At 71.3% G+C, this 114115-nt stretch carries 103 protein-coding genes and 4 tRNA genes (1 of these 107 cut by a window edge); 57 read left to right on the top strand and 50 right to left on the bottom strand.

Annotation, left to right across the window (positions count from 1 at the left end):
- Positions 1 to 54 precede the first annotated feature (54 nt).
- From recF to E0F75_RS08965, 8 genes are all read left to right on the top strand, one after another.
- The gene (recF, locus tag E0F75_RS09000; protein ID WP_187621956.1) at positions 55 to 1176 is read left to right on the top strand and encodes a DNA replication/repair protein RecF; all 1122 of its coding nucleotides are present in this window, start codon (positions 55 to 57) and stop codon (positions 1174 to 1176) included.
- Positions 1173 to 1736, top strand: coding sequence for a DUF721 domain-containing protein (locus tag E0F75_RS08995; RefSeq protein WP_187621955.1), 564 nt, complete (start codon positions 1173 to 1175; stop codon positions 1734 to 1736). The genes recF and E0F75_RS08995 overlap by 4 nt, the downstream gene beginning before the upstream one ends.
- Before the next feature lie 335 nt (positions 1737 to 2071).
- On the top strand, positions 2072 to 4102 hold the full coding sequence (gene gyrB / locus E0F75_RS08990; RefSeq protein WP_187621954.1) for a DNA topoisomerase (ATP-hydrolyzing) subunit B: 2031 nt from the start codon (positions 2072 to 2074) through the stop codon (positions 4100 to 4102).
- A gap of 41 nt (positions 4103 to 4143) precedes the next feature.
- Entirely contained in the window at positions 4144 to 6765 is a 2622-nt protein-coding gene (gene gyrA / locus E0F75_RS08985; RefSeq protein ID WP_187621953.1) for a DNA gyrase subunit A, read from the top strand.
- A gap of 106 nt (positions 6766 to 6871) precedes the next feature.
- Entirely contained in the window at positions 6872 to 7438 is a 567-nt protein-coding gene (locus tag E0F75_RS08980; RefSeq protein ID WP_187621952.1) for a DUF3566 domain-containing protein, read from the top strand.
- Between the two features lie 109 nt (positions 7439 to 7547).
- Positions 7548 to 7621 (top strand) — tRNA-Ile (locus tag E0F75_RS08975).
- Between the two features lie 158 nt (positions 7622 to 7779).
- A complete protein-coding gene (locus tag E0F75_RS08970) occupies positions 7780 to 7914 on the top strand; it encodes a DLW-39 family protein (RefSeq protein WP_003958712.1) in 135 nt (44 codons plus the stop codon).
- Positions 7915 to 8018: 104 nt separating this feature from the next.
- On the top strand, positions 8019 to 9323 hold the full coding sequence (locus E0F75_RS08965) for a hypothetical protein (protein ID WP_187621951.1): 1305 nt from the start codon (positions 8019 to 8021) through the stop codon (positions 9321 to 9323).
- Positions 9324 to 9358: 35 nt separating this feature from the next.
- On the opposite strand, the gene E0F75_RS08960 is transcribed toward E0F75_RS08965, so the two are convergent.
- Positions 9359 to 10765: a serine/threonine-protein kinase gene (locus tag E0F75_RS08960; RefSeq protein ID WP_187621950.1), complete on the bottom strand. Its 1407-nt coding sequence runs from the start codon at positions 10763 to 10765 to the stop codon at positions 9359 to 9361.
- Between the two features lie 61 nt (positions 10766 to 10826).
- A complete protein-coding gene (locus tag E0F75_RS08955; protein ID WP_055601717.1) occupies positions 10827 to 11375 on the bottom strand; it encodes a DNA-binding protein in 549 nt (182 codons plus the stop codon).
- A 128-nt stretch (positions 11376 to 11503) separates the two neighbouring features.
- Between E0F75_RS08955 and E0F75_RS08950 the strand changes: the two genes are divergently transcribed.
- From E0F75_RS08950 to E0F75_RS08940, 3 genes are all read left to right on the top strand, one after another.
- Positions 11504 to 11576 (top strand) — tRNA-Ala (locus tag E0F75_RS08950).
- A 374-nt stretch (positions 11577 to 11950) separates the two neighbouring features.
- The gene (locus tag E0F75_RS08945; protein ID WP_187621949.1) at positions 11951 to 13048 is read left to right on the top strand and encodes an acyltransferase; all 1098 of its coding nucleotides are present in this window, start codon (positions 11951 to 11953) and stop codon (positions 13046 to 13048) included.
- Between the two features lie 176 nt (positions 13049 to 13224).
- The gene (locus E0F75_RS08940; RefSeq protein ID WP_187621948.1) at positions 13225 to 13611 is read left to right on the top strand and encodes a DUF6344 domain-containing protein; all 387 of its coding nucleotides are present in this window, start codon (positions 13225 to 13227) and stop codon (positions 13609 to 13611) included.
- A gap of 340 nt (positions 13612 to 13951) precedes the next feature.
- Here E0F75_RS08940 and E0F75_RS08935 read toward each other — a convergent pair whose 3' ends face one another.
- Positions 13952 to 14662, bottom strand: a complete 711-nt coding sequence (locus E0F75_RS08935) for a DUF5324 family protein (RefSeq protein ID WP_187621947.1) — start codon at positions 14660 to 14662, stop codon at positions 13952 to 13954.
- Positions 14663 to 14837: 175 nt separating this feature from the next.
- Here E0F75_RS08935 and E0F75_RS08930 point away from each other — a divergent pair, with 175 nt between their 5' ends.
- Together E0F75_RS08930 and E0F75_RS08925 are read left to right on the top strand one after the other, a co-directional pair.
- Positions 14838 to 15365: a peptidylprolyl isomerase gene (locus E0F75_RS08930; RefSeq protein WP_187621946.1), complete on the top strand. Its 528-nt coding sequence runs from the start codon at positions 14838 to 14840 to the stop codon at positions 15363 to 15365.
- Positions 15366 to 15387: 22 nt separating this feature from the next.
- Positions 15388 to 16272, top strand: a complete 885-nt coding sequence (locus E0F75_RS08925; protein WP_187621945.1) for a rhomboid family intramembrane serine protease — start codon at positions 15388 to 15390, stop codon at positions 16270 to 16272.
- Positions 16273 to 16587: 315 nt separating this feature from the next.
- Here E0F75_RS08925 and crgA read toward each other — a convergent pair whose 3' ends face one another.
- Positions 16588 to 16842 carry a cell division protein CrgA gene (gene crgA / locus E0F75_RS08920; protein WP_030321260.1) on the bottom strand — a complete coding sequence of 85 codons (255 nt, stop codon included), beginning with the start codon at positions 16840 to 16842 and terminating at the stop codon, positions 16588 to 16590.
- A 140-nt stretch (positions 16843 to 16982) separates the two neighbouring features.
- Between crgA and E0F75_RS08915 the strand changes: the two genes are divergently transcribed.
- The 6 genes from E0F75_RS08915 (at position 16983) to E0F75_RS08890 (ending at position 21340) form a co-directional block, all read left to right on the top strand.
- Positions 16983 to 17750: a DUF881 domain-containing protein gene (locus E0F75_RS08915; protein ID WP_187621944.1), complete on the top strand. Its 768-nt coding sequence runs from the start codon at positions 16983 to 16985 to the stop codon at positions 17748 to 17750.
- Positions 17751 to 17803: 53 nt separating this feature from the next.
- Positions 17804 to 18472, top strand: coding sequence for a class E sortase (locus tag E0F75_RS08910; RefSeq protein ID WP_187621943.1), 669 nt, complete (start codon positions 17804 to 17806; stop codon positions 18470 to 18472).
- 64 nt (positions 18473 to 18536) lie between these two features.
- Positions 18537 to 18698, top strand: coding sequence for a DUF4175 domain-containing protein (locus E0F75_RS08905; protein WP_143204864.1), 162 nt, complete (start codon positions 18537 to 18539; stop codon positions 18696 to 18698).
- Positions 18695 to 19333 (top strand): aminodeoxychorismate/anthranilate synthase component II, encoded by a 639-nt coding sequence (locus E0F75_RS08900; RefSeq protein WP_017240376.1) that lies wholly within the window; start codon positions 18695 to 18697, stop codon positions 19331 to 19333. The genes E0F75_RS08905 and E0F75_RS08900 overlap by 4 nt, the downstream gene beginning before the upstream one ends.
- The gene (locus E0F75_RS08895) at positions 19330 to 20628 is read left to right on the top strand and encodes a class E sortase (protein ID WP_187621942.1); all 1299 of its coding nucleotides are present in this window, start codon (positions 19330 to 19332) and stop codon (positions 20626 to 20628) included. Before E0F75_RS08900 ends, E0F75_RS08895 begins: the two co-directional genes overlap by 4 nt.
- 37 nt (positions 20629 to 20665) lie before the next feature.
- Positions 20666 to 21340 (top strand): class E sortase, encoded by a 675-nt coding sequence (locus E0F75_RS08890; RefSeq protein ID WP_187621941.1) that lies wholly within the window; start codon positions 20666 to 20668, stop codon positions 21338 to 21340.
- 120 nt (positions 21341 to 21460) lie between these two features.
- Here E0F75_RS08890 and pknB read toward each other — a convergent pair whose 3' ends face one another.
- The 6 genes from pknB to E0F75_RS08860 form a co-directional block, all read right to left on the bottom strand.
- A complete protein-coding gene (pknB, locus tag E0F75_RS08885) occupies positions 21461 to 23488 on the bottom strand; it encodes a Stk1 family PASTA domain-containing Ser/Thr kinase (protein WP_187621940.1) in 2028 nt (675 codons plus the stop codon).
- A gap of 155 nt (positions 23489 to 23643) precedes the next feature.
- Positions 23644 to 25110, bottom strand: a complete 1467-nt coding sequence (locus tag E0F75_RS08880) for a penicillin-binding protein 2 (protein WP_187621939.1) — start codon at positions 25108 to 25110, stop codon at positions 23644 to 23646.
- Complete coding sequence (locus E0F75_RS08875) at positions 25107 to 26528, bottom strand: FtsW/RodA/SpoVE family cell cycle protein (protein WP_187621938.1); 1422 nt, start codon at positions 26526 to 26528, stop codon at positions 25107 to 25109. The genes E0F75_RS08880 and E0F75_RS08875 overlap by 4 nt, the downstream gene beginning before the upstream one ends.
- Before the next feature lie 26 nt (positions 26529 to 26554).
- Positions 26555 to 28048, bottom strand: a complete 1494-nt coding sequence (locus E0F75_RS08870) for a Stp1/IreP family PP2C-type Ser/Thr phosphatase (protein ID WP_187621937.1) — start codon at positions 28046 to 28048, stop codon at positions 26555 to 26557.
- Positions 28049 to 28227: 179 nt separating this feature from the next.
- On the bottom strand, positions 28228 to 28752 hold the full coding sequence (locus E0F75_RS08865; RefSeq protein WP_030549817.1) for an FHA domain-containing protein: 525 nt from the start codon (positions 28750 to 28752) through the stop codon (positions 28228 to 28230).
- 10 nt (positions 28753 to 28762) lie between these two features.
- Positions 28763 to 29632, bottom strand: coding sequence for a DUF3662 and FHA domain-containing protein (locus E0F75_RS08860; RefSeq protein ID WP_187621936.1), 870 nt, complete (start codon positions 29630 to 29632; stop codon positions 28763 to 28765).
- A gap of 542 nt (positions 29633 to 30174) precedes the next feature.
- Between E0F75_RS08860 and E0F75_RS08855 the strand changes: the two genes are divergently transcribed.
- Positions 30175 to 30261, top strand: a tRNA-Leu gene (locus E0F75_RS08855).
- Positions 30262 to 30443: 182 nt separating this feature from the next.
- Here E0F75_RS08855 and E0F75_RS08850 read toward each other — a convergent pair.
- From E0F75_RS08850 to E0F75_RS08840, 3 genes are all read right to left on the bottom strand, one after another.
- Positions 30444 to 30517: transfer RNA gene (locus E0F75_RS08850), tRNA-Met, on the bottom strand.
- Between the two features lie 88 nt (positions 30518 to 30605).
- Positions 30606 to 31253, bottom strand: a complete 648-nt coding sequence (locus E0F75_RS08845; protein WP_187621935.1) for an MBL fold metallo-hydrolase — start codon at positions 31251 to 31253, stop codon at positions 30606 to 30608.
- A 20-nt stretch (positions 31254 to 31273) separates the two neighbouring features.
- Positions 31274 to 32230: an aldo/keto reductase gene (locus E0F75_RS08840; protein ID WP_187621934.1), complete on the bottom strand. Its 957-nt coding sequence runs from the start codon at positions 32228 to 32230 to the stop codon at positions 31274 to 31276.
- 242 nt (positions 32231 to 32472) lie between these two features.
- Here E0F75_RS08840 and E0F75_RS08835 point away from each other — a divergent pair, with 242 nt between their 5' ends.
- From E0F75_RS08835 to E0F75_RS08810, 6 genes are all read left to right on the top strand, one after another.
- Positions 32473 to 32922 (top strand): MarR family winged helix-turn-helix transcriptional regulator, encoded by a 450-nt coding sequence (locus E0F75_RS08835; protein WP_187621933.1) that lies wholly within the window; start codon positions 32473 to 32475, stop codon positions 32920 to 32922.
- A 213-nt stretch (positions 32923 to 33135) separates the two neighbouring features.
- Complete coding sequence (locus E0F75_RS08830; RefSeq protein WP_187622169.1) at positions 33136 to 34914, top strand: sensor histidine kinase; 1779 nt, start codon at positions 33136 to 33138, stop codon at positions 34912 to 34914.
- A 37-nt stretch (positions 34915 to 34951) separates the two neighbouring features.
- A complete protein-coding gene (locus tag E0F75_RS08825; RefSeq protein WP_187621932.1) occupies positions 34952 to 35611 on the top strand; it encodes a response regulator transcription factor in 660 nt (219 codons plus the stop codon).
- 230 nt (positions 35612 to 35841) lie between these two features.
- Complete coding sequence (locus E0F75_RS08820) at positions 35842 to 37341, top strand: DUF2252 domain-containing protein (RefSeq protein ID WP_187621931.1); 1500 nt, start codon at positions 35842 to 35844, stop codon at positions 37339 to 37341.
- 361 nt (positions 37342 to 37702) lie between these two features.
- Entirely contained in the window at positions 37703 to 38446 is a 744-nt protein-coding gene (locus E0F75_RS08815) for a hypothetical protein (protein WP_106975874.1), read from the top strand.
- A 57-nt stretch (positions 38447 to 38503) separates the two neighbouring features.
- Complete coding sequence (locus tag E0F75_RS08810) at positions 38504 to 38848, top strand: rhodanese-like domain-containing protein (protein WP_187621929.1); 345 nt, start codon at positions 38504 to 38506, stop codon at positions 38846 to 38848.
- 35 nt (positions 38849 to 38883) lie between these two features.
- On the opposite strand, the gene E0F75_RS08805 is transcribed toward E0F75_RS08810, so the two are convergent.
- The 6 genes from E0F75_RS08805 to paaA all read right to left on the bottom strand — a co-directional run bounded on the left by E0F75_RS08805 (position 38884) and on the right by paaA (position 43808).
- The gene (locus E0F75_RS08805; RefSeq protein WP_187621928.1) at positions 38884 to 40017 is read right to left on the bottom strand and encodes an acyl-CoA dehydrogenase family protein; all 1134 of its coding nucleotides are present in this window, start codon (positions 40015 to 40017) and stop codon (positions 38884 to 38886) included.
- 122 nt (positions 40018 to 40139) lie between these two features.
- Positions 40140 to 41243, bottom strand: a complete 1104-nt coding sequence (locus tag E0F75_RS08800) for a 2Fe-2S iron-sulfur cluster-binding protein (protein WP_187621927.1) — start codon at positions 41241 to 41243, stop codon at positions 40140 to 40142.
- A complete protein-coding gene (gene paaD / locus E0F75_RS08795; protein ID WP_187621926.1) occupies positions 41244 to 41741 on the bottom strand; it encodes a 1,2-phenylacetyl-CoA epoxidase subunit PaaD in 498 nt (165 codons plus the stop codon).
- Entirely contained in the window at positions 41735 to 42475 is a 741-nt protein-coding gene (gene paaC, locus E0F75_RS08790; RefSeq protein ID WP_229312596.1) for a 1,2-phenylacetyl-CoA epoxidase subunit PaaC, read from the bottom strand. The genes paaD and paaC overlap by 7 nt, the downstream gene beginning before the upstream one ends.
- Positions 42472 to 42759 (bottom strand): 1,2-phenylacetyl-CoA epoxidase subunit PaaB, encoded by a 288-nt coding sequence (gene paaB / locus E0F75_RS08785; RefSeq protein ID WP_015034815.1) that lies wholly within the window; start codon positions 42757 to 42759, stop codon positions 42472 to 42474. Before paaB ends, paaC begins: the two co-directional genes overlap by 4 nt.
- Positions 42756 to 43808, bottom strand: a complete 1053-nt coding sequence (gene paaA / locus E0F75_RS08780; RefSeq protein WP_229312595.1) for a 1,2-phenylacetyl-CoA epoxidase subunit PaaA — start codon at positions 43806 to 43808, stop codon at positions 42756 to 42758. The genes paaB and paaA overlap by 4 nt, the downstream gene beginning before the upstream one ends.
- Positions 43809 to 43920: 112 nt before the next feature.
- Between paaA and E0F75_RS08775 the strand changes: the two genes are divergently transcribed.
- From E0F75_RS08775 to E0F75_RS08765, 3 genes are read left to right on the top strand one after another with little or no spacing between them, the layout of a single operon-like run.
- Entirely contained in the window at positions 43921 to 44736 is an 816-nt protein-coding gene (locus E0F75_RS08775) for a DUF5819 family protein (protein WP_187621925.1), read from the top strand.
- Entirely contained in the window at positions 44733 to 45980 is a 1248-nt protein-coding gene (locus E0F75_RS08770) for an HTTM domain-containing protein (protein ID WP_187621924.1), read from the top strand. The genes E0F75_RS08775 and E0F75_RS08770 overlap by 4 nt, the downstream gene beginning before the upstream one ends.
- Positions 45977 to 46654 (top strand): TrmH family RNA methyltransferase, encoded by a 678-nt coding sequence (locus E0F75_RS08765; RefSeq protein WP_187621923.1) that lies wholly within the window; start codon positions 45977 to 45979, stop codon positions 46652 to 46654. Before E0F75_RS08770 ends, E0F75_RS08765 begins: the two co-directional genes overlap by 4 nt.
- Before the next feature lie 45 nt (positions 46655 to 46699).
- On the opposite strand, the gene paaN is transcribed toward E0F75_RS08765, so the two are convergent.
- Entirely contained in the window at positions 46700 to 48397 is a 1698-nt protein-coding gene (paaN, locus tag E0F75_RS08760) for a phenylacetic acid degradation protein PaaN (RefSeq protein WP_187621922.1), read from the bottom strand.
- A 124-nt stretch (positions 48398 to 48521) separates the two neighbouring features.
- Here paaN and E0F75_RS08755 point away from each other — a divergent pair, with 124 nt between their 5' ends.
- Together E0F75_RS08755 and E0F75_RS08750 are read left to right on the top strand one after the other, a co-directional pair.
- Positions 48522 to 50129 (top strand): 3-hydroxyacyl-CoA dehydrogenase, encoded by a 1608-nt coding sequence (locus tag E0F75_RS08755; protein ID WP_187621921.1) that lies wholly within the window; start codon positions 48522 to 48524, stop codon positions 50127 to 50129.
- The gene (locus E0F75_RS08750; RefSeq protein ID WP_187621920.1) at positions 50126 to 50719 is read left to right on the top strand and encodes a TetR/AcrR family transcriptional regulator; all 594 of its coding nucleotides are present in this window, start codon (positions 50126 to 50128) and stop codon (positions 50717 to 50719) included. Before E0F75_RS08755 ends, E0F75_RS08750 begins: the two co-directional genes overlap by 4 nt.
- Positions 50720 to 50867: 148 nt before the next feature.
- Here the strand turns inward: E0F75_RS08750 and E0F75_RS08745 are convergent, their stop codons facing one another.
- Positions 50868 to 51470: an Lrp/AsnC family transcriptional regulator gene (locus E0F75_RS08745; RefSeq protein ID WP_107097497.1), complete on the bottom strand. Its 603-nt coding sequence runs from the start codon at positions 51468 to 51470 to the stop codon at positions 50868 to 50870.
- A 177-nt stretch (positions 51471 to 51647) separates the two neighbouring features.
- Here E0F75_RS08745 and pdhA (E0F75_RS08740) point away from each other — a divergent pair, with 177 nt between their 5' ends.
- The 7 genes from pdhA (E0F75_RS08740) to E0F75_RS08710 all read left to right on the top strand — a co-directional run bounded on the left by pdhA (E0F75_RS08740) (position 51648) and on the right by E0F75_RS08710 (position 60057).
- Positions 51648 to 52808 (top strand): pyruvate dehydrogenase (acetyl-transferring) E1 component subunit alpha, encoded by a 1161-nt coding sequence (gene pdhA / locus E0F75_RS08740; protein WP_187622167.1) that lies wholly within the window; start codon positions 51648 to 51650, stop codon positions 52806 to 52808.
- On the top strand, positions 52808 to 53872 hold the full coding sequence (locus tag E0F75_RS08735; RefSeq protein ID WP_374115384.1) for an alpha-ketoacid dehydrogenase subunit beta: 1065 nt from the start codon (positions 52808 to 52810) through the stop codon (positions 53870 to 53872). Before pdhA (E0F75_RS08740) ends, E0F75_RS08735 begins: the two co-directional genes overlap by 1 nt.
- Positions 53872 to 55296: a dihydrolipoamide acetyltransferase family protein gene (locus E0F75_RS08730; protein WP_187621919.1), complete on the top strand. Its 1425-nt coding sequence runs from the start codon at positions 53872 to 53874 to the stop codon at positions 55294 to 55296. Before E0F75_RS08735 ends, E0F75_RS08730 begins: the two co-directional genes overlap by 1 nt.
- Before the next feature lie 380 nt (positions 55297 to 55676).
- Positions 55677 to 56558, top strand: coding sequence for an NTP transferase domain-containing protein (locus tag E0F75_RS08725; RefSeq protein ID WP_187621918.1), 882 nt, complete (start codon positions 55677 to 55679; stop codon positions 56556 to 56558).
- On the top strand, positions 56555 to 57940 hold the full coding sequence (locus E0F75_RS08720; protein WP_187621917.1) for a molybdopterin molybdotransferase MoeA: 1386 nt from the start codon (positions 56555 to 56557) through the stop codon (positions 57938 to 57940). Before E0F75_RS08725 ends, E0F75_RS08720 begins: the two co-directional genes overlap by 4 nt.
- Positions 57937 to 59022, top strand: a complete 1086-nt coding sequence (locus tag E0F75_RS08715; protein ID WP_187621916.1) for a TrkA family potassium uptake protein — start codon at positions 57937 to 57939, stop codon at positions 59020 to 59022. The genes E0F75_RS08720 and E0F75_RS08715 overlap by 4 nt, the downstream gene beginning before the upstream one ends.
- Before the next feature lie 48 nt (positions 59023 to 59070).
- Entirely contained in the window at positions 59071 to 60057 is a 987-nt protein-coding gene (locus E0F75_RS08710) for an NAD(P)H-quinone oxidoreductase (protein WP_187621915.1), read from the top strand.
- Between the two features lie 332 nt (positions 60058 to 60389).
- On the opposite strand, the gene E0F75_RS08705 is transcribed toward E0F75_RS08710, so the two are convergent.
- The 7 genes from E0F75_RS08705 to E0F75_RS08675 all read right to left on the bottom strand — a co-directional run bounded on the left by E0F75_RS08705 (position 60390) and on the right by E0F75_RS08675 (position 68235).
- A complete protein-coding gene (locus E0F75_RS08705; protein WP_187621914.1) occupies positions 60390 to 60935 on the bottom strand; it encodes a bacterial proteasome activator family protein in 546 nt (181 codons plus the stop codon).
- Between the two features lie 97 nt (positions 60936 to 61032).
- The gene (locus E0F75_RS08700) at positions 61033 to 63897 is read right to left on the bottom strand and encodes an FtsX-like permease family protein (RefSeq protein WP_187621913.1); all 2865 of its coding nucleotides are present in this window, start codon (positions 63895 to 63897) and stop codon (positions 61033 to 61035) included.
- On the bottom strand, positions 63894 to 64628 hold the full coding sequence (locus tag E0F75_RS08695; RefSeq protein ID WP_187621912.1) for an ABC transporter ATP-binding protein: 735 nt from the start codon (positions 64626 to 64628) through the stop codon (positions 63894 to 63896). Before E0F75_RS08695 ends, E0F75_RS08700 begins: the two co-directional genes overlap by 4 nt.
- A gap of 146 nt (positions 64629 to 64774) precedes the next feature.
- A complete protein-coding gene (locus tag E0F75_RS08690; RefSeq protein ID WP_187621911.1) occupies positions 64775 to 65503 on the bottom strand; it encodes a PadR family transcriptional regulator in 729 nt (242 codons plus the stop codon).
- Positions 65504 to 65598: 95 nt separating this feature from the next.
- Complete coding sequence (locus E0F75_RS08685) at positions 65599 to 65907, bottom strand: hypothetical protein (RefSeq protein ID WP_187622190.1); 309 nt, start codon at positions 65905 to 65907, stop codon at positions 65599 to 65601.
- A 25-nt stretch (positions 65908 to 65932) separates the two neighbouring features.
- The gene (locus tag E0F75_RS08680) at positions 65933 to 66289 is read right to left on the bottom strand and encodes a hypothetical protein (RefSeq protein ID WP_187621910.1); all 357 of its coding nucleotides are present in this window, start codon (positions 66287 to 66289) and stop codon (positions 65933 to 65935) included.
- 242 nt (positions 66290 to 66531) lie between these two features.
- Positions 66532 to 68235, bottom strand: coding sequence for a protein kinase (locus E0F75_RS08675; RefSeq protein WP_187621909.1), 1704 nt, complete (start codon positions 68233 to 68235; stop codon positions 66532 to 66534).
- Positions 68236 to 68510: 275 nt separating this feature from the next.
- On the opposite strand from E0F75_RS08675, the gene E0F75_RS08670 reads away from it, so the two are divergent.
- Positions 68511 to 70130 carry a protein kinase gene (locus E0F75_RS08670; protein WP_187621908.1) on the top strand — a complete coding sequence of 540 codons (1620 nt, stop codon included), beginning with the start codon at positions 68511 to 68513 and terminating at the stop codon, positions 70128 to 70130.
- A gap of 34 nt (positions 70131 to 70164) precedes the next feature.
- On the opposite strand, the gene E0F75_RS08665 is transcribed toward E0F75_RS08670, so the two are convergent.
- The 3 genes from E0F75_RS08665 to E0F75_RS08655 form a co-directional block, all read right to left on the bottom strand.
- A complete protein-coding gene (locus E0F75_RS08665; protein WP_187622166.1) occupies positions 70165 to 71163 on the bottom strand; it encodes a phosphotransferase in 999 nt (332 codons plus the stop codon).
- A 195-nt stretch (positions 71164 to 71358) separates the two neighbouring features.
- Complete coding sequence (locus E0F75_RS08660) at positions 71359 to 71811, bottom strand: pyridoxamine 5'-phosphate oxidase family protein (RefSeq protein WP_187621907.1); 453 nt, start codon at positions 71809 to 71811, stop codon at positions 71359 to 71361.
- A gap of 178 nt (positions 71812 to 71989) precedes the next feature.
- On the bottom strand, positions 71990 to 72649 hold the full coding sequence (locus E0F75_RS08655; RefSeq protein ID WP_187621906.1) for a response regulator transcription factor: 660 nt from the start codon (positions 72647 to 72649) through the stop codon (positions 71990 to 71992).
- A 337-nt stretch (positions 72650 to 72986) separates the two neighbouring features.
- Here E0F75_RS08655 and pdhA (E0F75_RS08650) point away from each other — a divergent pair, with 337 nt between their 5' ends.
- From pdhA (E0F75_RS08650) to E0F75_RS08630, 5 genes are all read left to right on the top strand, one after another.
- Complete coding sequence (gene pdhA / locus E0F75_RS08650) at positions 72987 to 74165, top strand: pyruvate dehydrogenase (acetyl-transferring) E1 component subunit alpha (protein WP_187621905.1); 1179 nt, start codon at positions 72987 to 72989, stop codon at positions 74163 to 74165.
- Between the two features lie 2 nt (positions 74166 to 74167).
- Positions 74168 to 75148 carry an alpha-ketoacid dehydrogenase subunit beta gene (locus tag E0F75_RS08645; protein WP_187621904.1) on the top strand — a complete coding sequence of 327 codons (981 nt, stop codon included), beginning with the start codon at positions 74168 to 74170 and terminating at the stop codon, positions 75146 to 75148.
- Between the two features lie 31 nt (positions 75149 to 75179).
- Entirely contained in the window at positions 75180 to 76628 is a 1449-nt protein-coding gene (locus E0F75_RS08640; RefSeq protein WP_187622165.1) for a dihydrolipoamide acetyltransferase family protein, read from the top strand.
- Between the two features lie 95 nt (positions 76629 to 76723).
- Complete coding sequence (locus tag E0F75_RS08635; protein ID WP_187621903.1) at positions 76724 to 77398, top strand: GntR family transcriptional regulator; 675 nt, start codon at positions 76724 to 76726, stop codon at positions 77396 to 77398.
- Positions 77395 to 78711: a nitrate/nitrite transporter gene (locus E0F75_RS08630; RefSeq protein ID WP_187621902.1), complete on the top strand. Its 1317-nt coding sequence runs from the start codon at positions 77395 to 77397 to the stop codon at positions 78709 to 78711. The genes E0F75_RS08635 and E0F75_RS08630 overlap by 4 nt, the downstream gene beginning before the upstream one ends.
- Before the next feature lie 139 nt (positions 78712 to 78850).
- Here E0F75_RS08630 and E0F75_RS08625 read toward each other — a convergent pair whose 3' ends face one another.
- Positions 78851 to 79678: a maleylpyruvate isomerase family mycothiol-dependent enzyme gene (locus tag E0F75_RS08625; protein ID WP_187621901.1), complete on the bottom strand. Its 828-nt coding sequence runs from the start codon at positions 79676 to 79678 to the stop codon at positions 78851 to 78853.
- A 155-nt stretch (positions 79679 to 79833) separates the two neighbouring features.
- Here E0F75_RS08625 and E0F75_RS08620 point away from each other — a divergent pair, with 155 nt between their 5' ends.
- Positions 79834 to 80631, top strand: coding sequence for a carbon-nitrogen family hydrolase (locus E0F75_RS08620; RefSeq protein WP_187621900.1), 798 nt, complete (start codon positions 79834 to 79836; stop codon positions 80629 to 80631).
- A 276-nt stretch (positions 80632 to 80907) separates the two neighbouring features.
- On the opposite strand, the gene E0F75_RS08615 is transcribed toward E0F75_RS08620, so the two are convergent.
- The 5 genes from E0F75_RS08615 to E0F75_RS08595 all read right to left on the bottom strand — a co-directional run bounded on the left by E0F75_RS08615 (position 80908) and on the right by E0F75_RS08595 (position 86159).
- A complete protein-coding gene (locus tag E0F75_RS08615) occupies positions 80908 to 81759 on the bottom strand; it encodes a histidine kinase (protein WP_187621899.1) in 852 nt (283 codons plus the stop codon).
- A gap of 120 nt (positions 81760 to 81879) precedes the next feature.
- Positions 81880 to 82488, bottom strand: coding sequence for a hypothetical protein (locus tag E0F75_RS08610; RefSeq protein WP_187621898.1), 609 nt, complete (start codon positions 82486 to 82488; stop codon positions 81880 to 81882).
- A 49-nt stretch (positions 82489 to 82537) separates the two neighbouring features.
- Complete coding sequence (locus E0F75_RS08605; protein ID WP_187621897.1) at positions 82538 to 83995, bottom strand: hypothetical protein; 1458 nt, start codon at positions 83993 to 83995, stop codon at positions 82538 to 82540.
- A gap of 14 nt (positions 83996 to 84009) precedes the next feature.
- Complete coding sequence (locus tag E0F75_RS08600; RefSeq protein ID WP_187621896.1) at positions 84010 to 84453, bottom strand: hypothetical protein; 444 nt, start codon at positions 84451 to 84453, stop codon at positions 84010 to 84012.
- Between the two features lie 101 nt (positions 84454 to 84554).
- Positions 84555 to 86159, bottom strand: a complete 1605-nt coding sequence (locus tag E0F75_RS08595) for a PLP-dependent aminotransferase family protein (protein ID WP_267499377.1) — start codon at positions 86157 to 86159, stop codon at positions 84555 to 84557.
- A gap of 63 nt (positions 86160 to 86222) precedes the next feature.
- On the opposite strand from E0F75_RS08595, the gene E0F75_RS08590 reads away from it, so the two are divergent.
- A complete protein-coding gene (locus E0F75_RS08590) occupies positions 86223 to 87578 on the top strand; it encodes a PLP-dependent aspartate aminotransferase family protein (RefSeq protein WP_187621895.1) in 1356 nt (451 codons plus the stop codon).
- A gap of 12 nt (positions 87579 to 87590) precedes the next feature.
- Here E0F75_RS08590 and E0F75_RS08585 read toward each other — a convergent pair whose 3' ends face one another.
- From E0F75_RS08585 to E0F75_RS08575, 3 genes are read right to left on the bottom strand one after another with little or no spacing between them, the layout of a single operon-like run.
- Positions 87591 to 88082, bottom strand: a complete 492-nt coding sequence (locus E0F75_RS08585; RefSeq protein WP_187621894.1) for an LURP-one-related/scramblase family protein — start codon at positions 88080 to 88082, stop codon at positions 87591 to 87593.
- A 44-nt stretch (positions 88083 to 88126) separates the two neighbouring features.
- Positions 88127 to 88876, bottom strand: coding sequence for a DUF4239 domain-containing protein (locus E0F75_RS08580; RefSeq protein WP_187621893.1), 750 nt, complete (start codon positions 88874 to 88876; stop codon positions 88127 to 88129).
- A 2-nt stretch (positions 88877 to 88878) separates the two neighbouring features.
- Entirely contained in the window at positions 88879 to 90441 is a 1563-nt protein-coding gene (locus E0F75_RS08575) for a hypothetical protein (RefSeq protein WP_187621892.1), read from the bottom strand.
- A gap of 180 nt (positions 90442 to 90621) precedes the next feature.
- Between E0F75_RS08575 and E0F75_RS08570 the strand changes: the two genes are divergently transcribed.
- Together E0F75_RS08570 and E0F75_RS08565 are read left to right on the top strand one after the other, a co-directional pair.
- On the top strand, positions 90622 to 92166 hold the full coding sequence (locus tag E0F75_RS08570) for a recombinase family protein (protein WP_187621891.1): 1545 nt from the start codon (positions 90622 to 90624) through the stop codon (positions 92164 to 92166).
- Between the two features lie 107 nt (positions 92167 to 92273).
- Positions 92274 to 94082, top strand: a complete 1809-nt coding sequence (locus E0F75_RS08565) for an NHL domain-containing thioredoxin family protein (protein ID WP_187621890.1) — start codon at positions 92274 to 92276, stop codon at positions 94080 to 94082.
- Here E0F75_RS08565 and E0F75_RS08560 read toward each other — a convergent pair whose 3' ends face one another.
- Complete coding sequence (locus E0F75_RS08560; protein WP_187621889.1) at positions 94083 to 94427, bottom strand: hypothetical protein; 345 nt, start codon at positions 94425 to 94427, stop codon at positions 94083 to 94085. It abuts the gene before it with no gap.
- Positions 94428 to 94486: 59 nt separating this feature from the next.
- Positions 94487 to 95794, bottom strand: a complete 1308-nt coding sequence (locus E0F75_RS08555) for a M18 family aminopeptidase (protein ID WP_187621888.1) — start codon at positions 95792 to 95794, stop codon at positions 94487 to 94489.
- An 89-nt stretch (positions 95795 to 95883) separates the two neighbouring features.
- Here E0F75_RS08555 and E0F75_RS08550 point away from each other — a divergent pair, with 89 nt between their 5' ends.
- Positions 95884 to 96459 carry a YciI family protein gene (locus E0F75_RS08550; RefSeq protein WP_187621887.1) on the top strand — a complete coding sequence of 192 codons (576 nt, stop codon included), beginning with the start codon at positions 95884 to 95886 and terminating at the stop codon, positions 96457 to 96459.
- 76 nt (positions 96460 to 96535) lie between these two features.
- On the opposite strand, the gene E0F75_RS08545 is transcribed toward E0F75_RS08550, so the two are convergent.
- The 4 genes from E0F75_RS08545 to E0F75_RS08530 all read right to left on the bottom strand — a co-directional run bounded on the left by E0F75_RS08545 (position 96536) and on the right by E0F75_RS08530 (position 101354).
- Positions 96536 to 98374 (bottom strand): acyl-CoA dehydrogenase, encoded by a 1839-nt coding sequence (locus tag E0F75_RS08545; RefSeq protein ID WP_187621886.1) that lies wholly within the window; start codon positions 98372 to 98374, stop codon positions 96536 to 96538.
- A 240-nt stretch (positions 98375 to 98614) separates the two neighbouring features.
- On the bottom strand, positions 98615 to 99184 hold the full coding sequence (locus E0F75_RS08540) for a hypothetical protein (RefSeq protein ID WP_187621885.1): 570 nt from the start codon (positions 99182 to 99184) through the stop codon (positions 98615 to 98617).
- Positions 99184 to 100965, bottom strand: coding sequence for an alpha/beta hydrolase (locus E0F75_RS40390; protein ID WP_187621884.1), 1782 nt, complete (start codon positions 100963 to 100965; stop codon positions 99184 to 99186). The genes E0F75_RS08540 and E0F75_RS40390 overlap by 1 nt, the downstream gene beginning before the upstream one ends.
- Before the next feature lie 5 nt (positions 100966 to 100970).
- On the bottom strand, positions 100971 to 101354 hold the full coding sequence (locus E0F75_RS08530) for a hypothetical protein (RefSeq protein WP_187621883.1): 384 nt from the start codon (positions 101352 to 101354) through the stop codon (positions 100971 to 100973).
- Between the two features lie 235 nt (positions 101355 to 101589).
- Between E0F75_RS08530 and E0F75_RS08525 the strand changes: the two genes are divergently transcribed.
- The 3 genes from E0F75_RS08525 (at position 101590) to E0F75_RS08515 (ending at position 104465) form a co-directional block, all read left to right on the top strand.
- On the top strand, positions 101590 to 102081 hold the full coding sequence (locus tag E0F75_RS08525) for an SseB family protein (RefSeq protein WP_187621882.1): 492 nt from the start codon (positions 101590 to 101592) through the stop codon (positions 102079 to 102081).
- Positions 102082 to 102219: 138 nt separating this feature from the next.
- A complete protein-coding gene (locus E0F75_RS08520) occupies positions 102220 to 103182 on the top strand; it encodes a pirin family protein (RefSeq protein ID WP_187621881.1) in 963 nt (320 codons plus the stop codon).
- A 197-nt stretch (positions 103183 to 103379) separates the two neighbouring features.
- The gene (locus E0F75_RS08515) at positions 103380 to 104465 is read left to right on the top strand and encodes an AI-2E family transporter (protein WP_187621880.1); all 1086 of its coding nucleotides are present in this window, start codon (positions 103380 to 103382) and stop codon (positions 104463 to 104465) included.
- 86 nt (positions 104466 to 104551) lie between these two features.
- Here the strand turns inward: E0F75_RS08515 and E0F75_RS08510 are convergent, their stop codons facing one another.
- Positions 104552 to 105367, bottom strand: a complete 816-nt coding sequence (locus E0F75_RS08510) for an MBL fold metallo-hydrolase (protein ID WP_187621879.1) — start codon at positions 105365 to 105367, stop codon at positions 104552 to 104554.
- 113 nt (positions 105368 to 105480) lie between these two features.
- A complete protein-coding gene (locus E0F75_RS08505; RefSeq protein WP_187621878.1) occupies positions 105481 to 107601 on the bottom strand; it encodes a SpoIIE family protein phosphatase in 2121 nt (706 codons plus the stop codon).
- A 170-nt stretch (positions 107602 to 107771) separates the two neighbouring features.
- On the opposite strand from E0F75_RS08505, the gene aspS reads away from it, so the two are divergent.
- Entirely contained in the window at positions 107772 to 109598 is a 1827-nt protein-coding gene (gene aspS / locus E0F75_RS08500) for an aspartate--tRNA ligase (RefSeq protein WP_187621877.1), read from the top strand.
- 688 nt (positions 109599 to 110286) lie between these two features.
- Here aspS and E0F75_RS08490 read toward each other — a convergent pair.
- Positions 110287 to 110718 carry an ATP-binding protein gene (locus E0F75_RS08490; RefSeq protein WP_187621876.1) on the bottom strand — a complete coding sequence of 144 codons (432 nt, stop codon included), beginning with the start codon at positions 110716 to 110718 and terminating at the stop codon, positions 110287 to 110289.
- A gap of 152 nt (positions 110719 to 110870) precedes the next feature.
- Between E0F75_RS08490 and E0F75_RS08485 the strand changes: the two genes are divergently transcribed.
- From E0F75_RS08485 to E0F75_RS08470, 4 genes are all read left to right on the top strand, one after another.
- Complete coding sequence (locus tag E0F75_RS08485) at positions 110871 to 111746, top strand: helix-turn-helix transcriptional regulator (protein ID WP_187621875.1); 876 nt, start codon at positions 110871 to 110873, stop codon at positions 111744 to 111746.
- A complete protein-coding gene (locus E0F75_RS08480; protein WP_187621874.1) occupies positions 111743 to 111949 on the top strand; it encodes a DUF397 domain-containing protein in 207 nt (68 codons plus the stop codon). Before E0F75_RS08485 ends, E0F75_RS08480 begins: the two co-directional genes overlap by 4 nt.
- Positions 111950 to 112126: 177 nt before the next feature.
- Positions 112127 to 112597, top strand: coding sequence for an RICIN domain-containing protein (locus E0F75_RS08475; RefSeq protein WP_187621873.1), 471 nt, complete (start codon positions 112127 to 112129; stop codon positions 112595 to 112597).
- Positions 112598 to 112727: 130 nt separating this feature from the next.
- Entirely contained in the window at positions 112728 to 113663 is a 936-nt protein-coding gene (locus tag E0F75_RS08470; protein ID WP_187621872.1) for an intradiol ring-cleavage dioxygenase, read from the top strand.
- On the opposite strand, the gene E0F75_RS08465 is transcribed toward E0F75_RS08470, so the two are convergent.
- Positions 113660 to 114115, bottom strand: the 3' portion of a protein-coding gene (locus E0F75_RS08465) for a triphosphoribosyl-dephospho-CoA synthase (protein ID WP_187621871.1). 321 nt of this gene lie beyond the right edge of the window; the window shows 456 of its 777 coding nt (coding positions 322–777); the start codon falls outside the window, past its right edge — the gene reads right to left on this strand; it ends in the stop codon at positions 113660 to 113662. The two genes, E0F75_RS08470 and E0F75_RS08465, sit on opposite strands and share 4 nt — an antisense overlap.

Here is a 114115-nt window from a genome sequence, read left to right as displayed (position 1 = left end):
GGCTGTGCACCCCGCGGTGCACAGCCGCCGGGGGAAGAAGGTCGGCGCCCAACCATGCACGTCACGCATCTCTCGCTGGCCGACTTCCGCTCCTACGCCCGGGTCGAGGTCCCGCTCGACCCGGGCGTCACCGCTTTCGTGGGCGCGAACGGCCAGGGCAAGACCAATCTGGTCGAGGCCGTCGGCTATCTCGCGACCCTCTCCAGCCACCGCGTCGCCTCCGACGCCCCGCTCGTCCGGATGGGAGCGGAACGCGCGGTCGTCCGCGCCGCCGTCACCCAGGGCGAGCGCTCCCAGCTGATCGAGCTCGAGCTCAACCCTGGCCGGGCCAACCGTGCCCGTATCAACAGGTCCTCGCAGGTCAGACCGCGTGATGTGCTCGGAATCGTACGGACCGTGCTGTTCGCGCCCGAGGACCTCGCCCTGGTGAAGGGCGACCCCGGCGAGCGCCGGCGCTTCCTCGACGAGCTGATCACGGCGCGCACGCCGCGCATGGCGGGCGTGCGCTCCGACTACGAGCGCGTGCTCAAGCAGCGCAACACGCTCCTGAAGTCCGCGGCGATGGCCCGCCGGCACGGCGGTCGCGGCATGGACCTGTCCACCCTCGACGTCTGGGACCAGCATCTGGCGCGGACCGGGGCCGAGCTGCTCGCCCAGCGGCTCGACCTGATCGCCGTACTGCAGCCGCTCGCGGACAAGGCGTACGAGCAGCTCGCGCCCGGCGGCGGACCGATTCTGCTGGAGTACCGGCCCTCCGCGCCGGGCACCGGGCACACCCGCGAGGAGCTGTACGAACAGCTGATCGCCGCGCTGGCCGAGGTGCGCAAGCAGGAGGTCGAGCGGGGCGTCACCCTGGTCGGACCCCACCGTGACGAGCTGCTCCTCAAGCTCGGCGAGCTGCCCGCGAAGGGGTACGCCAGCCACGGCGAGTCCTGGTCGTACGCGCTGGCGCTGCGGCTCGCCTCGTACGACCTGCTGCGGTCCGAGGGCAACGAGCCCGTCCTCGTCCTCGACGACGTCTTCGCCGAGCTGGACGCGCGACGGCGCGAGCGGCTCGCGGAGCTGGTGGCGGGCGGCGAGCAGGTCCTGGTGACGGCCGCTGTGGACGACGACGTACCGGGGGTCCTCGCGGGGGCGCGGTACCAGGTGGCCGGAGGGACGGTGGAGCGCGTATGAGCGAGGAAAACCTTCCCCAGCCTGTGGATACGCCTCCGGGGCCGTCCGTTCCCGAACCCTCGGGTGTGGATCTCGCGCGGGTCGCGCTGCGCGCCGCCAAGGAACAGGCGAAGGCCAAGGGCGCCGCCGCCCAGCAGAAGAAGCAGGCCCGGCGCGGGGGCGGCCTGCGCTCCGGCGCGCGCGCCGACGGGCGCGACCCGATGGCGCTCGGCGCCGCGATCAACCGGCTGATCACCGAGCGGGGCTGGGAGACACCGGCGGCGGTCGGCGGGGTCATGGGCCGCTGGCCTCAGATCGTCGGCGAGGACCTGGCCAAGCACTGCGTACCCGTGAAGTTCGACGACGAGCCGGACGCGCGGGTGCTGACCGTGCAGTGCGACTCGACGGCGTGGGCCACGCAGCTGCGGCTGCTCGCGCCGACGCTGGTGGCGCGGCTCAACGAGGACCTCGGGCACGGGACCGTGCGGATGATCAAGGTGCTGGGGCCGGGTGGGCCTCGGCGGGGGTACGGGCCGCTGCGGGCGCCGGGGTCGGTGGGGCCCGGCGACACGTACGGCTAGAGCGCCGGGCGGCCTGGCCGCCAGGAGCGGTCTCGGAGTGCGGGTTCGGACAGGGGGCGCCGTGCGGTTGCGCGTTGAGCCCACCCGCTCCGCCCTGCGGAACGCATGCCCACAACGCGCTACGGGTCGAAGCGCTGGGTGGCCGTCAGGGGGCTCTGAAGCCCCTGTCCGGATATGGGGAGTCGTTTGGCTCCCGCTCAGGGCGGCACATGCGGACTCAGGCACCGGCAAACCCCCATGACTGTCGGCGCTACCGGTAGACTGGGAGACAATCCCGCCACCCTGCGGAACAAGTCGAACGACGCAGCCGCTCCCGTATGCCCGGAGAACGGCCTGTGCTGTGCCAGAAAGGGCGCTTCGTGGCCGATTCCGGCGACCCCAACGAGAACAACCAGTACACCGCCAGCAACATCCAGGTCCTCGAAGGCCTGGATGCCGTGCGCAAGCGCCCTGGTATGTACATCGGCTCGACCGGCGAGCGCGGTCTGCACCACATGGTGCAGGAGGTCGTCGACAACTCGGTCGACGAAGCCCTGGCCGGCCACGCCGACACCATCGACGTGACGATCCTGGCCGACGGCGCCGTGCGCGTCGTCGACAACGGCCGTGGCATCCCCGTGGGCATCGTGGCCTCCGAGGGCAAGCCGGCCGTCGAGGTCGTGCTGACCGTGCTCCACGCGGGCGGAAAGTTCGGCGGCGGCGGGTACGCCGTCTCCGGCGGTCTGCACGGTGTCGGTGTGTCGGTCGTGAACGCCCTGTCCACCAAGATCTCCGTCGAGATCAAGACGGACGGCCACCGCTGGACGCAGGACTACAAGATGGGCGCCCCGACCGCGCCCCTCGCGCAGCACGAGAAGACCGACGAGACCGGCACCTCGGTCACGTTCTGGGCCGACCCGGACATCTTCGAGACCACCGAGTACTCCTTCGAGACGCTCTCGCGCCGCTTCCAGGAGATGGCCTTCCTCAACAAGGGCCTGACGATCACGCTCACCGACGAGCGCGAGTCCGCCAAGGCCACGGTCGGCGCCGACGACCCGGACGCCGAGGCGGCCGCCGAGCCGGCCGCGCGCACGGTGAAGTACCACTACGAGGGCGGCATCGTCGACTTCGTGAAGTACCTCAACTCGCGCAAGGGCGAGCTGGTCCACCCCACCGTCATCGACCTCGAGGCGGAGGACAAGGACAAGGCCCTGTCCCTCGAGGTCGCGATGCAGTGGAACAGCGGCTACAGCGAGGGCGTGTACTCCTTCGCCAACATCATCCACACCCACGAGGGCGGCACGCACGAGGAGGGCTTCCGCGCTGCGCTGACCTCGCTGATCAACAAGTACGCGCGCGACAAGAAGCTGCTCCGCGAGAAGGACGACAACCTCACGGGCGACGACATCCGCGAGGGTCTGACCGCGATCATCTCGGTCAAGCTGAGCGAGCCGCAGTTCGAGGGCCAGACCAAGACCAAGCTGGGCAACACGGAGGTCAAGACCTTCGTCCAGAAGGCGGTCTACGAGCACCTCAACGACTGGCTCGACCGCAACCCGATCGAGGCCGCGGACATCATCCGCAAGTCGATCCAGGCCGCCACCGCGCGCGTGGCCGCGCGCAAGGCGCGCGACCTGACCCGTCGTAAAGGTCTGCTGGAGTCGGCGTCGCTGCCGGGCAAGCTGTCCGACTGCCAGTCGAACGACCCGGCCAAGTGCGAGATCTTCATCGTCGAGGGTGACTCCGCCGGCGGCTCGGCCAAGTCCGGCCGCAACCCGATGTACCAGGCCATCCTGCCGATCCGCGGCAAGATCCTGAACGTCGAGAAGGCCCGGATCGACAAGATCCTGCAGAACACCGAGGTCCAGGCGCTGATCTCGGCCTTCGGCACCGGTGTGCACGAGGACTTCGACATCGAGAAGCTCCGCTATCACAAGATCATCCTGATGGCGGACGCCGACGTCGACGGTCAGCACATCAACACCCTGCTGCTGACCTTCCTCTTCCGCTTCATGCGGCCGCTGGTCGAGGCCGGTCACGTCTACCTCTCCCGCCCGCCGCTCTACAAGATCAAGTGGGGCCGGGACGACTTCGAGTACGCGTACTCGGACCGGGAGCGGGATGCGCTCGTCGAGCTGGGCAAGCAGAGCGGCAAGCGGATCAGGGAAGACTCGATCCAGCGCTTCAAGGGTCTCGGCGAGATGAACGCCGAGGAGCTGCGCGTCACCACCATGGACGTCGAGCACCGCGTACTCGGCCAGGTCACCCTGGACGACGCCGCGCAGGCCGACGACCTGTTCTCGGTGCTGATGGGCGAGGACGTCGAGGCACGCCGCTCGTTCATCCAGCGCAACGCCAAGGACGTTCGCTTCCTCGACATCTGAGTCGGTCTCAGCTGACCGTACGAAAGGACTGACGACCAGCAATGGCCGACGAAACCACCCCGACCGGGACCACCGAAGAAGAGCCCGTGCTGCGGATCGAGCCCGTCGGGCTCGAGACCGAGATGCAGCGCTCGTACCTCGACTACGCGATGTCCGTCATCGTGTCCCGCGCCCTGCCCGACGTACGGGACGGCCTCAAGCCCGTCCACCGGCGCGTGCTGTACGCGATGTACGACGGCGGCTACCGGCCCGAGAAGGGCTTCTACAAGTGCGCCCGCGTCGTCGGTGACGTCATGGGTACGTACCACCCGCACGGCGACTCCTCGATCTACGACGCGCTCGTCCGCCTCGCCCAGCCCTGGTCGATGCGCATGCCGCTCGTCGACTCCAACGGCAACTTCGGCTCCCCCGGCAACGACCCGGCCGCCGCCATGCGTTACACCGAGTGCAAGCTCATGACGCTGTCGATGGAGATGCTCCGGGACATCGACGAGGAGACCGTCGACTTCCAGGACAACTACGACGGCCGCAACCAGGAGCCGACGGTCCTGCCGGCCCGCTTCCCGAACCTGCTGATCAACGGCAGCGCCGGCATCGCCGTCGGTATGGCCACCAACATCCCGCCGCACAACCTCCGCGAGGTCGCGGCCGGTGCGCAGTGGGCGCTGGAGCACCCCGACGCCAGCCACGAGGAACTCCTCGACGCCCTGATCGAGCGGATCAAGGGCCCGGACTTCCCCACCGGCGCGCTCGTCGTCGGCCGCAAGGGCATCGAGGAGGCGTACCGCACCGGCCGTGGCTCGATCACGATGCGCGCGGTCGTCGAGGTCGAGGAGATCCAGAACCGCCAGTGCCTGGTGGTCACGGAACTGCCGTACCAGACCAACCCGGACAACCTCGCGCAGAAGATCGCCGACCTCGTGAAGGACGGCAAGGTCGGCGGCATCGCCGACGTCCGCGACGAGACCTCGTCCCGGACCGGCCAGCGCCTCGTCATCGTGCTCAAGCGCGACGCCGTCGCCAAGGTCGTCCTCAACAACCTGTACAAGCACACCGACCTGCAGACGAACTTCGGCGCGAACATGCTGGCGCTCGTCGACGGCGTGCCGCGCACCCTCTCGCTGGACGCGTTCATCCGCCACTGGGTGACGCACCAGATCGAGGTCATCGTCCGCCGGACGAAGTTCCGGCTGCGCAAGGCCGAGGAGCGCGCCCACATCCTGCGCGGTCTGCTCAAGGCGCTCGACGCGATCGACGAGGTCATCGCGCTCATCCGGCGCAGCGACACGGTCGAGATCGCCCGCGGCGGCCTGATGGACCTGCTCCAGATCGACGAGATCCAGGCCAACGCGATCCTGGAGATGCAGCTCCGCCGGCTCGCCGCCCTGGAGCGCCAGAAGATCGTCGCCGAGCACGACGAACTCCAGGCCAAGATCAACGAGTACAACGCGATCCTGGCCTCGCCCGAGCGCCAGCGCGCGATCGTCAGCGAGGAGCTGGCCGCGCTCGTCGAGAAGTTCGGCGACGACCGCCGGTCCAAGCTCGTGCCCTTCGACGGTGACATGTCCATCGAGGACCTGATCGCCGAGGAGGACATCGTCGTCACCATCTCGCGCGGTGGCTACGTGAAGCGGACGAAGACCGAGGACTACCGCTCGCAGAAGCGCGGCGGCAAGGGCGTGCGGGGCACGAAGCTGAAGCAGGACGACATCGTCGACCACTTCTTCGTCTCCACCACCCACCACTGGCTGCTCTTCTTCACCAACAAGGGCCGGGTCTACCGCGTCAAGGCGTACGAGCTGCCCGACGCCGGCCGGGACGCGCGCGGCCAGCACGTGGCCAACCTGCTGGCCTTCCAGCCGGACGAGCAGATCGCCCAGATCCTGGCGATCCGCGACTACGAGGCCGCGCCGTACCTGGTGCTCGCCACCAAGGCCGGCCTGGTCAAGAAGACCGTGCTGAAGGACTACGACTCGCCGCGTTCGGGCGGTGTCATCGCGATCAACCTCCGTGAGGCGGCGGACGGTAGCGACGACGAGCTGATCGGGGCGGAGCTGGTCTCGTCCGAGGACGATCTGCTCCTCGTCAGCAAGAAGGCGCAGTCGATCCGCTTCACGGCCACGGACGACGCGCTGCGCCCGATGGGACGCGCCACTTCGGGCGTCAAGGGGATGAGTTTCCGCGAGGACGACGAGCTGCTCTCGATGAATGTCGTCCGGCCGGGTACGTTCGTCTTCACCGCGACCGACGGCGGGTACGCGAAGCGCACCCCCGTCGACGAGTACCGCGTCCAGGGCCGTGGCGGCCTCGGTATCAAGGCCGCCAAGATCGTGGAGGACCGAGGCTCGCTCGTGGGCGCGCTGGTGGTCGAGGAGACGGATGAGATCCTCGCCATCACGCTGTCCGGCGGTGTGATTCGTACGCGAGTCAACGAAGTCAGGGAGACCGGCCGTGACACCATGGGCGTCCAGCTGATCAACCTGGGCAAGCGCGATGCCGTCGTCGGCATCGCACGGAACGCCGAGGCCGGTGGCGAGGACGAGGACATCGACGACGCCGAGGGCGCCGTGGAGGCGTCCGAGGCGGCGGTGGTCGAGACCGTCGTGGTCGAGACCGAGGCAGTCGAGGGCACGGAGCCCTCGGCCGGGGAGCACGAGGAGTAAGAGCGTGAGTGGAGCCACGGGCGCCGGATCGGCGGCTGCCGGAGCTTCTGCTGGTGCTGGAGCGAACGGCGCCCGTGGCTCCGCCACGGACTCCCAGGGGGTTGCGGTGACGGACACTCGGGGGCAGCAGCCCTCGTACGAGAGCTACAACGGGCCGCTGCCCGGCGAGCGCACGGGTGCGCAGCAGCCGGGGGCGCCCTACCACCCGCCGCAGGCGTACGGCGCTCCGGCGTCGGGCGGTACGGCGGGCGGTCAGACCGGTGCCGTGCGCCGGCCGCGTACGGGGGCCCGCACGACGCCCCGTACGCGCAAGGCGCGGCTGCGGGTGGCGAAGGCCGACCCGTGGTCGGTGATGAAGGTGAGCTTCCTGCTCTCCATCGCACTGGGCATCTGCACGATCGTCGCGGCGGCTGTGCTGTGGATGGTCATGGACGCCATGGGCGTCTTCTCGACGGTCGGCGGCACGATCAGCGAGGCCACGGGCTCGAACGAGTCCAACGGCTTCGATCTGCAGTCGTTCCTGTCGCTGCCGCGGGTGCTGATGTTCACCTCGGTGATCGCCGTGATCGACGTGGTCCTGATGACCGCGCTGGCGACGCTGGGCGCGTTCATCTACAACCTGTCGGCCGGCTTCGTGGGCGGCGTGGAGCTCACGCTCGCCGAGGACGAGTGACGGGCGAGTGACCTGCGAGGGGGCCGGTCGGTTACCGATTTTGGGACTGGCCCCCCTGTGCGCTAATGTTCAGGAGTCAGCGCGCGGGACATACACCGCAGAGCGCGGCGGGGCTATAGCTCAGTTGGTTAGAGCGCATCCCTGATAAGGATGAGGCCACAGGTTCAAATCCTGTTAGCCCCACAGTGTCGATCGACCCGGACGGTTCCTCCGTCCGGGTCGATCTGTTTGTCCGGGGGCCTTGGAAGGTTTGAACCTCGCACAGGTCACCGATCGGTATCGGTCGATGTGTAGAGTGGGCGTCAGAAGTCTCCTACGTCAACGAAAGACGAGGTCGCGCGGTGAAGAAGCTTCTCCTGGTCGCACTGGCCGCCATCGGCGGGCTCCTCGTGTACCGCCAGATCCAGGCGGATCGCGCCGAGCAGGATCTGTGGACGGAGGCGACCGACTCCGTGCCCGCAGGTTCCGGTGTCTGAGACGAAAACCGTCTGTGGGTGAAGCCCCGGCCGCGCGAGAGCGGGCCGGGGCTTCGCTTTGCCTGAGCAAATTGTCGACTTGCTTAAGTGAAGAGGAGCAGCGCGTGAAGACGCAGGCCGGCATCGGCCGCAGGGCGGGGGCCCTGATCACGGCGGCCGCGGCGGTGGGAGCGGTCGTGGCGCTTCCCGGGCAGACGGCGGCCGCGGCCGCCGGGAGTGCGGTCGCCGGGGGTGCGGTCCCGCCGTACACCTTCGACAGCTCGGCCCAGCGCATCCAGGGCGCCGCCTCGAGCTCGGACGCCGTGGAGCTGAAGACCAGGCAGACCTACCGCGACACGCTCAAGAGGAACGGCAAGGTCTACTACCGGGTCAACCTCGATCAGCAGAACGCGTACGTCTCCGTCGTCGCGGTGCCCAAGGCCGGCGGCAAGGTCGAGTACGGCGACGGCTTCAAGGTGAGCATGCAGGACGGCTCCGGCACCGAATGCGGGTACCAGCAGGCGAACTTCTCCTCCAGCGAGTACACCCGGCCGCTCGCCGCCTACGCCCGCCGCATCGTCGACGCCGACAGCTCCACCTGCCAGCGCGCCGGCGCCTACTACGTCCTCGTCGAGCGCGAGTCGAAGGCGAGCACGGACGACTGGGAGCTGGAGATCCGCTACGCGTCCGAGCCCGTGCTCAAGAAGGCCGGCCCGACCGCGCTCCCCGAGGTCTGGGCCTCCGGCACGCCCGGGCCGCCCGCGGGGGGCCCGCGGGCGCGTCAGGGCGGCTCCGGCGTCCACGACGCCACCTCGCTGACACAGGGCGAGTGGCGGTCCGACATCCGGCCCGGCCAGACGCTCTTCTACCGGGTGCCGGTCGACTGGGGGCAGCAGCTCTTCGCCACCGCCGAACTCGGCAGCAGCGCCACCGGCGACGAGTACATCGGCCACGCGCTGGTGCTCTCCCTGGAGAACCCCGCGCTCGGCCACGTCGACGAGAACACCGTCAGCTACAGCGGCAAGCCCGCGACGCTCGCGCTCGACGCGCTGCGACCGGTGGCCCACGAGAACCGCAGCTCGTACGACGAGGCCACCAACGGGATGCGCTTCGCGGGCTGGTACTACCTGTCGGCCACGCTCAACCCGGCGATGGCGAAGGAGTACGGGGACAAGACGGTGCCGCTGACCCTGCGGGTCTCGCTGCGGGGCAACGCGAAGCCGGGGCCCGGGTACGACGGTGATCCGGGGCGGTTCAGCGTGTCCGCCGACGACAAGGAGACGGCGGAGAAGGGCGCCTCGGAGGCGCAGGCGGCATCGGGGAGCGACTCCATGCGGGTCGTCGCCGCGGCCGGGATCGGCAGCGGGACGATCCTGCTGCTCGGACTCGGCGGATGGACGCTGGTGGCGCGGAGGCGGGCGGCGGCATAGGGCGGGGTGGGCCCGTTCGCCCGCCTCGGCGCGGCTCAGGTCTGGGCGAGGGCCCAGAAGCCGACCGCGAAGCAGACCAGCGCGAGCAGCAGGACCGGGATCGTCACCTTCGGGGGCGGTCCCGGTCTGCGTACCGGGGCAGGGGCCGAGGGCGCCGCCGGAGCCCCCACGGGGGCGGTGTGCTGCGCGGGAACCTGAACGGGTCGAGCGGTGTATGGATGAGTAGGGGCTTGTTCGTACGGCACCGCCGAGGTCGGTGCCCGGTCGAAGGAGGGGGTCGGGTGGCCGACCGGCGGGGGCAGGTGGAAGCTGCCCGTCTCGGAGGGCCCGGGCATCGGTGCGGGAGCCGCGGCCGGGGCGGCGAGCGGAGCCGTGGCCGGGGTGACCGGGTGCTGGGGCTGGTAGTGCGGCTGTGGGGGCTGCTGCTGGGGCGGTACGGGCGTGGTGGCGGGCGTCGGTACGGCGCCGGGTGTCACGCCGGGTGCGGCGCTGGTGGAGGCGCTCTGGGCGGCCGTGGCCGGCTCGCCGACCGGGCCGGTGGGTGCGGCGGTGCCGGCGGGGCCCGTCGGGCCCTGGGGGCCGAAGCCGGGTGGCAGGGGGCCGAGTTGGTCGAAGATCTCGACCGGCTCCTCGTCGGGGCGCGGCTCGGGAAACATGTCGACGGCGGCGGTCAGGGCCTTGCGCGCCCCCGTGGCCGTCCGGAAGCGGGCCTGCGGATCGGGCTGCAGCAGACCGGCGAGCACCTGCCACAAGGGCTCCGGGACGCCCTCGGGAGCGCCGGGAGTGCCGTGCGTGAGGAAATGCTCGACCAGGGCCTGCGAGTCCGGCTTGCGGCCCTGGAGCAGATAGAGGGCGACCAGACCGACGGCGAACAGGTCGGCGGTGAAGTCGGGTTCGGCGCCCAGAAGCTGCTCGGGCGCGAAGTACCCGGGCGTGCCCACCACGTAGTTGGTCTCGGTGAGGCGGGGCTCGCCCTTGCGCATGGAGATGCCGAAGTCGGACAGCCGCAGATGCGGCCGCCCGGTCCCGGTGACGTCCATCAGGATGTTCGCGGGCTTGATGTCGCGGTGCACGACCCCCTCGGCGTGCACCGTGGCCAGGCCCGAGAGCAGCTGGTCGAGCAGGATGCAGACGAACCGGGGCGGCAGCGGGCCGTAGTCGCCGATGACGTGCGCCAGAGAACCGCCGGCGACCAGGTCCATGGTGAACAGGACCTTGTCGTCGTCGGCGGCCCAGCTGGCCGGGGCGAGGACGTGCGGATGGTCGATCCGCAGCGCCTGCTCGCGGACGAAGCGGAGCAGTGTGTGCGCGTCGCTCTGCAGGAGCACCTTGGCCGCCACATAGCGGCGGCGCCGGTGGTCCCAGGCGCGCCACACGGCGCCCGCCCCGCCTCGTCCGATCGGGTCGACCAGCTCGTACCGACCAGCGAATACCTCACCCATCGTGCTGTGTCCGCTCCCCGTTGCCTCGTCTGTGGGCGATGCCGGCCGGCGGCCGGCCGCCTCAGTTCTGGTGCGACTCGTAGTGCGCGACCGCGTCCGCGGTGCGCCCCGCGCCGTACACCCGGAGGAACTCTGCCAGTTCCGGGTGGGCCGGGGCGAGGGAGTCGGCGGCGTCGATGATGTCGCCCGCCGCGGCTACGGAGCGCAGCAGCGACTGGATCTCGCGGACCACGCGGCGGACGGTCGGAGCTCCCGAGCCGGTGGCAGGCTGACCGGTGCTGGTGAGGACGGAGCCGCCCTGCGACTTCTTGACCTCGTCCATCCGGTCGGTGGCCTCGGCGGCGCTGACGGTGCCGTCGGCGACCTGTACGGCGAGCTCCTGGAGCGCCTGGACACGCTGGACGACGGCCGGGTTGCCGATCTTGGCGCGCTGGCCGCTCATCAGCTGGGACAGCATGGGCGCGGACAATCCGAGCACGGCCGCGAGCCTGGCCTGATTGAGTCCGAGATCGTCGATCAGCCGACGGAAGAGCGCCCCCAGCGGCTCTCCGTACCAACTGCGCTGAAGCTCTCTGGCTCGCGCCGTGGCTTCCTGCTGCGCTGCGTCCATTTCTTCTCCCCATCCCTAGGTTCGCCACTGCGAACCTCGCTCAGCATCTTACGGAGAGTGGTCGCCGACCGGGAGTCCCAATCCTTTTGCCGGGCATGGGGGGTGACCCGGTACGCTGTTCTCGTTCCGGGGCCTTAGCTCAGTTGGTAGAGCGCTGTCTTTGCATGGCAGATGTCAGGGGTTCGACTCCCCTAGGCTCCACGGCAAACACCCTCTTGACCTGCGAAAACGCGGTCAGGGGGGTGTTTTTTCGCCCGGTTTCGGTGTGCTGCCGCGGTCCCAGGGCACCCGCTTGTGCAGGGCTTGGCGTGGGATGCGTTCCCCTGTCGGACCCTGTGGTCGGTGACCGTCCTCGGATCGTCCTCGGACCGGCCTCGACCCTGCGAGCGAGCATCGTCCACCACGTCGTCGACCGGGCTCTCGTGTGGCGCGTTCCGTACTTGATGAGTGGCACATCACGCAAATCGAAAGTTGTACGGAATCTGTGAGCAACCTATGCTCACTGCGCCGAGCTGACACCCCATGCGCCTCCCGGGTGCTCTCCGGCCGCAGACCTAGGTGGGGATCTCCGAGTGTTGAACCAGCTGCAAACCGCGCTGCCCGCGAACCGAATACGGCCCGAGACCGTTGTCGCGCCGAACCTCGGGGTCAGGCGCCCCGGGCGTCTCTACGCGCTCGACGGGCTTCGCCTCGCAGCCGCGCTCATGGTGGTCGTGTACCACTTCACGGCCCGTGGCGGCGGCTGGCCGACTCCGGTCAGGGAGATATTCCCCGAGACGTTCCGCATATCGGCGTACGGCTATCTCGGCGTCCAGCTGTTCTTCGTGATCAGCGGTTTCGTCATCTGCATGAGCGCCTGGGGCCGACCGGTGAAGGCCTTCGTCGTCTCCCGTGTCGTGCGGCTGTATCCGGCGTACTGGTTCGCGGTGATCGCGACCTCGGTCACCGTCATGGTGATCCCCGGCGGGCGTCGCCACCTCCCGTGGAACGACATCCTCACCAACCTGACGATGCTCCAGCAGCCGCTCAGGGTCGACCACGTCGACCCCGTCTACTGGACGCTCTTCACGGAGCTCCGCTTCTATCTCCTCTTCGCGGCGATGGCCTGGTTCGGCCTCACCTACCAGCGCGTGATCGCGTTCTGCTGCGTCTGGGGCGCGGCGACGCTCCTCGTCGCGAAGGCTCCTCCGGGACCGCTGCGGCTGCTGCTGATCCCCGAGTACAGCTGGTTCTTCATCGCCGGCATGGCGTTCTACCTGATGTACCGCTTCCGCCCGAACCTGCTGCTCTTCGGCATCGTCGGCGTCTCCTTCTGCGCTTCCCTCGCCCCCACCATCGAGGAGTTCGAGCGCCTCACCTTCCTCGGCGAGCGGGCCGCCTGGCCCGTGATCGTGCTGCTGGGCGGATTCTTCGGGATCATGGCGCTGATCGCGACCGGGAAGCTCTCGTGGATCCAGTGGCGGTGGCTGCCGATCGCGGGCGCGCTGACGTACCCGCTGTACCTGCTGCACCAGGTCATCGGCTGGGAGTTCATCGGTTACTTCGCACGGCGGGGCGTCGACCCGTGGGTGCTCCTCGGCTCGGTGATCGCCGGAATGCTGGTGCTCTCCTACCTGGTGCACAAGGTGGTCGAGAAGCCGCTCAGCCGGTACCTCAAGCGGCGCCTCTCCTAGTCCCTCGCGGGAGCCGTCCGGGCCGCACTGGTCCGGACGGGTGGTGTTCATCGGAAGAACTGCGCGCCGACGGCGGTGGTCCGTGGAAATCGGGCGCGCATCCACATCATGAGGAAAGTGCGTAAAGCGCGCAATCCGAAATGAACCATCCGAGAACGTCACGAAAGTGAGGGGCCATGGCCACCGCCAAGGTCAAGCAGTTCTGGACCGCCTTCATCTCCGTCCTCTTCGCCCTGCTCGCCTCCGTCGGCCTGGCGGGCACCGCCGCCGCGACCCAGCAGCCCGCCGTCCAGCAGCCCGAGGAGCCGGCCGGTCCCGCCGCCGCCACGACCCCCGTCGCCGGGGAGCGGGCCGCGCTCGCCTCCGTACCGGCACAGAGGGCGCACCGGTGGCCGCTCGTCGGGGACCGTTCCCTGCCGCCCACCATCAAGCAGCGCATCGCCGCCGAGGCCCACGGTTCCTCGCCCGCCACCCGGCACCGCTCCTCTGCCGGCGCGACCGTCGTGGCCGAGAGCGACGAGCCGGCCGCGCTGACGGAGCTGGCGCTCGCCGCGTCGGCGTAGGGCGCGGGGAGCCGACGATGCGTACTCCCCACACCCGTATCCGCACCTCTTCGTACGACTCCACTTCGTACGACCCGGCAGGACCCGGCAGCACCTCCGCGGAGCCGAACCGGACCCCGGTAGAACTCAGCAGGACTCCCGCGACAGCAGGACCCGGCAGGACTCCCGCGACAGCAGGACCCAGCAGGCCCCTGTGGACAGAACTCGCAGAACTCGCAGAACCCGCAGAACTCGACAGAACCCCGCGGGACCCCGCGGGAACCAGGACCCCGGCAGACTTCGGCAGGGCCCTGGTGGAACCCGGTAGGACCTCGGCAGCACCCAGCGGTACCCCGGTCGGTCAGCGGCGCTCGTCGCGTTCGGCGGCCTCCTTGGCTGCGGCAGCGGCTTCGGCCTCGGTCTCCTTGGCCTCCACCTCCGGGTCGAGGGGATCCTCACCCTCGTCGTAGGACGTCAGTACGGAACCCTCCTCCACCTCGGTGGCAGCGGGCGGCTCGACCAGCCAGTCGGGATTGGCCTGCTTGTCCCACCACTTCCAGGCGGCGAACGCGCCGCCGACGAGAACGCCCAGGACCAAGAGGCCCTTGGCGAGGCGTCCGGCCCGTGCCTGACGCTCGTGCTTCTTCACGATCTTCTGGATTTCCTTCGGTGTCACCTGACCGCGCAGCGCGGCCCAGGCGGCAGTCGAACGCGACCCGGCCTCCTCAAGGACGGGACCGGTCGCGGCGACCGCCTGCTCGACACGTGGAACGGTGTAATCGGCCGCCTGACGGCAGGCCCAGCGGGTCTTGACCGCCGCACGCTGTGCGGCCGCGTCGACCCGCGGCGGTACGTGCGGTGCGACATACGAGTCGTACTGCACACGAGCCTGCGCCCGTGCCTGTTGAGCGGCCTTCGAGACTTTCGGCGCGATCAGCACACGCGCCTCGTTGGCGTAGTGCGCGGCCTGGTCCTTGGCCGTGCCGGCGTACGGCGCCACCACTTCCGCGGCGTGCAGGACGCTCTCCTTCGCCGAATCTGACGCGGCGCGCACGCTCTCCATGCGGGTCACGGGATTCCTCCTCCTCGGTGGCGACGATGTCGGTTTTTCACCTTTCCATCCTTTTCGGAATCATGCCCCCCGAAGCCAGGTCCGGCATGTGGGGTGGGCATCCGGGGCATGCGAGGATCGGACACGCCAGAGACAGACGTGGCATGACCTGACATGACGTGGACGGAAGGCGACCGTGGCCGAGCAGCTGTACGCGATCCTCAAGACCAGCCTGGGTGACATCGAGGTGCGGCTGATGCCGTTCCACGCCCCGAAGACGGTCAGGAACTTCGTCGAGCTCGCCGGTGGTGAGCGCGAGTGGACGCACCCCGCGACCGGCACGGTCTCCTCGGACCCGCTCTACGACGGCACGGTCTTCCACCGGGTCATCAAGGGCTTCATGATCCAGGCCGGTGACCCGCTGGGGAACGGCACGGGCGGTCCCGGCTACGAGTTCGCCGACGAGTTCCACCCGGAGCTCTTCTTCGACCGTCCCTACCTGCTGGCCATGGCCAACGCGGGACCGGGCACCAACGGCTCGCAGTTCTTCGTCACCGTCGCTCCCGCGACCTGGCTGAACCGCAAGCACACCATCTTCGGCGAGGTCGCCGACAAGGAGAGCCGGAAGGTCGTGGACGCGATCGCGGCCACCGCGACCGACCCGCACACCGAGCGACCGCTGCAGGACGTGGTCATCGAGTCCGTGGTGATCGAGAAGCGCTGAGGCGGAAGGGACGGCACCTCTCATGGAACCGAGACCCTCCGAGAACGCGCACGCCGGTCCGCCGCGCTGCTACCGCCACCCCGAGGTGGAGACCGGCATCCGCTGCACGCGCTGCGAGAAGCCGATCTGCCCGGCGTGCATGGTCTCCGCATCCGTCGGCTTCCAGTGCCCCGACTGCGTACGCAACGGTTCGGGGACCGGCCACGCCGCCGACGCCAACCAGCCGCGGACGCTCGCCGGCGGCCGGGTCGCGGCGGACGACCGCCTCGTCACCAAGATCCTCATCGGGATCAACCTCGCGGTCTACATCGCCGTCCTGGCGTTCGGCGACCGGCTCGTCGACGAGCTCGTGCTCATCGGCTACGCCTACAGCCCGGCGCTCGGCGAGCTCGTCGGGGTCGCCGACGGCGAGTGGTACCGGCTGCTGACCTCGACCGTCCTCCACCAGGAGGTCTGGCACATCCTCTTCAACGTGCTGGGCCTGTGGGTGATCGGCGGGATCGTCGAGCCCGAGCTGGGACGGATCCGGTACGCGGCCCTGTGCCTGCTCTCCGGTCTCTCCGGCTCCGTGCTGGCCTATCTCGTCGCCGCGCAGAACCAGCCCTCGCTCGGCGCCTCCGGCGTGGTCTACGGCCTCATCGGCGCCTGGGTGGTGCTCGCCCGCCGGCGCCGTCACGACATGCGGCCGGTGATCCTCTTCGTGGCCCTGTCACTGCTCATGACGTTCACCCGACCGGGGATCTCCTGGGAGGCCCACGTCGGTGGTCTGGTCGCGGGCGTCGTGGTGACGTACGCGCTCGTGCACGCGCCGAGGGCCCGCCGGGACCTGGTGCAGTACGGGGCGCTGGCCCTGGTGCTGCTGCTCGACGTGGGGATCGTGCTGGCCCGCACGGCGGCGCTCACCTGAGCGCACAGGGCTGTGGACGAGCTTCTCTGTGAGCTTTCCCCAGAGTTATCCACAGTGCGTGGCGATCTCTCCCCACTCCATGGGGAAAGATCACGCCCCTCGCCTCTGACCTGGCATTTCTCCAGGGAGGCGAGGGGCGTTGTGGTTCCCGGAGAGGGTGATTCCGGTCATACCGGCGTCAACCTCGTGCGAGTTATCCACAGATCTTCGTAAGTTATCCAGTGCTGTGCACAACGCTGTGGATAAGTTCAGGGGAGAGCTTGACGAGCAGCCGGTACGAGCGCTAGACGGCCGCCGTACTCCTGCTGTTCGCCGCTACTTCCACTGCGTGGAGACACCGAAGCCGGCCGCGATGAAGCCGAAGCCCACCACGATGTTCCAGTTCCGGATCGACTCGATCGGCATCGAACCGTCTGTGACGTAGAAGACCACGATCCACACCAGACCGATGGCGAACAGCGCGAGCATCACAGGCGCCACCCAGCTGCGGTTGGTCAGCTTGATCGAGGTGGCCTGCTTCGCGGGCGGGGGCGTGAAGTCGGCCTTCTTGCGGATCCGTGACTTCGGCACGAGGGACTCTCCTGTCGATGCGCTGCGTGACCGCGCAGGGAACTGTGGCTGGCGCCGGGATGTGACGAAGGAGGACGACTGCGTCCCCCAGGCGTCCGTTAGCGTAGTGGTTCCGCGGCACCGAAGGGGATCAGGGTACGTTGAGCAATTCCGCCGGCACTCCCGAAGGACCTGGCCGCACCGCGAGGTGGCGCCCCGTCCAGGTGCTCACCCTTGCCGTTTTCGCCCTCGCCGGACTGATCTTCGTCACGAGCTTCAACACCGCCAAGGGCACCAACATCCGCACCGACGCCTCACTCCTGCGGCTCTCCGACCTGATCGAGGAGCGCAGCCACAAGAACGCGGGCCTCGACGAGTCCACCTCCGCCCTCCGCACCCAGGTCGACTCCCTCGCCGCCCGCGACGACGGCTCCACCCGTGCGGAGGACGCGAGACTCGACGCGCTCGAGGCGGCGGCGGGCACCACGGAGGTCTCCGGCTCCGGTCTCACCGTCACCCTCAACGACGCCCCGCCGAACGCCCAGGCCGCCCCCGGCTACCCCGAGCCGCAGGCCAACGACCTGGTCATCCACCAGCAGGACCTCCAGGCCGTCGTCAACGCCCTGTGGCAGGGCGGCGCCGAGGGCATCCGGGTCATGGACCAGCGGCTGATCTCCACCAGCGCCGTGCGCTGCGTCGGCAACACCCTGATCCTCCAGGGCCGCGTCTACTCGCCCCCGTACAAGATCACCGCCGTGGGTGACCGGGGGAAGCTGAACAAGGCGCTCGCGGGCTCCCCGGCGATCCAGAACTACCAGCTGTACGTGAAGGCGTACGGGCTCGGCTGGAAAGTCGACGAGCACAGGGCGGTGACTCTTCCCGGGTACTCGGGCACAGTGGACCTCCACCAAGCGAAGCCGGTGAGCTGACACCACGCGCGCGCGGGGCCGGCGCCGCCGGGAGCCGACTGCGGGAGGGGCGCTTGCGTCTCGTCGTGAGGACCTTCAGCGAGCTGTGCATCACCGTCGGCGCCCTGATCGTCCTGTTCGTCGTGTACGTCCTGTACTGGACCGGGGTCCAGGCCGCGAGCGCGAGCGCCGGGCAGATCGACACCCTCCAGCGCGAGTGGACCGGCACCCCGGTCCGGAGCGCCGCTCCCGCCGCCGGAGCCGTGCCGTACGCCCCCGGCAAGGGCATCGCCGTCATGTACGTCCCCCGGCTCGGCAGGGACTGGAAGTGGCCCGTCCTCCAGGGCACCGGGGTCGGCACCCTGAAGAAGGGGCTCGGCCACTACGCCGGCACCGCCCGCCTCGGCGCGACCGGCAACTTCGCCGTCGCCGGCCACCGCCGCACCCACGGAGACCCCTTCAAGGACTTCCCCCGGCTGCGCAAGGGCGACGCGATCGTCCTCACCGACGGGACGACCTGGTTCACGTACCGCGTCGACCGCGCCCCCCACCGGACCGTGCCCACCGATGTCGGCGTCATCGACCCCGTACCCGCGAAGTCCGGATTCGACGGGCCCGGCCGCTATCTCACCCTCACCACCTGCGAACCCGAGTGGGGCAGCAGCCACCGGCTCGTCGTCTGGGCACACCTCGACGCCACCCGCCCGGTCGCCGACGGCCGTCCACAGGCTTTGGACAGCTGACCCCCCACGGCCCCCTCGCCCCGTACTCTGGTCCCCGTAACGAACGGAAGGGGCGGTCGACGTCATGTACGGCTGGATCTGGCGGCATCTGCCGGGCAACGCGTGGGTGCGGGCGCTGCTCTCGATCGTGCTGGTCCTCGCGGTCGTGTACGCCCTCTTCCAGTACGTGTTCCCCTGGGCGGAGCCGCTGCTTCCGTTCAACGATGTGACGGTGGACGGCCAGTGAGCGCGCGAATTCTCGTCGTCGACAACTACGACAGCTTCGTCTTCAACCTCGTTCAGTACCTCTACCAGCTCGGCGCGGAGTGCGAAGTCCTCCGCAACGACGAGGTCGAGCTGAGCCACGCCCAGGACGGCTTCGACGGCGTCCTGCTCTCGCCCGGCCCCGGCGCGCCCGAACAGGCCGGAGTCTGCATCGACATGGTCCGGCACTGCGCGGCCACCGGCGTGCCCGTCTTCGGCGTCTGCCTCGGCATGCAGTCGATGGCCGTGGCGTACGGCGGCGTCGTCGACCGGGCGCCCGAGCTGCTGCACGGCAAGACCTCCCTCGTCACCCACGAGGGGCAGGGCGTCTTCGCCGGGCTGCCCTCGCCGTTCACCGCGACCCGCTACCACTCGCTCGCCGCCGAGCCCGCCGCCCTGCCGGCCGAGCTCGAGGTCACCGCGCGGACCGAGGACGGCATCATCATGGGCCTGCGCCACCGCGAACTGCCCGTCGAGGGCGTCCAGTTCCACCCCGAATCGGTCCTCACCGAGCACGGACACCTGATGCTCGCCAACTGGCTGGAGCAGTGCGGCGACAAGGGGGCGGTCGGACGGTCGGCGGGGCTCGCGCCGGTGGTGGGCAAGGCCGTCGCGTGACGACGGGCTCTCCGTGGTTCCGGGCGACGAACGAGCCGGAGCCCGAGCCGATACCCGCGGACCCCTACGGGGCCCCCTCGCCGTACCAGGAACCGGCTCCGGCCCCGTACCCGTACACCGAGCAGGCGGCCTACCAGGAGCCCCGACAGCCCTACCAGGACCCCGCGCAGGCGTACCGGCAGGAACCGCCGCAGGCGTACCAGGAGGAACCGCCGCAGGCCTACGGACAGCCCGCACCGACGTACCGGGAGCCCGAGCAGACGTACCGGGAGACCGAGCAGACGTACCGGGAGCCCGAGCCCGTCTACGAGGCCCCCCGCGAGACCACCTACGACGCTCCCCGCGAGGACGCCTACACGCCCCCGTACGAGCCGTACGAGGCGCCTGAGCCCCCTCAGGCCTCCCCGGGCGACACGACCGTCCTGGAGGCCGTGGAGCCCCTTCCCGGGCCCGGCCGGGCGGAGCGCCGCCGCGCGGCCAAGGGCGGCGGCCGGGGCAAGAGCCGCCGAGGCGGCCCGCCCACCACCACGGCCGGCGCCCCGACCGGCGAACCGCCCGCGGCGCCGCTCTCCCGCGTCGAGGCCCGGCGCGCCGCCCGCGCCGCCAAGGACAGCGTCGGCGTCATCGCCAGCCGCGCCGTCGGGGAACTCTTCATCACCTTCGGCGTCGTCATGCTGCTCTTCGTCACCTACCAGCTGTGGTGGACGAACATCCTCGCCGGCCAGGAGACCGACCGGGCCAAGGAACAGATCGAGGACACCTGGGCCAAGGGCGACGCCGACAAGGACGACAGCAAGCCGGGGGCGTTCGAGCCCGGCGAGGGCTTCGCCATCATGTACATCCCCAAACTGGACGTCGTCGTCCCCGTCGCCGAGGGCATCAACAAGGCGAAGGTCCTCGACAAGGGCATGGTCGGCCACTACGCCGAGGGCAAGCTCAAGACGGCCATGCCCTCCGACAAGCAGGGCAACTTCGCGGTCGCCGGCCACCGCAACACCCACGGCGAACCGTTCCGCTACATCAACCGGCTGCAGCCCGGCGACCCCATCGTCGTCGAGACCCGGAACGCGTACTACACCTACGAGATGGCGAGCATCCTGCCGCAGACCGCGCCCTCGAACGTCTCCGTGATCGACCCGGTGCCGAAGGGCTCCGGCTTCACCAAGCCCGGCCGGTTCATCACGCTGACCACCTGCACGCCCGAGTTCACCAGCACGTACCGCATGATCGTGTGGGGCAAGCTGGTCGAGGAACGCCCGCGCAGTGAGGGAAAGCCGAAAGCGCTCGTAGGCTGAGACCCCACACCTCCGGACGGGACGACGGGACGACCTAGTGGCACGCGTGCGCAATCGGATCGCCGGAGTCATCAGCTTCTTCGGCGAACTCCTCATCACGGCGGGCCTGGTGCTCGGCCTCTTCGTCGTCTACTCCCTGTGGTGGACCAACGTCCTCGCCGACCGCGCCGCCGACCAGGACGGCGCCCAGGTCCGCGACCGCTGGGCCGACGGACCCGGAGCGCTCGACACCAAGGACGGCATCGGCTTCCTCCACGTGCCGGCGATGAACAACGGCGAGGTCCTGGTCAAGCAGGGCACCAAGAGCGCCATCCTCAACAACGGCGTCGCCGGCTACTACACCGACCCGATCAAGTCCGCGCTCCCGCAGGACAAGCAGGGCAACTTCACGCTCGCCGCGCACCGGGACGGACACGGCGCCAAGTTCCACAACATCCACAAGTTGAAGAACGGCGACCCGATCGTCTTCGAGTCCAAGGACACCTGGTACGTCTACAAGGTCTACAAGACCCTGCCGGAGACCACGAAGTACAACGTGGACGTCCTCCAGCCCGTCCCCAAGGAGTCGGGGAAGACGAAGCCCGGCCGGTTCATCACCCTGACCACCTGCACCCCCATGTACACCTCCGACTACCGGTACATCGTCTGGGGCGAGCTGGTGCGCACCGAGAAGGTCGACCGCGACCGGACGCCTCCGGCGGAGCTCGGCTGAGGCGCTCAGCGGAGTTCCGCTGAGGCGACCCGCGCGGCAAAAGGGGAGAGCCCCGGCATCCACTGGATGCCGGGGCTCTCCCCTTCGAACGGTCCGACCGCCTGAGCGGTCGTGAGGGCCTCAGTCGAAGAAGCCGCCGCCACCGCCGTTGTTGTCTCCGCCACCGGGATTGCCGCCCTGGTTGCCACCGCCGCCCACCGTGATCACGTTGATCGGCTGCGTGGTGGGGACCATCGAACCCTCCGGGGGGTTCGTGCTGAGGACCAGGGCGTCCTCCTTGTCGGAGCCCTGCTGCACGACGGTCAGGCCCAAGCCCTGAAGCACGTCCCTGACCTCCTTGAACTGCTTGCCGGCCAGGCCGGCGGGGATCTGGACCTGGGTCTGCTGCGGGCCCTTGGAGACCTTCAGCGTGATCTGGATCTCCTTGGACTGGTCCGAGGGACCCTGCGGAGTCTGGTCGACGACGATGCCCGCGGGCTGGTCGGAGTCGACCTCCTCCTTGGTGATGTTGGTGAAGCCGACCCCGTTCAGCTGCTGAACGGCCTGGTCGTAGCTCCGGGTCTTCACATCGGGAAGCTGCAGCAGCTTCTGCTTCGCGACGGTGATCGTCACCACGGAATTCGTCTCCGCCTTGGTGCCGCCGTCAGGATTCTGCTGCAGGACCGTGCCGGGGTCCTCGTCGGACTCCTGCTGCTCGACCTTCACCTTGAAGCCCTTGGCCTTCAGGGACTGCTCGGCGCGCTCCTGGGACTGCTCCTGGACGTCCGGAACCTCCACGAGCGGCGCGCCCTCGGAGACGTACACCTGGATCGTGGAACCGGTGTCCATCTTCGCGGTGCCGTCCGCGGCGGGATCCTGGCGGCAGATGGTGCCCTTGGGCTGGTCGCAGCGCTCGGCGCCGGCCTCCTGCACCTTCACTTCCGCGTTGGTCGCCCGCTCCGTCGCCACCGCGACCGTCTGGCCGACCAGCTGCGGCACGGCGACCTGCCGGACGCCGTCCTTCTTGTCGAACAGCGACACGCCGATGAAGATCGCGCCGACGAGCACCAGGATGCCCGCGAGGGCCAGCAGGATCGTCGAGGTGTTCGACTTCTTCTGGCCGCCGCGACGGCGGTCCGGGCGGTCGTCGTAGCCGTAGCCACCGTCGTCCGAGTTGATCGGGGGGAGCATCGAGGTCTGGCCCGCCGGGTCCGTCTGGCGCAGCGCCGTCGTCGGCTGGTCCTCCGGGTAGCCGCCGTAGCCCCCGCCGTACGCGGGCGCGCCCGCCATGCCCATCCCCATGCCCATCGCGGCGGCGGCCGCGACCGGCTGACCGTCGAGGCATGCCTCGATGTCCGCGCGCATCTCGTCGGCGGACTGGTACCGGTAGTCGGGGTCCTTGACCAGCGCCTTGAGGACGATGGCGTCCATCTCGGGCGTGATCTCGTGGTCGAAGTTGCTCGGCGGCTGCGGCTCCTCGCGCACGTGCTGGTACGCGACCGCGACCGGGGAGTCACCGAGGAACGGGGGACGCACGGTGAGGAGCTCGTACAGCAGGCAGCCCGTGGAGTACAGGTCGGAGCGGGCGTCGACCTGCTCGCCCTTGGCCTGCTCGGGGGAGAGGTACTGGGCCGTGCCGATCACCGCGGCGGTCTGCGTCATGGTCATGCCGGAGTCGCCCATGGCGCGCGCGATGCCGAAGTCCATGACCTTGACCTGGCCGGTGCGCGTCAGCATGACGTTCGCCGGCTTGATGTCACGGTGCACGATGCCGGCGCGGTGCGAGTACTCCAGCGCCTGGAGGATGCCGACCGTCATCTCGAGGGTGCGCTCGGGCAGCAGCTTGCGCCCGGAGTGCAGTAGCTCACGCAGGGTCGACCCGTCGACGTACTCCATCACGATGTACGGGATGGAGACGTTGTCGACGTAGTCCTCGCCGGTGTCGTAGACCGCGACGATCGCCGGATGGTTCAGCGAGGCGGCGGACTGTGCCTCACGGCGGAACCGGGCCTGGAAGGACGGATCGCGGGCCAGGTCGGCCCGCAGCGTCTTCACGGCGACGGTGCGGCCGAGCCGGGTGTCCTGGGCGAGGTACACCTCGGCCATGCCACCACGGCCGAGCACCGAGCCCAGCTCGTACCGGCCGCCGAGGCGACGCGGCTCTTCCATAGCTAATCCAGCCCTCTCCGTCTGTCCCGACCGCACCCATGGGTGGTCCGGCGGTGTGTGCTGTTCGCGGATACGGTACCGGCCCCGGGAAGACGATCCGCCCGGGGCCGGTAGCTGATACCTGACCGGTACCTGGCACGAACGGGGCCGAGACGTCAGCCCCGGGTCTTCAGGACCGCCTTCATCACGGCCTTCGCGATCGGGGCGGCGAGACCGCCACCGCTGATGTCCTCACGCGAGGTGCCCTCCGAGTCCTCGACGATCACGGCGACCGCGACCGGGGAGCCCTCGGCGGTCTTCGCGTACGAGATGAACCAGGCGTAGGGGCGCTTCGCGTTCTTGTCGCCGTGCTGGGCCGTACCCGTCTTGCCGCCGACCTTGACGCCGTCCATCTTCACGTCGGCGTTGCCGCCGGTGCCGTTGGTGACGACGCTCTCCATCATCTGCTGGAGCAGCTGCGCGTTCTCCTGCGAGACCGGGCGGCTCATCTCCTCCGGCTCGGTCTTCTTGAGCAGGTCGACGTTGGGGGCGCGCAGCTCATCGATCATGTACGGCTTCATCAGCTTGCCGTCGTTGGCGATCGCCGCCGTGACCATCGCCATCTGGAGCGGGGTGGTCGCGGTGTTGAACTGGCCGATGGAGGAGAGCGCGTTGCCACCGCGGTCGGCCGCCTTGTCGTAGACCGAGGCGGAGGACCGGACCGGGGTGAACTGCTCGGCGTTGAAACCGAACTTCTCGGCCATCTCCACCATCTTGTCGCGGCCGACGTCGTCGCCGAGCTTCGCGAACACCGAGTTGCAGGAGATGTCGAGGGCATGCTTCAGGCTGGCGTTGGCGCAGCCCTTGGCGTGGTTGATCATCTCCCGGTTGGAGAGGGGGATCTTCCAGCCCTCGGGGGTGTCGGTCTTCGCGTTGATGTCCGTGACCTTGCCGTTCTCCAGAGCGGCGGCGGCGGTCACGACCTTGAAGACGGATCCGGGCGGGTAGATCTCACGGATCGCGCGGTTCTGCTTCGGCTTGTTCTTGTCCTTCTCCAGGGCCACCCAGGCCTTCTCGTCCTTGGCGGAGTAGCCGGCGAAGGAAGAGGGGTCGTACGAGGGGGTGGACGCGAGCGCCAGGATCTTGCCGGTCGACGGCTCGATGGCCACGACGGCACCGGTCTTCTTGCCGAGACCCTCGAAGGCGGCCTTCTGCGCGGCGCCGTTGAGGGTGGTGACGACGTCGCCGCCCTTCTTCTTCTCGCCGGTGAACATGGCGAGCGTGCGGTCGAAGAAGAGCCGGTCGTCGTTGCCGGTGAGGATGCCGTCCTCGATCTTCTCGATCTGGTTGGCGTCGTAGGCCTGCGAGGCGTAACCGGTGACCGGGGCCCACATGGGGCCGTCGAGGTAGGTGCGCTTGAACTTGTAGAACGGGTCCTTGGAGTCGACGGAGCCGGTGATCGGCTTGCCGTCCACGATGATGTTGCCCCGGACGTTGGCGTACCGCTCGATCTGGACACGCTTGTTCGACGCGTGGGTGTTCAGCTCGTCGGCGCGGACGAACTGGATCCAGTTGTCCCGCAGGAGCAGAGCGAGGATGAGCAGGCCGCAGAAGATCGCGACCCGACGCAGCGGCTTGTTCACGGACGGACCACCTGGGTCATCTCGGCGTCGGGTGACGGGGCGGGAGCGGGCGCGGGACGGCGCGCGGTGTCGCTGATCCGGATCAGGATGCCGATCAGAGCCCAGTTGGCGATCACGGAGGATCCGCCGTACGCGAGGAACGGCATCGTCATACCGGTGAGCGGGATGAGACCCATCACACCGCCGGCGACGACGAAGATCTGGAGCGCGAAGGCGCCGGAGAGACCCATCGCGAGCAGCTTGCCGAAGGGGTCGCGGGCGGCGAGGGACGTGCGGACACCGCGCTCGATGATCAGCCCGTAGAGGAGCAGGAAGACCATCACACCGGCGAGACCGAGCTCCTCGCCGACGGTGGCGAAGATGAAGTCGGAGTTCGCGGCGAAGCCGATGAGGTCCGAGTTGCCCTGACCGAGGCCGGTGCCGAGGATGCCGCCGGAGCCGAACGACATCAGCACCTGGGTCATCTGGTCGCAGGCCGGGACCGTCTTGGCGCAGGCGAAGGGGTCGGCCCAGGCGTCCACACGTGCCTGGACGTGGCTTGCGAAGGAGGCCACGCCGACCGCGCCGGCGACCGACATGCCCAGGCCCATGACGATCCAGCTGGTCCGCTCCGTCGCCACGTACAGCATGATCACGAACATGCCGAAGAACAGCAGCGAGGTACCGAGGTCGTTCTCGAAGATCAGGATGAGGAGGCTGATCGCCCAGATGGTGAGGATGGGACCCAGGTCGCGTCCGCGCGGCAGGTAGAGACCCATGAAGCGGCGGCTGGCCAGCGCGAGGGCGTCCCGCTTCACCATGAGGTATCCGGAGAAGAAGACCGCGAGCACGATCTTCGCGAACTCACCGGGCTGGATGGAGAATCCGGCGATGTTGATCCAGATCTTGGCACCGTAGACCGGAGTGCCGAGGCCGGGAACGAGCGGCAGCAGGAGCAGGACGAGGGCCGCCGCCATGGAGATGTACGTGTAGCGCTGGAGGACGCGGTGGTCCTTGAGCAGCAGCAACACGCCCACGAACATGGCGATGCCGATCGCCGAGTACAACATCTGCTTCGGTGCGTCGGGGCTGAAGCTCCCGAAGTCCCGAATGGACTTCGCGATCAGCCGCGGCGACTGGTCCAGCCGCCAGATCAGCACCAGGCCCATGCCGTTGAGCAGGGTCGCCAGGGGCAGCAGCAGCGGGTCCGAGTACGGGGCCCACTTCCGCACCACGAGGTGGGCGACGCCCGCGAGCAGCGCGAGGCCGAGCCCGTACCCGAGCATGCCGGCCGGGACCTTGCCGTCGATGGCCAGGCCCACGTTGAGGTAGGCGAACACCGGGATGATGACGGCGAACGCCAGCAGCGCCAGCTCGGTGTTGCGGCGGCTCGGCGCCTCGATCGCGCCGATGGTGGTCGTGTTGGTGACAACGCTCATGGTGGTGAAAGGCCCCCTACGGGTGCTTACTGCTTGCCGCAGTTCGAGGCCAGCTTCTGCTCCTCCGCGGTGAGGGTGGGACCCGGGGTCGGAGCGGCTGTGGTGGGCTTGGAGTCAGGGGTGGCGGTGCCGTCCGGCGTCTCGGCCGGCGGCTTGCTCGCCTGGTCGGCCGCCTTCTCGGCGGCCGCGCGGCGCTCCGCGGTCTTCTTGCAGGCCGAGGCCTGCACGGCCAGCTCGGAGATCTTCGTCTCGGCCTTGGCGAGGCTGCCGCCCGTGATCGTGTCCTCGACCTGCTTCTGCTGGTACGCGGGGAGGTACTTGAGTTCGATCTCGGGGTGGTCCTTCTCGACCTTCGACAGCGAGACCCAGGCGAGGTCCTGGCTGATGCCCTGGTACAGCGCCACGTGCTGGTCCTTGGACCCGACGAAGTACTGGGTCTGCGTCCAGCGCCAGCCGCCGTACAGCCCGCCGCCGATGACCGCGAGGACGAGGATCAGGAAGAAGGAGCGCTTCAGCCACTTGCGGCCCTTGCGCGGCTTCACGAAGTCGTCGTCGGTGTACGACTCGAAGGAGCCCTGCGGGGGCATTCCGCCGTAGCCGTGGCCGTCGCCGCTTCCGGGCGGGCCGAACCCGCCGGCGGGCGGCTGCTGGTGCGGGGCCGGGCGACCGAGTCCGGAGGCGCGGCCCGCCGGGGTCTGCATCGCCCCGCCGTCGTTCAGCTGGGCGGCCTGGTTCTCGGCGACCGCGCCCACGATGACCGGGGTGTCGCTGAGGTGACCGGCGAGGGTGTCGCCGCCGTCGACGTCCAGGACGTCGGCGACGATCACCGTGATGTTGTCGGGGCCGCCGCCGCGCAGGGCGAGCTGGATCAGCTCCTGCACGGTCTCCTGCGGGCCCTGGTAGCTGGCGAGGGTGTCCTCGAGCGTCTGGTGCGAGACCACGCCGGACAGGCCGTCGGAGCAGATCAGGTAGCGGTCGCCGGCCCGGACCTCACGGATGGAGAGGTCGGGTTCGACGTGGTCGCCACTGCCGAGCGCGCGCATGAGGAGCGAGCGCTGCGGGTGGGTGGTGGCCTCTTCCTCGGTGATCCGGCCCTCGTCGACGAGCCGCTGGACCCAGGTGTGGTCCTGGGTGATCTGGGTCAGCACACCGTCGCGGAGTAGATAGGCGCGCGAGTCGCCGACGTGCACCAGACCGAGCCGCTGGCCGGTCCACAGCAGGGCGGTGAGCGTGGTGCCCATGCCCTCGAGCTGCGGGTCCTCCTCGACCATCATCCGGAGCTGGTCGTTGGCGCGCTGCACCGCCGTACCGAGCGAGGTGAGGATGTCGGAGCCGGGGACGTCGTCGTCGAGCGTGACGAGGGTGGAGATCACCTCGGAGGAGGCGACCTCACCGGCGGCCTGGCCGCCCATGCCGTCGGCGATGGCGAGCAGCCGGGGGCCGGCGTAGCCGGAGTCCTCGTTGCCCTCGCGGATCATGCCCTTGTGCGAGCCCGCGGCGAATCGCAGGGACAGAGTCATGCGCACCTGCCCTGTCGACGCTGCATCGGGGTACAGCCGGTCTCGACCCACACTGCCCACCCTCCGGTCGCTCCGGTCACGCCGGTCGCTCCAGTCGCTCCGGTCGGGAGCCCGGCACGGCCTGTGGCGGGGACCGTCCCGACTCGCTCGCTCCGCTCGCGCCTATTCATGATGTAGCACTACTTCCGCAGCTCGATGACGGTCTTGCCGATGCGGATCGGCGCGCCCAGCGGAATGGGTGTGGCGGTGGTGAGGCGGGTCCGGTCGAGATACGTGCCGTTCGTGGACCCGAGATCCTCGACGATCCACTGGCCGTCCCGGTCCGGGTAGATCCTGGCGTGCCTGCTGGACGCGTAGTCGTCGTCCAGCACGATCGTCGAATCATGGGCCCGGCCCAGCGTGATCGTCTGCCCCTGGAGGGCGACGGTCGTGCCGGTGAGGGTGCCCTCGGACACGACCAGCTTGGTGGGGGCGCCGCGGCGCTGCCGCCCACCGCCCGCGCTCTGCTGGCCGCGCTGCTGCGGAGGCGCGGCGGCCTGCCGCGCCTGCTGCTGCTGAGGTCGCGCCTCTTGGCGCCGTGACCCGCGCTGGGTGACCCGCGTACCGAAGAGGTCGCTGCGGATGACCTGGACGGCCACGATGACGAACAGCCACAGAACGGCCAGGAAACCCAACCGCATGACCGTCAGGGTCAGCTCTGACATTGCCCCCGCTTCACCCTTCGGCTTGCCGGTAAACGATGGTGGTGCTGCCCACGACGATCCGCGAGCCGTCGCGGAGCGTAGCGCGGGTGGTGTGCTGCCCGTCCACCACGATGCCGTTGGTGGAACCCAGATCCTGGATCGTCGAGGGCGTTCCGGTCCGGATCTCGCAGTGCCGGCGGGAGACGCCGGGATCGTCGATCCTCACGTCCGCGTCGGTGCTGCGGCCGAGGACCAGGGTCGGGCGGGAGATCTGATGGCGGGTGCCGTTGATCTCGATCCAGCGGCGCACCTGGGCGCCCGCTCCCCCGTGCGTACCGGGCCCGGGGGCCGCGGGACGGCCCGCGGCGGCGGCCGCCGGCCGGTGGCCGGGAGCGCCGGGAGGCGGGGAGGCGGGCATGGGCGGGGCGCCGGCCGGGGGGTACCCGTATCCGCCGCGGCCCTGTCCCTGGCCCTGCTGCTGGTGAGGCTGCTGCTGGCCGCCCGCGGGCGGCTGCGACTGTGACGTACTCGACGCCAGGGTGCGGCTGCGGACGCGGTACAGACCGGTGTCGAGGTCCTCGGCCTTCTCCAGGTTGACCTTGATCGGTCCCATGAAGGTGTACCGCTGCTGCTTCGCGTAGTCCCTGACCAGGCCGGCGAGCTCGTCGCCGAGCTGACCCGAGTAGGGGCTGAGGCGCTCGTAGTCCGGCGCGCTCAGCTCCACGATGAAGTCGTTGGGGACGACGGTCCGCTCGCGGTTCCAGATCTGCGCGTTGTTGTCGCACTCGCGCTGGAGTGCGCCCGCGATCTCGACCGGCTGGACCTCGGACTTGAAGACCTTGGCGAAGGTGCCGTTGACCAGACCTTCGAGACGCTGCTCGAAACGCTTCATGACTCCCATGGGGCACCTCCTCCGTCGTTGTCGTCCTGGTACTGCTTACTGATCGTATCCACGCGTCGGGAAATCGGCTGGTTCCCCTTCTCTGCCCTGTGGACGAGTGTCACCTCTCACAGGCTTTCCCCAAGGATCGTAGAGGCGGCCTGTGGACAGTGTCCCGCACCCGGCTGTGGGAGCGGGGGCTCGGTCGAGGTCTGGAGGCGGTTCGGGGGTGGTTCGGGGCGATCCGGGGCCGGTTCGAGGGCGATCCGGTGCCGGATCGGGGCGGTCCCGGATGGTCCAGGGTGATGCATCCCTCTTCTTGCCCCTCCTCCCTCTTCTCCCCTTTCCTCCTCTTCATCCCTCTGCCTCCCTCCCGACTCTCCTTCTCCTGAGGTCCCTCCTCCACCCTCCTTCCCTCCTCCACGCATCTGTCCCTCCCTCACCTTGGTCTGCATGAGCGGAGGCCAAACAACGGATGTGAATCCACGGTCTGCGACGTGCTAATCTTCTGATGTCGCCAGGCGCTCGCACCGCAAAGTGAGAGAGTCCGGAGCACACCCAATGCGCGGGTGGCGGAATAGGCAGACGCGCTGGATTCAGGTTCCAGTGCCCGAAAGGGCGTGGGGGTTCAACTCCCCCCTCGCGCACCAGTATGAAACGGTCGGCATCGTGATCACGATGCCGACCGTTTTGTTTATCCCCTGATGTGACGAGGCGGTGTGGCCTCGGGCGGGGTGAGCGGTGGAGAGGCCGGGGTCAGAGCCCGGGGTCAGAGCCCGGGGTCGGAGGAACGCGAAAAGGGCCCGGCTGATGCCGGGCCCTTTTCTTCTCGTAGCGGGGACAGGATTTGAACCTGCGACCTCTGGGTTATGAGCCCAGCGAGCTACCGAGCTGCTCCACCCCGCGTCGGTAGTGCCACTCTACACAAGTCCGCGCCCGCTCCTTCCCGCACGCCATGACCAACGTCACACCGGGCGCCCGGGGGTGGTGTGTGTCATCGGATTCCCGCCCGTCCGAGCAAGGACGTGGGGCCGTGCCCGGTGAGCAGCCGGGTGTCCTCCGGGCAGAGGCCGGTGACCAGGCGGAGGGAGTCCTCCATGCTCGTCGGGCTCGCGGTCGGCGCGTCCGCGCGTCCCCGGCCGCTCGCGAGCAGGGTGTCGCCGGTGGCGAGCAGGGGCTCGTCGCCGCCGTCGAAGCGGAACATCACCGAGCCGCTGGTGTGGCCGGGCGTGTGCAGCACGGTGACGGGGCCGGCGGCGAAGGCCAGTTCGCCGCCCCGCTCGGGGAGTTCGCGCACCTCGTCGGGCTCCCGGTCCGGATGCCCGACGAGCAGGTCGCGGGGGAACGAGTCGGGCAGCCCCTTGGCGGGAGCGCCGAGTTGGTAGCGGTCGGCCGGGTGGATCCAGGCCGGGACGCCGTAGTGCCGGGCGAGCGGAACGGCGTCCCAGGTGTGGTCCATGTGGCCGTGGGTGATGAGGATGGCCTCGGGTTCGAGGCGGTGGGCGCGGACGGCCCGCAGGACCGCCTCCTGGGAGTCGTGCCCGGGATCGACGACGAGACAGGGATTTCCCGGTCCTGCGGCGACGATGTGGACGTTCGTTCCGAACATGCCGGTGGCGGCGGACAGGACGAGCATGCGCATGGCTGGGGACCTCCGTACGTTCAGCGCGCGCCGACCGGTTCCGGCAGGGCGGCGAGTTCGGCCAGGGCCTCCGGCGGGAGGGTCAGGGAGCCGGCCTCCACGTTGTCCTCCAGGTAGCGACGGGTCTTGGTGCCCGGGATGACGCCCACGTGCTCGCCCTGGGCCAGCACCCATGCGATCGCGACCTGGGCGACGGTCGCGCCGAGGCCGTCGGCCAGGGCCCGCACCCGGTCGACGATCGCCTGGTTGGCGGTGATGGCCTCGGGCTGGAACCGCGGGATCCGGTGCCGTGCGTCCGCCGTCGGCAGGTCCTCCGGGCTGCCGATCAGGCCGGACAGGAACCCCCGGCCGAGCGGGGCGAACGCGATGAACGCGATGCCCTCGTGCCCGCAGTACTCCACCACGCCGTCCTTCAGGGCGTCCCGGCTCCCCAGCGAGAGCTCGCTCTGCACGGACGCCACCGGGTGGATAGCGTGGGCCCGGCCGATCTCCGCGACCGAGGCCTCGGAGAGCCCGAGCGCGCCGAGCTTGCCCTCCTTCACCAGCTCCGCGAGCGTGCCCCAGCTCTCCTCGACCGGCACCTCGGGGTCGATGCGGTGCAGCTGGTAGAGGTCGATGTGGTCCACGTCGAGCCGCCGCAGGCTCGCGTCGACGGCGGCGCGCAGATGCGCGGGCCGGCCGTCACGGTGGCTCTTGTAGGTGGCCGGGTCGTCGACGACGAGCCCACCCTTGGTGGCGAGCAGGGCCTTCTCGCGATGGCCCTTGAGCGCCCTGCCGACCAGCAGTTCATTGGTGAACGGGCCGTACTGGTCCGCTGTGTCGATCAGATCGACGCCGAGGTCGATGGCATGCCGTACGACCCCGATGGACTCGCTCTCGTCCCGGCCCAGCTCGTCGTACCCCCACGACATGCCCATACAGCCGATGCCGACGGACGCGAAGGTCCGCTGCGAGCCGCCCAGTTGGATTCTGCGCATGGTCGTGCGCACCGCCTCTCCCGTTGTGCCCCCGTGGAGCCCTGTCCGCTCGTTTCGCGTGGCAGACGCCCCGTCATGTGAAGGCAGAACTCTGCCATACGGCATGGATATCCACTAGAGGCAGATATCTTGCCTATGGCAGAGCTCTGACATGTTTGAGCTGCTGGTGGAGAGGTGGGCGAGGGGCCGACGGCGGTGACGCTCCCCCTGGTTCGTCCTCTGTCTTATGGGAGACTATTGACATGGCGAAGACGACGACGGAGACGGTCGCCGCAGGTCGGCTCGGGCACACGATCAAGAGGGCCGAGCAGGCTCTGATCGGGCGCAAGACGGAGGCGCTGCGGGAGTTCGGTCTGACGGTGCCGCAGTACGCGGTCCTGATGCTGTTGTCGGTCTCGGACGGCATGTCCGCGGCGCAGCTGGCACGCGAGTGCATGGTCACGCCGCAGACGATGGCCACGGTTCTGACCAACCTGGAGAAGGCCGACCTGGTGGTACGGGAACCCTCGGAGCTGCACCAGAAGGTCGTGGTGAACCGGGCGACCCGGGCCGGCCGGGCCGTCGTGAAGAAGGCCGACAAGGCGGCGCTTCGCGTCGAGGGGGCGCTGGGCGCCGAGTTCACGCCCGAGGAGAGGGCGCGGTTCGAGGAGTACCTGGAGCGGGCGGTCGCCGTCCTGGGCTCGCTCGAATAGATAGGTCCGCGGCGGGTGGCGGGTGGCGGGTGCCGGATGGCGGCGGGCGCCGGGCGCCGGGGCGCCGGGCCACGGCCGGGCGCTGCGGGCTGCGGTCCGTGGGCCATGGGCCGTGGGTGGGCTTCCGGGGGCGCGACTTTTGTCGACGGGGGGTGCGACGAAAGAGGGACGACCCGGGACCGGGCTGCCGCCTACGGTGCGAGCGTGGACGTTATGCCGAAGTCGGGGACCCGGAGTTCGTACGGGATCGGGGCCGCGCTCGCCGCGGGGTGGGCGTGGTTCGCGGTGCCGGGGCAGTGGTCGGGGCGCAGGACCACCGGTGAGGTGGCACTCGCCGCGGTCGTCGCGCTGCTCGGCGCCGGGACCGAGGACCTCCTGGGTGGCGACGGCTGGGTGCTGGGCGCCGTCGCCGCCGGGTCCGCCCTGCTGTCCCTCGTGCGGCGCAGACTTCCCGCGAGCGTGCTCGTCCTCACCGCGGGACTCGCGCCCTTCGTGCCCGGCTTCGGGCCCCTGCTGCTGGTCGTCGGCTGGTCCTCCGGCCGGTACATCGCGGGGGCGGGCCGCGCGCTCGCCGCGTTCATCGCCGCCTTCGTCCTGAACGTCGGGGGGAGTCTCGTGGGGCCCTGGGAGGGGGGCCGGCTGCTCACCATCGCCCTCACGGCGACCCTTTACTACCTCGGCACCACCCTGGCCCCCGGACTCGCCCACCGCTACTGGACCCAGCGGCGGACCCTGCTGCACGCGCTCCAGGAGCGCAACGCCCAGCTGCTGCGGGAGCGGACCATGGTGGTCGGGCAGGCGCGGCTGCGGGAGCGGCAGCGGATCGCCCAGGACATGCACGACAGCCTCGGCCACCAACTGGCCCTGATCGCCGTCCACACCGGAGCCCTGGAGGTGGACCGGGAGCTGAGCGAGCGCCAGCGCGAGGTCGTCGGAGTCCTGCGGAACGCGTCGGTGACCGCGATGCACGAGCTGCGGGAGGTCGTCGGCATCCTGCGCGACGGGATCGAGGCCGCCGACGGTTCGACGGCGATGCCAGGACGGTCCGGGGACGAGACGGGCCGCGCGGCGCGGGGGATCGCGGGCATCGAGGGGCTCGTGGAGGCGGCGCGCACGGCCGGCACCTCGGTCGGCCTGAGACGGTCGGGGGAGGAGCGGTCACTGGCTCCGGCCGCCGACCACGCCGCGTACCGGATCGTGCAGGAGGCCCTCACCAACGCCTACAAGTACGCGCCGGGGGCGGCGATCGGCGTCGACCTGCGGTACGAACCGGACACCTTCGTCGTCGAGGTCCTCAACGAGAAGCCCACGGACGAGCCCGCGAAGGACGTGGTGAGCGGCGGGCAGGGGCTGACCGGTCTCGCCGAGCGGGCCCGGCTGGTGGGCGGCATGTGTCATGCGGGTCCGGCCGACGGCGGCGGGTTCCGGGTGGCCGGGATGCTGCCCTACGGGGCGGCGCCCCTCGCGGAAGCAGCGCCTTTGGTCGATGCGGCCGACGACTTCCGGCAGCAGACCACGAAACCGCTGGTGGGTGATGGTCGTCCGGTCGTGGTCGGACCGGCCGACTGGACATTCACGGAGCGGGAGCTGGCCATGGCGGTGCGTGGGGGCAGGAGCAGAAGCACGGGCGGTTCGATCGCGCTGGGCTGCGGGATCGCGTTCGCGGCGTTCGTCCTGCTGGTGGTGGCGGCGGGCTTCGGTCTCTACTTCCTCATGGGATCGGTGAAGGAAGGGATGATCGAGCCCGCGCAGTACGACGCGGTGAAGGTCGGGGCGCTGGAGAAGGAGGTGCGCGGCCAACTCCCGTCAGGCGACACGATCGCCACCGCCGGCCTCAGCGGCAAGGGACCGGCTCAGCCGGAGGGCGCCGAGTGTCTGGTGCTGATGTCCTCGGAGTTCAGCGACACCTTCGACAAGGAGCCTGTTTTCCGGTTCTGCTTCAAGGACGGCAAGCTGATCGAGAAGAAGTCGTACGAGGTCGAGGCGCGTTAGCGCCGACCCGCCCGTACCGGAGCCGTGGGGAGTAGCTGTGGCAGGGCAGCCCATCAGGGTCGTGATCGCCGACGACGAGCCGTTGATCAGGGCCGGGATCCGGATGATCCTCACCTCCGACCCGGAGATCGAGGTCGTCGCCGAGGCCGCCAACGGCCGGGAGGCGGTCGAGGTGACCCGGGCGCACGCCGCCGACGTGGTGCTGCTCGACATCCAGATGCCGGTGCTCGACGGCCTCTCCGCGCTGCCCGAGCTGCGCCGGGCGGCGCCGGCGGCCCGGGTGATCGTCCTGACGACCTTCGGGGAGCGGGACAACGTCCTGCGGACCCTGGAGCACGGGGGCGCCGGGTTCCTGCTGAAGGACACGGCGCCCGCGGAGCTGATCCGGGCGGTACGGGCTGCCGCGGCGGGCGACGCGTATCTGTCACCGGCGGCGACCCGGCATGTCGTGGAGCGGCTCGCCACGGGCCGGGAGGCGGCCCGCGCCGAGGAGGCGCGGGGGCGGGTCGCGGGCCTGAGCGAGAAGGAGCGCGATGTGCTGGCGCTGCTCGGCGAAGGGCTCTCCAACGCGGACGCGGGGAAGCGGCTGCACATGAGCGAGGCCACGGTGAAGACGTATGTGAGCCGGATCCTCGCCAAGCTGGACTGCGAGAACCGGGTCCAGGCGGCACTGCTCGCACGGGACGCGGGGTTGTAGCGGGGCCGTAGCGGGGCTGTGGGAGCGGGCCGCGGCGCGCTGCTCACGGCGGGCAGGGGGCGAGGGGGAAGAGGAGACGGACGAGGGGGCCGGAGGAGGGGACGGAGGAGGCCGTCGCCGTCCGAAGAGTTATCCACAGGCCCTTGTCCACAGGGGGAGACGACCGCTCGGGTACGGCGGTACCGTCAGGCCGGATGATGTTGGACTTTCGCATCGGGGGAGGGCAGGCCATGGACGACAACCAGGTCGTCATGCCGGGACAGCGCGGCACGGACGGAGCACCGGACGGAGGGTCGGACAGCGGCTCGGACGGCGTGCGCGTGCCGCACGTGCCGGGCTTCGCCCGCCGCGCCGCCGTCGGCGGCGCCACCGCCGGAGCCGCGGCCTCCCCCAAGGAGCACGGCAAGGCACTGCGCGAGCGCGTCCCGCGCTCCGACCACCGGCAGCCCGCCCTCGCCGCCGACCGGCCCGACGCCGTCCGCGCCGTCGAGGAGTCGAACCGGGACCGCGTCCCCGAACTCGCACCGATACGGGTCGGCAGGATGGCGGCCAGCCCCTTCACCTTCCTGCGCGGAGCCGCCGGGCTCATGGCCCAGGACCTCGCCGGCACCCCCGTCACCGGGATCGCCGCCCAGCTGTGCGGCGACGCCCACGCGGCCAACTTCGGGCTCTACGGAGACGCGCGCGGCCGGCTCGTCATGGACCTCAACGACTTCGACGAGACCGTCGTCGGCCCCTGGGAATGGGACCTCAAGCGGCTGGCCACCTCCCTTGTCCTCGTCGGCCGGGAAGTGGGAGCGAGCGAGGACGTGTGTCGGGCCGCCGCCTTCGACACCGTCGGCGCCTACCGGCGCACCATGCGGCTGCTCGCCCGCCTCCCCACCCTCGACGCGTGGAACGCCATCGCCGACGAGGAGCTCGTCTCCCACACCGACGCCCGTGACCTCCTCGGCACCCTGGAACGGGTCTCCGCCAAGGCCCGCAACAACACCAGCGCCCGGTTCGCCGCTCGCTCCACCGAGGCCGTCACCGACGCCGAGGGCGGCGGCCGCCGCTTCGTGGACGCTTCCCCGGTCCTGCGCAGGGTCCCGGACGCCGAGGCGGCCGCCGTCGCCGCCTCCCTCGGCCCCTACCTGGAGACCGTGTCCGAGGACCGGCTGCCGCTCCTCGCGCGGTACGCCGTCCACGACGTCGCCTTCCGGGTCGTGGGAACCGGCAGCGTCGGCACCCGCTCGTATGTCGTGCTCCTCCTCGACCACCGGGGCGAGGCACTCGTCCTCCAGGTGAAGGAGGCCCGTCCGTCCGCTCTGCTGCCCCATCTGCCGACCGCCGGATTCACCGTGCCGGACCCCGGCCACGAAGGGCGGCGCGTGGTGCTCGGGCAGAAGCGCATACAGGTCGTGAGCGACATCCTGCTCGGATGGACCACGGTGGAGGGGCGCCCCTTCCAGGTGCGCCAGTTCCGCAACCGCAAGGGCAGCGTCGATCCCGCCGCACTCACCGTGGACCAGGTCGACGACTACGGCCGGATGACCGGGGCCCTGCTGGCCCGCGCCCACGCCCACAGTGCCGACCCGCGCCTGATAGCCGGGTACTGCGGGAAGAACGAGGAGTTCGACGAGGCCGTCGCCGCGTTCGCCGTCTCCTACGCGGACCGCACCACCGCCGACCACGCCGACCTGCTCACCGCTGTCCGAGCGGGCCGCATAGCGGCAGAACTGGGCGTCTGACCGACGCCCCGACAAGGCCGGAGGCCGCGCCGACGCGACGCCGCGGCCCGGGGAGGACACGCGCGGCGGCTTGGCGTCCCTGTCCGGGGCGCGAGGGGGAGGGTGGGGAGGGGGAGGGGAGGGGGGAGGCCCCCTCGGAAGGACCGTAGGCTGGGTGGGACGAGCCGGAACGAGGACGTGGGCGGGCGTAGACGTGAGCGAGCACCAGGGTGCGAACGAGGGCCCCGAGAGCGAGCGGCCTCAGGACGAGCCGTCCCGGAGCGAGTCGCCGGAGCAGGAGCCGGGCCGGGACGAGCCGCTTGCGAGCGGGGCGCCGCAGGCTGAGCAGGACGAGCGGCCCGAGGCGCGGCTTGAGCGCGCTGTGCGGGTGGCCGAGCAGGCGTTGATCGAGTTCGAGATCGCTGTCGAGACCTTCCGTGTCGAGGTGGACAACTTCTCGCGGCTGCACCACCAGAAGCTCGGCCCGATGTACGCGCGGCTCGACGAGCTCGATGCCCGGATCGCCGAGGCGCGGGCGGCGCGGACCGGTGACCCCGAGGATCTGCGGCGTGCGCAGGAGGCGCGGGCCGCGGTCATGCCGATGCCCGGGGTGGACGAGCTGTTCCACGACTGGATCGACTCCGACGGCTTCTCCCCCGAGGCCGAGGCCATGCTCACCGACCGTCCGGTGCGGCCGCCGAAGCGCGTCCGTCCCAACGAGGAGGTCCGCAGGCTCTACCGGGAGCTGGCCCGCAAGGCCCACCCCGACCTGGCCCGCGAGGAGGACGAGCGGAAGCGCCGCGAGGAGTTCATCACGCGGGTGAACGCCGCCTACGCCCGCGGTGACGAGGCCGTCCTTCGCGAGCTGTCCGCCGAGTGGGAGGCCGGTCCCGTGCCGGCCGAGGAGCGGCTCAGCGAGAGCGAGGAGCTGTACGCGCGCCTCGAGTGGCTGGCGCAGCGCAAGGACATGCTGTCGACGCTGGCGCGCGAGCTGGAGGAGAGCGCGATCGGCGCGATGCTGCGGATGGCACCGGAGGACCCGGACCGTCTCCTGGAGGAGATCGCGGAGCAGCTGCTCGCGCAGGTCTCCGAGCGGGAGAGCGAGCTGGCCGGGCTGGTGCAGTAGGTTTTTCCGTGCGCTCGAGACCCTTCGAGCGGTACTGATCGAGAGAAGGCCGGCCCCATGAATTTCTCCCCTCTGCCCTCGGTGGACGCGGCTTCCGTGCCGGCCGATGCCCTGGTGCTGGACGTCAGGGAGGACGACGAGTGGGCGGCCGGGCATGTCGACGGTGCGCTGCACGTGCCGATGAGCGACTTCGTGGCCCGCTTCGGTGAGGTGACCGAGGCGGTGGCCGAGCGCGGTCGCGCGTATGTGATGTGCCGGGTGGGTGGCCGGTCGGCGCAGGTCACGCAGTATCTGGTGCAGCAGGGCTTCGACGCGGTGAACGTCGAGGGCGGCATGCTCGCCTGGGACGGTGCCGGGCGCCCGATGGTGGCGGGTACCGGAAGCCCGGCTTTCGTTCTCTGACGTTCTCCGGGCTGTCCCGAGCGGTTCCGGCGGGCTCAGTCGAGGGGGTGGGCGGCCAGGAGGTCGCCCAGGGCGTCCTCGTGGGCCGCGGCGGGGCCGAGCGACAGCTCCAGGTGTTTGGCCCAGGCGTGGAAGCGGTGCAGCGGGTAGTCGGTGTCGGCGCCGAAGCCGCCGTGCAGGTGCTGAGCGGTCTGCACCACCCGTCGTACGCCTTCGGAGGCCCAGATCTTCGCGACGGCGATGTCCCCCTCGGCGGGGAGTGCCGCTTCGGCTCCGCTGGACAGGCGCCACGCGGCCTGCCAGAGGGTGACCTCCATGGCGCGCAGGTCGATGTAGCGGTCGGCGGTCTGGACGGCGACGGCCTGGAAGGTGGCGACGGGGTGGCCGAACTGTTCGCGTTTTCCGGTGTATTGGCTCGTCATGGTGAGGACGGCCTCGCCGAGGCCGAGGGCGAGCGCGCAGGTGCCGGTGGTGAGGAGTCCGCGCAGCCGGTCCCAGGCGCCTTCGGTGTCGATGACGTCGGTGCTGTCGAGGCGGACGGCGTCGAGCCGTAGTTCCGCGAGGAGTTCGCCGCTGGTGGAGTACTGCGCGGTGAGGGCCAGTCCGTCGTGTGTGCGGGGCAGCAGGGCGAGGACGGTGGCGCCGTCGGGGGTGTGTGCCGGTACGGCGATGAGGTCGGCGCCGTGGGCCCAGGGGACGGCGGTCTGCAGGCCGTCGAGGATCCAGTCGGTGCCGTCGCGGCGGGCGGTGACGGCGCGTTCGGCGGGGTCGTGGCCGGTGCGTCCCTGGGAGGCGGCGGTGAGGACGAGTTCGCCGCGGCTCACGCGGGGGAGTAGTTCGGCGGCCGTCTTCGGGGGTGCGTACCGCTCGACGGTCATGGCGACGGCGCTGGTCTCCAGGAGGGGGACGCGGGCCAGGACGCGGGCCGATTCGCGCAGGACGAGGCAGAGGGCGACGGGGTCGAGCCCGCCGCCGCCGTGCTCCGGGGACACCACGAGGCCGAGGAGGTCGGCGGCGGCGAGGCGGGACCAGAGCGGTCGGTCGAGGTCCTCGGAGACGGCGCCCGGGGTGAGGGCGGGGCTCGGTACCGCGTCGGGCGTGACGCCCGAGAAGACCGCCTTGGCGGCCTCTACGGCCGCCTGCTGCTCTTCGGTGAAGGTGAAGTCCACTGCCCTGCCCTCCCGTTGTGCCCCTGCTGGTCCTGACGGTTCGTCAAGATAGAACAGGTTCTAGTGGAAGGGAATGGCGGCGCCACAGTCGGGTCTTGGCCGTGGCGCCGGCTCCTCTTGCGTCAGCGGTCGAAGTCCAGCTCCACGTCCGGGGTGACCGGGTGGGACTGGCAGGCCAGGACGTATCCGGCTTCGGTCTCGTCCGGTTCCAGCGCGAAGTTGCGGTCCATCCGGACCTCTCCGCCGACGAGGAAGGCACGGCAGGTGCCGCACACTCCGCCCTTGCAGGCGTACGGGGCGTCCGCGCGGGAGCGGAGCACCGTGTCGAGGAGGGTCTCGCCGCGGTCCACAGGCCAGGTGCCGGACCGGCCGTGCAGGGTCGCGGTCAGCGTGGCGTGCGCGGGGGTGTCGGCGGTGGGGACCGGGGCGGGCGCGGAGCCGTCGTCGACGTGGAAGATCTCCTGGTGGATCCGGCCGCGGTCGACCCCGAGGCCGCGCAGGGCCTGCTCGGCGCCCTGGACGAGCCCGAAGGGGCCGCAGAGGAACCAGCCGTCGATGGCCTCGACGGGCAGCAGCGAGGGCAGGAGCGCGGCGAGCCGCTCACGGTCGAGCCGGCCGGACGGCAGACCCGCCTGCTGCTCCTCCCGGGAGAGGACGGTGACCAGCTGGAAGCGGTCGGGGTAGCGGTCCTTCAGGTCGGCGACCTCGTCGAGGAACATCGTGGACGCGGCGGTGCGGTCGCTGCGGATCAGGCAGAACCGGGCCTCGGGCTCGCGGGCGAGCAGGGTGGCAGCGATCGACAGGACCGGGGTGATGCCGCTGCCGCCGACGACGGCCGCGAAGTGGCCGGGGCGCGGGGCGAGGGTGAAGCGGCCCATCGGTTCCATGACCTCGACGAGGTCGCCGGCGGCAAGCTCCTTGAGGGCGTACGTCGAGAAGGCGCCGCCGTCGACGAGCCGGATGCCGACGCGCAGGACGGGGGCTTCGCCGGCCGGGGTGGCGGGGGCGCAGATCGAGTACGTGCGCCGGATCTCCTCCCCGTGCTCGCCGGTGCGGCGCAGGGCGAGGTGCTGGCCGGGGAGGTGCCGGTACGTGTCGTGGAGCTCGGGCGGGACGGCGAAGGTGACCGCCACGGAGTCGTCCGTGAGCTGCTCGACCTCGCTCACCCTGAGGGGGTGGAACCCGGCCCGTCCGCCGGTCCGGGCGCCCACGCCTGAGGACTCCATCTACAGCTCCTTGAAGTGGTCGAACGGTTCGCGGCAGGCGGTGCAGCGGCGCAGGGCCTTGCACGCGGTGGAGGAGAAGCGGCTGAGGAGTTCGGTGTCGGTGGAGCCGCAGTTCGGGCAGCGGATCGCCAGGGTCAGCGGTATCGGGCCGCCGGCCGGGCCCTGGGGGCGCGGTGGTGCGACGCCGAACTCGGCGAGCTTGCGCCGTCCTTCCTCGCTGATGTCGTCGGTGGACCAGGCGGGGGCGAGGACCGTGACGACGGAGACCTCCGGCACTCCGTGCTCGTGGAGTGCGCGCTCGATGTCCGAGGACATGGTCTCGACGGCGGGGCAGCCGGTGTACGTCGGGGTGAGGGCGACTTCGACCCGGCCGGGTCCCGTGACGTGGACGCCGCGCAGGACGCCGAGCTCCGCCAGGGTGAGCACGGGCAGTTCGGGGTCGAGGACGGCGCCGGCGATCCGGCTCAGCTCCTCCTCCAGGGCCGTCATGGTCACCATGTCGCCCCCGGGTGGCTGCGGTGCAGGTGCTGCATCTCGGCGATCATCCGTCCGAACGACTCGGTGTGGAGTCCCTGTCGGCCGGCTCCCGCGGCCCAGGCGCCGGTGCGCGGCCCCTCGGGCAGGGTGAGTGTGGCCCTGCCGAGGACGTCGGTGACCGAGGCCAGCCAGGTGCTCTCCATGGCCGCGTGGTCCACGTCGACTCCCTCGACGGGCTGGAACAGTTCGCCCGTGTACCGCCAGAGGGTGTCGCAGGCCCGCTGCATGCGGCGGTGGCTCTCTTCGGTGCCGTCGCCGAGGCGCAGTGTCCAGTGCTCTGCGTGGTCCTGGTGGTAGGCGACCTCCTTGACGGCCTTGGCCGCGAGGCCGGCGAAGGGTCCGTCGCCGGAGGCCAGCTGTCCGTAGAGAAGCCGCTGGTAGGTGGAGAAGTAGAGCTGCCGGGCGATGGTGTGGGCGAAGTCGCCGTTCGGCTGCTCGACCAGCTGGGCGTTCCGGAAGGAGCGCTCCTCGCGGAGGTATGCCAGCTCGTCCTCGTCGCTGACGAGGGAGAGCAGGACGCGGGCCTGGCCGAGGAGGTCGAGCGCGATGTTGGCCAGGGCGACGTCCTCCTCCAGGACGGGGGCGGAGCCCGCCCACTCTCCCAGGCGGTGGGAGAGGATGAGGGCGTCGTCGCCGAGGGCGAGGGCGGCGCCGGTGATCACGGCGGCCCCGCTCGTGGCCGGGGTGGTGCTCACAGGTGCTTCACCCCCTCCGGGATCTCGTAGAACGTCGGGTGGCGGTAGGGCTTGTCCGCGGCCGGCTCGAAGAACGGGTCCTTCTCGTCGGGCGAGGAGGCGGTGATCTCCGTGGAGGGCACGACCCAGATCGACACGCCCTCGCTCCTGCGGGTGTACAGGTCACGGGCGTTGCGCAGGGCCATCTCCGCGTCGGGTGCGTGGAGACTGCCCGCGTGGGTGTGGGACAGTCCGCGGCGGGAGCGCACGAACACCTCCCACAGCGGCCAACCGTCGCTCGTCATGCCTGTGCCTCCCCGTGCTTGCCGGTGTGCTGGTGCTGCTCGGCGTGGTGCTTGTCCACGCGGTGCTTCTCCGCGTGGGCCGCCGCGGCCTCTCTGACCCAGGCGCCGTCCTCGTGGGCCTGGCGCCGGCGGCTCAGCCGCTGTTCGTTGCACGGGCCGTTGCCCTTGAGGACGTCCCAGAACTCGGCCCAGTCGATGGCGCCGAAGTCGTGGTGCCCGCGCTCCTCGTTCCACCGGAGGTCGGGGTCGGGGAGGGTGAGTCCGAGGGCCTCGGCCTGGGGCACGGCGATGTCGACGAAGCGCTGCCGCAGCTCGTCGTTGGAGTGCCGCTTGATCTTCCAGGCCATGGCCTGGGCGGTGTGGGTGGACTCGTCGTCCGGCGGGCCGAACATCATCAGTGAGGGCCACCACCAGCGGTTCACGGCGTCCTGCGCCATGGCGTGCTGGGCCTCGGTGCCATGGGAGAGGGCGAGCAGTGCCTCGTACCCCTGGCGCTGGTGGAAGGACTCCTCCTTGCAGACCCTGACCATCGCGCGGGCGTAAGGCCCGTAGGAGCAGCGGCACAGCGGGACCTGGTTGGTGATCGCGGCGCCGTCCACGAGCCAGCCGATCGCGCCGACGTCGGCCCAGGTGAGCGTGGGGTAGTTGAAGATCGAGGAGTATTTCTGGCGGCCCGAGTGGAGCTTGTCGAGCAGCTCGTCGCGGCTGGTGCCGAGGGTCTCCGCCGCGCTGTACAGGTACAGGCCGTGGCCGGCCTCGTCCTGGACCTTGGCCATGAGGATCGCCTTGCGCCGCAGCGAGGGCGCGCGGGTGATCCAGTTCGCCTCCGGCTGCATGCCGATGATCTCGGAGTGGGCGTGCTGCGCGATCTGCCGGACGAGCGAGGCGCGATAGGCCTCGGGCATCCAGTCGCGCGGCTCGATCCGCTCGTCGGCGGCCACTGCGGCGTCGAACACGGCCTCGTAGGCGGCCTGCTCCGCCGCCACGGCCACGTCCGACGCGCCGGGCGCGCCCGTGGTCTCTGCCGTCCCTGCCGTCACTGCGGTCATCGGACTCCCTACCGACCGATCGTTCGGTTGAATAGCTTCAATGGTGAGTCGGCGGCCCGTATGGTGTCAACCCTGTGGATAACCGAGGTGGGCCGATCGAGATCGGGGCGGGATGGACGCGTACGTCGAAAAAGGCGCCGCTGACGCGGACGACGGCCGTCCGACGCCCCCGGCGGACACCGGGAACGAGGCCCCGTCGGGCCCCGTGGCAGAGCCCGTCCCGGGCTCTGCGGCCGATGGCCCGGACGCGTCGCCCGCGGCGGAACCCGCGGGCGTCGGGATCATGGCCCTGTCGATGCCCTACCAGGTCGTCCTCGCCGTGGCGCTCGCCGTCGCCGGGGTCTTCGCGTGCGTCCATCTGGCGATGGTGTTCCTGCACGTCGCGCCGTCCAACACGCTGACCAAGCGGCACGGCCAGGCGGTCGACGACTGGGTCTATCCCGAGTTCGAACAGAACTGGAAGCTCTTCGCGCCCAACCCGCTCCAGCAGAACGTCTCCGTCGAGGTCCGGGCCGAACTCGTCGCCGCCGACGGCAGCCGCCGCACCACCGGCTGGATCGACCTCACCGCCCAGGACGCCGAGGCGATCCGGCACAACCCGATGCCCAGCCACGCCCAGCAGAACGAGCTCCGGCGGGCCGTGGACTTCTATCTCAACTCGCACTCCGAGGACCACACCCCCAACGGGATGCGCGGCCGCCTCTCGGAGGAGTACATGCGCCGGATCGCGATGCTCCGTCTCGCGGACCGGTCCGGTGACGTGGAGCGCGTCCAGCTGCGTACCGTCACCCGGGCGGTCCCCGCCCCCACGTGGAGCTCCGAGAAGAACGACACCGCTCCCTCCTACCGCGACTTCCCGTGGTGGCCGGTCACCGACGCCGACCGGCCCGCCGGGGCCGGCAGAAGCCGCACGGAGGCGGGCCGATGAGCACTCCCACCCCCACGCCCGCGCGTGGCCGGGCCCGCGAGCCCTTCGACCGTCGGCTCGCCCGCGCCGTCCAGAACGTCACGGGCCGCTCCCTCGGCCCGTACCAGACCGCGATCGTGCGGATCGGCTTCTCGCTGACCTGGCTGGTCTTCCTGCTGCGCGAGCTGCCGTTCCGGCACGAGCTGTACGGCCCCGGGGGCCCCTGGTCCTGGGAGATGGCCCGCCGGCTGGTCGCCGACAACCGGTCCTTCACCGTGCTCATGTGGTCGGACGGCCGGCTCTGGTTCGAGCTCGTCTACGGGCTCGCCGTGCTCTCGGCCGTACTGCTCCTGCTCGGCTGGCGCACCCGCGCCGTGTCGGTGGTCTTCATGGCAGGCGTGCTCTCGCTGCAGAACCGGTCTGTTTTCGTCGGCGACGGCGGCGACAACGTCCTCCACCTCGCCGCGATCTACCTCGTGCTGACCCGCTGTTCCCAGGTGTGGTCCCTCGACGCCCGGCGGGCCGCCCGCGAGGCCCGCGCCGCCGAGGCCGGTGAACTCCCGCGCCACGATCGCGTCGGCCCCCTCCTGTGGACGGTGCTCGGCGGCTTCCTCCTCGCCACCACCTGGTTCAGCGAGGTCACCGGCGAGTGGTGGCTGCCGGTGCTGCTGTGGGTCCTGTGGCTGGGGAACGGCCTGTGGTGGCTGGTGTGCCGGTTTGCGCCCGGGGAGCCGCGCACCCTGCTCGACGCCCTCGCGAACCTCGCGCACAACGCGGCCCTCTTCGTGATCATGGCGGAGGTCTGTCTGATCTACGCCACGGCAGGCTGGTACAAGATCCAGGGCTCGCGGTGGCAGGACGGCACCGCGCTGTTCTACCCGCTCAACCTCGACTACTTCACGCCCTGGCCCGCCCTCTCCGAGCTGCTCGGGACCAGCGGGGTCATGGTGATGCTGCTGACCTACGGCACGGTGATCGTGCAGGTCGCCTTCCCGTTCACGCTCTTCCACCGCAAGGTCAAGAACGTGCTGCTCGTCGCGATGATGCTGGAGCACGCCGGGATCGCGGTGCTCCTCGGGCTGCCGGTCTTCTCGCTCGCGATGATCTCCGCCGACGCCGTGTTCCTGCCGACGCCGTTCCTGGTGGCGCTCGGCGCCCGGGTCGTACGGGGCAGGGACCGGCTGTGGCGGCGGACACCCGCCGGGACGGTGCCGGAGCAGCGCCGTACGGGTGAGGAGCACGGTCCCCGTACCCTCGTCGGGTGAGCACCACCGAAGAGACGGCAGCGCCCGAGGCGTCGGAGCCGGTCCAGTACGACGAGGGTTTCGGCCCCGAGATCGGCGTCGGGCCGCACCCCGAGCCATGGCCCGAGGACGAGCGGTACGACCCCGAGCTGCTCGCCGACGGCGACCGGCGCAATGTCGTGGACCGCTACCGGTACTGGACGCGGGAGGCGGTCGTCGCCGACCTGGACACCCGGCGGCACGACTTCCACGTGGCCGTGGAGAACTGGGGCCACGACTTCAACATCGGCTCGGTGGTACGGACGGCCAACGCGTTCCTCGCGAAGGAGGTCCACATCGTGGGCCGGCGGCGCTGGAACCGGCGCGGCGCCATGGTCACCGACCGCTACCAGCACGTCCGGCACCACCCGGACACCGAGTCGCTGACCTCGTGGGCGGCGGCCGAGGGCATCCCGGTCATCGGCATCGACAACCTGCCGGGCGCCGTACCCCTTGAGCGGACCGTGCTGCCCCGCCGTTGTGTGCTGCTCTTCGGCCAGGAGGGTCCGGGGCTCACCGAGGAGGCCCGCGCCCATGTGCAGACGGTCTGCTCGATCGCCCAGTTCGGCTCGACCCGCTCGATCAACGCGGGAGCGGCCGCCGCCATCGCCATGCACGCGTGGGTCCAGCGCTACGCGGAGATCGAGGCCCCCTAGGGGGTGCCGCGTGGAGGCCCCTGGGAGCCTCCACGCGGGTGTTCCTCAGGCCTGGCGGCGGACCTCCACCACCCGGAAGCGGTTGGAGACGAAGGCGCCGTCGCACAGGGCCGCGTTCGCCGCCGGGTTGCCGCCGGAGCCGTGGAAGTCGGAGAACGCGGCGGTCTGGTTCACATAGACCCCGCCCGTGAGGTTCAGCGACAGCTGCGCCGACTCCTCCAGGCAGACCTCCTCCACCGCGCGCTCGACGTCCGCCGAGGTCGTGTATGCCCCGACCGTCATCGCGCCCTTCTCGCGGACCGTGCGCCGCAGCAGCTCCAGGGCGTCGGCGGTGGAGTCCACCGAGACGGCGAAGGAGACCGGGCCGAAGCACTCCGAGAAGTACGCGGCCTGGGCGTCCGGCTTGGAGCCGTCCAGCTTCACGACGACCGGCGTACGGACCACCGCGTCCGGGTACTCCGGGTTGACGACCTCGCGGGAGGCGAGCGCCACCTCGCCGAGACCGGCGGCGGCCTCGAGCCGCGCCTTCACGTCCGGGTTGACCAGGGCGCCCAGCAGACCGTTCGCCCGGGCGTCGTCGCCGAGCAGACCGCCGACCGACGCGGCGAGGTCGGCGACGACCTCGTCGTACGACTTGGGGCCCTGGTCGGTGGTGATGCCGTCGCGGGGGATCAGCAGGTTCTGCGGGGTGGTGCACATCTGGCCGCTGTACAGGGACAGCGAGAAGGCCAGGTTGGCGAGCATCCCCTTGTAGTTGTCGGTGGAGTCGACCACCACCGTGTTGACGCCGGCCTTCTCGGTGTAGACCTGCGCCTGGCGGGCGTTGGCCTCCAGCCAGTCGCCGAAGGCGGTCGAGCCGGTGTAGTCGATGATCCGGACCTCGGGGCGCACGGCCAGGGTCTTGGCGATGCCCTCGCCCGGCCGCTCGACGGCGAGCGCGACCAGGTTCGGGTCGAAGCCGGACTCGGCGAGCACCTCACGGGCGACCCGCACGGTCAGCGCGAGCGGGAGCACCGCGCGCGGGTGCGGCTTGACCAGGACCGGGTTGCCCGTGGCGAGGGAGGCGAACAGGCCCGGGTAGCCGTTCCACGTGGGGAAGGTGTTGCAGCCGATCACCAGGGCGACGCCGCGGCCGACCGGGGTGAACTCCTTGCTCAGCTCCAGGGGGTCGCGCTTGCCCTGCGGCTTGGACCAGTCGGCCCGGCCGGCGGGGGTGCGGGTCTGCTCCGCGTACGCGTACGCCACGGCCTCGAGGCCGCGGTCCTGGGCGTGCGGGCCGCCGGCCTGGAACGCCATCATGAACGCCTGGCCGCTGGTGTGCATGACGGCGTGGGCGAACTCGTGGGTGCGGGCGGAGATCCGGGCGAGGATCTCCAGGCAGACCAGGGCGCGCGTCTCGGCCCCGGCGTCGCGCCAGGCACCCATGCCCGCGCGCATCGCGGGGAGCAGGACGTCGATGTCGGCGTGCGGGTACTCGATGCCGAGCTCGGGGCCGTACGGCGAGGTCTCGCCGCCGGTCCAGCCGTCCGTGCCGGGCTGGTCGAGCTCGAAGCGGGTGTTCAGCAGGGCCTGGTGGGCGGCGAGACCGGCCGCCGCGTCGAGAGAGCCGTCCTCCCCGTACGCCTTCGGGTGCTCGGGATACGGCGACCAGTAGGCACGGGTCCGGATGGTGTCGAGCGCCTGGTCGAGCGTGGACCGGTGCTTCTCGGCCAGACGGTCGGTGGTCGGCAGAGCGGTGGCCATGGGTGGACCAACTCCTCGTCGAGCTGGGCAGGGAGACACGTACGGAGTTAGAGTAACCGAACGATCGGTCGGGACAAGGGGGCCTGTCGATCCTGTGGAAAACCCATCGGGGAGGATCACTCCTATGAGCGCCAACGTGACCGTCAGGGGGAGCGACGACGTGACCGCCAGTGAGCCTGCCGCCGCCGTGGAAGCATCCGAAGCCGCAGCCGGAGGGGCCCTGGGCTCCGTCGGGCGGGACCGGGCCGTCGCCGTCGTCGGCACCGGCACCATGGGCCAGGGCATCGCCCAGGTCGCGCTGGTCGCCGGCCACCCCGTGCGGCTCTACGACAGCGCCCCCGGCCGCGCCGAGGAGGCCGTGGCCGCCCTCACCGCACGCCTCGACCGCCTCGTCGAGAAGGGGCGTCTCGACGCCACCGCGCGCGAGGCGGCCGTCGGACGCCTGTACGCCGCCCAGGACCTCGCGGAGCTCGCGGACGCGGCGCTCGTCGTCGAGGCGATCGTCGAGCTGCTGCCCGTCAAGCAGCAGCTCTTCGCCGACCTGGAGAAGGTAGTCGGCGACGACACCGTCCTCGCCACGAACACCTCCTCGCTCTCCGTCACCGCCATCGCGGGAGGCCTGCGGCTGCCCGGCCGGTTCGTCGGTCTGCACTTCTTCAACCCGGCGCCGCTGCTCCCCCTCGTCGAGGTCGTCAGCGGCTTCGCCACCGAGCCGGACGTCGCCACGCGCGCGTACGAGACGGTGAAGGGCTGGGGCAAGACCCCGGTGCGCTGCGCGGACACCCCCGGTTTCATCGTGAACCGGGTGGCCCGCCCCTTCTACGCGGAGGCGCTGCGGGTCTTCGAGGAGGGCGCGGCCGACCCGGCCACCATCGACGCGGCCCTGCGCGAGTGCGGCGGCTTCAAGATGGGCCCGTTCGAGCTGACCGACCTCATCGGCCAGGACGTGAACGAGGCCGTCACCCGGTCCGTCTGGGAGTCCTTCTATCAGGACCCCAAGTTCACGCCCTCGCTCGCGCAGCGGCGGCTCGTGGAGTCGGGGCGCCTCGGTCGCAAGACGGGCCAGGGCTGGTTCTCGTACGCGGAGGGCGCCGAGCGGCCCGAGCCGCACACGGCGGCGCCGGCGGAGGCACCGAAGCGGATCGTCGTCCAGGGCGATCTGGGCCCCGCCGAGCCGCTCCTCGACCTCTTCGAGCAGGCCGGGATCACGGTCCGGCGCAAGCGGGGGGACGGGCACATCGTGCTGCCGGGCGGCGGCATGCTGATGCTCGCCGACGGTGACAGCTCCTTCGAGTTCTTCCCCGAGGAGATCGTCTACTTCGACCTCGCCCTCGACTACGCGCGCGCGAGCCGGATGGTGCTCTCCACCGGACGGCGGACCGCGCCCGAGACCCTCGACGAGGCCGTGGGGCTCTTCCAGGCGCTCGGCAAGCAGGTCTCCGTGATCGGGGACGTGCCCGGCATGATCGTGGCCCGTACGGTCGCCATGCTGGCCGACCTCGCGGCCGACGCGGTCGACCGGGGCGTCGCGACGGCCGAGGACGTGGACACGGCGATGCGGCTCGGGGTCAACTACCCCGCCGGACCGCTGGAGTGGGCGGAGAAGCTGGGGCCCCGGCGCGTCTGCGACCTGCTCAGGGGGCTGCACGAGCGCTACCCGACGGGCAGGTACGGGCCCAGCCAGGCCGTCGCACGCCGGTGCGCCGACGCCGATGCGGAGGACTCACGATGACCACCGCCAAGCGCGACACGTACACCCCCGAGACGCTGCTCTCGGTCGCCGTGCGGGTCTTCAACGAGCGCGGCTACGACGGCACGTCCATGGAGCACCTCTCCAAGGCGGCCGGGATCTCCAAGTCGTCGATCTACCACCATGTGTCCGGCAAGGAGGAGCTGCTGCGGCGGGCGGTCAGCCGGGCGCTCGACGGGCTCTTCGCGATCCTCGACGAGCCGGACGCCGGACGCGGCCGGGCCGTCGAGCGGGTCGAGTACGTCACGCGCCGCACCGTCGAGGTGCTGATCGCGGAGCTGCCGTACGTGACGCTGCTGCTGCGGGTGCGCGGCAACACCGGCACCGAGCGGTGGGCCATGGAGCGGCGGCGCGAGTTCGACCACAGGGTGGCCGATCTGCTCAAGGCGGCCGCCGAGGAGGGCGATCTGCGGGCCGATGTGGACATCCGGCTCGCGACCCGGCTGCTCTTCGGAATGATCAACTCGCTGGTGGAGTGGTACCGGCCGCATCCGGACGCGACGGTGGAGCGCGAGCAGCTCGCCGAGACCGTCGCGCACCTGGCGTTCGACGGGCTCAGGACGGCCCGCTGAAGGACTGAGAAGGCCCGCTGAGGGCCTCTCTCAGGCCCCAGCGGGCCTGGGAGAGGCCCCAACCGGGTTCGGAGAGGCCCCCACGGGTTCGCAGAAGGAGGACGGCCCCCTGCGGGGGGGCCGTCCTCCTTCTGCGTCGGGGGTGTCGTCAGGCGTGCGGGTCCGTGTTGAGGTCCGTCTCCTCGAAGACCAGCAGCGTGCGCGTGGACAGCACCTCGGGGATCGCCTGGATCCGGGTGAGCACCAGCTCGCGCAGCGTCCGGTTGTCCGGCGTGTGCACCAGCAGCAGGACGTCGAAATCGCCGCTGACCAGCGCGATGTGCGTGGCCCCCGGCAGCGCGCCGAGCTGCTCGCGGACCGTGCGCCAGGAGTTCTGGACGATCTTGAGCGTGATGTAGGCGGACGCGCCGTGGCCCGCCCGCTCGTGGTTGACCCGGGCGCTGAAGCCGCGGATCACCCCGTCGTCGATGAGCCGGTTGATGCGCGCGTAGGCGTTGGCCCGGGAGACGTGCACCCGCTCGGCGACGGAGCGCACCGAGGCGCGACCGTCCGTTTGCAGCAGTCGCAGGATGTCCCGGTCGATCGCGTCCAGCGGGCGTGCCGGAAGGGCGCCCGTCGGCGTGCCGATCGGGGCGCTCAGGGCCTCGCCGGGCACCTCGCTCCCGGTCCCGCGGAGCGCGCCGCCCGGGTCGCCGCCCGTGTCGTCGTCCGGAGCCCCGCTCCGGTCGACGGCCATTTGTTCATCCGCCATGTCCCCCCGCCTCTCTCCGGTGGACGACCTGTACTCATCCCAGGCTGTGGAGAACCGTTTGTCCACAGGCTGCAGGTGCCTGTAGCCAAAATGCCTCCACGACCGAACAATCGGTAGGTGAGGCGCGCCACACTCGCGCCACCCGCCTTCGGGTCTTATGCCCGCTCCCACGAGGAGGTGGACTCGTTGCAACAGCGCAGTTCGACAGTCCAAGAGCCGCCCGGTGCCGTTCCCGCCTACCGGCCGACCCCGCCGCCGGCCTGGCAGCCGCGTACCGACCCCGCCCCGCTGCTGCCCGACACCGAGCCGCTGCGCGTGCTCGGCACGGACGCCTTGGCCGACGCCGACCCCGCGCTGCTGCTCCGGCTCTACGCGGAGCTGATCCGCGGCCGCCGGTACAACACGCAGGCCACCGCCCTCACCAAGCAGGGCCGGCTCGCCGTGTACCCGTCCACCCACGGCCAGGAGGCGTGCGAGATCGCCGCCGCCCTCGCCCTGGAGGAGCGGGACTGGCTCTTCCCCTCGTACCGCGACACCCTGGCCGCGGTCGCCCGGGGCCTCGACCCCGTGCAGGCCCTGACCCTGCTGCGCGGCGACTGGCACACCGGGTACGACCCGCACGAGCACCGCATCGCGCCGCTCTCCACCCCGCTGGCCACCCAGCTCCCGCACGCGGTGGGCCTCGCCCACGCCGCCCGGCTCAAGGGTGACGACGTCGTCGCGCTCGCCATGGTCGGCGACGGCGGCACCAGCGAGGGCGACTTCCACGAGGCGCTGAACTTCGCGGCCGTCTGGCAGGCCCCCGTGGTCTTCCTCGTGCAGAACAACGGCTTCGCGATCTCCGTACCGCTCGCCAAGCAGACCGCCGCCCCGTCCCTGGCCCACAAGGCCGTCGGATACGGGATGCCCGGCCGGCTCGTCGACGGCAACGACGCGATCGCCGTCCACCAGGTGCTCACCGAGGCCGTGGCCCGCGCGCGGCGCGGCGGCGGCCCGACCCTCGTCGAGGCGATCACGTACCGGATCGACGCCCACACCAACGCCGACGACGCCACCCGCTACCGCGCGGCCGGCGAGGTCGAGACCTGGCGGGCGCACGACCCGATCCTGATCCTCGAACGGGAACTCACGGAGCGTGGCCTGCTCGACGAGGACGGAAGGCGCGCGGCGGCCGAGGCAGCCGAGACGATGGCCGCGGAGCTGCGCGAGCGGATGAACGCCGAGCCGGTGCTGAACCCGATGGACCTCTTCTCGCACGTGTACGCGGAGCAGACCACGCAGCTGCGGGAACAGGCGGCGCAGCTGCGCGCCGAGCTCGAAGCCGAGGGTGAGGCGTGATGACGACGGCGACGACCGGATCCACGGCGGACAGGACCGCCGGGACCGCCGGTAAGGGCGGCAGGGCCGGGAAGGCCAAGCCCGCCACGATGGCGCAGGCGCTCCAGCGCGCCATGCGCGACGCGATGGCCGAGGACCCGACCGTCCATGTGATGGGCGAGGACGTCGGCACCCTCGGCGGGGTCTTCCGGGTCACCGACGGGCTCGCGAAGGAGTTCGGCGAGGACCGCTGCACGGACACCCCGCTGGCCGAGGCCGGCATCCTCGGCGCGGCCGTCGGCATGGCCATGTACGGCCTGCGGCCGGTCGTCGAGATGCAGTTCGACGCGTTCGCCTACCCGGCGTTCGAGCAGCTGATCTCCCACGTGGCGAAGATGCGGAACCGGACGCGCGGCGCGATGCCGATGCCGATCGTCATCCGCGTCCCGTACGGCGGCGGGATCGGCGGCGTCGAGCACCACAGCGACTCCTCCGAGGCCTACTACATGGCCACCCCGGGACTCCATGTCGTCACCCCGGCCACCGTCGAGGACGCCTACGGGCTGCTGCGCGCGGCCATCGCCTCCGACGACCCGGTGGTCTTCCTGGAGCCCAAGCGGCTCTACTGGTCCAAGTCCGACTGGTCCCCCGAGGCGCCCGCGGCCGTGGAGCCGATCGGCAAGGCCGTGGTGCGACGGCGGGGCACCGGTGCCACGCTGATCACCTACGGTCCCTCCGTGCCCGTCTGTCTGGAGGCGGCGGAGGCCGCGCAGGCCGAGGGCTGGGACCTGGAGGTCGTCGACCTGCGCTCGCTCGTCCCCTTCGACGACGAGACGGTCTGCGCCTCGGTGCGGCGCACCGGCCGCGCGGTCGTCGTCCACGAGTCGACGGGCTTCGGCGGCCCCGGCGCGGAGATCGCCGCGCGCGTGACCGAGCGCTGCTTCCACCACCTGGAGGCGCCGGTGCTGCGGGTCGCGGGCTTCGACATCCCGTACCCGCCGCCGATGCTGGAACGGCACCATCTGCCGGGCGTCGACCGGGTCCTGGACGCGGTGGCGCGACTGCAGTGGGAGGCGGGAAGCTGATGGCACAGGTGCTCGAGTTCAAGCTGCCCGACCTCGGTGAGGGACTCACCGAGGCGGAGATCGTCCGCTGGCTGGTCGGTGTCGGCGACGTCGTCGCCATCGACCAGCCGGTCGTCGAGGTCGAGACGGCCAAGGCCATGGTCGAGGTGCCCTGCCCGTACGGCGGTGTCGTCACCGCCCGGTACGGCGAGGAGGGCACCGAACTGCCCGTCGGCGCGCCGCTCCTGACGGTCGCGGTGGGTGGCACGGGCGCACCGGAGGAGCTCGCGGAGGCGGCTCCGGGTACCGCCCCCACGGTGGGGGAGACCGCCGCCGAGTCCGCCGTGTCGTCCGAGCACTCGGGCAATGTGCTCGTCGGGTACGGCACGGCCGAGCCCGCCGCCCGGCGCCGCCGGGTACGGCACGAGAGCCACGCCGTGGCGAAGGCCACCGCGCCCGCCCCGGCCGCGGTGGCAGCTCCGGCTCCCGCCGCGGTGGCTGCTCCGGCTCCGGCTCCCGCCGCCGTCGCCGTCGCCGGCCACGAGGGTCCGGTGCCGGTCATCTCGCCGCTCGTGCGGAAGCTGGCCAGGGACCGGGGGCTCGATCTGCGCGAGGTGCGCGGATCGGGGCCCGAGGGCCTGATCCTGCGGGCCGATGTGGAGCTGGCCATCGCGGCCCTGGAGCGGCCCGCCGCCGCGCCGGCGCCTTCCCCGGCCGCCGCGCCCGCTGTGACGTCCTCCCCCGCGGTCGCTTCGGCCGGTGAGCGGGTGCCGCTGCGCGGGGTCCGTGGCGCCGTGGCGGACAAGCTGTCGCGCAGCCGTACGGAGATCCCGGACGCGACCTGCTGGGTGGACGCCGACGCGACCGAGCTGATGGCCGCGCGGGCGGCGATGAACGCGGCGGGCGGGACGAAGATCTCCCTGCTCGCGCTCCTCGCCCGGATCTGCGTCCACGCCCTGGCGCGGTTCCCCGAGCTCAACTCCACCGTGGACATGGCGGCGCGGGAGATCGTCCGGCTGCCGGCCGTGCATCTCGGCTTCGCCGCCCAGACCCCGCGCGGCCTGGTCGTCCCCGTGGTGAAGGACGCGGGGACCCGGACGGCCGAGTCGCTGACGGCGGAGTTCGCCCGGCTGACGGAGGCCGCACGGGAGTCGGCGCTCACCCCGGCCGATCTGACGGGTGGCACGTTCACCCTGAACAACTACGGGGTGTTCGGGGTCGACGGGTCCACGCCGATCATCAACCACCCCGAGGCCGCGATGCTCGGCGTCGGCCGGATCATCCCCAAGCCCTGGGTCCACCAGGGCGAACTGGCCGTACGTCAGGTGGTGCAGCTCTCGCTCACCTTCGACCACCGGGTCTGCGACGGCGGTACGGCGGGCGGGTTCCTGCGGTATGTGGCGGACTGCGTCGAGCAGCCCGCGGTCCTGCTCCGCACGCTCTGACGCCGGGCGCTCCGGCGGGACCTGCCCCGTCCCGCCGGACCGGCTCGCCGTTCTGAGGGACCGGCTCCTGTCCTGCCGGACCGGCCCGCGGACCGGCGGCAGGACCGGCCCAGGACCGGCCCAGGACCGGCCCAGGACCGGCCCCAGGACCGGCCCCAGGACCGGCGGCAGGACCGGCCCCAGGACCGGCCCCAGGAGCGGCGGCAGGACCGGCCCCAGGGCCGGCCCCAGGAGCGGCCCCAGGACCGGCGGCAGGACCGGCCCCAGGGCCGGCCCCGGACCGTCCGTAGACCCGTCCGCCGTCCGTTGCGCCACGCGCGCCGTCCCACCTAGGGAGACGCGCCCGACGGCGGGAAGGGGCGGCGGACCATACTGCTGGGGTGACCACCCCACATGACGCCGTCGTGCTCGCCGGAGGCGCCGCCCAGCGACTCGGCGGTGCCGACAAGCCCGGCGTACGGGTCGGAGGCCGGGCGCTTCTCGACCGGGTCCTCGCCGCGTGCCGTGGCGCGGACCGGACCGTGGTCGTCGGCGATTCCCGCCCGACCGTCCACCCCGTCCGCTGGACCAGGGAGGACCCGCCCGGCGGAGGCCCGCTCGCCGCCCTCGACGCGGGAGTACGGGAGATCCGTGCGGGCGCCGGTGCCGGGCAGACCGGGGCCGACGTTCTGCTCGTCCTCTCCGCCGACCTGCCCTTCCTCGACGAGGACACCGTCCACCGGCTGCTCGGGGCACTCGCCGACGCCCCCGACGCCGAGGCCGCGCTCCTCACCGACGCCGGGGGACGGGACCAGCCGCTCGTCGCCGCCTACCGAGCGACCCCGCTCCGGCGGGAGTTGGCGCGGATCGCCGAGGAGCGCGGCACCCTCGCCGGCGGCCCGCTGCGGCAGCTCACCGGCGCACTGCGCCTCACCCGGGTCGCCGCCGGGCCCCTCGCCTCCTTCGACTGCGACACCTGGGAGGACATCGCCACGGCCCGGGCCCGCATCAGGGAGCATGGGACCGTGCTGGATGAATGGATCACCGCAGTCAAGGACGAACTGGGCATCGAGCTGGACGTCGACACCGGCGTCCTGCTCGATCTGGCCCGCGACGCCGCCCATGGAGTGGCCCGCCCCGCCGCACCCCTGACCACCTTCCTGGTCGGATACGCGGCGGCGCGCGCGGGCAGCGAGGGCGGTCCCGAGGCGGTCGCCGAGGCCGCCCGCAAGGCCGCCGCGCTGGCCCATCGCTGGGCCGCCGAGCAGGACGAGGCCGGATGACCCTGAAGGAGCCCCTCCCGGTGGCCCCCGGAACCGACGACGCGCGGGCCGGGCAGCCGCACCGGGCCACCGCATGGCCCGAGGCCCGCGCCGCGGCCGTCCGTGCCGGAGCCTCCGCGCGGGCCGGCCGGGCGCCGCTCGGCGTACCCCTCGGGCAGGCACTCGGCCAGGTCCTGGCCGAGCCGCTGCTCGCCCTCACCGACCTGCCGCCCTTCGACACCTCCGCCATGGACGGCTGGGCGGTCGCGGGTCCCGGCCCCTGGACCGTACGCGCGGAGGGCGCCGTCCTCGCCGGACAGACGGCCGTGGCACTGGCCGCCGACGGCGAGGCCGTACGTATCGCCACCGGCGCCCGTGTCCCCGCCGGGACCACCGCCGTCGTCCGCACCGAGCACGCACGCACGGAGGACCCGCTGCTCCACGCTCTGCGCGAGGTCGTGCCGGGTCAGGACATCCGGCCCCGGGGCCAGGAGTGCCGTGCCGGCGACGAGCTGCTGCCCGCCGGCACCGTCGTGACCCCCGCCGTGCTCGGCCTCGCCGCAGCCGCCGGCTACGACGAGCTCCCCGTACCGCCGCGTCCCCGGGTCGAGATCCTGGTCCTCGGCGACGAGCTGCTCACGACGGGTCTCCCCCACGACGGCCTGATCCGCGACGCCCTCGGCCCCATGCTCGGCCCATGGCTGACGGCGCTCGGCGCCGACGTCCTCGCCACCCGCAGGATCGGTGACGATGCCGAGGAGCTGTACGCGGCCGTCACCGGTTCCGCCGCCGACCTGGTCCTCACGACCGGCGGGACCGCCGCCGGGCCCGTGGACCACGTCCACGGCGTGCTGGCCAAGGCCGGCGCGACCCTCCTGGTCGACGGCGTGAAGGTCCGGCCCGGCCACCCGATGCTGCTCGCCCGCCTCGCCGCCGAGCCCACCCGGCCCGTGCCCACCCCGTCCGAGCCCACGCCGTCCGAGCCCACCCGGCCCGTGCCTACCCGGCCCGAGCCCGCCCGGCCCCCGCACGTCCGTCATCTCGTCGGGCTTCCCGGCAACCCGCTCGCGGCCGTCTCCGGGCTTCTGACGTTGGCGCAGCCGCTCCTGGCCGCCCTGAGCGGGACCGCGGCTGCGGCGCCCGTCCCGCCCCGCGTTCCCGTCCAGGACGAGGTGCACGGGCATCCGTACGACACACGGCTCGTCCCGGTCGTCCGCCGTGGTGGACGCGCCGTGCCCCTGCGCTACAACGGACCGGCCATGCTCCGGGGCATCGCCGCCGCCGACGGCCTGGCCGTCGTCCCACCCGGCGGCGCCCGCCCCGGCCAAGAGTTGGATGTCCTCGACCTTCCCTGGCCGGCGGCCGAGGGGGCCGTACCGGCCCAAGGAGCGTGTTTCACGTGAAACTTCCCAGTCGTGACGTGATGGCCCGCCACGCGGACGAGCGGATCTCCGGCCCGCAGATCAAGCTGCCGCGCCGGGAGGTCGAGCGGCCCCTGCGTCAGGTCGGCAAGCGGCTCCTGATGGCCCTCGGCGTGCTGGCCGTGACGGTCCTCATCGTCTACGTCGACCGTGCGGGCTACCACGACAACGCCAACGAGACGCTCGACTTCCTCGACTGCGCCTACTACGCGACCGTCACGCTCTCCACCACCGGATACGGCGACATCGTCCCGTACAGCGACTCGGCGCGGCTCGCCAACATCCTGCTGGTCACGCCCCTGCGCGTGCTGTTTCTGATCATCCTGGTCGGCACCACCCTCGAGGTCCTCACGGAGCGGACCCGCGAGGAGTTCCGGCTGAACCGCTGGAGGTCCACCTTGCGCGACCACACCGTCATCGTCGGCTTCGGTACCAAGGGGCGGTCCGCGATCCAGACGCTCTGCGCGACCGGTCTCAGCAAGGAGCAGATCGTCATCGTCGATCCCTCCAACAAGGTGATCGAGACGGCGAACGCGGACGGCTTCGTCGGCGTGGTCGGCGACGCGACCCGCAGCGACGTACTGCTCCGTGCCGAGGTGCAGCGGGCCCGGCAGATCGTCATCGCCACCCAGCGCGACGACACGGCCGTCCTGGTCACCCTCACGGCCCGGCAGCTCAACCGGGGCGCGAAGATCGTCGCCGCGGTCCGCGAGGAGGAGAACGCGCCGCTGCTGCGCCAGTCCGGCGCGGACGCGGTCATCACCAGTGCCAGCGCCGCCGGGCGTCTGCTCGGCCTCTCGGTGCTGAGCCCCAGCGCCGGCACGGTGATGGAGGACCTCATCCAGCAGGGCTCCGGCCTCGACCTGGTCGAGCGCCCGGTGACCAAGAAAGAGGTCGGGAAGAGCGTGCGGGAGACCGGTGACCTGGTCGTGAGCGTGCTGCGCGGCCACCGGCTGCTCGGTTACGACGATCCCGCGGCCAGCCCGCTCCAGCTCACCGACCGGGTGATCACCATCGTGCGCGCCGCGCCGGTCACCCCGCTGAGGACGCCGCCGGAGGACTGAGCCCGGAGCACCGCGCCCCCGGCCGGTGCCGGGAGTAGCCTCGCCGCCATGTATGCGATCACGATTCCGGAACCCGGTGGTCCCGAGGCCCTTGTCTGGGCCGAGGTACCCGATCCCGTACCCGGCGAGGGCGAGGTCCTCGTCGAGGTGGTGGCGAGCGCCGTCAACCGCGCCGATCTGCTCCAGCGCCAGGGCTTCTACGACCCGCCGCCGGGCAGCTCGCCGTACCCCGGCCTGGAGTGTTCGGGCCGGATCGCCGCGCTCGGCCCGGGGGTGTCCGGCTGGGCCGTCGGCGACGAGGTCTGCGCGCTGCTCGCCGGCGGCGGTTACGCGCAGAAGGTCGTCGTCCCCGCGGGGCAGCTGCTCCCGGTGCCGGAGGGCGTCGACCTGGCCACGGCCGCGGCGCTCCCCGAGGTCGCCTGCACCGTCTGGTCCAACATCTTCATGATCGCGCACCTGCGTCCCGGCGAGACGCTGCTCGTGCACGGCGGTGCGAGCGGGATCGGCACGATGGCGATCCAGCTGGCGAAGGCGGTCGGGGCGCGGGTCGCGGTCACCGCCGGAGGCCCCGAGAAACTGGCGCGCTGCGCCGAGCTCGGCGCGGACATCCTCATCGACTACCGCGAGCAGGACTTCGTCGAGGAGCTGGCCAAGGCGACGGACGGGGCGGGGGCGGACGTCATCCTGGACATCGTCGGTGCGAAGTACCTGGAGCGGAACGTGAAGGCGCTGGCCGTGAACGGCCGGCTCGTCGTCATCGGCCTCCAGGGCGGCGTCAAGGGCGAGCTGAACCTCGGGGCGCTGCTCGCGAAGCGCGCCGCGGTCATGGCGACCACGCTGCGGGCCCGCCCGGCGGACGAGAAGGCGGCGATCGTGGCCGCCGTACGGGAGCACGTCTGGCCGCTGATCGGAGCGGGCACGGTCAGGCCGGTCGTCGACCGGACGCTGCCGTTGAACGACGCCGCCGAGGGCCACCGGGCGCTGGAGTCCGGCACCCACGTGGGCAAGGTCCTGCTCGTGGCCCCTCAGGGCTGACGGGCGCGGCCTGGCCGCAGGGCCGGCCGGGCGGGATCTCAGGCCCAGCGGGCGGGATCTCAGGCACGGCGGGCACGGCCTCACGGCATGGCGGGCACGGCCTCACGGCACGGGCGCCGGTCCTGAGGGCACGGGCGCCGGTCCTGAGGGCACGCGGGCGGGACCTGAGGGCACGGGCGCGGCCTCACGGTCGGCGGGCGCGGGGCCGGCCGCGTGGCCTTGCGGCCCGCGGGGCTCGGCTGCGTCACCCCGCCCCGCCCTCCCCGTACAGACGTGTGAGGGGCCCGGCACACAGTGTGCCGGGCCCCTCCTCGTACGTCCTCCGCCGCGGCCTACAGGTACGGCCCCGAGCGGACCGGGCCGTGGCCGCGGTCGTCGTCGTCATCGTCGTGCGACGCACCCGGCGGGAGCGCCCTGCGCATCTGCTCCAGCTGGGCGCGGGCCGCCATCTGCTGGGCGAAGAGCGCCGTCTGGATGCCGTGGAAGAGGCCCTCCAGCCAGCCCACCAGCTGCGCCTGCGCGATGCGCAGCTCCGCCTCGGAGGGGATCGCCTCGTCCGTGAACGGCAGGGAGAGCCGCTCCAGTTCCTCGACCAGCTCGGGCGCGAGCCCGTCCTCCAGCTCCTTCACGGAGCTGGCGTGGATGTCCTTGAGTCTGACCCGGCTGGCCTCGTCGAGAGGTGCCGCGCGTACTTCCTCCAGGAGCTGCTTGATCATGCTGCCGATCCGCATGACCTTCGCAGGCTGCTCGACCATTTCCGTCACCGGGACCTCGCGGGGTTCGTCGTCGCCCTGAGTGCCGCCGAGCGCCATCCCGTCCTGTCCCACGATGAGGACCTGGGGGCTCTCCTGCGACCTGTCATTCCTCGGCATCTCCATGCCGCCATTCTCTCGTACACATGCGTCACCACGGGGTGTGCCCCCGTACGAGGGTGATCCACCCTCGTACGGGGGCACAGGACGACAACGAAGACCGTCAGGTCGCCTCGCGCCGGGACAGCGCGCCGCGCGAGCGGGTCACCAGGGCGGCGAGCAGCGCGGCACCCACGGGTACGGCGACGAGCAGGCCGGCGAGGGTCTCCCAGGGGATGACGATCGGGACGTACGGCACGTCCGAGGCCGCACTCCAGCCCTGGGCGACGGCTTCCTCGTGCCAGCTGATCTGCTGCCGCTCCTCGTTGAGCCGGAGGCCCATCGCCGGCAGCACTCCGGCGGCCGAGCCGAGGAGTACGCCCATTGCGGCGACGACACCGCACTGGAAGCCGCTGAGGGTCCGGCGGACCCGCGGCGGGGCGCCCACGGCGGCCAGCGTCTTGAGATCGGCCTCGGCGTCGGCCTGGGCGAGCCCGGTGGCGATGCCGGCGGCGCCGACGGTGACGAGCCCCGCGAAGATCGCCAGCGACAGCAGGATGAGGCTGTTGGCGTTGACGAATCCTTCCTCCACATGGAGCTCGACGTTGCTGCCGAGCTTGGTGAGCTCGCCGTCGAGCTTCTGGCGTGCCTCGGTGTCGGGCAGCCGGTCGGTGCTGGCGTACGTGCCGAGCGGCACCGTCGCGAGACCGGCGGCCTTGGCGGTGGCCGGGGTGATCAGGGCCTGGACGCCGTAGGACTTCTCGTCCCCGGGCACCTGGTAGGCGGGCAGCGAGGTGACCTTGCCGGGAGAGGGCTTGCCCTGCTCGGAGGCCTTGTCGGCGGCGGCGAGGTCGGTGATCTGCTTGATCCCGAACCTGCCGTTCTTGTCGACGTTGACGGGATTGAAGCTGACGACCTTGCCCTCGCCGAGGGCCTTCACGGTCGCGGGGTCGTCGAGGCCGAGCACCGTCAGGAGCGCGGCGTCAGCGACGAGCAGCCCGCCGTCGGAGACGTACATCCCGCTGCTCCGGCCCTCCTTGCACCGCCAGTCGTCGGTGAGCATCTTCCGTCGCTGCTCGGGCGTGTACTTCTCCGAGGGGTCTCCGCCGCCGGGGACGGTCCTGTACATGGGGCACTCGTTCGCCGGGGGCACGACGACCTCGAAGCGGCCGCAGCCCGGGCCGCTGTCCCACGGCTGGCAGCTGGGCTTGCCGACCGAGACGCGCGCGACATCCGCGCGGACGTCGACGGGGACGTACCGCTGGATCGCCTCGCGGACCGCGGGGACGTCCCGGCCGCCTTCCTCCGTGACGAACGCGGAAACGGTTCCGTGCGGCATCTGGGCGGTGTACTCGGCCCTGTGCTGGGCCTCCTCGCTGGCCATGTACGTGGAGACGGCGACCGTACCGGCGACGGCGGCGAGGACGGCGGCGACGGCGGGTGCCGTACGGCCCCGGTTGCGCACGGCGTCCCGCAGCGCGAGCCGCGGCGACAGCGGCAGCCAGCGCCCGGCCCGCCCGAACAGGCCCACCAGGGCCGGGGTCATGGCGACGACGCCCAGCTCGGCGATGGCCGAGCCGCCGGCCACGATGATGAACTGCTGGCTCACCATGGAGCCGAAGAGCGCGATGGCACCGCCGATCAGGAGGGCCGCGAGGCCGATCAGGGGCAGCACCCGGCTGCTGCGGCGGACGCCGCGCCGGCCGGTGAGCGAGGCGAGGACGGTCTGCCGGGAGGCGGTGATCGCCGGCACGATGGCGGCGAGCAGGCCGGTCAGCACGGCGAGCAGCGCGATGCCGAGGATTTCGAGCGGCCGGATGTCGAAGGCTCCGAACCGCTGGCCCATGGTCTCCTCGAGGTACGGCTGGAGCGCCTTGGTGAGGATCAGGGCGAGGACCGTACCGGTGACCGCTGCGGCGACACCGATGACCAGACCGCCGCTCAGCACGATGGCCCGGATGTGGCTGCGGGCACCGCCGTTGGCACCGACCAGACCGAGCTGGCGGCGCGAGCGACGGGCGCCGACCGCGAAGGCGGGTCCGGCGAGCAGACAGATCTCCAGCATCGCCAGACCGACGACGGTGCCGAGGGCGGCGAGTTCGGCGGCTTTCGCCCCCGCGCCGGCCTCGTAGTTGCCCCAGTTCTCCTTCTCGTAGAGCGGGACCTCGGAGTCGGCCGGCGGGTCGAGGATCACGGCACGCGAGGAGACGATCACGCCCTTGGCGTTGATCTCCTTGACCATGTTCCACGTGAAACCGCCGGACTTGCGCACCAGGTACGTGGTGCTCGTGTCGGGCTTCTGCAGACCGGTCTTCTCGACGGCCTTCGCGTACGGGGCGAGGAAGGCCCCCGGGAGCGCGTTGACCTGGACGGCCTTCAGATCGTCCGGAATCTCGTAGGAGCCGACGATGCGGTACGGGCGGTCGAAGTTGCGTGCGGAAAGGGTCGAGCCGACCGACAGACCGCTGCTCTCCAGGAAGTTCGAGGTCGCGACGACCTCGTCGTTCTTCTCCGGGTAGCGCCCCTCCAGCAGGGTCGTGATGCCCCGGGCGATCGGATCGGCCGCCTTGAGCTCACGCACCTGGGTCACGAGCAGACCGTGCTTCGTCGTCAGCTTGGCCGTGCCGGAGCTGTCCGTGAGGACCGTGGAACCCGCGGGGAAGGTCTTGGTGACATCGGTGGGGCCGCTCGGCCACGCCATGTCCTCGTAGTCCTTGGCCGGCGTGTTCATGTCGCCGATCGGGTCCTGGAAGATCGGCGCCCCGCCGTAGCCGGGGTCCTTGAACTGGGCGTCGGCCGCGCCGATCATGCGGTCCGCCCGCTCGGCGGGGGACAGCTCGGAGCTGCGGAAGGTCAGATCGAGGGCGCTGACACCCAGGATCGGCAGGGCGATCATGGCCAGGACGAGGGCGCTGCGGCCCTTGGAACGCCAGGCGTCGCGGCGGGCGATCCGGATCGCGGCCCGCCAGGAGTGGAGCCAGGTCTTCACGCCTCAGCCACCTGGCCCGACAGCAGGGAATCGGCCTCGCTGCGCACGGTCTGGTCGACGATGGCGCCGTCCCGCAGGAACACGACCCGGTCCGCCCAGGCCGCGAACCGCGGCTCGTGGGTGACGAGGACACCGGCGGCGCCGGCGTCGCAGCGGCTGCGGAGCAGGGCGAGCACGGACTCGCCGGTCTCGGAGTCGAGGGCGCCGGTCGGCTCGTCGGCGAGGACGAGCCGGCGCTCGCCGACGAGCGCGCGGGCGATGGCCACACGCTGCTGCTGGCCGCCGGACATCTCGTCCGGGAAGCGGTCGGCGAGGTGGCCGAGGCCCATCTCCTCCAGCGCCTTGAGGGCCTCGACGCGCGCCTTGCGGGAGGAGGTCCCGTCAAGCTCGCGCGGCAGGGCCACGTTCTCGGCGGCGGTGAGGGCGGGGATGAGGTTGTAGTCCTGGAAGACGTAGCCGATGCTGCGGCGGCGCAGGGCCGCGAGCTCCTTGACGCTCGCCGTGGTGATGTCGGTGTCCTCGACGATCACGCGGCCCGAGGTGGGGGTGTCGAGGCCGCCGGCGATGGTGAGGAGCGTGGACTTGCCGGAGCCGGACGGGCCCATGACGGCGACGAGTTCACCCGGGTACACGGCGAGGTCGATGCCGCGCAGGGCATGTACCTCGGTGGCACCCGCGCCATGGACGCGGGTCAGGTTCTGGAGTTGCAGCACGGGCTGCTGTGCGGACATGAGGGGTCCCCCCTTGGGCGTACCCGGCCGTCGGCCGGGTACGGGAGCGAGCGGTGGAAAGGTGATGCGGGAGTGGTACGGCGGGCGGTGCGCGGGCCGTACGGCGGGTGAGGCGCGAGCGGTACGGGTGGGGCGCGACCGTGCGGTCAGCGCGCCCCGGCCACGGGTGACGCGGCCTCGGGTGGTGCGGCTTCGGTGGGCGCCGCATCGGCGCTGGTCGGGGCGGTCGCGGTCGGCGTCTCGGCGGTCCCGCTCCCGGCGGTGCCTCCGACAGCGGCCCGGGTCGTGCCCCCGGCCGTGGTCGCCGTGGTGGACCCGGTGTTCGCGGCCGTCGCCGAGAGGCGGATCAGCCGGGACTCGCAGTGGTCCAGCCAGCGTGCCTCGGCCTCGGTCTGGAAGATCAGCTGCTCCAGGACGAGCAGCCAGGCGACGTCGTCCCGCTCCCGGGCCCCGCCCCTCTCGACGGCGACGAGCGCCTGGGCCTTGAGGCGGGTGTAGTCCTGCATGGCCTTCACGGTGTGCCGGCGCTGGGACTGGATGACGTCGCGGATGTCGACGCCGGAGGCGCCCACGGCCATGGCGAGCTTGATGGCCAGCTCGTCACGGGCGGGGCTGGTGCGGTCCACCGGCTTCTCGAACCACGTCCTGAGTTCGGCGCGGCCGCTGTCCGTGATCGCGTAGAGCGCGTGCCCGGCCGCGTCCTCGCCGCCCTGGGCGACCATGCCGTCGCGCTCGAGCCGGTTGAGGGTCGTGTAGACCTGGCCCACGTTGAGCGGCCAGGTGGAGCCGGTGCGGGACTCGAACTCCGTACGGAGCTGGGAGCCGTACCGAGGGCCGCGTTCGAGGAGGGCGAGAAGCCCGTGGCGGATCGACATACTCAGTATGTATACCGGGTATGCCGTCGCGGACAACCGTCCTGAGACGGAAGAGCCACGTCCGCCTCAAGGGGGACCCGGGCGGGCCGAGGGCCTCAGCGGCGCCGCATCCGGAGCCCGAGGAAGCCGATTCCGAGCCCCATCAGGGCAAGACCAACGCCCAGTGTGAGCACGGGAATCCGCTGGTCGACGAGGGGCGGCGCGGATTCGGCCGCCATCTGCGGCGCGACGCCCGGCCGGCTGGCGGGAGCCGCCTCCGGTGCGACGGCCTCCTCCTCGCGTACCCCCTCGGCCTCCTGTTCGACGGCCGCGGGGCCCTCGGGGCCCTCCGGGTCTGTTGCAGTTTCGGTACGAGAGTCCTCCGGGGACGGGGCCGTGTCGTCCGCCGGTGAGGTCGGTGGCACGGAGCGTCCGGGTCTCGGCCGCCCCTCACCCGCGGGCCGGCCCGCCATCGACGCGGAGCCGTCGGGCGAGGGCGCGTCGCTCGGCTCGGTGCTCGGCGCGGCGGGGGATGCCGCCCCGGTGCCGGTGGGCGCGGGCGCGGGAGGCGCGGGCGTGCCGGCGCTCCCGGTCCGCCCCGGAGAGGCGGAGACGGAGGTGGAGGCGGAAGGGGAGGGCGTGACCGTCGTGGAGGGCGTGCCGGAGGAGGGCGACGGTGTGGCGGGCGTCGGGGAGGGCGAGGGCGGGAGCGGCGTCGGGGCCGACGGCGCGGTCGGGGCCGCGGCCCCCACCGAGCTGCCGGGCGCCTCGGCTCCGTACGCGGGCGGCTCCCCGTACAGGACGCATGCGCAGGCGAACACGCAGGTGAGAGCGGGTCCGAGGACCCGCGCCCGTGCCCTGCGGAGTGCTGGAGTCACCGGGTGACCCCCCCTCCCGTACCGAGCCGACGAGATAGTGAACTCAGCGTCACATGTCGGGACACTTCCGGCATCCGGGACGGGGGCGACAGACGTAAAGGGGTGTCAGGAGGATTGAAGGCAGGGCCCGCACGAGAAGGAGAGCGGTCCGGACGTGAGGACGGGTCCGTTCTACTGCGGCGGGTTGCCCGTCGAGATCTTCAGGGTGAACTCGGCGTCCTTGTCGGTGATGTCCTCACCGGCCGGCGGGTACTGCTCGAGGACCGTGCCCTCGCCGTACGTGGACTCGTCCACCGGCGTCTGGGTCATGATCTTCCAGCCGGCGGCCTGGACGCAGTCCTTCACCGACTGGATGTTCTTGTAGGTGAAGTTGGGGACCTCGAACTTCTCCGGGTCGTCGTTCGACTCCGTCGGCTGGCTGCACTTCTTCGGGTCGATCGTCTTGGTCAGGTCCGGCCCCTTGTGGCCGGGGGCCGCCGACTGGCTCTGCTGGGTCTCCGTGCCGCCGGTGCCGCCGGCCTCGGGGTCGTCCTTGTTGTCGAGGTTGAGGACCGCGACGAGGCCGCCGATCGCGAGCAGCGCGACGACGACCGCGCCCACGATCACCGGTGTGTTCCGCCGCGAGCCGCCGCCGGCCGAGGTGAGCGCGGGCGTGTGCACCGGGGCGTACGGCGCGGGGGCGGGCGCCTGGTTATAGGCCTGCGGCGCGGGGGTGGGCGCCTGGTTATAGGCCTGCGGCGCGGGGGCCTGGGTCTGGTACGCCGGAGCGGGCGTCGGCGCCTGCTGCGGGTAGCCGTACGAAGGGGCGGGCGCCGGGGTCGCCGGACCGTACGGTCCCGGCTGCGGCGTCGGCGGCTGGTAGGGGTGCTGCACCCCGTGCGGTCCGGGCTGCGGCGTCGGCGGCGGGGTCTGGCCGACGGGCGGGAAGACCGCCGAGCCGACGCCCGCACCGCTGCTGACGGGACCGCCGGGGACGATCATCGGGGCACCGGTCTGACCGGCGGAGAGCACCCGGAGGCACTCGTCGCGCATCGCGGCCGCGCTCGGGAACCGCTCGTTCGGGTTCTTTCGCAGCGCGCGGGCGACGAGCGCGTCCATGGCCGGCGTCACGGCCCGGTTGACGGTCGACGGGGCGACCGGCTCCTCCTGCACGTGCGCGTAGGCGATGGCAAGGGGGGAGTCGGCGTCGAAGGGCAGCCGGCCCGTCAGCAGCTGGAAGAGCATGATGCCGACCGAGTAGAGGTCGGAGCGGGCGTCCACCGCGCGCCCGAGGGCCTGCTCGGGGGAGAGGTACTGAGGGGTGCCGACGACCATGCCGGTCTGGGTCATCGAGGTGACGCCGGACTGCATGGCCCGCGCGATGCCGAAGTCCATGACCTTGACCACGCCGCGCTTGGTCTGCATCACGTTGCCGGGCTTGATGTCGCGGTGGACCAGGCCCATCTCGTGGCTGACCTCGAGGGCGGCGAGCACGTCGGCCGTGACCTTCAGCGCCTTGTCGGCCGGCATCGCTCCGTACTGCTGGATGTCCGAGGCGAGGACCGAGCCGAGCGGCTGCCCCTCCACGTACTCCATGACGATGTACGGCATGACGGCGCCGTCGAGGGTGTCCTCACCGGTGTCGAAGACCGAGACGATGTTGGTGTGCGACAGCTTCGCCACCGCCTGCGCCTCGCGGCGGAAGCGCTCGCGGAAGGACTGCTCCCGGCCGAGCTCGGTGTGCAGCGTCTTGATGGCGACCTGGCGGTCGAGCGCGCTGTCGTAGGCCAGGTAGACCGACGCCATGCCGCCCTCGCCGAGAAGGTCGCGCAGCTGGTACCGGCCGCCCGCGACCGAACCGCCCGCATAGCGGCCCTGTGCGCCGTCCTGGCTCATCTGTGCTTCCCCCTACGCCCGCGTGGCGGCGTTGATCCGGAATTTCCTGGCCAAGTCTGCCCGAGGGCAGTGACACGTCAAGCCAGGTGCCCGTTCCGTGACCCTCCGCACAAGAAGGTTCCCCGAACCGTTTCCGCGGGGGCGGAGGAATCCTGCCGAATTTGCACAGGTGTACGTGGAAGGGGTTGGATGGCCGGTCCATCTCGGACCGTGGTGTCGTACGGAGCCTGTAGCGTGACGACTGGACACGGCACGACAGACGACGGCGAGGACTGATGGCACCCGAATCCGGAGCAGGCGGCGGTGTGCCCGACTCGTCGGCGGAGTCCTGGGGCGTCGGCGGGGTCGTCGGCGACGGCCGCTACCGCCTGACGCACCGTCTGGGGCGTGGCGGCATGGCGGAGGTCTTCGCGGCCGAGGACGTACGGCTCGGCCGTACGGTCGCGGTCAAACTCCTGCGCGCCGATCTCGCCGAGGACCCGGTCTCCAAGGCCCGCTTCACCCGCGAGGCGCAGTCGGTCGCCGGGCTCAACCACCACGCCATCGTCGCGGTCTACGACTCCGGCGAGGACCTCGTGGCCGGCCGGCCCGTGCCGTACATCGTGATGGAGCTGGTCGAGGGCCGCACCATCCGTGACCTGCTGCTCAGCGCCGAGGCGCCCGGGCCCGAGCAGGCCCTCATCATCGTCTCCGGAGTACTGGAGGCGCTGGCCTATTCGCACCAGCACGGCATCGTGCACCGTGACATCAAGCCGGCGAACGTGATCATCACCCACGGCGGCGCCGTGAAGGTCATGGACTTCGGCATCGCCCGCGCCCTGCACGGCGCGCAGTCGACGATGACCCAGACCGGCATGGTCATGGGCACCCCGCAGTACCTCTCCCCGGAGCAGGCGCTCGGCAAGGCCGTCGACCACCGCTCCGACCTGTACGCGACGGGCTGCCTCCTCTACGAACTCCTGGCGCTGCGGCCCCCGTTCACCGGTGAGACCCCGCTGTCCGTCGTGTACCAGCACGTTCAGGACACGCCGGTTCCGCCGTCCGACGTCACGCAGTCCGTGCCGCCGGAGCTGGACGGTCTGGTGATGCGCTCGCTCGCGAAGGACCCGGATGACCGGTTCCAGAGCGCCGAGGAGATGCGCGGCCTCATCCAGTACAGCCTGCAGATGCTCCAGCAGCAGGGCGGCCACACCGGCATGTGGAACACCGGGCCGGTCGAGGTGCACGACGGCGGTCACACCCCGGTCGGCGGCATGGCCGCGACGACCGCGCTCGGCCACCCCATGCACGGCGAGACCGCGCAGGGCCCGATCCTTCCCCCGCGGAACCCGGAGGACGGCGGGTACGGCGGCTACGACGGCGGTACGGGCGGAAACGGCGGCTACGGCCAGGACGGTTCGTACGGCTCGCACAGCGGTGGCAACGGCCGTCGCGGCAAGATCTTGCTGTTCGCCGCGCTTGCCCTGGTCGCGGTCGTCGCCGGTGTCGTCTACGCCCTGGACAAGGCGGGCGACACGGGCAACCAGAAGGGCGGCACGCCGACGCCGACGGTCTCCACCTCGCCGTCGACGCAGTCGGAGGAGCCGACGCCCTCGGAGGAGCCCTCCGAGGAGCAGTCGACCGACCCGGGCACGTCCGACGGAGGCGTCACGGAGGCGCCGTGGCCGCCGCCGACCACGTACGAGCCGACGACGCAGCCGCCGACCACGACTCCGCCGACGACCGAGCCGTCGAAGACGACCGAGCCGCCGACGGAGCCCACGGACGAGCCGACGGAGCCGACGGATCCGCCCACGGATCCCACGGGCACGCCGTCGACCCAGCCGCCCTCCGAGCCCACCGGGGGTGGCAACAACACGGACCCGCCGGCGACGGACGGCACCGAGACCGGCTGACCGGGCTCGGCCCGGCCCCCGGCCGGACTCCGCCTCACCCCGCGAACGCGTCGCTCACCGCCTCGTACTCACGGGTCCACCAGACCGCCAGGGCCGACACCGCAGGAAACTGCGGGTCGGCCCTTCGGTCGTGCAGCTGGTAGCGCCAGCGCAGGGTCCAGAAGTCGTTGAGCCGCTCCCACCACACCCGGTGCGCCGCCGCCGCCAGCTCGGCGCGGTCGGCGCCGGTCGCCCGCCGGTACGCGCGCGCGTACGCCCGCACCTTCTCCAGGGCCAGCTCACCCCCCGGCCGTACGAAGAAGATGGCGGCGGCCCTGACCGCCTCCTCGGCCCTCGGGCGGACCCCGAGCCGGTCCCAGTCGACGATCGCGGCGGGCTCGGCGCCCCGGTAGAGCAGGTTCAGCGGGTGGAAGTCGCCGTGCACCCAGCCGGCGGCCGCGGCGGGCGGCGGCCGGTGGTGGGCGTGCTGGGCGAGGAGCCGGCGGCGCTCCCTGAGCCGGTGCTCGGCGAGCGCGTCGAAGCTGTCGCGGGGGCGGTGGGCGCGGGCCAGGCGGATCAGCTCGTCGATGGCCCGGAAGGTGTCCTGGAGGTCGGCGCTGGCGCAGACGCCGTCGTCGGCGGTGCCGGGCGCCCCGTCCGGTCCCGAGGGCTCCATGACCCGGTCCAGGGCGGTGTGGACCTGTCCGAGGAGGGTGCCGAGGCGCCGGGAGCAGCCGGTGGAGAGCTGGGTGCCGTCGCGGTGGCGGCCGTCGATCCAGGGGTGCAGGGCGTAGCAGTGGCCGTCGACGACAGCGACCGTGCGGCCGGTGGCGTCGGGCAGCGGCGGGGCGACGGGCAGGCCGAGGGCGTGCAGCCGCTGGGTGGCGCGGTGCTGCCGGGCGATGGTGGCGCGGTCGGCTGTGGGGGCGTCCAGGTGCTGCTTGAGGAAGTAGGTGCCGCGGGTGGTGGAGAGACGGAAGCCGCGGTTGAGCAGCCCCTCGGCGACGGGCACGCAGGAGAGGGGTTCTCCGGCGTGCCGGTGGCGGCGGAGCAGGGCGCCGACCGGTGGGGCGGGTGGGCCGCCGACCGGTGGGGCGGATGGGGCGTCGGCGGGTGGAGCGCCGACCGGTGCGACGGATGGGGCGCCGGCGGGCCGGGTGGCGCCCGGTCGACCACCGGTCCGCAGGGCGGGCGGTTCGGCCGGTGGAGTGAGCGTTTCAGATGAGCGCGGCACCCGCCAGATGTTAGATCACGCTACGTGGTGGAGGTGTCGCCGGACGGAGTGGGGGGCGGGACGGGTCCCCGGGGTCTCGCTCGCGTAGTCGAGCGCGTGCACCGTCACGAACTGCGGTTCGATCCGCATGTAGACCGGGTCGAAGGCCTCGCCGTCCACCAGCTCCGGCTCGGCACCGAACTCCGCGAGCTCCTCCGCGGTCGGCTCGACGATCTCGGCGGTGCCGGTGAACTGCACGGACCAGAGGTTCGCGGACCCGGAGCTGAAGTTGTCCGCGCCGTAGGCGACGACGCTGCCGTTGCAGGCGCGGTGGTAGCCGAGGCCCCGGTGCAGCCGGAGCAGGACACGGCCGTCGGCCACGATGTGGCGGGCGGGGGCGACGAACGGCATCGCCCGCATGCTCGTCGCCACCCGGCCGTACGACACACGGCTGAGCAACTCGATGGCGCGGATCTCGTCGGTGGACATGGCATCCACTCTCCGCCACCGGCACCGTGTCGGGAAAGGGGCCCCTGCCCCGCTTTCACGGGGACGTAGGTCCCGAATCGGGGCGGCCGGCCGCGCTCTGGCCCGTACGGGTGGGGGCCCGACCGGCCTGCCCGGCGTCACCGACGCCGCACGGCCGGCTCCGGGGTCCCGCCGTGCGTCAGTGGCGCTCCGCCTGGAGCCGCGCCACGTAGGCGGCGGCCTGCGAGCGCCGCTCCATGCCCAGCTTCGACAGCAGGCTGGAGACATAGTTCTTGATGGTCTTCTCCGCGAGGTGGAGCCGCTCGCCGATGACCCGGTTGGTCAGGCCCTCGCCGATCAGGTCCAGGATCCTGCGCTCCTGATCCGTCAGATTGGCGAGCTTGTCGTCACCCTTCGGATTGTTGCCGTCGCGCAGCCGCTCCAGGACGCGGGCGGTCGCCACCGGGTCGAGCAGCGACTTGCCGGCCGCCACGTCCCGTACCGCGTTCAGGAGTTCGTTGCCGCGGATGGCCTTGAGGACATAACCCGAGGCTCCGGCCATGATCGCGTCGAAGAGCGCCTCGTCGTCCGCGTACGAGGTCAGCATCAGGCACTTGATGCCCTCGTCCTGCGAACGGATCTCGCGGCACACCTCCACCCCGCTGCCGTCCGGCAGCCGGACGTCGAGCACGGCGACGTCGGGACGGGTCGCGGGGATCCTGACCAGCGCGTCCGCCGCCGTCCCGGCCTCCCCGACCACCTCGATGTCGTCCTCCACGGAGAGCAGCTCGTGGACGCCGCGCCGGACGACTTCGTGGTCGTCCAGCAGAAATACCCGGATTTTTCCTTCTTCGCGCACGCTGTCAGTCTCACATATTGGCTCTTCCCGCGCCCGGGGTGCGCGGGATAACGTGCCGGATGTTCCGACGAAGGCGTCGGGCCGTTGTCCATGCGCTGACCAGCAGCGAGTCCCCATTTCTCGATTTACTTGGAAATCCAAGCAAAATCGCAGGTCAAGTGGGGTTTCGCGGGAATGCCGCAGTATGGGTAACGTGCCTATGACGGCGCTCGCCGGGGCACCTGTCACGCCCGACTCCGGCCGCGTCGCACCCACCCCGTGCGAAGGGTACGGATAAGGCGGAGCCGCACTGGCTTACCGGCGAACCCGGAGGCCGGACCGACGGAGGAGCACGCACGTGACCGTGGAGAGCACTGCCGCGCGCAAGACGACGCGACGCAGCAGCGGCGCCAAGCGCACCACCAGCGCCGCGAGCGCAAAGAAGGCACCGGCAGCGCAGGGCGCAGAGCCCGAGCTCGTTCAGCTGCTGACGCCCGAGGGAGAGCGCGTCCAGCACCCCGATTACGACATCGACCTGAGCGCCGAGGAGCTGCGCGGTCTCTACCGCGACATGGTCCTCACCCGTCGCTTCGACGCCGAGGCGACCTCGCTGCAGCGTCAGGGCGAGCTGGGCCTGTGGGCCTCGCTGCTCGGCCAGGAGGCCGCCCAGATCGGCTCGGGCCGCGCCCTGCGGGACGACGACTACGTCTTTCCCACGTACCGCGAACACGGTGTCGCGTGGGTCCGTGGCGTCGACCCGACGAATCTGCTGGGAATGTTCCGCGGTGTGAACCACGGTGGCTGGGATCCCAACAGCAACAATTTCCACCTCTACACGATCGTCATCGGCTCCCAGACCCTGCACGCCACGGGTTATGCGATGGGTATCGCCAAGGACGGCGCGGATTCCGCCGTGATCGCCTACTTCGGCGACGGCGCCTCCAGCCAGGGCGACGTCAACGAGGCGTTCACCTTCTCCGCGGTCTACAACGCGCCCGTCGTGTTCTTCTGCCAGAACAACCAGTGGGCGATCTCCGAGCCCACCGAGAAGCAGACCCGCGTCCCGCTCTACCAGCGCGCCCGCGGCTTCGGCTTCCCCGGTGTCCGGGTCGACGGCAACGACGTCCTGGCCTGTCTCGCCGTCACCCGCTCCGCCCTGGAGCGTGCCCGTCGCGGCGAGGGCCCGACCCTCGTCGAGGCCTTCACCTACCGCATGGGTGCCCACACCACCTCCGACGACCCGACGAAGTACCGCCGGGACGAGGAGCGGGAGGCCTGGGAGGCCAAGGACCCGATCCTGCGCCTCAAGGCGTACCTGGAGCGGGAGGGCAACGCCGACGAGGCCTTCTTCGAGGCCCTGGAGGCCGAGAGCGAGGCGCTCGGCAAGCGCGTCCGCGAGGGTGTGCGCAACATGCCCGACCCGGACGACATGGCGATCTTCGACAACGTGTACGCGGACGGGCACTCGCTCGTCGACGAGGAGCGCGCGCAGTTCGCCGCCTACCAGGCGTCCTTCGCGGATGGCGAGGTCAAGTAACCATGGCTGTACAGAAGCTTCCGCTCGCCAAGGCGCTCAACGAGTCGCTCCGCAAGGCGCTGGAGACCGACCCCAAGGTCCTCATCATGGGCGAGGACGTCGGCAAGCTCGGCGGTGTCTTCCGGGTCACCGACGGTCTGCAGAAGGACTTCGGCGAGGACCGGGTCATCGACTCGCCGCTCGCCGAGTCCGGCATCGTCGGCACCGCGATCGGTCTGGCCCTGCGCGGCTACCGCCCGGTCGTCGAGATCCAGTTCGACGGTTTCGTCTTCCCCGCGTACGACCAGATCGTCACGCAGCTCGCCAAGATGCACGCCCGTGCGCTCGGCAAGGTCAAGATGCCCGTCGTCATCCGTATCCCGTACGGCGGCGGCATCGGCGCGGTCGAGCACCACTCCGAGTCCCCCGAGGCGCTCTTCGCGCACGTCCCGGGCCTCAAGGTCGTCTCGCCGTCCAACTCCTCTGACGCCTACTGGATGCTCCAGCAGGCCATCCAGAGCGACGACCCGGTCATCTTCTTCGAGCCCAAGCGCCGCTACTGGGACAAGGGCGAGGTCGACACCGAGGCCATCCCCGGCGCGCTCCACGACGCCCGGGTGGCGCGCGAGGGCAGCGACGTCACGCTCGCCGCGTACGGCCCGATGGTGAAGGTCTGCCTGGAGGCCGCCGCGGCCGCCCAGGAGGAGGGCAAGTCGGTCGAGGTCCTGGACCTCCGCTCGATGTCCCCGATCGACTTCGACGCCATCCAGCGGTCCGTCGAGAAGACCCGCCACCTCGTGGTGGTCCACGAGGCCCCGGTCTTCTACGGAGCCGGCGCGGAGATCGCCGCCCGGATCACCGAGCGCTGCTTCTACCACCTGGAGGCCCCCGTCCTGCGGGTCGGCGGCTATCACGCGCCGTATCCGCCGGCGCGCCTGGAGGAGGAGTACCTGCCGGGTCTTGATCGCGTGCTCGACGCCGTCGACCGCTCGCTGGCGTACTGAGGAGAGCACCGTGACGATCCGCGAATTCAAGATGCCCGATGTGGGCGAGGGCCTCACCGAGGCCGAGATCCTCAAGTGGTACGTCCAGCCCGGTGACACGGTCGAGGACGGCCAGATCGTGTGCGAGGTCGAGACGGCCAAGGCCGCGGTCGAGCTGCCGATCCCCTTCGACGGCACGGTCCACGAGCTGCGCTTCGCCGAGGGGACCACGGTCGACGTCGGCCAGGTCATCATCTCGGTGAACGTCGGCGGCGGGGCCGCGCCCGAGGCGCCGGTCGCCGAGGCCGCTCCGGTCGCCCAGGCCGCGGCGCCCGCCGTGGTCGCTCCGGTCGCTCCGGTCGCCGAGGAGGAGGCCGAGCCGCAGGGCCGCACGCCGGTCCTCGTCGGCTACGGCGTGGCCGCCAGCTCCACCAAGCGGCGCCCGCGCAAGCCGGCGCCGGGCGCGGTCACGGCCGCTCCCGTCGCTCCGGCGCAGGCCGCTCCGGCCGCTGTCCCCGTCGCCGTTCCGGTCTCCGTACCGGAGCAGCTCAACGGGCACGGGCCGGGCGCCGGGCGCCCGCTGGCCAAGCCGCCGGTCCGGAAGCTCGCGAAGGACCTCGGTGTCGACCTGGCGACGGTCACCCCGACCGGCCCGGACGGCATCATCACCCGTGAGGACGTCCACGCGGCGGCCGCTCCGGCGCCCGCGCCGGCCGTCGAGGCCCCGGCCCCGACGCCCGTCGCCCAGCCCGTGGCCGCCCCGGCGGCCGTGCAGGCCGCTCCCGTCGTGTCGACCGACGCCCGGGAGACCCGTGTCCCCGTCAAGGGCGTACGGAAGGCCACGGCGGCCGCGATGGTCGGCTCGGCCTTCACCGCCCCGCACGTCACCGAGTTCGTGACCTTCGACATCACGCGCACGATGAAGCTGGTCGAGGAGCTCAAGTCCGGTACGGACATGGCGGGCCTGCGGGTCAACCCGCTGCTCCTCATCGCCAAGGCCGTCCTGGTCGCCGTCCGGCGCAACCCGGAGATCAACGCGGCCTGGGACGAGGCGGCGCAGGAGATCGTCCTCAAGCACTACGTGAACCTGGGCATCGCCGCGGCCACCCCGCGCGGTCTGCTCGTGCCGAACATCAAGGACGCGCACGCGCAGACCCTGCCCGAGCTCTCGGCGTCGCTGAGCGAGCTGATCTCCACCGCCCGCGACGGGAAGACGACCCCGGCGGCGATGCAGGGCGGCACCTTCACCATCACCAACGTCGGCGTCTTCGGCGTCGACACCGGTACGCCCATCCTGAACCCCGGCGAGTCCGCGATCCTCGCGGTCGGTGCGATCAAGCTCCAGCCGTGGGTCCACAAGGGCAAGGTGAAGCCGCGTCAGGTCACCACGCTGGCCCTCTCCTTCGACCACCGACTGGTCGACGGCGAGCTCGGCTCCAAGTTCCTGGCGGACGTCGCCGCGATCCTGGAGCAGCCGAAGAGGCTGATCAGCTGGGCGTAGTGCGCGGGTTCGCCCGTTTCACGTGAAACATGAGGCCCCGTCCATGATGTGGACGGGGCTCTCTGTTGCACCTCTGTTGTATCTATTCTGTGCGCATGCCATCAGCGCCAGCCGGTCCCGCTCCGCAGCCCACCAGGCAGCCCCCCGCAGCCGACCGTGTCTACATGCACGTCAAGCAGGCCGTACTCGACCGGCGCTACGAGGGAGGCACCCTCCTCACCGAGGGCGAACTCGCCCTCGCCGTAGGGGTGTCCCGGACGCCCGTCCGTGAGGCGCTGCTCAAGCTGGAGATGGAAGGGCTGCTCAAGCTCTACCCGAAGAAGGGCGCCCTCGTCCTCGCCGTCTCCGCGCAGGAGATCGCCGACGTCGTCGAGACCCGGCTGCTCGTGGAGGAGTTCGCCGTCCGCCGGGCAGTGCCCGCGCCCGCCTCGCTCATCGAGCGGCTGGAGGAACTCCTGGAGGAGCAGAAGCTGCGGGCGGCGGCCGGGGACCTCGCCGAGGTGGCGGTCACCGACCGGTGCTTCCACGCCGAGATCGTGCAGCACGCCGGCAACCAGATCCTCTCCCGCCTCTACGACCAGCTCCGGGACCGCCAGCTGCGGATGGGCGTCGCCGTGATGAAGTCCCAGCCCGACCGCGTCGCCAAGAACATCACCGAGCACGCCGAGATCCTCGACCGGATAAGAGCCGGTGACGCCGAGGGCGCGGCGCACTGCGTCCGCCAGCACCTCAGCTGGGTCAAGGTCCTGGTCCGGGGCGAGGACCGATGAGCAACCGCAACGGATACGGCTCCGCCGTCACCCTCCCCGGCGATCCGCCCGGCGGCCGCCGGGCGGCCCTCGTCTGGGGCGTCGGCGTCGCCGTCTACTTCGTCGCCGTCATCTTCCGTACGTCCCTCGGTGTCGCCGGACTCGACGCCGCCGACCGCTTCGACGTCAACGCCTCCGCGCTCTCCACCTTCTCCATACTCCAGCTGCTCGTCTACGCGGGCATGCAGATACCCGTCGGCCTCATGGTCGACCGGCTCGGCACCAAGAAGGTCCTCGCCCTCGGCGTCGTCCTCTTCACCCTCGGCCAGCTGGGCTTCGCGCTCTCCCCCTCGTACGGCACCGCGCTCGCCTCCCGGGCGCTGCTCGGCTGCGGCGACGCCATGACCTTCATCAGCGTCCTGCGGCTCGGCAGCCGCTGGTTCCCGGCCCGCCGGGGCCCGCTCATCGGCCAGGTCGCCGCGCTCTTCGGCATGGCCGGCAACCTCGTCTCCACCGTCTTCATCGCCCGCGCCCTGCACGGCCTCGGCTGGACGACCACCTTCGTCGGCAGCTCCCTCGCCGGCGTCGTCGTCCTGGTCCTGCTGCTGCTCTTCCTCAAGGACCACCCCGAGGGGCACGAGCCGCAGCCTGCCACGCACGCGGGCGCCGCCTTCGTACGCCGTCAGATCGCCGAGTCCTGGCGGGAACCCGGCACCCGGCTCGGCATGTGGGTGCACTTCACCACCCAGTTCCCCGCGATGGTCTTCCTGCTGCTGTGGGGACTGCCGTACCTGGTGGAGGCACAGGGCCTGTCCCGGTCGACCGCGGGGACCCTGCTCACGCTGGTCGTCCTGTCGAACATGGTCGTCGGCCTCGCGTACGGGCAGATCATCGCCCGCCATCACGCGGCCCGCGCCCCGCTCGCCCTCGGCACGGTCGCCGCGACCGCCCTGCTGTGGGCGACCACCCTCGCGTACCCCGGCGACCACGCCCCGATGTGGCTGCTCGTGACCCTCTGCCTGGTCCTCGGCGCCTGCGGACCGGCCTCGATGATCGGCTTCGACTTCGCCCGCCCGGCGAACCCGCCGGAGCGTCAGGGCACCGCGTCCGGCATCGTCAACATGGGTGGTTTCGTGGCCTCGATGACGACGCTGCTCGCCGTGGGCGTGCTGCTCGACGCGACCGGCGACAACTACCGGATCGCGTTCTCGTCGGTCTTCGTCCTGGAGGCGCTGGGTGTCGTACAGATCCTGCGTCTCAAGGCCCGTACCCACCGCAGGGAACGGGAGCGGCTCGTCGCCAGCCGGGTGGAAGCCGTACACGTCCCCGTCTAGCGAACCGTCTGACAGCGGACCGCCGGACAGTGGACCGTCTGACAGTGGACCGTCTGACAGCGAACCGTCTGACAGCGAACCGTCTGACAGCGAACCGTCTGACAGCGAACCGTCTGACAGTGGACCGCCGGACAGTGAACTAGCGCGGAGTCACCGCGAAGTTGTCGAGGATGGCCTGCGCCAGCGCCTCGTCGCCCTCCGTCTTGACCCGGTCGGCCACATCGGCCGACCGCACCCGGCCGCAGGCGAGACGCACGAACGTCTCCCAGTCCGTCGCGAGCGTCACCGCGGGGCCCAGCGAGGGCGCGCCGTCGACGGAACCCCGGCCCTCGGCGTCGACCCGTACCGTCCGCAGGAACTCCACCGGGCCGCTGACGTCGATGACGACGGCCGAAGAGGCGGGCGCCCCGGCGTCCTTCGCGATGACCTTCGGCAGGGCCTCCAGGAGCACGTCACGCGTCACGTGAGCGCCCGCCGAGTCCAGGTTGCCCGGCGTGCCGAGCGCGACCCGCAGGTCCTGCTCGTGCACCCACACGTCGAAGGCGCGCATCCGGTACGCCAGTTCCAGGGACTGCTCGGCGCCGAGCGGAGCGCGGATCAGGTGCTCGGGGGAGCGGTTCTCGTTGCGGAGCTGACGGGCCCGGCGGATCAGGATGTACTCGAGCTCCGAGGTCATCTCCGGCGCGGTGTGGTGCCTCCGCACATCGACCTGGACCTCCATGTAGCGCGCGAAGTCACTGCGTACGTGGTAGAGATCGCGCGGCAGGGAGTGGATCGGGCGCGGGTCGCCGAGCATCTCGGTCTCCATGCCGATCACATGGGACACGATGTCCCGCACCGACCAACCGGGGCATGGTGTGGGCCGGTTCCACTCGCCCTCCACGAGCGGCTGCACCAGCTCGGCTATCGCCTCGATGGAGTGGGTCCAGGCGTCGGCGTAGTTCTGGAGGCTGGGATGGACGGTCACGGGACCCCTCGGCGGTTCTTCGGTGCGCGGGCTGAAAACACGACTGGGTGGGAGGCTCGGACGCTAAGTTACGCTGCCCGAAGGCACCCCGGCAGTGCTTTCGTGTGACGATCGTAGGCCGGTGTTGACGGCTCGAATGCCAGGACGGTGGTAGTGTGCGCGCCTCGCTGATCCAGATCGCGGTAGACCCGGACGAACCGGTCGACGCCCGACGTGCCCGCGTGGCCCGTCTCGTACGGGAGGAATCCGGCCGGGCCGACCTCGTCGTCCTGCCGGAACTGTGGCCCATGGGGGCCTTCGCGTACGAGTCCTTCGCCGCCGAGTCCGAGCCGCTGAACGGCCCCACCCACCGCGCGATGGCCGCCGCCGCGCGCGACGCCGGGGTCTGGCTGCACGCCGGATCCTTCGTCGAGGCGGAGGGCGGTGCGCTGTACAACACCTCGCTGGTCCTCTCCCCCGACGGCGAACTCGCCGCCTCCTACCGCAAGATCCACCGCTTCGGCTTCGACAAGGGCGAGGCGGTGATGATGGCCGCCGGGGAGGACCTGGTCACCGTCGACCTGCCGCACCTCACTGTCGGCGTCGGCACCTGCTACGACCTGCGCTTCCCCGAGCTGTTCCGCGGGCTCGTCGACGCGGGCGCCCAGGCCTTCGTCGTCCCGGCCGGCTGGCCGGCCCGCCGCCGCGCCCACTGGAGCCTGCTGGCCCGGGCCCGCGCGGTCGAGAACCAGGCGTACGTCCTGGCCTGCGGTACGGCGGGCACGCACGCGGGCGTGGAGCAGGCCGGTCACTCGATCGTCGTCGACCCCTGGGGCGAGACCGTCGCCGAGGCGGGTCCGGACGAGGAGATCCTCCGGGTGGTCCTGGACCCGGCGAAGGTCACCACGACCCGCGAACAGTTCCCGGCGCTGAAGGACCGGGTGCTGGGAATCGCGCCGCCGAAGCGGGGCTGAGAGCACCCGGAGCCACGGGGCCCGCGGAAGCGGACCCGGCTCGCGGAAGGGGACCCGGCCCCGGACTCGGGAACGGACCCGTCAGCGAACCCGGACCCCGGACCCCGTCAGCGGGCCCGGGAACGGACCCCGGACCCCGGACCCCGTCAGCGGGCCCGGGAACGGACCCCGGACCCCGGACGGGACCCGGCCCCCGCCCCGCATGCGGCCCCCGCCGGCGCGGGGGCCGACCTGGGGCCGATGCCTTCTCTCGTACGAGCTCCGCGGCGCAGGCCGCTACGGCTGCGCCGGGGCCTCTCGCCGTACGATCTCCGACTCGTCCGGGAGCAGGCCGGTCAGCTCCTGCCAGATCCGCTTCGGGGCGACGCGGCGCAGCCGGAACGGGCTGCCGGCCACGACCTCGCCCTCCGCCACCGGCTCGGCGGGCAGCTCGCGCAGCCAGTAGCCGAGCGGACCGCAGTCCCAGGCGGCGACCACACGGGCCGTCACACCCGGCACCCCGTCCTGGCGGCCCTGCCAGGCCGCGGTCATCCGCCAGTTGGAGCGGACCTCCACGATCAGCTGGGCGAGCCGCGTGGCGGTGCCCTCCGCCGTCCCGGCCGCCCGGAGCGCCTCGACGACCAGCTGCCGCTCGTCCGCGCCGGGCGTCGACGCGGCCTTCTCCAGGGCCTGGAGGCCCGCCTCCAGGACGCCGATGGTCGTCTCGACGACCTGCTCCCCGGCCTTGTCGGCGCCCGGCGCGTCGGACTGGCGCAGGGCGATCAGGTCGGCCAGCGTCCACACCACGGTCCGCGGCTCGACGAGCCGGTAGACCGCCTCCTCCTCGCCCGGCCAGGTCTCGTGGCAGACGACGTGGTCGCCGCCGATGAGCAGCCCGTGGTGCAGGGCGCCCTGCCGGCCGCCCGCCTCCAGGGAGACGATCACGGAGGGGTTGACGAGGGTCTGCATCAGGGGCAGCAGGAGCGTGGACAGCTCCCCGGCCCCGTTCATGAACCCGGCGTCCCGGAGCCGCGCCTCGGCGGGCGCCATGGACTCCGGGACCGGCTGACCGGTCGCCAGCTGGGCGAGGACGAAGACCTCGTCGTCGGCCAGCCGGAAACGGGATCGGGTCACGTCGAAGGAAGGCATGTGTCGCTCACTCGGGTAGGGCGGGTAGGGCGTGTGGCGCGGGTGCGGCGGGTGCGCTGCGTGGTGCGGCGGGTACGCTGCGTGGTGCGGCGGGTACGGCGCACGGGGCCGGGCGGGGGATCAGTACGTCGCCTCGGTCCAGAAATGGGTCACGCGGGAGATGCCCGCCTTCACCGCGCCGATCCGGGTCAGGGTCGACCGGTCGACGCCCGCGAAGATCAGGCCGAGGGCCAGGTCCCCGCCCTCCGCGCGCCCCTCGACCCGCACGGAGAGCCGGCGGTTCCTGCCGCGCCCGGACTCGCGGACGGTGATCCTGACCCCGGGGTCCTCGTCGTCGGGCTCTCGGGTCAGGACGTAGGCGTTCTTGTCGAGGGCCGCGAGCCGGTACTGGTCGCCCGCGTACTTCATCGTCAGGGCGCGCTGGTCGAGCGTGGCGCCGAACCGGTTCCGCGAGACGTACACCATCCGGTCGCCGACCCGCAGCGTGGACCGGTTCAGGGTCGGCAGCTTGAGCCCCTCGGCGTGCATCCCGCGGGCCTCGAACGAGGCCACGGGGAGCAGCCCGCCGCGCACCTCCGAGACGAGCGTCTCGGGGTTGGTGCGGGGGAGGGGCGCCGTCAGCGTGATCTCGCCGAACTCCGGCGAGACCCCCTTCCAGCCCGCGCTGTAGTTGTGCCGGTTCCCCTCCTTCCACGCCTGGAGTTCGAACGGGCTGACCTGGGTGTGCATGAACGGATTCCTCTTCGGTCTCAGGGATCTCGGGGTCTCGCGGCCGGGGTCAGTCGAAGGGGTTCAGGGCACTGCCCAGCTTCTTCGCTCCGCTCGCGATCCCGGAGCCCACGTCGGACGCCTTGTCGCCGATCCAGTCCCCGGCCTGCTCGATACCCTTCCCGATGGCCTCGTGGTTGTCCCAGATCAGCGCGGCTCCGTAGGCCACGCCGGTGCCGACGGCGAGGCCGAGGGTGACCGGGGTCGGGGCGACGGTCAGCATCGTCATCGAGGCGCTGAACGCCGTTCCGGTGAGGTCCGAGGCGAACTTCGCCGGGTCGGCCTTGATCATGTCCGAGTTGTACGTGGTGAGGTTGGCGATGCCGTACGCGGTGGCCGCGACGCCTCCGACGACACCGGCGCCGCGCAGCACGCCGGCCGCCTTGGCGGCGTTGGCGAGGCCGCCGTTCTGCGCGACCTTCAGGAGGTTGGCCTCGGCGGCGGTCGGCATGAAGAAGGCGTTGTTGCGCATGAACCCGCCGAGCATGGCGGCCTCGTCAGAGCCGGTCAGCGCGGTCGCGAGGCCCGGCGGGATCTTGCTGAGCAGGCTGCCGGGAGCCGCGCCCGCGAGCCGCATGTTGAAGTGCTTGGACAGGAAGGTGCCGGGCGCGGTCGGGTGGACGAACGGCGGCCGGACGGCCTTGGACAGCTTGTACGAGTAGATGCCGATCGCGGTCAGGGCGCCGGAGAAGGCGCCGGCGGTGATCGTGCCCTTGGTGAACTTGTCGACCAGGTCGGCCAGTTTCTCGTTGCCGGTGAGCTTGGCGATGCCGTCGCGCTGGAGCCGCTGGACGTAGTCGTCGAGCGTCTCGTTGTCCTTCATCTTCAGCCAGGCCAGGTTCATCCGGTCGTCCTTGGCCTTGTCGTCGGCCGCGGCGACCTTCCCGGCGTCACCGTTGAACCCGGTGCCGACGGTCGCGTCGTTCTTGTTGCCGTAGCCGTCCTTGACCACGGCCTCCAGGTCCTTCTTCAGGTCCTGGTCGGCGAGGTCGAAGGCCTTGACCCAGCCGTCGAGGTGCTCGGTCCAGGCCGTCTCGGCCTCCCGCACGCTCTTGGCACCGTCCGGGTCGTGGTGCAGGGCGCTGCGCTCGCTCGGCGAGAGCCGCTCGTAGTCGTAGGCGACCCTGCCCTGCTCGGACACCTTCATCCCGGCCTTGACGGCGTCGGCGCGGGCGCTCTCCAGCTGCTTCTTCAGCTCGGTGAACTGCTCGTGGGCGTTGCGCAGCACCGTCGCGGTGGCCTTCGCCTGCGTCTGCGCGGCCTGGTACTCGTAGCGGGTGGCCGCGAAGTTGGTCTGCGCGGCGGTCGCGCTCTCGCCCAGCCAGGCCTGGGAGGTCGTCAGCGACTCGACGCTGTCGCGGTAGCGCTCCTCCACCTTGTGCAGGTCGCCCGCCATCTCGGTCCACTTGTCGGCGGTGGTGGCGAGCTTGCCCAGGTCGGTCGTCATGATCTCGGAGTACGTCAGCATGTACGTCCGCCCCCTCAGTACTGCTCGATGCGCGAGGTCGGCCCGACCCCGGCGAGACGGGCACGGGTGTCGAGCTCCCGCTGGCCGAACGTGAGCGCCGTGCTGCGCAGGGCGGTCTTCTCGGAGGCGAGCCGGGCGATGAGGTTCTTCACCTGGTTGTCCCAGGTGGTCTCGACCGTCTTCAGGCCTGCCGCGGTCGCCCAGCCCTCGAAGCCGCCGACGGCGGCGGTCGTGGCGGCGTCGGCGACCTTGGCGGCCTTGGCCGTGTCCGGTTCCAGCTCGTTCTCGATGGTGTTTGCCGCGGCCTTCTTCTTTGCTGGTGCGGTAGCGAGACTGGGCGGCCCACCGGACGTGCCTCCGCCACCGCCGCCGCCGTCGAGCTGGTTCAACCGCGTTCCGACGGGGGCCTGTTCGGTCACGCCGGACCGTATGCCGGCCCAGTCCTCGTCAAAACCCATGCCGCTGCGCCCCCATGAAAAAGAATGATCATCACTTTGCAGGTGCACCGTATGTTTCCGTGGTGAAGCCCGGGATGCAAGGCTGGATCGCTCCGGTCGGGTCAGAGTGTGATGCCCTGGAGTGAAGTGCCCGGTTTCGCCCTCGTATCCGCGCCCGTGTCCACGCCCCTCTGCGCGCCCGGTCCGTCGTCCGGCTCCCCGCCCCGTTCCGCGTCCGGCTCCGCTCTCGGGGCCGGCTCCCCGCCCCGTTCCGCGTCCGGCTCCGCTCTCGGGGCCGGCGCGTACTCCGCCCAGGCCGCCGCCAGTCTCCGCACCGCCTCCGTGAGCACCTCCGGCGGCAGCAGGAAGTGCAGCCGCAGGTGCCGGACGCTGCCGCCGAGGGCGTCGGTGGTCGCACCCGGCAGGACGGCCACCCCGTGCCGGAGGGCGACCTGGGCGAAGGAGACGCCGTCGCCGTGCGGGAGCCGCACCCAGAGGGTCTGGCCGCCGGTCGCCGGGGCGCAGGACCAGGACGGGAGCAGCCGGGCGAGCTCGGCCCGCAGATGGGTGTGACCCGCGCGGAGGGTGTGCAGCCGGGCGGCCCGTACGGGCGCGAAGTCGGCGAGGAGACGCGCCGCGACCAGCTGGGACGGCACGTCGCAGCCCAGGTCGTGCAGGGCCTTCAGCCGGGCGAGGCGGGCGATCAGCGGTGCCGGGCCGCGCACCCAGCCGATCCGCAGCCCGCCCCACACGACTTTGCTGAGCGAACCGACCGCGATCACCTCGCCGTACGCGGAGAGGGGCCGCGCTTCCCGCGCCGTGCCGAACGCCAGGTCGCCCAGCACCTCGTCGTCCACGAGCGGCACCCCCAGCGCGTTCGCCGCCTCCACGAGCCGGCGCCCGGCGAGCGGCGGGAGCACCGTGCCCGTGGGGTTCTGGAAGCGGGCCACCACATAGGCCAGGGCGGGACGGTGGCGTTCCATCACCCGCACCGCCTCCGCCACGTCGAGCCCGTCGGGTCCGACCGCCACCGGCAGCGGCACGGCCGCGGCCTCCCGGAACAGGTCGAGAGCCCCCGGATACGTCGGCGCCTCCACCAGCACCCCGTCCCCCGGCGCCAACAGCAGCCGGGCGAGCAGCGAAAGCCCCTGCTGCGCACCGGTGGTGACCAGGATCTGCCCGGGCCCGGTCGGCACGCCCCGCTCCGCGTACCGCGCGGCCACCGCCGCCCGCAGTACGCCGAGACCGGCCGGGTGGTAGCCGAGGTCCCCGCCCGGCAGGACGAGCGAGCGGTACGCCTCCGCCAGCTCGGGCGGCGGCTCCACGGGGGCGGCGCAGCTCAGCAGGATGACGTCGTCCGGCGCCTCCAGGAGGTGCAGGAACAGCGGGTTGGACGTCTCCGTCACGCGGGGCGCGTCCCCCGCCCGGGGTGCCTCCGGCGCGAGCGCGGCCCGCGCGACCCGGGTCCCGCTGCCCTGCCGTCGTACGAGCCGCCCCTCCTGGCGCAGGGTGTCGTACGCCGCGACCACCGTCGTACGGCCCACGGCCAGGGCCTTCGCGAGCCGCCGGTCGGGCGGCAGGAGGGTGCCCGGGGGCAGCGCGCCCTCGTCGACGAGGCGGCGCAGCCGGGCCGCGAGCAGCAGGTAGAGGGGCCCGCGGCCGGCGGACCAGCGACCGAGCCGCGAGACGAGGTCGTCGGGATCAGGGGAGTGACCGATTGGCTTCATGGCCGAACCAATCTGCCGGGATTGGACCTGGGAAGGCAAACGCCCTGTCCACAGACTGAGTTCATGAGCACCGACTCCACGTCCGCCGTGTCCGCCCCGCCCGCCGTCTCCGCCACGTCCCCCGCGGCCTCGTCCGCCGTCTCCGCCACGTCCCCCGCGGCCTCGTCCGCCGCCTCCCCCACGTCCCCCACCGCCTCGCCCGCGGCCTCGTCCGCGGCCTCCTCCTCGCCGTCTCCGCGCCCCGAGACCCTCGCCGTCCACCCGCCGCACGTGGAGATCACCGGAAGCCGGCCCCTCGGCGTCCCGCTCCACCAGGGCCATGTCTTCGCCTTCGAATCGGCCGACGCCCTCGCCACCGCCTTCACCTCCACGGAGGCCTTCCTCTACAGCCGGCACGGCAACCCCACCGTCCGCACCCTCGAGGACGCCGTCGCCCGCCTCGAAGGCGGCACCGCCGGCGTCTCCTTCGCCTCGGGCATGGGTGCGGTGAACGCCGTCCTCCTCGGCCTGCTGGGCAGCGGCGGCCATGTCATCGCCCAGACCTGCCTCTACGGCGGCACGTACGCGGTCCTCACCGGCCTCGCCACCCGCTGGGGGGTCGACGTCACGTACGTCTCCGGCACCGACCCGGAGGAGGTCCGGGCGGCGCTGCGCCCCGAGACCCGGCTGCTCTACCTGGAGACCATCGCCAACCCGACCACCCGGGTCTCCGACGTGCCCGCGCTCGCCGCCGTCGCCGCCGAGGCCGGGGTCCCGGTCGCCGTCGACAACACCTTCGCCTCGCCGCTCCTCTTCCGGCCGCTCGACCACGGCGCCGACATCGTCATCCACTCCGCGACCAAGTACCTGTCCGGGCACGCCGACGTCCTCGGCGGGATCGCCGTCTTCAAGGACGCCGAGCTGTACGGGCGGATCCGGCACCACGCGGTCGAACAGGGCGCGTCCACCGACCCGTTCGCCGCCTGGCTCACCCTGCGCGGCATGCAGACCCTCTCCCTGCGCATGGAGCGCCAGTGCGCGAGCGCCGCCGACCTGGCGGCCCGGCTCGCCGCCCACCCGGCGGTGGCGGCCGTACGCCACCCCGCCCTCGCCGACCACCCGGACCGGGCGATCGCCGTGCGCCTGCTGCCCGCCGGGGGAGGCGGCGTGATCTCGGTGGACCTGGCGGGCGGCCGGGAGGCGGGCCGCACCTTCGTCGAGGCGGTCCGGCTGGCCTCCCTCAGCGTCTCTCTCGGCGATGTGAAGACCCTGGTGATGCACCCGGCCTCCACCTCCCACCACCAGCTCGACGCGACGGCCCTGGAAGCGGCGGGGATCGGCCCCGGCACGGTCAGGATCTCGATCGGCATCGAGCACGTCGAGGACCTGTGGGCGGACCTGGAGCAGGCGCTGGAGAAGGCGCTGGAGAAGGCCGTCTAGGCATCCGCCGCGTCAGTCCTCCCGCTCCCGCTCGGCCATCCGGATCACGCACACCGCGACCGCGACGAGCAGCGCGGCGTCCGTGTCCTCGCGGACCACGTTCACCGCGTACGTCTCGCGGACGTGGAACCACCGCCGGGAGATGTGGGCCAGGAGTTCACCCTCGTACTCGACGGTGAACTCCCGGTCCAGAATCCGCCCGCTGACGTCGAGTTCCGTGCCCTCGACCAGCGTCACCCGGTAGTGGTTGCGCAGCAGCGAGAGCCGTTTGCGGCGGACGGTCGCGAGCGGCCGCTCGTCGCGCTCGATCGTCATCGTGTCCCGCAGGCTGAACATCTTCTGCCGCAGGGTGATCAGGATCTGCCCGTCGGGGTCCTTCAGCTCCAGGGTGTCGCGCAGGCGCAGGGCCTTGCCGTCGACGAGAAAGGCGTGGCGGCCCTGCTCGTCCTCGATCCAGTAGTCGTCGCCGATCGCGAAGATCTTGTCCCGTACGAGATATTTCACGCCGCTATGCCTGCCCGTACGGCAGGCGTCTCTCACCCTGATCGTCAGCCGAAATACCGGGTGAAGGCGTCCGGGGTCGCCCCCAGCATCTCGCCGAACGGCGAGTTGAGCTGATGGATCAGCAGCACCGTGAAGGCGATGAACCCGGAGAGCCCCATCACCATCACCACATGCGTCGTACTCCTCTTGATCCCGAAGAGGAACATGAACGCCAGCGTCAGCGCGCCGCCGATCAGCAGCCCCGTCCACAGCACGGGGGAGAGCCGCTCCTGCGCCGCCGCCTCCCGGCCGCGCCGCGCGTCGTCGATGTAGCCGAGCTGGGCGAGCACCTCCTGGGCGGCGATCTGCTGGGGCACCTTCGCGGAGTCGCTCACCTCGCCGGCCTGCCGCAGCTGTTCGAGCAGCTGCCAGCCGCTCGGGTCGAGCGGCCGGCGGGCCGCCATCTCCGGCCATTCGACGTCGACGACGTGATCGGCGTACGTCCGGGCCGCGTCGCGCACCGGCCGGCGCCGGTCGGCGGGGAGGGCGTCGGCGAGCAGGTACGTCTGGTGCAGGGCACTCGCCTCGACCTGTACGTGGTCGGCGGCGGAGGACCGGGTCTCCCAGACCGAGACCAGGCAGAGGCCGAGGACGACGGCGTAGAGCACCGAGACCATCATGGCGATGTACTCGGCGACGTCCTCCCGGGGCTCCTCGTCGTCGCCGACGGGGAAGAGCCGGGTCTTGGCGACGACGGCGAGGGCGGCGACGAACGCGACGCCGAGGACGACGACGAGCGTCTCGAACAGGGCCACGGTCAGCTTCTCCGGTTGCCGAGAAGGGCGGCCGCGACGGCGCCCGGGATCAGGAGCAGCAGCAACATCGCCACCACCCCGAACTCACTCGCCTCACGCCCCCGCCGCCGCACCCGCCCGAGGAACCCTTCGTCGTCGAGGAGGGCGGCGCGCCGGGCGGCGGGGGTGTCGGGGTTCCCGACGCCGGTCGTGGGGGCGTCGGCGGTGCCGGAGGCGGCCGTCGGGCCGAGGGGCCGGGCCGGGGGTACGGCCGTGGGGGGCAAGGCGCCGGGGAGCGCGCCGTCGGGGGCCACGGCGGCGGCCCCGGCACCGGCTTCGGCACCGGCTTCCACGACGGCGCCACCGGCGGCCCCGGCGGCCCCTGGGGCGCCTGCGGCTGCTGGGGCCACTGGAGCGCCTGGGGCGCCTGGGGTGCCTGGAAGCGGAACCGCGCCCCCAGGAGCCCCACCGGCCCCAGGCGCAGGCGCACGACCCCCACCAGCCACATCAGCCGCACCAGCCGCAAGGGCACCCGGCCTACCCGGTCCACTCGGCCCACCCGATCCACCCGATCCATCCGATCCACCCGATCCGGCCGGTGCACCCGGCCCGCCGGGCCCCCGCGTCGCCGCGCCGCTCCCCCGACCGGGTCCCGCAGGCCTACCCGGCGGCCCCGGCGTCCCGGCCGCAGCGGCGTTCCCCCTCAGCGTGAAGACGGCCGCCGACCGCCCGACGAGCGTCGGCGCGGGCACCCGCTCGCCCCCGGGCCCGTACGTGGTCACCCGGTCGCTGCCGGAGGCGAGCCCCGTACTCCGATGGGTGCCGGGGGGCCGCCGCACGGTGGCCGTACAGCGGGCGGAGGCGCCGGGGGCGAGCAGCGGCACGGTCCCGGGCCGCCCGGCGCAGTCCACGGCGCCGGCGCGCAGGCCGAGGGCGGTGTCCTCGACGCGGACGGCGTGGAGGGGCCGGTTGCCGTGGTTGGTCACGGTGTACGTGAGGGTGGCGGGGTGCGTGACGGCGAGTGCGCGCAGCCCCGGAGCTGCGGAGCGGCGGCCGACGGGCCCGACGGCGACCTGTTCGGTGAGGCGGAGGTCCCCGGTGATCCCGGTGTACCCGGTGCGGGCGGTCGCGGTGAGCAGCCGCCCGAGGGAGGGGACGGAGCCCTGGGCGCGGACGGTCCCCCGGTGCACGCCGGAAGCGGCCTGGAACCTGGCGACGCACTCCAGCTCCCCGAGCGCGGGAAGGGGGCGGTCGGGGCACCGTACGACGGTTCCGTGGGGCACCCCGGGGTCGGTGACCCGGACCCCGTACAGGTGCGCCTCGCCCCGGTTGACCAGCCGGTACCGCTTCACGACCGGCCGGCCGACGCGCAGGGCGGGCGGCCGGGCGCCGCTGTCGCCCCGCCCGTTCACGGTCACGGTGACCCGTAAGGCCCCGTTCCCGACCCCACCGGCCCTGGCGACGGTCGCGGGCAGGACGAGGCAGGGAAGGACGAGCAGCGTCACCAGGAGCCCACTGCTCCCTCGACTCCCGCGGCTCACCCGCCGGGAGGAGTAGTCCGATGATCCGATCAAGAGCTCCGCCATGCCCGCCATGCTGGCCAGCCCCCGCCCCCACCCCACCCCCGGACACGCACCCCGCCCCCACCCGGCCCCCGATTCCACCCGTACGGCACCCCTGACGTACTGAATACGGGAGGGGAAAACCGCTCAGTCGACTTCTGGCTTGAGACAACAGGCCACCGAACTCGGCGCCACACTGACCGTGTGCATCAAGACACGATCTGTGACCTCTACGTCCGTCTGTCCCTCGCCCGGGACGGCAAGACCGCAATCGAGCGGCAGGAAGCCGACTGCCGTGCTTGGGCCGAACGCAACGGGCTGACCGTCCGCAAGGTCCACATGGACAGAGGGCGCTCCGGCTACAAGACCGTTGAGCGCAAGGGCTTCGACGCCGCGCTCGCGGCCGTCACGGCGGGCGTCGTCGGCACGCTGATCGTCTGGAAACTGGACCGTCTGTCCCGCAAGGGGATCGGCCAGGTGGGCAGGGTGCTGGACGACATCGAGAAGGCCGGCGGCCGTCTCGTCTCCGTCGTGGACGGTCTCGACACCTCGAACGACTCGGCGCGCATGGTTGTCTCCATGCTTGCCGAGCTCGCCCGCTCCGAGTCCAGGAATCTCGGCACGCGGGTCGGGCACGCGAAGCGCTACCTCCGCAGCAGAGGTCAGTGGATCGGCGGACAGCCTCCGTACGGGCTGCTCATCGACTCGAAGACCAAGAAGCTCGTCCATGACCCCGAGTACGCCGTCTACGCCCGCCTGATTGCGGATGAAGCGCTCGCCGGGACATCGTTGGTCAAGATCGCCCGACTCCTCAACGAGTACGAGGTCCTCTCGCCCAGGGGCGGGCAGTGGAACGCGGCCAGCGTCATGCAGCTGCTGCGCTCCCCGGCGTTCGCCGGCCTGATGCCGGAGACCGAGAGCGTCGAGACGGATGACGGCGAGCGAAGGTACACGGGCAGGGTCTTCCCGTACCGCGATCCCGGGACGCTGGACACCGTCGAGATCGGCGACGGGATCATCACCGTCGGAGAGCGTGAACAGATCATCCGCACCCTGGAATCCAGAACGTTCGTGCATGCGGGAGAACGGCGGCCGAAGCCCGAGGGGACGGCGCTGCTCACGGGACTCGTCTACTGCGCCGTTCCTGGCTGCGGTCGCCGGATGCACCGTGTGGGCGACAGCTATCAGTGCATGGCTCGCCGCGCGGGCAATCAGTGCATCGGAGCCTCAGCGTTGGCCGAGGCGGTCGACCGGTACGTGACGGAACAGTTCCTCACCAAGCTCCCGGCGCTCGAACCGGGCGACCCGCTGCTCGTCGCGATCGCAGATCGCTGGGTGCACCGTGTGGATCCGGAGACCTTCGCGAAACGCGATGCCCTCACCGCGGAGATCCAGGACGAGGAAGCGCGCCTGGCCGACCTGGAGGATGCACGCTACGTGCGAGGTGAGTTCAGCGGCGCTGCGGCCGTGGAGCGCTACAACCGGCTTTCAGACCGTTTGAGAGGACGTGTCGACGGCCTCCGCGGCGATCTCCACAGGCTTCCCACGCCGTCCGTGGACGTGTCTCCGATGCTCGATGGCGTCACCCTGCGCCAGGCATGGACGGACGCGACGAACGAGGACCGGCGCGTGCGGCTGTCGCTCGCCGTGGACCGCGTCGAGGTGAGTAAGGGAGCGCGAGGGCGGCGGATCATCCCCGAGCAACGCATCCAGATCCAATGGGCGACGTCGGCGGGAACGGCCGCATGACCTTCCTCCGGGAGTTCTCGGAGGTCGCCGTGGTGGGGCGTATGCCCTGAGCAGCCGCTTCGCGCGGGGGTGATCCTGTGTTCACAGGCGGATGGCAAGCTTGAAGGATGAACGATGCTGCCCCGGCGCCCACCCCTGCGCCCGCGCCCCGCCGACGTGCCCGTGTCCGTGCTCCCGAGCTGATCGGCAAGGGTGGCTGGCTGAACACCGGCGGGAAAGATCTCACCCTCGCCGACCTGCGAGGTAAGTGCGTTGTTGTTGATTTCTGGACCTTCTGCTGTGTGAACTGCCTGCACGTGCTCGACGAGCTGCGTGATCTGGAGGAGAAGCACCGCGACACGCTCGTCATCGTCGGCGTGCACTCGCCGAAGTTCGTGCACGAGGCCGAGCACCAGGCCGTCGTCGACGCCGTCGAGCGGTACGAGGTGCACCACCCCGTCCTCGACGACCCGGAGCTCGCGACCTGGAAGCAGTACGCCGTGCGCGCGTGGCCGACGCTCGTCGTGATCGACCCCGAGGGGTACGTCGTCGCCCAGCACGCCGGTGAGGGGCACGCCAACGCGATCCGGACGCTCGTCGAGGAGCTGGAGGCCGAGCACGAGGCCAAGGGGACGCTGCGGCGCGGCGACGGGCCGTACGTGGCGCCCGAGCCCGTCGCCACCGATCTGCGCTTCCCCGGCAAGGCGATCCTGCTGCCCTCCGGGAACTTCCTGGTCTCCGACACCACCCGGCACCAGCTCGTCGAGCTGGCCGCCGACGGCGAGACCGTCGTACGGCGGATCGGCGAGGGTGTCTTCCGGGAGCCGCAGGGCCTCGCGCAGCTGCCCGACGGCACCGTCGTCGTCGCGGACACCGTGAACCACGCCCTGCGTGTCCTCGACCCGGCGACCGGCGCGATCGAGCGGATCGCCGGCACCGGGAAGCAGTGGTGGCAGGGCTCCCCCACGTCCGGGCCCGCCCTGGAGGTCGACCTGTCCTCGCCGTGGGACGTCGCCTGGTGGCAGGGCAAGGTGTGGATCGCCATGGCCGGCGTCCACCAGCTGTGGACGTACGACCCGGCCACGAAGACCGTCGAGGTCGCGGCCGGCACCACCAACGAGGGGCTCGTCGACGGGCCCGCCGCCGAAGCCTGGTTCGCGCAGCCCTCCGGGCTCGCCGCGACCGAGGACCGGCTGTGGGTCGCCGACTCCGAGACCAGCGCCCTGCGCTGGGTCGACACGGAGGGTGCGGTCCACACCGCCGTCGGCACCGGCCTCTTCGACTTCGGCCACCGCGACGGCGCCGCCGCCCAGGCCCTGCTCCAGCACCCGCTGGGCGTGACCGCCCTCCCGGACGGCTCGGTCGCGGTCTCCGACACGTACAACCACGCCCTGCGCCGTTACGACCCGGCGTCCGGCGAGGTGACGACGCTCGCCACGGACCTGCGCGAGCCCAGCGACGCGGTCCTCGTCGACGGCGACATCGTGGTCGTCGAGTCCGCCCGGCACCGGCTGACCCGGCTGCGCCTCCCCGAGGAGGCCGTCCAGGTCGAGGCCGTCGCCCACCGCACCCGGCGCGAGGCCACCGAGGTCGCCCCGGGCCGCCTCCGGCTGGACGTGGTCTTCCAGGCGCCCAACGGCCAGAAGCTGGACGAGCGGTACGGCCCCTCGACCCGCCTCCTGGTCTCCTCGACCCCGCCGGAACTGCTCCTCGCGGGCGAGGGCACGGGCACGGACCTCTTCCGCGAGCTCGACCTCGACCCCGAGCTCACCGAGGGCGTCCTGCACGTCTCGGCCATGGCCGCGTCCTGCGACGACGACCCGGCGAACGAGTACCCGGCCTGCCACGTCCACCAGCAGGACTGGGGCGTCCCGGTGAAGATCACGGCGGCGGGCGTGTCCCGGCTGCCGCTGATCCTCGCCGGTATGGACGCGTAGTCAGCGGACGAGACCCTGGTGCCTGGACGGCCGCCCCGCGGCGGCGTCCAGGCATCCGTCCACCCAGGCGGCCGGGTCGTGCACGGCCCGGTCGCCGCCCATGCCCTGCCGCTCCATGAGCACGCACTCCCCGGCGAGCAGCGCCTTCGTCCGCGTGCCGTCCACGTCGTACCCGCGGATCCGGGACGCCATGACGAAGCCGCCCTCGTAGGCGATGTCCGTCCCCCACGGCGGCCGGTCGTTGTACGTGCCGATCAACACCCCCGCCACCGCCGCGGCGACGGTGACGGCGCCCCCGACACCCGCGATGAACCTGCCCCGGGAGGGCCCCTCATGACGATGCATGAGGCGACCCTGCCAACCGGCACCTTTCGCGGATGTTTCGCGGCCTGAGCCGCTGAGCGTCAGCCCTCCAGGAACGCGACCAGGGCGTTGGCCAGGAGGTACGGGTCCTCGGCGCCGCAGAGTTCGCGGGCGCTGTGCATGGAGAGGATCGCCACGCCGATGTCGACCGTCTTGATGCCGTGGCGGGCGGCGGTGATCGGGCCGATCGTCGTGCCGCAGGGCATGTCGTTGTTGGAGACGAACGACTGCCACGGCACGCCCGCCTTCTCGCAGGCGGCGGCGAAGACCGCGCGGCCGCTGCCGTCGGTGGCGTACCGCTGGTTGACGTTCACCTTCAGGATCGGGCCGCCGTTGACGCGCGGGTGGTGCGTCGGGTCGTGGCGCTCCGCGTAGTTCGGGTGGACGGCGTGGCCGGTGTCGGAGGAGAGGCAGACGGTGCCGGCGAAGGACCGGGCGCGGTCCTCGTAGGAGCCGCCGCGCGCGTACACCGAGCGCTCCAGGACGTTGCCGAGGAGCGGGCCCTGGGCACCGGTGTCGGCCTCGGAGCCGTTCTCCTCGTGGTCGAAGGCGGCGAGGACCGGGATGTACGGGAGGTCGTCGCGGCCCGCGAGGGAGGCGAGCGCGGCGACGGCGGCGTGCACGGACAGCAGGTTGTCCATGCGCGGCCCGGCGAGCAGCTCGCGGTCGCGGCCCAGGTAGGCGGGTGCGTCGACGGCGTGCACCATCAGGTCCCAGCCGCTCACGTCCTCGGCGTCGACGCCCGCCTCGGCGGCGACGAAGGAGATCAGGTCGCCCTCGTGGACCTCGCCGATGCCCCAGATCGGCTGCATGTGGCGCTGGCGCTCCAGCTTGAGGCCGTCGTTGACGCCCCGGTCGAGGTGGATCGCGAGCTGCGGGACGCGCAGCAGCGGCCGGTCCACGTTGACCAGGTGGTGGCTGCCGTCGCGGAGGGTGAGCCGCCCGGCGAGGCCGAGGTCGCGGTCGAGCCAGGTGTTGAGCAGGGTGCCGCCGTAGATCTCGACCGCGACCTGCCGCCAGCCGTGCGCGCCCATGTCGGGCTGCGGCTTGACGCGCAGGTTGGGGGAGTCGGTGTGGGCGCCGACGATCCGGTACGGGGTGTGGGCGGAGGCGCCCTCCGGCACGTACCAGGCGATGATCGCGCCGCCGCGGATCACGTACTTCCCGCCGCTCGTAGCGTCCCAGGCCGCGGTCTCCTCGACCTGGCGGAACCCGGCCTTCTCAAGCCGCTCGGCGGCGCTCGCGACCGCGTGGTACGGCGAGGGCGAGGCCGTCAGGAAGGCCATGAGGTCGTCGGTGTGTCCGCGGTCGAAGGGGCCTGCGGTGGGACGGGAGGCTGCGCTGCTCATGGGTTCCACCTTACGCAGGGCCCGGTATACGAATACGGGGCCCCGCAAAACGCTCGCCCCGCGCGCCCGCGCGAGGAGATCCTTCGGTCATGGAATTCCTCTGTTACCACCGGGACCGGATCGGCTCCCTGCCGTTGCGCGACGCGTTGATCGAGTCCCACTGGGCCTACATGGACCAGTACGCCAAGGAGATGATCGCCCGCGGTCCGACCTTCGGCGAGGACGGCGAGGCGCCCAGCGGCAGCGTGCACATCCTCGACCTGCCCGATGCCGGCGCCGCCCGCGCGTTCGCCTTCGACGAGCCCAACTATCAGGCCGGTGTCTACCGGGACGTGATGCTGCGCCGGTGGCGCAACGTCCTCGGGCGCACCATGTGGGACTTCCCCGGCGGCCGGACCGGCGGCGACCGCTTCCTGGTGATCGGCCTCGGTGCGGCCACGGCGACGGGGCGGGCCGTCGACCTGGAGGCGCCGTCCGACTGGGAGGACCGGGGGGACCTGATCGCCTATGGGCCGCTGCTCTCCGACGACGGTGCCACCTGGCTGGGCACGGCGGCGCTGGTCCGGGCGCCGGACCCGGAGGCGGCCCGCGCCGTCCTCCCGACCCCGGACTCGTACGCCGACGTCGAGGTGCACGACTGGCAGTTCGGCGGCCGCCCCTCGTAGGGAGCCTGCCCGCGCACAGGGGTACGGCCCGCCCCCCTCCCCGGGGACGGGCCGTGCCTGTGTGAACGGGGGCGTCCTAGAACGCGGCCTCGTCCAGGTCCATCAGCGAGCCGTCGACGGCCTCGGCGAGGGCGCGCTCGGCGCTCACGCCCGGCAGGATGTTGGCGGCGAAGAACTTCGCGGCCGCGATCTTGCCCTGGTAGAAGGCTGCTTCCTTGGCGGACTTGTCCGCCGCGCCCGCGGCCAGCTTCTCGCCGGCGACGGCCGCACCGCGCAGCAGCAGGTAGCCGACGACGACGTCGCCGGAGGCCAGCAGCAGGCGGGTGGTGTTGAGGCCGACCTTGTAGATGTTCTTGACGTCCTCGCCGGTGGCGGTGAGGTCGGTGATCATCGTGCCGACGATGCTCTCCAGGTCGACGGCGGCCTTGGCCAGCGCGTCGCGGGCGTCGGCCAGGTCCTCGCCGCCGGTGCCGACCGCGAGGAACTTCTTGATCTCCTCGGACAGCGCGTTCAGGGACGCGCCCTGGTCGCGGACGATCTTGCGGAAGAAGAAGTCCTGGCCCTGGATGGCCGTGGTGCCCTCGTAGAGGGTGTCGATCTTGGCGTCCCGGATGTACTGCTCGATCGGGTACTCCTGCAGGAAGCCGGAGCCGCCGAAGGTCTGGAGCGACTGCGCGAGCTGCTCGTAGCCCTTCTCGGAGCCGTAGCCCTTGACGATCGGGAGCAGCAGGTCGTTCAGGCCGTGCAGCGCCTTGGCGTCCTCGCCGGCCGCTTCCTTGATCGCGATCTCGTCCTGCACGGAGGCCGTGTAGAGGACGAGGGAGCGCATGCCCTCGGCGTACGCCTTCTGCGTCATGAGCGAGCGGCGGACGTCGGGGTGGTGCGTGATGGTGACCTTGGGCGCGGCCTTGTCCATGAAGTTCGCCAGGTCGGTGCCCTGGACGCGCTCCTTGGCGTACTCCAGGGCGTTGAGGTAGCCCGTGGAGAGGGTGGAGATCGCCTTCGTGCCGACCATCATGCGGGCGAACTCGATGATGAGGAACATCTGGCGGATGCCGTCGTGCTTGTCGCCGATCAGCCAGCCCTTGGCGGGGTGCTGGTCGCCGAAGGTCATCTCGCACGTGTTGGAGGCCTTGAGGCCCATCTTGTGCTCGACGTTCGTGGCGTAGGCGCCGTTGCGCTCGCCCAGCTCGCCGGTCTCCCAGTCGAACTCGAACTTGGGGACGAGGAAGAGGGAGAGGCCCTTGGTGCCGGGGCCGGCGCCTTCGGGGCGGGCGAGGACGTAGTGGAGGATGTTCTCCTCCATGTCGTGCTCACCGGACGTGATGAAGCGCTTCACGCCCTCGATGTGCCAGGAGCCGTCCTCCTGCTGGGTGGCCTTGGTGCGGCCGGCGCCGACGTCCGAGCCCGCGTCGGGCTCGGTGAGCACCATGGTGGAGCCCCAGCGCTTCTCGACGGCGATCTGCGCGACCTTCTTCTGCGCCTCGTTGCCCTCGTTGTAGAGGATGCCGGCGAAGGCCGGGCCGGAGGAGTACATCCAGATGGCCGGGTTCGAGCCGAGCAGCAGCTCCGCGTACGCCCAGATCAGGGAGCGCGGGGAGACGGTGCCGCCGATCTCCTCGGGGATGCCCAGACGCCAGTACTCGGACTCCATGAAGGCGTTGTACGACTTCTTGAAGGTGGCCGGCACGGGGGCGGTGTTGGTCTCCGGGTCGAAGACCGGCGGGTTGCGGTCGGCGTCGGTGAAGGACTCCGCGAGCTCGTTCTCGGCGAGGCGGCGGATCTCGTCGAGGATGCTCTTGGCGGTCTCGACGTCCATCTCCTCGAACGGCCCGGAGCCGTACACCTTGTCGCGGCCGAGGACCTCGAAGAGGTTGAACTCGATGTCGCGGAGATTCGACTTGTAGTGCCCCATGGCGACGGCTCCGTAAAGGCTCGGGGAGGCGGATGTCCTGGTACGCGGGCGTGGTCGTGCTCGTACTACCGGTGAGTAGCCCACGCTTCTCTACGATGATGCTACCCGCCGGTAATAAGAGCAACCCCTATCCGGCCATCTGTGACACGAGCCGCAGAAAAAGGGCCCGGGGCATGTGCCCCGGGCCTCCCTCACGCGACGAGTGCTTTCAGTGACGAGTGCTCCCATCGATGTGCGCTCTCAGTACAGACCCTTCAGGTCCGTCCCCTCGGGCGCGCGGAAGCAGCCGGAGACGACGGTGACGCCGATCAGGTTCTTCTTCTTCGGGTCTGTGCTGCCGACCCACAGCTCCGCGTTGACGGCGAAGTGCTCCTTCTCGGATTCCGCGAGGAGCTCCAGGCTCTTGGCCTTGCTGTTGTTCGGGCCGTACGAGACGACCTTCCAGCCCTTGGCGGGCAGCGCCTGCCGGAGCCGCTCGAAGCCCTGCTTCAGCTCATCCTCGGAGACGTCGTACACCGACCAGGGGTGGCGGATCATGAAGAGGTGCTCGGGGTCCTCCTTGCACGTGGAGGCACCGGCGCCGCCCGGGGTCGTCTTGCCCTTGGGCAGCCCGATCATGTCGAAGATCTCGCTGGAGATCTCCTTGGTGCGCGTCCGCGCCTTCTCGACCTCGAGGGTCGTCGGGGTGTAGCCGAGGTCGTCGGCACCGCCGGCGTCGTTCATGGAACATCCCGTCGCGAGGGTGGAGAGACACAGGAGGAGGACGCCGAGCGCCGCCCCGCGGGTCCTGGTGCGGTTGGTGGGGTTCATCAGTCCTCGTTCACCTTGTCGTATCGGCCCGCCACGACCTTGGCCTGGTTCCTGATGCTCTCGGAGTCCCGCGTCCAGTAGTCGGTGTGGCCGCTCGTGTCCACGTCCATACGGTGCGCCCCGAACAGCTCGTCCGACGGCACGGTCTGCACGTACCCGGCGTTGAACGGAACGCCGTTCCAGGTCTCGACGCCCCACGTGTAGCCGCCGAGGCCGGCGACCTTGCCGCCCGCCGGAACCACGTCGCTCGTCGCCGCCTCGGACCAGACGTGGTCCTTGCCGACGTCGAGGTCCTCGGCCCTGCCGGTGAGCATGCCGGGGCTGCCGACCGCCACGATGTCGTCGGCGGCCAGGTCTCCCTTGTTGGAGGCGTCGCCGACGACGGTCGAACCGTAGCTGTGGCCGATGATCGTCGTGTGGCTGTTGTCGGGGCCGCCCTGCACCGTCTCCAGGCCGTCCATGAACTGGAGCAGCTTGGGCGAGCCGTTGTACGCGTAGTCCTTCTGCGTGGCATCGGTCACGACCGACTGGGGAGCCTCGTAGCCGAACCAGGTGATGGTCGAGACGCTCTCACCGGGCGCCCACTTCTGGGTCTCCCCCCACATGTCGGTCATCCGGCTGATGTCCTCGTCGAAGTCCTTCAGGTTCGTCGTCGTGCCCGGCACGTAGACGGCGGTGTGGTCGGCCGTGTCGGGGTTGCCGTTGGCGATGATCGCCCGGCCGATGCCCTCCTTGTCGTAGCCGAGGAGGTACGCCTCCGGCAGGCCCTCCTTGCCGGTGGCGTCGAAGCGGGCCTGGATCGAGTCGCTGCCCTTGAGCTGCTCCTTCAGCCGTTCCTGGTCCTTCTGCCACTGCCTGTACTCGGGGCTGAGGACCGCGGCCGGGTAGCTGCCGTTCGGGTTCGGGATGTACTGGTTCGGCGCGGGCCTGTTCAGGTCCGTCTGGATCTGCGCCCTGTTCTCGGCGAAGACCATCCGGTTGGCGTCGTCGCGGACCGCGGACGGGATGCCGTCCAGGGCGCCGACCGAGGCCGGGTAGAGCGTGGCGTACTCGTCGCGCTGCTCCTGGCTGAGGCCGTTCCACCAGTCGGCGTTCTCCTTGGGGGACTTGCCGTGCGGGATCCGGTCGTCGTCGGCGTACTTCCCGGCGGCCTGCTGGAGGGCCTTGGTGTCGGCGGCGGCGTCGACGAGGTCCTCTGCGCTGACCTCCAGACCGGGATCGGCCTTGAGCCTGCGCAGGGCGGCGGAGTACCGGCTGTCGATCTCGTCGGCCTCGCGGACGGCGTCGCCGATGCGCTCGGCGATGTCCTCGGCCTTGCCCTTGTTGGCGTCGGCGCTGCCGACCCCCTCGCCCTTGCCGGGCGCGAGCGGGACCGGGGCGCCGTGCTCGGCGGTGTTGGTGCCGGGCGAGAGGACGAGGGAATCGGTCGGGTACTCGACCGAGCCGTCGGGCTTCACGGTGAACTTGAGGTTCTCCGCGTCCTCCAGGGCCTGCTTCAACTTCTTCTGCGGGGCCGCGAGTTCGGTGGCGAGACCGTTGAGCGCCGTCCGGATCAGTCCGCACTCGGTGTGCAGGTACTGGTAGTTGCGGGAGAGCTGCTGGACGTCGCCGCCCGCCTTCGTGGCGGTCTCGCCCTTCTGCGTGTCGTGGATCTTGGCGAACATGCCGTTGTCGACACGGTCCTTGTCCGAGTTGGCGCGGGAGCTGACCTTGCCCCAGCCGTCGGCGGCGTCCGAGTACTCGTCGAGCTTCACATCGCGCAGTTGCTGCCAGGTGGGCACGGGGCTCAGCCTTCCTTCTGCGCGGGAGCCGGCGCCTCGGCGGCGATCTTCCGCTGGGTCGCGGCCTCGCGCTCGCCGAAGTCCCGGCCGGCGCTCTTCAGCGCGCCTTCGAGGCGGCCGCACTCGTCGCGTACGGCGGTGAGGCGGGCCTTCCAGGTGCCGAGGATCTCGGTGAGGGCGCCCGAGGAGGCGAAGCCGGCGGTGCCGCCGCTGACGCCCTCGTTCGCGGTGTCGAGGTCGGTGAGCGAGGTGGAGGTGGAGGTGCGCAGCTCACCGGAGGTGTTCCCGGCCTCGTGCCACGGGCCCACGTCGGCCTTCAGGTTCGCGTTGCCGCCGCCACCGCCACCGCCACCGCCGGAATCGGGGGCGGGTACGCCCGCGAGAGTCATCGTCGCGGGTTGCCCGGTCGGTGCGGATCCGCCGAACAACTCTTCCCAAGTGGCGGTCAGCGCCATGTTCCACCCCCGTGGTGACCGGAAATTGCTCCCGCGAACCTAGCAAGAGGTGGCGTTGCGCACGAAAACGCGTACGAGCGGTGGGCGGGGGCGCGTACGGGCGGCGGGGCGGGCCGCGAGTGACCCGTGCCCAGTGCTGCGACCGCCCCCGGGTCGATAGGCTGGCCCCATGTACGGCTACGAGCAGAATCCGGGTGCCCAGCAGCAGTACGCCCCGCCGCAGCAGGGCGGGATGCAGGCCGGCATGCAGGGAGGCATGCAGGGCGGGTACGGGCAGCAGCCCCCGCTCTACCCGGAGCCCTCGCCGCCCTCCCTCGCCGACGCGGTCCGCGCCTTCACGACCGGCACGCTCGCGCCCGAGGACTTCCAGCAGATCTTCGCGACCTCGAAGGTCTACTGCCCGCGCGGCGACAACCCCGGGTTCCTGGCCCTGCACAACACCCAGCAGCCGGTCATCCCGATGTTCACCTCGCTCAAGGAGCTGAGGCGGTACGCGGGCAAGGAGTCGAAGTACTTCGTGATCACCGGCGCCGAGGTGATCGACCTGCTGCCGACCGGCTACGGCTTCGTCCTCGACATGGAGGGCGACCACCGGATGGTCTTCGACGCGAAGGCCGTGGAGCAGATGGTCGACTTCGCGATGCGCAGGATGTACGGCTGACGCAGGCTTGGCCCAAGACGTGGGAGAGCGCCCGGGAGGAATTACTCCCGGGCGTTCCGCGTTCTGGGTGGCAAGAAGTTCATCGTTCAACTAAAGTGGACGTACAAGGTCGGAGAAGGCCGCTCTAGGAGGTCCGTCATGCCCGCAGTGACTGTCGAGAACCCGCTCACCCTGCCGCGCGTGGCCGCCCAGGCCGACGCCACTCCTCGCCCGGTACTCGCCGTGACCACGGCTCCCTCGGGCTTCGAGGGCGAGGGCTTCCCGGTCCGCCGCGCCTTCGCGGGGATCAACTACCAGTACCTCGACCCGTTCATCATGATGGACCAGATGGGTGAGGTGGAGTACGCGCCCGGAGAGCCCAAGGGCACGCCCTGGCACCCCCACCGGGGCTTCGAGACCGTCACCTACATCATCGACGGGACCTTCGACCACCAGGACTCCCAGGGCGGCGGCGGCACCATCACCAACGGCGACACCCAGTGGATGACGGCCGGCTCCGGCCTCCTCCACATCGAGGCGCCGCCGGAGTCCCTCGTCGTCAGCGGCGGCCTCTTCCACGGCCTCCAGCTGTGGGTGAACCTGCCCGCGAGCGACAAGATGATGGCCCCCCGCTACCAGGACATCCGCGGCGGCCAGGTCCAGCTGCTCACCTCCCCCGACGGCGGCGCGCTGCTCCGCGTCATCGCGGGCGAGCTGGACGGCCACGACGGGCCCGGCATCACCCACACCCCGATCACGATGATCCACGCGACCCTGCGACCGGGCGCCGAGATCACCCTGCCGTGGCGCGAGGACTTCAACGGCCTCGCGTACGTCATGGCCGGCCGCGGCAGCGTGGGCGCGGAGCGGCGCCCGGTCCACATGGGCCAGACCGCCGTCTTCGGAAAGGGCGGCTCGCTGACCGTCCGCGCCGACGAGAAGCAGGACGGGAACACCCCGGACCTGGAGGTCGTGCTCCTCGGCGGACAGCCGATCCGTGAGCCGATGGCCCACTACGGCCCGTTCGTCATGAACACCCAGGCCGAACTCCGCCAGGCCTTCGAGGACTTCCAGGCGGGCCGCCTCGGGACGATCCCGGCGGTGCACGGCATGGGCGAGTAGGCAGGAACGGCAGGAACGGCAGGAACGGCAGGACGCGGTACGGGGTCGGGCGGCGCGCCCGGCCCCGTACGCGCGCGCATGGGTCACCCGTACATGCGCACGGGTGTCCGGTGACGGGGCGGCCCCGCTGACGCCCCGTCACCCGTACGGTCGGTCCGCGCGCGACGACACGCCGGAGAGCGTGGTCCGGTGGTCGGGTGCAGACGTCGTCACCGCTCCTTCCCGAACCCGTCCGCCGGGTCGCCGCCTGGTGCGCCGTCCTGCTCCTCGTCGCCGGGGTCGCCGCCGTCGGCATCTGGCTGTGCGTCGTCTTCGAGACGGTCGTCACCCCAGTCCTGCTCGCGATCCTCGGCACCGCGCTCCTCGGGCCCCTCTACCGGCGCCTGCTCCGCATGAAGGTCCGGAGATCGTCCGCCGCCGCGCTCACCGTCGTCGCCGTCCTCGCCGTCGTCGGCGGAGCCACGTACATCGTCGTCGCCGCGCTCATCGAGACCGGCGACCAGATCATCGCCTCGCTCCGGCAGGCCGCCACCGACATCGCCGAGCACCTCGGCCCCGCCGGGACCTCCCTCGACGACCTCGCCAAGAACGCCGAGGGCCTCCTGAAGGAGTTCGGCGGAACGGCCGCGTCGGGCGTGCTCACGGGCCTCAGCGTCGTCGGCGGGATGCTCGCCACCGCCGCCCTCTCCCTGGTCCTGATCTTCTTCTTCCTGCGGGACTCGGACCGGGCCGCCGGCGCCCTGCGCGCCCTCGTCCCCCGCACCACCGGCGACCTCGTCGAGGCCATGGCACGCCGCGCCTTCGAGGCCGTCGAGGGCTTCATGCGCGGGACGACCTTCGTCGCCCTCGTCGACGCGATCCTCATCGGCCTCGGCCTCGTCGTCCTCGACGTGCCCGGCGCGGTGGGTCTCGCCGCGCTCGTCTTCGTCACCGCCTACATCCCGTACCTCGGCGCCTTCCTCTCCGGCGCGATCGCCGTCCTCGTCGCGCTCGCGGACCGGGGCTTCGCCATCGCGCTGTGGGTGCTCGGCATCGTCCTGGCGGTCCAGATGATCGAGGGCTACCTGCTCCAGCCGATGGTGCAGAGCCGGACCGTGCAGATGCACCCGGCCGCGGTGATGCTGGCGATCACGGCCGGGGCGTCCGTCGCGGGCATCCTGGGCATGCTGCTCGCGGTACCGCTGACGGCCGCGGCGACGGGGATCCTCGGCGAGCTGCGGACGCGGTACGGGGCTCCCCGCGAGTCCCCCGAGGACACTCCGGGCACGGCCGGCACCGCCTAGGCCGGCACCGCCTAGCCCGGCACCGGCACGGCGGGCACCGCCTAGGCCGGCACCGCCTAGCCCGGCACCGGCACGGCGGGCACCGCCTAGGCCGGCACCGGACCGTCCGGCTGGAAGGAGGCCAGGAGCTGTTCGAGGGCCGCCTGGTCGGGTCCCACGAAGGGGTCGGAGTCCGGGACCATCGCGATCGTCTCGATCATCCGGTCCAGCATCCGTACGGCCGGCGGCAGATGCGTGGACAGCACGATCTCCGGAGCCATCTCCCGTATCGGCTCGATCGTCGCCCGGTACTTCTCCGGGTCCACGAGGTGCGCCCAGGGGCTGTCGATCGTCGCCCACATCAGCTGGGCCTGCCGCAGGTCCTCCGGCTTGAGGTCGCTCGCGTGTCCGCTCTCCGCGACCTCCGCGCTCGGCATGGGCCCGCCGAAGCAGTCGGAGCTGAAGCAGAAACGGGTGCGGTCGTCGTAGAAGCCGACGGTGGCGGGGTTGTCGAAGAGCGGCGGCCGGAAGGCGTGCAGGGCGCGGTCGCCGACGTCCAGGGACTGGCCGGGATTGAGGAAGTACAACCGGTCCATGGGCAGCGGGCGTTCGGCGGTCATCGCGCCGGCCCCGAGGAACGTCGTGATCACCCGCGCGTCCGGGGCGGCGTCGAGGAGGTCGAAGATGCCGCCGGTGTGGTCCCGGTCGGGGTGGGTCAGCCAGATCCAGCGCACGTCGGCCGGGTCGATGACCTCGCCGAGCGTCGCGACGAAGTCACGGTCGGGGAGGGAGACGCCGGTGTCGACGACGATGGGCTCGGTGGCGGTGACGACATAGGCGTTGACGGGCAGGTGCCCGATGCCCGGGGCTTCGAGGCTGTCGGCCAGCACGGTGGTGTCGCTGCCGACCTTGTGGGTGTCCATGGCATGCTCCGTGGTCCCCCCGACGAAGGTCACGAGTCCCCCGGCGGGCGTACGAGACCAGTCTGCGCCGCGCACGAGAGCCCCGCACACGGGGAGCCCGCCCGCACGGCGGGCTACGGGCAGCAGCCCTGTCCCGAGTCCGGTTCGTTCAGCTCGAACCAGATCGCCTTGCCCTCGCCGCGCGGGTCGACGCCCCACGCGTCCGCGAGCATCTCCATCAGGACCAGGCCGCGCCCGCTCGACGCCATCTCGCCCGGGTGGCGCTTGTGCGGCAGTTCGTCGCTCCCGTCGGAGACCTCGACGCGCAGCCGCCGGGCCTTCTCCCCGCAGGCGACCTCGGCGACGAGGAGCGCGTCGCCGTCCGTGTGCACGAGGACGTTGGTGACCATCTCGGAGACCATGAGGACCGCCGAGTCGAGCTGGTCCTCGTCCCGCCAGTCGTGCAGCAGCTGCCGTACCTGCTCGCGCGCCGCGGCGATCCGTTCCGGCTCGGCCTGCGCGATCGTCATCAGGGTGCGGCGCGGGGCCTCCGGGATCGTGCCGACGGGCCGGCGGGAGAGCAGCAGGACGGCGATGTCGTCCTCGCGGCGGTCGGCGAGCGGTCCGGTCGTGTAGTGGGAGCCGGGGCCGTGGACGGCCTCCACGAGCGTGTCGGCGAGCGCCTCCAGGTCCTCGCCGTCGTGGGACTCCAGGAGCTCGCGGACCCGATCCCAGCCGGTGTCGAGGTCGTGCCCGCCGGTCTCCAGGAGGCCGTCGGTGCAGATCATCAGGGTCTCGCCGGGTTCCAGGGTGAGCCGCGTGGTGGGGTAGTCGGTGTCGGGGTCGATGCCGAGGGGCAGGCCGCCCGCGGTGGGCCTCAGGAGAACCGTTCCGTCGTTCATCCGTACCGCCGGGTCCGGATGCCCGGCCCGCGCGATGTCGACGGTCCCGCTCTCCAGGTCGACCTCCAGATAGAGGCAGGTGGCGAAGCGCGGACCGGCCTCGCCCTCCCCGTCGTCGCCGTCGGTGATCCCGTACAGGAAGCGCGAGGCGCGGGAGAGGACGGCGTCCGGCCGGTGGCCCTCGGAGGCGTACGCGCGCAGCGCGATCCGCAGCTGCCCCATCAGGCCGGCCGCCCGCACGTCGTGACCCTGGACGTCGCCGATCACGAGGGCGATGCGCCCGGCGCCGCGCCCGCCGGTGCGGGAGGTGCCGCCGGGCAGCCGGATCATGTCGTACCAGTCGCCGCCGACCTGGAGTCCGCCGCCGGTCGGCACGTACCGCGCGGCCACCTGGATGCCGGGGATGCCCGGCCCGAGGACCGGCATCATCGTCCGCTGCAGTCCGAGCGACAACTCGCGCTCGGACTCCGCCACGCCCGCGCGTGCGAGGGCCTGGGCGAGCATCCGGGCGACCGTCGTCAGCACCGACCGCTCGTCGGGGGTGAAGGCCACCGGATGCTTGAAGGCCGCCATCCAGGCCCCCATCGTGCGGCCGGCGACGACCAGCGGCACGAAGGCCCAGGAACGGCGGCCGAAGCGCTGCGCGAGCGGCCAGGTCACGGGGAAGCGGCGCAGGTACTCGTCGGGGCTCGGCAGATAGATCGCCCGGCCCGTGCGCGCGGCCTCCGCCGCCGGGTAGTCCGTGTCGAGCGACATCGAGGAGAACGGACCCTCGTCGCCCTCGCTGTGCCCGTGATGGCCGATGACCGTCAGCCGGTCGCCCGCGACCCCGAAGACCGCGAGCCCGTCCGGCGAGAACCCGGGCATCGAGAGGGAGGCGGCCACCCGCAGCACCTCGGCCGTCGACCGGGCCTCCGCGAGCGCCCGCCCGGCGTCGAGGAGGAACGCCTCGCGGGACCGGCGCCAGTCACCCGTGATGGGGGTGTGCGCGGCGGTCCCCGGTACCTGCTCGGCGACCTCCTGAAGGGTGCCGACCAGCTGGTAGTCGTTCCCCTCGATGAGCGGCTTCGACCTGCTCCGTACGGTACGGATCACCCGGCCGTGCCCGTCCATGATCCGCAGCCGCGCCTCGGCGAGCGTCCCCTCGGCGACGGCGAGGTTCACGACTCCGTCGATCTCGTTCCAGTCGACGGGATGAAAACGCGAGCGCACGGCCGCCTCGGTGAGCCGGACGGGCTCCGCGGGCAGCCCGAGCAGCCGGGCGGCCTCGGCGTCGAGCGAGACGATCCCGGACGCGTTGTCCCAGCGCCACAGGCCGGTCGCGATCGCGGCCAGGACGTCCTCGGTGCGCATTGCCCCACTTTATGAATATCGGACACCAGATCGCCACTGAGCGTATTCGAAAACCGATCTTGGCCCGGCCGGTACTCTGGGTGGGTCTGCCCGCGTGTCCTGTGACATCTGTGACATGGGCCATAGGGCGGCGTCCGCGACCACAGATCCCGAAGACTGGATGAACGACGATGCATCGGTACAGGTCCCACACCTGCGGCGAGCTCCGCGCCTCTGACGTCGGCACCGACGTCCGGCTGAGCGGCTGGCTGCACAATCGGCGCGACCTGGGCGGCATCCTCTTCATCGATCTGCGCGACCACTACGGCATCACGCAGCTCGTCGCCCGGCCCGGCACCGCCGCCGCCGAGGTCCTCGACAAGCTGACGAAGGAGACCGTCGTCCGCGTGGACGGCAAGGTCGTCTCGCGTGGCGCGGACAACGTCAACCCGGAGCTCGCCACCGGCGAGATCGAGATCGAGGCCGCCACGGTCGAGGTCCTGGGTGCCGCGAAGCAGATCCCCTTCACCATCAACGCCGACGACGGCGTCAACGAGGAGCGGCGCCTGGAGTACCGCTTCCTCGACCTGCGCCGCGAGCGCATGCACCGCAACATCATGCTGCGCTCCGCCGTCATCGCCTCCATCCGCTCCAAGATGGTGGCCCTCGGCTTCAACGAGATGGCGACCCCGATCCTCGCCGCGACCTCCCCCGAGGGCGCCCGCGACTTCGTCGTCCCGTCCCGTCTGAACCCGGGCAAGTTCTACGCGCTGCCGCAGGCGCCGCAGCAGTTCAAGCAGCTGCTGATGATCTCCGGCTTCGACCGCTACTTCCAGATCGCGCCCTGCTTCCGCGACGAGGACGCGCGCGCGGACCGTTCGCCGGGCGAGTTCTACCAGCTCGACGTCGAGATGAGCTTCGTCGAGCAGGAGGACGTCTTCCAGCCGATCGAGAAGCTCATGACGGAGCTCTTCGAGGAGTTCGGCGGCGGCCGCCACGTCACCTCCCCGTTCCCGCGGATCCCGTTCCGCGAGTCGATGCTGAAGTACGGCAACGACAAGCCCGACCTGCGTACCGCGCTGGAGCTCGTCGACATCTCCGACGTCTTCGAGGCGTCGGAGTTCAAGGCCTTCGCGGGCAAGCACGTCCGGGCCCTGGCCGTCCCGAACACGGGTGACCAGCCGCGCAAGTTCTTCGACGCGCTGGGCGACTTCGCGGTCTCCCTGGGCGCGAAGGGCCTGGCCTGGGTCCGCGTCGGCGAGGGCAACGCCCTCACCGGCCCGATCGCCAAGTTCCTCACCGAGGAGAACGTCAAGGTCCTCACCGAGCGCCTCGGCCTGGAGCCCGGCCACGCGATCTTCTTCGGCGCGGGCGAGTTCGACGAGGTCTCCAAGATCATGGGCCCGGTCCGGGTCGAGGCCGCCAAGCGCGCCGGCCAGTTCGAGGAGAACGTCTTCCGCTTCGCGTGGATCGTCGACTTCCCGATGTACGAGAAGGACGAGGAGACCGGCAAGATCGACTTCTCGCACAACCCCTTCTCGATGCCGCAGGGCGGCCTTGAGGCCCTGGAGACCCAGGACCCGCTGGACGTCCTCGGCTGGCAGTACGACATCGTCTGCAACGGCATCGAGCTCTCCTCGGGCGCGATCCGGAACCACGAGCCCGAGATCATGTTCAAGGCCTTCGAGATCGCGGGCTACTCGCGAGAGACGGTCGAGCACGAGTTCGCGGGCATGCTCCGCGCCTTCGAGTACGGCGCCCCGCCGCACGGCGGCATCGCCCCGGGCGTCGACCGCATCGTGATGCTCCTGGCCGACGAGCCGAACATCCGCGAGACCATCGCCTTCCCGCTGAACGGCAACGCCCAGGACCTCCTGATGGGCGCCCCGACCGAGCTCGACGAGTCCCGCCTGCGCGAGCTGAACATCCAGCTCCGCAAGCCGGTCGAGAAGGCGGCCCCGAAGCCGACCGAGGACCGCCCGGTGACGGACGCGGTCCACCCGGACGCGGCGCGGTAAGCACTGACGTTCTGTCACTGAAGGGGCCCGGAACCGCGTCAGGCGGTCCCGGGCCCCTTCGGCGTACGAGGTGTCAGCCACGGTGATCACTCTCCTTCAGCTCGCCCGGAACGGCGCCCACAGATCGAGACTCCACGCGTCGCCGTTGCCGACGCGGTAAGCCTCTCGCCGGCCATCCGTGCTGGCGCCTCGTGCGACTGGATGTGCGTGGAGAGACCGATCGCGACGAGCGACAGTGCGGCGTGCTGCGAGAGGTGGTTGCCGACCACCGTGAAGCGGGTGGTGTGCCGGACGTTGTCGTGAACGACGCCGGCGACACGGGTGCGCGTACGGGGGTGGTTTTCCGCGCCCTTACGGGACTGGGAGGAGGCGCGCGCTAGTGTTCTGGGTACCCGTGGGGAAGCTCCGAACTTCCTTGTGGTCAGGCCCTCGCCGTTGGATTGCAGTCCCGGCGGGGGCTGACTCATGTCTGGTGGCATATGCCGGTCAGGGTGAGCGTGTTGCAGCTAACCCATCCCGAATCCAGCCGAGTTGGTGTCTTTCACTCGCATGAGTGAGTCTGCGCCCCGGGGCGGGAAAGGATGGGGTTTGGTGAGGTTTCTTTCTCTCTCGTCGTTCCTTGGAAGGACCGCCCGTCCCACCGGAGCCCACTTTCCTGGAACCCGGTGGGTCGCGTCGTTTCCGCAGGTCAGGGATTCGGGAGATCGAGTTCAGCCCATACGGTCTTCCTCGGTACGGGACCGGGCTCGACGCCCCACCGGTCGGCCAGCGCCTCGACCAGGAGCAGCCCGCGCCCGGAGTCGCTCTCGGGAGAGGGCGGTTGGATGCGTGGGAGGCGCTCGCTCCGGGTGTCGGTGACCTCGATCCGCAGGACGCCCTCGTGACCGAGGAGCCCGAGCCGGAAGCTGCGGCCGGCGATCCGGCCGTGCGTGGCGGCGTTGGCGGCGAGTTCGGCGACGACCTGGGTGGCGGCCTCCGTCACGCCGTACGGCACCTCGTGATCCCGCATCCACTCGACGGCGAGCAGCCGGGCGAGCCGGGCCCCGCGTGGCGTGGGCGACAGGAGGACCGTGAAGTGGCGTGCGAGCGAAAGGACTTGGGTGGTGTTCTGCTGATTCACCTCACCGAGCGTGGCTGTCGCCGCCTACCGTGAACAGTGACGAACCCGATGCGTAGGGTGACTGTCCGGAGCTTGTCCACTGCTGTCCGGGCTGTCCGGAGCCCTCCCGGGGGGGGTGTCGCGCCACGAAGGGGCGAGGGAAGGGTGCGGGTATGTCGGTGGACGGTGGGGCGCAGCGGCTCAAGACCGAGGCGGACGAGCCGGGGTGGGAGGTCGATCCCGACGATGACTGGGGTGTGGCCGTAGTCGCCACTGTGGGACGGCAGTTGAGGCTGCGGAGGGAGGCGGTGGGGATGCGGGCCGCCGAGCTCGGGACGGCCACCGGCTACGGCGAGGACCTCATCTACAAGATCGAGAGCGGGAAACGGATCCCGCGACCTGAGTTCCTGGACAGGGCGGACGAGGTGTTGGGGGCGGGCGGGTTGCTCTCGGCGATGAAGGAGGACGTGGCGAAGGTCCGGTACCCGAAGAAGGTGCGGGCCTTGGCGAAGATGGAGGCGAGGGCGGTCGAGATCCAGCTCTACGACCCGCTCAACATCCACGGCCTCTTGCAGACACCGGAGTATGCGCGCGGGCTGCTGTTGATGCGGCGGCCGGCGTACACGCAGGACGAGGTGGAGCGGATGGCGGCCGGTCGTGTGGCACGGCAGAGCATCTTCCAGCGGGATCCCGCCCCTGAGCTCAGCTTCGTCCTGGAGGAGTGGACGCTTCGTCGTCCGCTGGGCGGGCGGGTCCTGCTGCGAGCTCAGCTGGAGCGCCTGTTGGAGGTCGGGCGGATGCGGAACGTCGAGCTTCAGGTCATGCCGATGAACCGGGAGGAACACGCCGGAGTGGATGGCGGGATCGAGGTGCTGAAGTTCGATGACGGATCGGTGGTCGGGCGTTCGCCGGTAGTGGCCAACGGTCGGCCGGTGACCGAGCGGAAACAGCTCCATATCCTGGAGTTGCGGTATGGCATCATCCGGGCTCAGGCTCTCACTCCCCGTGAGTCGTCGGCCCTCATCGAGCAACTGCTGGGAGAGACATGATCCGCAACACCTCGGCCGGGGAAGCCTCCGAACTGGCGTGGTTCAAGAGCAGCTACAGCAGCGGCAGCGAAGGTGACTCCTGCATCGAGGTCGCCACCACCCCCGCCACCGTCCACGTCCGCGACTCCAAGAACCTCTCCGGTCCCCAGCTCGCGCTGACGCCGGCCGCCTGGGCGGGGTTCGTCACGTACGCGTCCAGCTGAGCCTTCACTGCGCCCTGCCTCGCGGCGACACGCCCAAATCGTGAATGGTGCAGTGCTAGTTGATCACCTTCAGTAGCGTGCCGCCGGCGGTCTGAGTCATCCCGTCATCTCGACCGGATACCGCATTGCAGGAAGGCAGTCATGCGCATAGCCCGAAGGTCCCTCTACCGACCCCTCTTGGCACTGCTCGCCGCCGTGGGGTTCACCGCTCTGACCCCGCTCACCCCGGCGTCGGCAAATGAGAGCGCCCCCTTCGAGATGAGGAACCAGGGCAGCAACATGTGCCTGGACGTGCCTGGCGGCACGGGTGTGTGGGGTACTCAGCTCGTCCAGTGGCCCTGTAACGGCGGGGACAACCAGAAGTTCACCTTCTTCTACATCGACAACATCCCCGTGCTGCGCAACAAGGCCACCGGGCTGTGTGTCGACGTTCCGGGTGGGTCCGGCGCCAACGGCACCGCCGTCGTCCAGTGGGGTTGCAACGCCGGCGACAACCAGCGCTGGTTCCTGTCCGGCCCGCTGAATTCCGTCTACCACAACACGGCCAGCAGGAAGTGCCTGGAGGTGGCGGACTGGCGCACGGACGCGGGTGCCCCCGTCCGTCAGTGGGACTGCCACAGTGGCGCCAGCCAGCAGTGGGTGAGCTGACCGAAGAGGCCGAAGGGGCGGTGGGGAGAGGCGGATGCCTCTCCCCACCGCCCCGTCCGTTCGTCCGTACACAGGAACCCACAGCCCGCTCTCACGTTCCTGACAGACCTGCTTCCTAGGGTCCTCGCCCATGAGCGAAAACCAGAAGCACAGGCGGGACATGACCCGGCGGCGGGCACTCGTCGCCGGTGGTGGGGTCGTGGTCGCGGCGGGGATCGGCGCCGGGGTCGTCTCCACCGCCTCGGCGGACGGAGCGGTCGGGAAGAAGCCTACGGCGAAGCCCACGGCGGGTGAGGCCTGTTACCGGCTGACCTCCGAGACGACCGAAGGGCCGTACTACATCGACGCGGACAAGATCCGCAGGGACATCACGGAGGACCGGGAGGGCATCCCGATGACCGTGCGGCTCAAGGTGATCGACTCCGACACCTGCAAGCCGCTGCGGGGCGCCGCCGTCGACATCTGGCACTGCGACGCGCTCGGTATCTACTCCGGGTACGAGAGCCTCAGCTCGGGTGGTGGAGGCGGTGCCCCCGGGGGCGGTACGCCTCCGACCGGTACGCCGCCCACGGACGCCCCGACCGGCACCCCGCCCACCGGTACGCCCCCGACAGGCGGACCGGGTGGCGGTGGCGGTGGCGGTCACGAGGAGCCCACCGACGACAAGCGGTACCTGCGGGGTACGCAGCTCACCGACAAGCACGGGTACGTGGAGTTCCGGACGGTCTTCCCCGGCTGGTACCGGGGGCGTTGCGTGCACGTCCACGCCAAGGTGCACGTGGGCGGGAGGATGACGTCCTCCGGCTACGAGGGCGGGCACACCTGCCACACCGGACAGCTCTTCTTCGCGGAGAGCGCGGTCCTCGACTCGGCGAAGGTCGCCCCGTACTCCACCAGCACCACGGAGCGCACGACCCTCGACGACGACACCATCTACCCCGGCAACGGGGCCGAGGGCGGCCTGCTCACCCTCAAGTACCCGAAGGGGAAGATCGCCAAGGGGGTCGTCGCCACGCTGACCATGGGCGTCGACCCGGACGAGACCCACACGGGGACCTCCGCCTAACGGAGGCCGTCCAGGAACAGGGCAGCGGCCAGCAGATGGCCGCTGCCCCGGGGGTGGAGACCGCGTTCCCGCAGACGCCGGTCGAAAGCGTCGAGGGGTACGCGGCCCGCGAGGACCTCCCGGGCGCCGTCCTGGACCTCCCGCAGGGCGTGCGGGCCCGCCGCGTGGAGCGGGCCGGTGTCCTGAAGCGTGGTCATCACCGTGAGCAGGGCGTTCAGGCGGGCCTCGGGCTCCGGCGCCCCACCGTCCCGGGCGGCACGCAGGGCCGCCGAGGCCCGCCGTACGTGCGGGAACCCGGCCCGCGCCTCGCCCTTCGCGCCGGCGGCGCCGTACCGGACGGAGACGGCCGAGCCGGGGGAGGGGCGGCGGGGTGCCCGCGCGTCGGGGTGCGCGGCGATCCGCCCGGCGAGCCCGGTGATGTCCTCCACGGTCCCGCCCGGCGCGAGCGCCGC

Source organism: Streptomyces sp. CB02980 (assembly GCF_014451325.2).
In the GTDB taxonomy this organism is placed as follows: Bacteria; Actinomycetota; Actinomycetes; order Streptomycetales; family Streptomycetaceae; genus Streptomyces.
This window is presented reverse-complemented; position numbering and strand designations above follow the sequence as displayed.

Excerpts from the sequence above, each read along its gene's own strand:
- recF (WP_187621956.1), top strand. The coding sequence starts at position 55 with ATGCACGTCACGCATCTCTCGCTGGCCGACTTCCGCTCCTACGCCCGG.
- E0F75_RS08995 (WP_187621955.1), top strand. The coding sequence starts at position 1,173 with ATGAGCGAGGAAAACCTTCCCCAGCCTGTGGATACGCCTCCGGGGCCG.
- gyrA (WP_187621953.1), top strand. The coding sequence starts at position 4,144 with ATGGCCGACGAAACCACCCCGACCGGGACCACCGAAGAAGAGCCCGTG.
- E0F75_RS08960 (WP_187621950.1), bottom strand. The coding sequence starts at position 10,765 with ATGGGTGAGGTATTCGCTGGTCGGTACGAGCTGGTCGACCCGATCGGA.
- E0F75_RS08955 (WP_055601717.1), bottom strand. The coding sequence starts at position 11,375 with ATGGACGCAGCGCAGCAGGAAGCCACGGCGCGAGCCAGAGAGCTTCAG.
- E0F75_RS08940 (WP_187621948.1), top strand. The coding sequence starts at position 13,225 with ATGGCCACCGCCAAGGTCAAGCAGTTCTGGACCGCCTTCATCTCCGTC.
- E0F75_RS08925 (WP_187621945.1), top strand. The coding sequence starts at position 15,388 with ATGGAACCGAGACCCTCCGAGAACGCGCACGCCGGTCCGCCGCGCTGC.
- E0F75_RS08905 (WP_143204864.1), top strand. The coding sequence starts at position 18,537 with ATGTACGGCTGGATCTGGCGGCATCTGCCGGGCAACGCGTGGGTGCGG.
- pknB (WP_187621940.1), bottom strand. The coding sequence starts at position 23,488 with ATGGAAGAGCCGCGTCGCCTCGGCGGCCGGTACGAGCTGGGCTCGGTG.
- E0F75_RS08875 (WP_187621938.1), bottom strand. The coding sequence starts at position 26,528 with ATGAGCGTTGTCACCAACACGACCACCATCGGCGCGATCGAGGCGCCG.
- E0F75_RS08870 (WP_187621937.1), bottom strand. The coding sequence starts at position 28,048 with ATGACTCTGTCCCTGCGATTCGCCGCGGGCTCGCACAAGGGCATGATC.
- E0F75_RS08865 (WP_030549817.1), bottom strand. The coding sequence starts at position 28,752 with ATGTCAGAGCTGACCCTGACGGTCATGCGGTTGGGTTTCCTGGCCGTT.
- E0F75_RS08860 (WP_187621936.1), bottom strand. The coding sequence starts at position 29,632 with ATGGGAGTCATGAAGCGTTTCGAGCAGCGTCTCGAAGGTCTGGTCAAC.
- E0F75_RS08845 (WP_187621935.1), bottom strand. The coding sequence starts at position 31,253 with ATGCGCATGCTCGTCCTGTCCGCCGCCACCGGCATGTTCGGAACGAAC.
- E0F75_RS08840 (WP_187621934.1), bottom strand. The coding sequence starts at position 32,230 with ATGCGCAGAATCCAACTGGGCGGCTCGCAGCGGACCTTCGCGTCCGTC.
- E0F75_RS08835 (WP_187621933.1), top strand. The coding sequence starts at position 32,473 with ATGGCGAAGACGACGACGGAGACGGTCGCCGCAGGTCGGCTCGGGCAC.
- E0F75_RS08830 (WP_187622169.1), top strand. The coding sequence starts at position 33,136 with ATGCCGAAGTCGGGGACCCGGAGTTCGTACGGGATCGGGGCCGCGCTC.
- E0F75_RS08820 (WP_187621931.1), top strand. The coding sequence starts at position 35,842 with ATGGACGACAACCAGGTCGTCATGCCGGGACAGCGCGGCACGGACGGA.
- E0F75_RS08810 (WP_187621929.1), top strand. The coding sequence starts at position 38,504 with ATGAATTTCTCCCCTCTGCCCTCGGTGGACGCGGCTTCCGTGCCGGCC.
- E0F75_RS08800 (WP_187621927.1), bottom strand. The coding sequence starts at position 41,243 with ATGGAGTCCTCAGGCGTGGGCGCCCGGACCGGCGGACGGGCCGGGTTC.
- paaD (WP_187621926.1), bottom strand. The coding sequence starts at position 41,741 with ATGGTGACCATGACGGCCCTGGAGGAGGAGCTGAGCCGGATCGCCGGC.
- paaB (WP_015034815.1), bottom strand. The coding sequence starts at position 42,759 with ATGACGAGCGACGGTTGGCCGCTGTGGGAGGTGTTCGTGCGCTCCCGC.
- paaA (WP_229312595.1), bottom strand. The coding sequence starts at position 43,808 with ATGACCGCAGTGACGGCAGGGACGGCAGAGACCACGGGCGCGCCCGGC.
- E0F75_RS08775 (WP_187621925.1), top strand. The coding sequence starts at position 43,921 with ATGGACGCGTACGTCGAAAAAGGCGCCGCTGACGCGGACGACGGCCGT.
- E0F75_RS08770 (WP_187621924.1), top strand. The coding sequence starts at position 44,733 with ATGAGCACTCCCACCCCCACGCCCGCGCGTGGCCGGGCCCGCGAGCCC.
- paaN (WP_187621922.1), bottom strand. The coding sequence starts at position 48,397 with ATGGCCACCGCTCTGCCGACCACCGACCGTCTGGCCGAGAAGCACCGG.
- E0F75_RS08755 (WP_187621921.1), top strand. The coding sequence starts at position 48,522 with ATGAGCGCCAACGTGACCGTCAGGGGGAGCGACGACGTGACCGCCAGT.
- E0F75_RS08750 (WP_187621920.1), top strand. The coding sequence starts at position 50,126 with ATGACCACCGCCAAGCGCGACACGTACACCCCCGAGACGCTGCTCTCG.
- E0F75_RS08745 (WP_107097497.1), bottom strand. The coding sequence starts at position 51,470 with ATGGCGGATGAACAAATGGCCGTCGACCGGAGCGGGGCTCCGGACGAC.
- E0F75_RS08735 (WP_374115384.1), top strand. The coding sequence starts at position 52,808 with ATGACGACGGCGACGACCGGATCCACGGCGGACAGGACCGCCGGGACC.
- E0F75_RS08730 (WP_187621919.1), top strand. The coding sequence starts at position 53,872 with ATGGCACAGGTGCTCGAGTTCAAGCTGCCCGACCTCGGTGAGGGACTC.
- E0F75_RS08720 (WP_187621917.1), top strand. The coding sequence starts at position 56,555 with ATGACCCTGAAGGAGCCCCTCCCGGTGGCCCCCGGAACCGACGACGCG.
- E0F75_RS08710 (WP_187621915.1), top strand. The coding sequence starts at position 59,071 with ATGTATGCGATCACGATTCCGGAACCCGGTGGTCCCGAGGCCCTTGTC.
- E0F75_RS08705 (WP_187621914.1), bottom strand. The coding sequence starts at position 60,935 with ATGGAGATGCCGAGGAATGACAGGTCGCAGGAGAGCCCCCAGGTCCTC.
- E0F75_RS08695 (WP_187621912.1), bottom strand. The coding sequence starts at position 64,628 with ATGTCCGCACAGCAGCCCGTGCTGCAACTCCAGAACCTGACCCGCGTC.
- E0F75_RS08690 (WP_187621911.1), bottom strand. The coding sequence starts at position 65,503 with ATGTCGATCCGCCACGGGCTTCTCGCCCTCCTCGAACGCGGCCCTCGG.
- E0F75_RS08680 (WP_187621910.1), bottom strand. The coding sequence starts at position 66,289 with ATGCGTCCTGTACGGGGAGCCGCCCGCGTACGGAGCCGAGGCGCCCGG.
- E0F75_RS08675 (WP_187621909.1), bottom strand. The coding sequence starts at position 68,235 with ATGAGCCAGGACGGCGCACAGGGCCGCTATGCGGGCGGTTCGGTCGCG.
- E0F75_RS08670 (WP_187621908.1), top strand. The coding sequence starts at position 68,511 with ATGGCACCCGAATCCGGAGCAGGCGGCGGTGTGCCCGACTCGTCGGCG.
- E0F75_RS08660 (WP_187621907.1), bottom strand. The coding sequence starts at position 71,811 with ATGTCCACCGACGAGATCCGCGCCATCGAGTTGCTCAGCCGTGTGTCG.
- E0F75_RS08645 (WP_187621904.1), top strand. The coding sequence starts at position 74,168 with ATGGCTGTACAGAAGCTTCCGCTCGCCAAGGCGCTCAACGAGTCGCTC.
- E0F75_RS08640 (WP_187622165.1), top strand. The coding sequence starts at position 75,180 with ATGCCCGATGTGGGCGAGGGCCTCACCGAGGCCGAGATCCTCAAGTGG.
- E0F75_RS08635 (WP_187621903.1), top strand. The coding sequence starts at position 76,724 with ATGCCATCAGCGCCAGCCGGTCCCGCTCCGCAGCCCACCAGGCAGCCC.
- E0F75_RS08630 (WP_187621902.1), top strand. The coding sequence starts at position 77,395 with ATGAGCAACCGCAACGGATACGGCTCCGCCGTCACCCTCCCCGGCGAT.
- E0F75_RS08615 (WP_187621899.1), bottom strand. The coding sequence starts at position 81,759 with ATGCCTTCCTTCGACGTGACCCGATCCCGTTTCCGGCTGGCCGACGAC.
- E0F75_RS08610 (WP_187621898.1), bottom strand. The coding sequence starts at position 82,488 with ATGCACACCCAGGTCAGCCCGTTCGAACTCCAGGCGTGGAAGGAGGGG.
- E0F75_RS08605 (WP_187621897.1), bottom strand. The coding sequence starts at position 83,995 with ATGCTGACGTACTCCGAGATCATGACGACCGACCTGGGCAAGCTCGCC.
- E0F75_RS08600 (WP_187621896.1), bottom strand. The coding sequence starts at position 84,453 with ATGGGTTTTGACGAGGACTGGGCCGGCATACGGTCCGGCGTGACCGAA.
- E0F75_RS08595 (WP_267499377.1), bottom strand. The coding sequence starts at position 86,159 with ATGAAGCCAATCGGTCACTCCCCTGATCCCGACGACCTCGTCTCGCGG.
- E0F75_RS08590 (WP_187621895.1), top strand. The coding sequence starts at position 86,223 with ATGAGCACCGACTCCACGTCCGCCGTGTCCGCCCCGCCCGCCGTCTCC.
- E0F75_RS08575 (WP_187621892.1), bottom strand. The coding sequence starts at position 90,441 with ATGGCGGAGCTCTTGATCGGATCATCGGACTACTCCTCCCGGCGGGTG.
- E0F75_RS08565 (WP_187621890.1), top strand. The coding sequence starts at position 92,274 with ATGAACGATGCTGCCCCGGCGCCCACCCCTGCGCCCGCGCCCCGCCGA.
- E0F75_RS08560 (WP_187621889.1), bottom strand. The coding sequence starts at position 94,427 with ATGCATCGTCATGAGGGGCCCTCCCGGGGCAGGTTCATCGCGGGTGTC.
- E0F75_RS08555 (WP_187621888.1), bottom strand. The coding sequence starts at position 95,794 with ATGAGCAGCGCAGCCTCCCGTCCCACCGCAGGCCCCTTCGACCGCGGA.
- E0F75_RS08550 (WP_187621887.1), top strand. The coding sequence starts at position 95,884 with ATGGAATTCCTCTGTTACCACCGGGACCGGATCGGCTCCCTGCCGTTG.
- E0F75_RS08545 (WP_187621886.1), bottom strand. The coding sequence starts at position 98,374 with ATGGGGCACTACAAGTCGAATCTCCGCGACATCGAGTTCAACCTCTTC.
- E0F75_RS08540 (WP_187621885.1), bottom strand. The coding sequence starts at position 99,184 with ATGAACCCCACCAACCGCACCAGGACCCGCGGGGCGGCGCTCGGCGTC.
- E0F75_RS08530 (WP_187621883.1), bottom strand. The coding sequence starts at position 101,354 with ATGACTCTCGCGGGCGTACCCGCCCCCGATTCCGGCGGTGGCGGTGGC.
- E0F75_RS08525 (WP_187621882.1), top strand. The coding sequence starts at position 101,590 with ATGTACGGCTACGAGCAGAATCCGGGTGCCCAGCAGCAGTACGCCCCG.
- E0F75_RS08520 (WP_187621881.1), top strand. The coding sequence starts at position 102,220 with ATGCCCGCAGTGACTGTCGAGAACCCGCTCACCCTGCCGCGCGTGGCC.
- E0F75_RS08510 (WP_187621879.1), bottom strand. The coding sequence starts at position 105,367 with ATGGACACCCACAAGGTCGGCAGCGACACCACCGTGCTGGCCGACAGC.
- E0F75_RS08505 (WP_187621878.1), bottom strand. The coding sequence starts at position 107,601 with ATGCGCACCGAGGACGTCCTGGCCGCGATCGCGACCGGCCTGTGGCGC.
- aspS (WP_187621877.1), top strand. The coding sequence starts at position 107,772 with ATGCATCGGTACAGGTCCCACACCTGCGGCGAGCTCCGCGCCTCTGAC.
- E0F75_RS08485 (WP_187621875.1), top strand. The coding sequence starts at position 110,871 with ATGTCGGTGGACGGTGGGGCGCAGCGGCTCAAGACCGAGGCGGACGAG.
- E0F75_RS08480 (WP_187621874.1), top strand. The coding sequence starts at position 111,743 with ATGATCCGCAACACCTCGGCCGGGGAAGCCTCCGAACTGGCGTGGTTC.
- E0F75_RS08470 (WP_187621872.1), top strand. The coding sequence starts at position 112,728 with ATGAGCGAAAACCAGAAGCACAGGCGGGACATGACCCGGCGGCGGGCA.